General features: G+C 68.7%; 112 protein-coding genes and 5 pseudogenes (2 of these 117 cut by a window edge). 56 read left to right on the top strand and 61 right to left on the bottom strand.

The genetic code is table 11. From position 1 onward, the window contains the following. Window positions 1-624: the 3' portion of a LysR family transcriptional regulator gene (locus ACFY29_RS26820; RefSeq protein WP_386990605.1), read on the top strand. The gene continues 294 nt to the left of window position 1, outside the view; 624 of the gene's 918 nt are visible here — the last part of the coding sequence; the start codon falls outside the window, past its left edge; its stop codon occupies window positions 622-624. A gap of 99 nt (window positions 625-723) precedes the next feature. On the opposite strand, the gene ACFY29_RS26815 is transcribed toward ACFY29_RS26820, so the two are convergent. Together ACFY29_RS26815 and ACFY29_RS26810 are read right to left on the bottom strand one after the other, a co-directional pair. After that, window positions 724-2,511 carry a glycoside hydrolase family 15 protein gene (locus ACFY29_RS26815; RefSeq protein WP_386990603.1) on the bottom strand — a complete coding sequence of 596 codons (1,788 nt, stop codon included), beginning with the start codon at window positions 2,509-2,511 and terminating at the stop codon, window positions 724-726. Window positions 2,512-2,996: 485 nt separating this feature from the next. Then, window positions 2,997-3,491, bottom strand: a complete 495-nt coding sequence (locus ACFY29_RS26810; protein WP_386990601.1) for a hypothetical protein — start codon at window positions 3,489-3,491, stop codon at window positions 2,997-2,999. A 934-nt stretch (window positions 3,492-4,425) separates the two neighbouring features. Here ACFY29_RS26810 and ACFY29_RS26805 point away from each other — a divergent pair. The 7 genes from ACFY29_RS26805 to ACFY29_RS26775 all read left to right on the top strand — a co-directional run bounded on the left by ACFY29_RS26805 (window position 4,426) and on the right by ACFY29_RS26775 (window position 11,624). Further along, the gene (locus ACFY29_RS26805) at window positions 4,426-5,388 is read left to right on the top strand and encodes an LCP family protein (RefSeq protein WP_386990599.1); all 963 of its coding nucleotides are present in this window, start codon (window positions 4,426-4,428) and stop codon (window positions 5,386-5,388) included. Between the two features lie 219 nt (window positions 5,389-5,607). Beyond that, window positions 5,608-6,258: a DedA family protein gene (locus ACFY29_RS26800; RefSeq protein ID WP_386990597.1), complete on the top strand. Its 651-nt coding sequence runs from the start codon at window positions 5,608-5,610 to the stop codon at window positions 6,256-6,258. A 387-nt stretch (window positions 6,259-6,645) separates the two neighbouring features. Beyond that, on the top strand, window positions 6,646-7,344 hold the full coding sequence (locus ACFY29_RS26795) for a response regulator transcription factor (protein ID WP_328426488.1): 699 nt from the start codon (window positions 6,646-6,648) through the stop codon (window positions 7,342-7,344). A gap of 80 nt (window positions 7,345-7,424) precedes the next feature. Further along, window positions 7,425-8,798, top strand: a complete 1,374-nt coding sequence (locus ACFY29_RS26790; protein WP_386990595.1) for an ATP-binding protein — start codon at window positions 7,425-7,427, stop codon at window positions 8,796-8,798. 50 nt (window positions 8,799-8,848) lie between these two features. Then, a complete protein-coding gene (locus ACFY29_RS26785; RefSeq protein ID WP_386990593.1) occupies window positions 8,849-10,231 on the top strand; it encodes a ferric reductase-like transmembrane domain-containing protein in 1,383 nt (460 codons plus the stop codon). Window positions 10,232-10,338: 107 nt separating this feature from the next. Then, window positions 10,339-10,845, top strand: a complete 507-nt coding sequence (locus ACFY29_RS26780; protein ID WP_386990591.1) for an FMN-binding protein — start codon at window positions 10,339-10,341, stop codon at window positions 10,843-10,845. Next, on the top strand, window positions 10,842-11,624 hold the full coding sequence (locus ACFY29_RS26775) for an FAD:protein FMN transferase (RefSeq protein WP_386990589.1): 783 nt from the start codon (window positions 10,842-10,844) through the stop codon (window positions 11,622-11,624). Before ACFY29_RS26780 ends, ACFY29_RS26775 begins: the two co-directional genes overlap by 4 nt. A gap of 107 nt (window positions 11,625-11,731) precedes the next feature. Here the strand turns inward: ACFY29_RS26775 and ACFY29_RS26770 are convergent. From ACFY29_RS26770 to ACFY29_RS26760, 3 genes and pseudogenes are all read right to left on the bottom strand, one after another. Next, a pseudogene (locus tag ACFY29_RS26770) lies at window positions 11,732-12,051 on the bottom strand (transposase); the annotation flags it as partial. A gap of 36 nt (window positions 12,052-12,087) precedes the next feature. Continuing rightward, window positions 12,088-12,255: a hypothetical protein gene (locus tag ACFY29_RS26765; RefSeq protein WP_386990587.1), complete on the bottom strand. Its 168-nt coding sequence runs from the start codon at window positions 12,253-12,255 to the stop codon at window positions 12,088-12,090. 25 nt (window positions 12,256-12,280) lie between these two features. Continuing rightward, window positions 12,281-12,373, bottom strand: a complete 93-nt coding sequence (locus ACFY29_RS26760) for a LysR family transcriptional regulator (protein ID WP_386990828.1) — start codon at window positions 12,371-12,373, stop codon at window positions 12,281-12,283. Window positions 12,374-12,938: 565 nt separating this feature from the next. On the opposite strand from ACFY29_RS26760, the gene ACFY29_RS26755 reads away from it, so the two are divergent. Together ACFY29_RS26755 and ACFY29_RS26750 are read left to right on the top strand one after the other, a co-directional pair. Next, complete coding sequence (locus ACFY29_RS26755; RefSeq protein ID WP_386990585.1) at window positions 12,939-13,988, top strand: LCP family protein; 1,050 nt, start codon at window positions 12,939-12,941, stop codon at window positions 13,986-13,988. A 135-nt stretch (window positions 13,989-14,123) separates the two neighbouring features. After that, complete coding sequence (locus ACFY29_RS26750; RefSeq protein WP_386990583.1) at window positions 14,124-15,245, top strand: PQQ-dependent sugar dehydrogenase; 1,122 nt, start codon at window positions 14,124-14,126, stop codon at window positions 15,243-15,245. Between the two features lie 287 nt (window positions 15,246-15,532). Here ACFY29_RS26750 and ACFY29_RS26745 read toward each other — a convergent pair whose 3' ends face one another. The 3 genes from ACFY29_RS26745 to ACFY29_RS26735 form a co-directional block, all read right to left on the bottom strand. Then, complete coding sequence (locus ACFY29_RS26745) at window positions 15,533-16,474, bottom strand: low temperature requirement protein A (protein WP_386990581.1); 942 nt, start codon at window positions 16,472-16,474, stop codon at window positions 15,533-15,535. 69 nt (window positions 16,475-16,543) lie between these two features. Then, window positions 16,544-16,999, bottom strand: coding sequence for a GNAT family N-acetyltransferase (locus ACFY29_RS26740; RefSeq protein WP_386990579.1), 456 nt, complete (start codon window positions 16,997-16,999; stop codon window positions 16,544-16,546). 152 nt (window positions 17,000-17,151) lie between these two features. Further along, complete coding sequence (locus ACFY29_RS26735; RefSeq protein WP_386990578.1) at window positions 17,152-17,472, bottom strand: DUF4190 domain-containing protein; 321 nt, start codon at window positions 17,470-17,472, stop codon at window positions 17,152-17,154. 581 nt (window positions 17,473-18,053) lie between these two features. Here ACFY29_RS26735 and ACFY29_RS26730 point away from each other — a divergent pair. The 3 genes and pseudogenes from ACFY29_RS26730 to ACFY29_RS26720 all read left to right on the top strand — a co-directional run. Continuing rightward, window positions 18,054-18,164: pseudogene (locus ACFY29_RS26730) on the top strand (transposase); the annotation flags it as partial. A gap of 176 nt (window positions 18,165-18,340) precedes the next feature. Beyond that, window positions 18,341-19,069, top strand: coding sequence for an LPXTG cell wall anchor domain-containing protein (locus tag ACFY29_RS26725; protein WP_386990576.1), 729 nt, complete (start codon window positions 18,341-18,343; stop codon window positions 19,067-19,069). A 357-nt stretch (window positions 19,070-19,426) separates the two neighbouring features. Further along, window positions 19,427-20,280, top strand: a protein-coding gene (locus ACFY29_RS26720; protein WP_386990574.1) for an IS5 family transposase whose coding sequence is annotated in 2 segments (ribosomal slippage) — window positions 19,427-19,817 and window positions 19,817-20,280 — 855 coding nt in all. Because the reading frame shifts where the segments join, the coding sequence is not laid out codon by codon here. A gap of 6 nt (window positions 20,281-20,286) precedes the next feature. Here the strand turns inward: ACFY29_RS26720 and ACFY29_RS26715 are convergent. Both ACFY29_RS26715 and ACFY29_RS26710 read right to left on the bottom strand, forming a co-directional pair. After that, window positions 20,287-21,018, bottom strand: a complete 732-nt coding sequence (locus tag ACFY29_RS26715) for a putative quinol monooxygenase (RefSeq protein WP_386990572.1) — start codon at window positions 21,016-21,018, stop codon at window positions 20,287-20,289. Between the two features lie 128 nt (window positions 21,019-21,146). After that, window positions 21,147-21,575 carry a zinc ribbon domain-containing protein gene (locus tag ACFY29_RS26710; RefSeq protein ID WP_386990569.1) on the bottom strand — a complete coding sequence of 143 codons (429 nt, stop codon included), beginning with the start codon at window positions 21,573-21,575 and terminating at the stop codon, window positions 21,147-21,149. Here ACFY29_RS26710 and ACFY29_RS26705 point away from each other — a divergent pair. Continuing rightward, window positions 21,574-22,521 (top strand): NmrA/HSCARG family protein, encoded by a 948-nt coding sequence (locus ACFY29_RS26705; RefSeq protein WP_386990567.1) that lies wholly within the window; start codon window positions 21,574-21,576, stop codon window positions 22,519-22,521. The genes ACFY29_RS26710 and ACFY29_RS26705 overlap by 2 nt on opposite strands. A 90-nt stretch (window positions 22,522-22,611) precedes the next feature. After that, a complete protein-coding gene (locus ACFY29_RS26700) occupies window positions 22,612-23,688 on the top strand; it encodes an MBL fold metallo-hydrolase (protein WP_386990565.1) in 1,077 nt (358 codons plus the stop codon). 106 nt (window positions 23,689-23,794) lie between these two features. Here ACFY29_RS26700 and ACFY29_RS26695 read toward each other — a convergent pair whose 3' ends face one another. Continuing rightward, window positions 23,795-24,652 carry an oxidoreductase gene (locus ACFY29_RS26695; RefSeq protein ID WP_386990563.1) on the bottom strand — a complete coding sequence of 286 codons (858 nt, stop codon included), beginning with the start codon at window positions 24,650-24,652 and terminating at the stop codon, window positions 23,795-23,797. Then, window positions 24,649-25,506 carry a helix-turn-helix transcriptional regulator gene (locus tag ACFY29_RS26690; protein ID WP_386990561.1) on the bottom strand — a complete coding sequence of 286 codons (858 nt, stop codon included), beginning with the start codon at window positions 25,504-25,506 and terminating at the stop codon, window positions 24,649-24,651. Before ACFY29_RS26690 ends, ACFY29_RS26695 begins: the two co-directional genes overlap by 4 nt. A 153-nt stretch (window positions 25,507-25,659) precedes the next feature. Here ACFY29_RS26690 and ACFY29_RS26685 point away from each other — a divergent pair, with 153 nt between their 5' ends. After that, window positions 25,660-26,373, top strand: coding sequence for an SDR family NAD(P)-dependent oxidoreductase (locus ACFY29_RS26685; protein WP_386990559.1), 714 nt, complete (start codon window positions 25,660-25,662; stop codon window positions 26,371-26,373). Between the two features lie 165 nt (window positions 26,374-26,538). Here the strand turns inward: ACFY29_RS26685 and ACFY29_RS26680 are convergent, their stop codons facing one another. Together ACFY29_RS26680 and ACFY29_RS26675 are read right to left on the bottom strand one after the other, a co-directional pair. After that, the gene (locus tag ACFY29_RS26680; protein ID WP_386990557.1) at window positions 26,539-29,844 is read right to left on the bottom strand and encodes a S8 family serine peptidase; all 3,306 of its coding nucleotides are present in this window, start codon (window positions 29,842-29,844) and stop codon (window positions 26,539-26,541) included. A gap of 377 nt (window positions 29,845-30,221) precedes the next feature. Then, window positions 30,222-30,479 (bottom strand): hypothetical protein, encoded by a 258-nt coding sequence (locus ACFY29_RS26675; protein ID WP_386990555.1) that lies wholly within the window; start codon window positions 30,477-30,479, stop codon window positions 30,222-30,224. Window positions 30,480-30,834: 355 nt separating this feature from the next. On the opposite strand from ACFY29_RS26675, the gene ACFY29_RS26670 reads away from it, so the two are divergent. After that, window positions 30,835-31,251, top strand: a complete 417-nt coding sequence (locus ACFY29_RS26670; protein WP_386990553.1) for a Fur family transcriptional regulator — start codon at window positions 30,835-30,837, stop codon at window positions 31,249-31,251. Between the two features lie 307 nt (window positions 31,252-31,558). Here the strand turns inward: ACFY29_RS26670 and ACFY29_RS26665 are convergent, their stop codons facing one another. Beyond that, complete coding sequence (locus ACFY29_RS26665; protein ID WP_386990551.1) at window positions 31,559-31,819, bottom strand: type B 50S ribosomal protein L31; 261 nt, start codon at window positions 31,817-31,819, stop codon at window positions 31,559-31,561. Further along, on the bottom strand, window positions 31,816-33,108 hold the full coding sequence (locus tag ACFY29_RS26660; protein ID WP_386990549.1) for a CobW family GTP-binding protein: 1,293 nt from the start codon (window positions 33,106-33,108) through the stop codon (window positions 31,816-31,818). The genes ACFY29_RS26665 and ACFY29_RS26660 overlap by 4 nt, the downstream gene beginning before the upstream one ends. A 379-nt stretch (window positions 33,109-33,487) precedes the next feature. Here ACFY29_RS26660 and rpmB point away from each other — a divergent pair, with 379 nt between their 5' ends. Genes rpmB through rpsN form a run of 3 tightly spaced genes read left to right on the top strand, consistent with a single transcriptional unit; the run spans window position 33,488 to window position 34,198 of the window. Further along, window positions 33,488-33,724 carry a 50S ribosomal protein L28 gene (gene rpmB, locus ACFY29_RS26655; protein ID WP_386990547.1) on the top strand — a complete coding sequence of 79 codons (237 nt, stop codon included), beginning with the start codon at window positions 33,488-33,490 and terminating at the stop codon, window positions 33,722-33,724. Then, a complete protein-coding gene (gene rpmG / locus ACFY29_RS26650; protein WP_386990545.1) occupies window positions 33,724-33,891 on the top strand; it encodes a 50S ribosomal protein L33 in 168 nt (55 codons plus the stop codon). The genes rpmB and rpmG overlap by 1 nt, the downstream gene beginning before the upstream one ends. A gap of 1 nt (window position 33,892) precedes the next feature. Then, window positions 33,893-34,198, top strand: coding sequence for a 30S ribosomal protein S14 (gene rpsN / locus ACFY29_RS26645; protein ID WP_386990543.1), 306 nt, complete (start codon window positions 33,893-33,895; stop codon window positions 34,196-34,198). 481 nt (window positions 34,199-34,679) lie between these two features. On the opposite strand, the gene ACFY29_RS26640 is transcribed toward rpsN, so the two are convergent. The 3 genes from ACFY29_RS26640 to ACFY29_RS26630 all read right to left on the bottom strand — a co-directional run bounded on the left by ACFY29_RS26640 (window position 34,680) and on the right by ACFY29_RS26630 (window position 38,797). Then, window positions 34,680-35,525, bottom strand: a complete 846-nt coding sequence (locus ACFY29_RS26640; RefSeq protein ID WP_386990541.1) for an alpha/beta fold hydrolase — start codon at window positions 35,523-35,525, stop codon at window positions 34,680-34,682. A gap of 9 nt (window positions 35,526-35,534) precedes the next feature. Next, on the bottom strand, window positions 35,535-36,233 hold the full coding sequence (locus tag ACFY29_RS26635; RefSeq protein WP_386990539.1) for an alpha/beta hydrolase: 699 nt from the start codon (window positions 36,231-36,233) through the stop codon (window positions 35,535-35,537). Between the two features lie 104 nt (window positions 36,234-36,337). Beyond that, window positions 36,338-38,797 (bottom strand): ATP-binding protein, encoded by a 2,460-nt coding sequence (locus ACFY29_RS26630; protein ID WP_386990537.1) that lies wholly within the window; start codon window positions 38,795-38,797, stop codon window positions 36,338-36,340. Between the two features lie 284 nt (window positions 38,798-39,081). Here ACFY29_RS26630 and ACFY29_RS26625 point away from each other — a divergent pair, with 284 nt between their 5' ends. After that, the gene (locus ACFY29_RS26625) at window positions 39,082-39,420 is read left to right on the top strand and encodes an Imm8 family immunity protein (protein ID WP_386990535.1); all 339 of its coding nucleotides are present in this window, start codon (window positions 39,082-39,084) and stop codon (window positions 39,418-39,420) included. Between the two features lie 45 nt (window positions 39,421-39,465). Here ACFY29_RS26625 and ACFY29_RS26620 read toward each other — a convergent pair. Continuing rightward, window positions 39,466-39,726, bottom strand: a pseudogene (locus ACFY29_RS26620) (site-specific integrase); the annotation flags it as partial. 132 nt (window positions 39,727-39,858) lie between these two features. Then, complete coding sequence (locus ACFY29_RS26615; protein WP_386990533.1) at window positions 39,859-41,937, bottom strand: hypothetical protein; 2,079 nt, start codon at window positions 41,935-41,937, stop codon at window positions 39,859-39,861. 14 nt (window positions 41,938-41,951) lie between these two features. Here ACFY29_RS26615 and ACFY29_RS26610 point away from each other — a divergent pair, with 14 nt between their 5' ends. Next, window positions 41,952-44,690 carry a transcriptional regulator gene (locus ACFY29_RS26610; protein ID WP_386990531.1) on the top strand — a complete coding sequence of 913 codons (2,739 nt, stop codon included), beginning with the start codon at window positions 41,952-41,954 and terminating at the stop codon, window positions 44,688-44,690. Window positions 44,691-45,316: 626 nt separating this feature from the next. Beyond that, window positions 45,317-45,703, top strand: a complete 387-nt coding sequence (locus tag ACFY29_RS26605; RefSeq protein ID WP_386990529.1) for a VOC family protein — start codon at window positions 45,317-45,319, stop codon at window positions 45,701-45,703. Window positions 45,704-45,837: 134 nt separating this feature from the next. On the opposite strand, the gene ACFY29_RS26600 is transcribed toward ACFY29_RS26605, so the two are convergent. After that, window positions 45,838-46,293, bottom strand: a complete 456-nt coding sequence (locus tag ACFY29_RS26600; RefSeq protein WP_386990527.1) for an NUDIX domain-containing protein — start codon at window positions 46,291-46,293, stop codon at window positions 45,838-45,840. A gap of 126 nt (window positions 46,294-46,419) precedes the next feature. On the opposite strand from ACFY29_RS26600, the gene ACFY29_RS26595 reads away from it, so the two are divergent. Further along, window positions 46,420-46,872, top strand: coding sequence for a hypothetical protein (locus tag ACFY29_RS26595; RefSeq protein WP_386990525.1), 453 nt, complete (start codon window positions 46,420-46,422; stop codon window positions 46,870-46,872). A gap of 49 nt (window positions 46,873-46,921) precedes the next feature. On the opposite strand, the gene ACFY29_RS26590 is transcribed toward ACFY29_RS26595, so the two are convergent. Continuing rightward, window positions 46,922-47,482, bottom strand: coding sequence for a GNAT family N-acetyltransferase (locus ACFY29_RS26590; RefSeq protein WP_386990523.1), 561 nt, complete (start codon window positions 47,480-47,482; stop codon window positions 46,922-46,924). 202 nt (window positions 47,483-47,684) lie between these two features. Here ACFY29_RS26590 and ACFY29_RS26585 point away from each other — a divergent pair, with 202 nt between their 5' ends. The 5 genes from ACFY29_RS26585 to ACFY29_RS26565 all read left to right on the top strand — a co-directional run bounded on the left by ACFY29_RS26585 (window position 47,685) and on the right by ACFY29_RS26565 (window position 52,535). Then, window positions 47,685-48,494: a DUF5984 family protein gene (locus ACFY29_RS26585; RefSeq protein WP_386990521.1), complete on the top strand. Its 810-nt coding sequence runs from the start codon at window positions 47,685-47,687 to the stop codon at window positions 48,492-48,494. A 492-nt stretch (window positions 48,495-48,986) separates the two neighbouring features. Further along, window positions 48,987-49,676 carry a DUF1062 domain-containing protein gene (locus ACFY29_RS26580; RefSeq protein ID WP_386990519.1) on the top strand — a complete coding sequence of 230 codons (690 nt, stop codon included), beginning with the start codon at window positions 48,987-48,989 and terminating at the stop codon, window positions 49,674-49,676. A 138-nt stretch (window positions 49,677-49,814) separates the two neighbouring features. Then, complete coding sequence (locus ACFY29_RS26575; protein ID WP_386990517.1) at window positions 49,815-50,387, top strand: GNAT family N-acetyltransferase; 573 nt, start codon at window positions 49,815-49,817, stop codon at window positions 50,385-50,387. Between the two features lie 317 nt (window positions 50,388-50,704). Then, a complete protein-coding gene (locus ACFY29_RS26570; RefSeq protein WP_386990515.1) occupies window positions 50,705-51,460 on the top strand; it encodes a helix-turn-helix domain-containing protein in 756 nt (251 codons plus the stop codon). A 112-nt stretch (window positions 51,461-51,572) separates the two neighbouring features. Continuing rightward, window positions 51,573-52,535, top strand: a complete 963-nt coding sequence (locus ACFY29_RS26565; RefSeq protein ID WP_386990513.1) for an alpha/beta hydrolase — start codon at window positions 51,573-51,575, stop codon at window positions 52,533-52,535. 170 nt (window positions 52,536-52,705) lie between these two features. Here ACFY29_RS26565 and ACFY29_RS26560 read toward each other — a convergent pair whose 3' ends face one another. Continuing rightward, entirely contained in the window at window positions 52,706-52,921 is a 216-nt protein-coding gene (locus ACFY29_RS26560; RefSeq protein ID WP_386990510.1) for a hypothetical protein, read from the bottom strand. Window positions 52,922-52,975: 54 nt separating this feature from the next. Next, window positions 52,976-53,578 (bottom strand): TetR/AcrR family transcriptional regulator, encoded by a 603-nt coding sequence (locus tag ACFY29_RS26555; RefSeq protein ID WP_386990508.1) that lies wholly within the window; start codon window positions 53,576-53,578, stop codon window positions 52,976-52,978. Between the two features lie 65 nt (window positions 53,579-53,643). On the opposite strand from ACFY29_RS26555, the gene ACFY29_RS26550 reads away from it, so the two are divergent. Beyond that, window positions 53,644-53,982 (top strand): hypothetical protein, encoded by a 339-nt coding sequence (locus tag ACFY29_RS26550; protein WP_328414845.1) that lies wholly within the window; start codon window positions 53,644-53,646, stop codon window positions 53,980-53,982. After that, window positions 53,979-54,950: a zinc-binding dehydrogenase gene (locus ACFY29_RS26545; RefSeq protein ID WP_386990506.1), complete on the top strand. Its 972-nt coding sequence runs from the start codon at window positions 53,979-53,981 to the stop codon at window positions 54,948-54,950. Before ACFY29_RS26550 ends, ACFY29_RS26545 begins: the two co-directional genes overlap by 4 nt. 679 nt (window positions 54,951-55,629) lie before the next feature. On the opposite strand, the gene ACFY29_RS26540 is transcribed toward ACFY29_RS26545, so the two are convergent. Both ACFY29_RS26540 and ACFY29_RS26535 read right to left on the bottom strand, forming a co-directional pair. After that, entirely contained in the window at window positions 55,630-56,085 is a 456-nt protein-coding gene (locus ACFY29_RS26540) for a GNAT family N-acetyltransferase (protein WP_386990504.1), read from the bottom strand. 216 nt (window positions 56,086-56,301) lie between these two features. Further along, window positions 56,302-56,904, bottom strand: coding sequence for a GNAT family N-acetyltransferase (locus tag ACFY29_RS26535; RefSeq protein WP_386990502.1), 603 nt, complete (start codon window positions 56,902-56,904; stop codon window positions 56,302-56,304). A gap of 470 nt (window positions 56,905-57,374) precedes the next feature. Between ACFY29_RS26535 and ACFY29_RS26530 the strand changes: the two genes are divergently transcribed. Both ACFY29_RS26530 and ACFY29_RS26525 read left to right on the top strand, forming a co-directional pair. Beyond that, window positions 57,375-57,944, top strand: a complete 570-nt coding sequence (locus ACFY29_RS26530; RefSeq protein ID WP_386990500.1) for a DUF1349 domain-containing protein — start codon at window positions 57,375-57,377, stop codon at window positions 57,942-57,944. A 197-nt stretch (window positions 57,945-58,141) separates the two neighbouring features. Then, a pseudogene (locus ACFY29_RS26525) lies at window positions 58,142-58,336 on the top strand (hypothetical protein); the annotation flags it as partial. Window positions 58,337-58,435: 99 nt separating this feature from the next. Here the strand turns inward: ACFY29_RS26525 and ACFY29_RS26520 are convergent. From ACFY29_RS26520 to ACFY29_RS26435, 18 genes are all read right to left on the bottom strand, one after another. Continuing rightward, a complete protein-coding gene (locus tag ACFY29_RS26520) occupies window positions 58,436-59,641 on the bottom strand; it encodes a low temperature requirement protein A (protein WP_386990498.1) in 1,206 nt (401 codons plus the stop codon). Window positions 59,642-59,954: 313 nt separating this feature from the next. After that, window positions 59,955-60,977 (bottom strand): C40 family peptidase, encoded by a 1,023-nt coding sequence (locus ACFY29_RS26515; RefSeq protein WP_386990496.1) that lies wholly within the window; start codon window positions 60,975-60,977, stop codon window positions 59,955-59,957. A gap of 134 nt (window positions 60,978-61,111) precedes the next feature. Next, window positions 61,112-61,264, bottom strand: a complete 153-nt coding sequence (locus ACFY29_RS26510; protein WP_386990494.1) for a hypothetical protein — start codon at window positions 61,262-61,264, stop codon at window positions 61,112-61,114. Window positions 61,265-61,467: 203 nt separating this feature from the next. Then, a complete protein-coding gene (locus tag ACFY29_RS26505; protein WP_386990492.1) occupies window positions 61,468-61,902 on the bottom strand; it encodes a hypothetical protein in 435 nt (144 codons plus the stop codon). Continuing rightward, a complete protein-coding gene (locus tag ACFY29_RS26500) occupies window positions 61,899-62,345 on the bottom strand; it encodes a hypothetical protein (RefSeq protein WP_386990490.1) in 447 nt (148 codons plus the stop codon). Before ACFY29_RS26500 ends, ACFY29_RS26505 begins: the two co-directional genes overlap by 4 nt. Further along, window positions 62,342-62,743, bottom strand: coding sequence for a hypothetical protein (locus tag ACFY29_RS26495; RefSeq protein ID WP_386990488.1), 402 nt, complete (start codon window positions 62,741-62,743; stop codon window positions 62,342-62,344). The genes ACFY29_RS26500 and ACFY29_RS26495 overlap by 4 nt, the downstream gene beginning before the upstream one ends. Window positions 62,744-62,863: 120 nt before the next feature. Next, window positions 62,864-63,853: a DUF932 domain-containing protein gene (locus tag ACFY29_RS26490; protein ID WP_386990487.1), complete on the bottom strand. Its 990-nt coding sequence runs from the start codon at window positions 63,851-63,853 to the stop codon at window positions 62,864-62,866. A 76-nt stretch (window positions 63,854-63,929) separates the two neighbouring features. Next, window positions 63,930-65,222, bottom strand: coding sequence for a MarR family transcriptional regulator (locus ACFY29_RS26485; protein ID WP_386990485.1), 1,293 nt, complete (start codon window positions 65,220-65,222; stop codon window positions 63,930-63,932). Window positions 65,223-65,389: 167 nt separating this feature from the next. After that, complete coding sequence (locus ACFY29_RS26480; RefSeq protein ID WP_386990483.1) at window positions 65,390-65,980, bottom strand: hypothetical protein; 591 nt, start codon at window positions 65,978-65,980, stop codon at window positions 65,390-65,392. A gap of 13 nt (window positions 65,981-65,993) precedes the next feature. Further along, on the bottom strand, window positions 65,994-66,722 hold the full coding sequence (locus tag ACFY29_RS26475; protein WP_386990481.1) for a hypothetical protein: 729 nt from the start codon (window positions 66,720-66,722) through the stop codon (window positions 65,994-65,996). A 90-nt stretch (window positions 66,723-66,812) separates the two neighbouring features. Beyond that, window positions 66,813-67,502 carry a hypothetical protein gene (locus ACFY29_RS26470; protein ID WP_386990479.1) on the bottom strand — a complete coding sequence of 230 codons (690 nt, stop codon included), beginning with the start codon at window positions 67,500-67,502 and terminating at the stop codon, window positions 66,813-66,815. 306 nt (window positions 67,503-67,808) lie between these two features. Then, on the bottom strand, window positions 67,809-68,660 hold the full coding sequence (locus ACFY29_RS26465; RefSeq protein ID WP_386990477.1) for a replication-relaxation family protein: 852 nt from the start codon (window positions 68,658-68,660) through the stop codon (window positions 67,809-67,811). A 205-nt stretch (window positions 68,661-68,865) separates the two neighbouring features. Next, window positions 68,866-71,334, bottom strand: coding sequence for a type IV secretory system conjugative DNA transfer family protein (locus ACFY29_RS26460; protein ID WP_386990475.1), 2,469 nt, complete (start codon window positions 71,332-71,334; stop codon window positions 68,866-68,868). Next, window positions 71,331-73,034 (bottom strand): VirB4 family type IV secretion system protein, encoded by a 1,704-nt coding sequence (locus ACFY29_RS26455; RefSeq protein ID WP_386990826.1) that lies wholly within the window; start codon window positions 73,032-73,034, stop codon window positions 71,331-71,333. Before ACFY29_RS26455 ends, ACFY29_RS26460 begins: the two co-directional genes overlap by 4 nt. 44 nt (window positions 73,035-73,078) lie before the next feature. Next, complete coding sequence (locus tag ACFY29_RS26450) at window positions 73,079-73,969, bottom strand: PrgI family protein (RefSeq protein ID WP_386990473.1); 891 nt, start codon at window positions 73,967-73,969, stop codon at window positions 73,079-73,081. Beyond that, the gene (locus ACFY29_RS26445) at window positions 73,966-74,883 is read right to left on the bottom strand and encodes a hypothetical protein (protein WP_386990471.1); all 918 of its coding nucleotides are present in this window, start codon (window positions 74,881-74,883) and stop codon (window positions 73,966-73,968) included. The genes ACFY29_RS26450 and ACFY29_RS26445 overlap by 4 nt, the downstream gene beginning before the upstream one ends. Window positions 74,884-74,894: 11 nt before the next feature. Then, window positions 74,895-75,191, bottom strand: coding sequence for a pilin (locus ACFY29_RS26440; protein WP_386990469.1), 297 nt, complete (start codon window positions 75,189-75,191; stop codon window positions 74,895-74,897). A 558-nt stretch (window positions 75,192-75,749) separates the two neighbouring features. Next, window positions 75,750-76,850, bottom strand: coding sequence for a threonine aldolase family protein (locus ACFY29_RS26435; protein ID WP_386990467.1), 1,101 nt, complete (start codon window positions 76,848-76,850; stop codon window positions 75,750-75,752). Between the two features lie 264 nt (window positions 76,851-77,114). Between ACFY29_RS26435 and ACFY29_RS26430 the strand changes: the two genes are divergently transcribed. Continuing rightward, the gene (locus tag ACFY29_RS26430; protein ID WP_386990465.1) at window positions 77,115-77,267 is read left to right on the top strand and encodes a hypothetical protein; all 153 of its coding nucleotides are present in this window, start codon (window positions 77,115-77,117) and stop codon (window positions 77,265-77,267) included. Window positions 77,268-77,330: 63 nt separating this feature from the next. Here ACFY29_RS26430 and ACFY29_RS26425 read toward each other — a convergent pair whose 3' ends face one another. Then, window positions 77,331-78,338 (bottom strand): sigma-70 family RNA polymerase sigma factor, encoded by a 1,008-nt coding sequence (locus tag ACFY29_RS26425; protein WP_386990463.1) that lies wholly within the window; start codon window positions 78,336-78,338, stop codon window positions 77,331-77,333. A 255-nt stretch (window positions 78,339-78,593) separates the two neighbouring features. Here ACFY29_RS26425 and ACFY29_RS26420 point away from each other — a divergent pair, with 255 nt between their 5' ends. Beyond that, window positions 78,594-79,382: an SDR family NAD(P)-dependent oxidoreductase gene (locus ACFY29_RS26420; protein WP_386990461.1), complete on the top strand. Its 789-nt coding sequence runs from the start codon at window positions 78,594-78,596 to the stop codon at window positions 79,380-79,382. A 51-nt stretch (window positions 79,383-79,433) separates the two neighbouring features. Next, entirely contained in the window at window positions 79,434-79,628 is a 195-nt protein-coding gene (locus tag ACFY29_RS26415) for a dihydrofolate reductase family protein (RefSeq protein WP_386990824.1), read from the top strand. A 358-nt stretch (window positions 79,629-79,986) separates the two neighbouring features. On the opposite strand, the gene ACFY29_RS26410 is transcribed toward ACFY29_RS26415, so the two are convergent. Beyond that, window positions 79,987-81,912: a S9 family peptidase gene (locus tag ACFY29_RS26410; RefSeq protein WP_386990459.1), complete on the bottom strand. Its 1,926-nt coding sequence runs from the start codon at window positions 81,910-81,912 to the stop codon at window positions 79,987-79,989. A 489-nt stretch (window positions 81,913-82,401) separates the two neighbouring features. Here ACFY29_RS26410 and ACFY29_RS26405 point away from each other — a divergent pair, with 489 nt between their 5' ends. Then, complete coding sequence (locus ACFY29_RS26405; RefSeq protein ID WP_386990457.1) at window positions 82,402-82,761, top strand: YciI family protein; 360 nt, start codon at window positions 82,402-82,404, stop codon at window positions 82,759-82,761. A gap of 21 nt (window positions 82,762-82,782) precedes the next feature. On the opposite strand, the gene ACFY29_RS26400 is transcribed toward ACFY29_RS26405, so the two are convergent. Further along, window positions 82,783-83,991 (bottom strand): RNA polymerase sigma factor, encoded by a 1,209-nt coding sequence (locus ACFY29_RS26400; RefSeq protein WP_386990455.1) that lies wholly within the window; start codon window positions 83,989-83,991, stop codon window positions 82,783-82,785. A 333-nt stretch (window positions 83,992-84,324) separates the two neighbouring features. Beyond that, window positions 84,325-84,984 (bottom strand): acVLRF1 family peptidyl-tRNA hydrolase, encoded by a 660-nt coding sequence (locus ACFY29_RS26395; protein ID WP_386990453.1) that lies wholly within the window; start codon window positions 84,982-84,984, stop codon window positions 84,325-84,327. Between the two features lie 48 nt (window positions 84,985-85,032). Between ACFY29_RS26395 and ACFY29_RS26390 the strand changes: the two genes are divergently transcribed. After that, window positions 85,033-85,989, top strand: a complete 957-nt coding sequence (locus ACFY29_RS26390) for a LysE family translocator (protein WP_386990451.1) — start codon at window positions 85,033-85,035, stop codon at window positions 85,987-85,989. Between the two features lie 18 nt (window positions 85,990-86,007). Here ACFY29_RS26390 and ACFY29_RS26385 read toward each other — a convergent pair. Further along, window positions 86,008-86,259: pseudogene (locus tag ACFY29_RS26385) on the bottom strand (IS5/IS1182 family transposase); the annotation flags it as partial. A gap of 162 nt (window positions 86,260-86,421) precedes the next feature. On the opposite strand from ACFY29_RS26385, the gene ACFY29_RS26380 reads away from it, so the two are divergent. The 3 genes from ACFY29_RS26380 (at window position 86,422) to ACFY29_RS26370 (ending at window position 89,627) form a co-directional block, all read left to right on the top strand. Then, window positions 86,422-87,930 (top strand): SMI1/KNR4 family protein, encoded by a 1,509-nt coding sequence (locus ACFY29_RS26380; protein WP_386990450.1) that lies wholly within the window; start codon window positions 86,422-86,424, stop codon window positions 87,928-87,930. Between the two features lie 200 nt (window positions 87,931-88,130). Next, window positions 88,131-88,862 carry a DUF1963 domain-containing protein gene (locus ACFY29_RS26375; protein WP_386990448.1) on the top strand — a complete coding sequence of 244 codons (732 nt, stop codon included), beginning with the start codon at window positions 88,131-88,133 and terminating at the stop codon, window positions 88,860-88,862. 87 nt (window positions 88,863-88,949) lie between these two features. Then, window positions 88,950-89,627 carry an integrase core domain-containing protein gene (locus tag ACFY29_RS26370; RefSeq protein ID WP_386990823.1) on the top strand — a complete coding sequence of 226 codons (678 nt, stop codon included), beginning with the start codon at window positions 88,950-88,952 and terminating at the stop codon, window positions 89,625-89,627. A 222-nt stretch (window positions 89,628-89,849) separates the two neighbouring features. Here the strand turns inward: ACFY29_RS26370 and ACFY29_RS26365 are convergent, their stop codons facing one another. Further along, on the bottom strand, window positions 89,850-90,788 hold the full coding sequence (locus ACFY29_RS26365) for an AraC family transcriptional regulator (RefSeq protein WP_386990447.1): 939 nt from the start codon (window positions 90,786-90,788) through the stop codon (window positions 89,850-89,852). Between the two features lie 72 nt (window positions 90,789-90,860). Here ACFY29_RS26365 and ACFY29_RS26360 point away from each other — a divergent pair, with 72 nt between their 5' ends. Both ACFY29_RS26360 and ACFY29_RS26355 read left to right on the top strand, forming a co-directional pair. Next, window positions 90,861-91,700, top strand: coding sequence for an NAD(P)H-binding protein (locus ACFY29_RS26360; protein ID WP_386990445.1), 840 nt, complete (start codon window positions 90,861-90,863; stop codon window positions 91,698-91,700). A 24-nt stretch (window positions 91,701-91,724) separates the two neighbouring features. Continuing rightward, window positions 91,725-92,207, top strand: coding sequence for a DUF1772 domain-containing protein (locus ACFY29_RS26355; protein WP_386990443.1), 483 nt, complete (start codon window positions 91,725-91,727; stop codon window positions 92,205-92,207). A 666-nt stretch (window positions 92,208-92,873) separates the two neighbouring features. Here the strand turns inward: ACFY29_RS26355 and ACFY29_RS26350 are convergent. From ACFY29_RS26350 to ACFY29_RS26340, 3 genes are all read right to left on the bottom strand, one after another. Next, window positions 92,874-93,758, bottom strand: coding sequence for an MHYT domain-containing protein (locus tag ACFY29_RS26350; protein WP_386990441.1), 885 nt, complete (start codon window positions 93,756-93,758; stop codon window positions 92,874-92,876). Between the two features lie 157 nt (window positions 93,759-93,915). Continuing rightward, window positions 93,916-94,047 carry a hypothetical protein gene (locus ACFY29_RS26345; RefSeq protein ID WP_386990848.1) on the bottom strand — a complete coding sequence of 44 codons (132 nt, stop codon included), beginning with the start codon at window positions 94,045-94,047 and terminating at the stop codon, window positions 93,916-93,918. Beyond that, on the bottom strand, window positions 94,044-94,259 hold the full coding sequence (locus ACFY29_RS26340; RefSeq protein ID WP_386990439.1) for a hypothetical protein: 216 nt from the start codon (window positions 94,257-94,259) through the stop codon (window positions 94,044-94,046). Before ACFY29_RS26340 ends, ACFY29_RS26345 begins: the two co-directional genes overlap by 4 nt. A gap of 140 nt (window positions 94,260-94,399) precedes the next feature. On the opposite strand from ACFY29_RS26340, the gene ACFY29_RS26335 reads away from it, so the two are divergent. Beyond that, complete coding sequence (locus ACFY29_RS26335) at window positions 94,400-94,657, top strand: tyrosine-type recombinase/integrase (RefSeq protein WP_386990437.1); 258 nt, start codon at window positions 94,400-94,402, stop codon at window positions 94,655-94,657. A gap of 69 nt (window positions 94,658-94,726) precedes the next feature. Here the strand turns inward: ACFY29_RS26335 and coaD are convergent, their stop codons facing one another. Further along, complete coding sequence (coaD, locus tag ACFY29_RS26330; protein ID WP_386990436.1) at window positions 94,727-95,170, bottom strand: pantetheine-phosphate adenylyltransferase; 444 nt, start codon at window positions 95,168-95,170, stop codon at window positions 94,727-94,729. A 200-nt stretch (window positions 95,171-95,370) separates the two neighbouring features. Next, window positions 95,371-96,174 carry an inositol monophosphatase family protein gene (locus ACFY29_RS26325; protein ID WP_386990434.1) on the bottom strand — a complete coding sequence of 268 codons (804 nt, stop codon included), beginning with the start codon at window positions 96,172-96,174 and terminating at the stop codon, window positions 95,371-95,373. Between the two features lie 707 nt (window positions 96,175-96,881). Here ACFY29_RS26325 and ACFY29_RS26320 point away from each other — a divergent pair. Both ACFY29_RS26320 and ACFY29_RS26315 read left to right on the top strand, forming a co-directional pair. Continuing rightward, a complete protein-coding gene (locus ACFY29_RS26320; protein ID WP_386990432.1) occupies window positions 96,882-97,646 on the top strand; it encodes an alpha/beta fold hydrolase in 765 nt (254 codons plus the stop codon). 294 nt (window positions 97,647-97,940) lie between these two features. Next, window positions 97,941-98,393 (top strand): adenylyltransferase/cytidyltransferase family protein, encoded by a 453-nt coding sequence (locus ACFY29_RS26315; protein WP_386990430.1) that lies wholly within the window; start codon window positions 97,941-97,943, stop codon window positions 98,391-98,393. Between the two features lie 113 nt (window positions 98,394-98,506). Here the strand turns inward: ACFY29_RS26315 and ACFY29_RS26310 are convergent, their stop codons facing one another. Both ACFY29_RS26310 and ACFY29_RS26305 read right to left on the bottom strand, forming a co-directional pair. Continuing rightward, window positions 98,507-99,010, bottom strand: a complete 504-nt coding sequence (locus ACFY29_RS26310) for an NUDIX domain-containing protein (protein WP_386990429.1) — start codon at window positions 99,008-99,010, stop codon at window positions 98,507-98,509. A 216-nt stretch (window positions 99,011-99,226) separates the two neighbouring features. Next, the gene (locus ACFY29_RS26305; protein ID WP_386990821.1) at window positions 99,227-99,808 is read right to left on the bottom strand and encodes a TetR/AcrR family transcriptional regulator; all 582 of its coding nucleotides are present in this window, start codon (window positions 99,806-99,808) and stop codon (window positions 99,227-99,229) included. Window positions 99,809-100,037: 229 nt separating this feature from the next. Between ACFY29_RS26305 and ACFY29_RS26300 the strand changes: the two genes are divergently transcribed. Then, complete coding sequence (locus ACFY29_RS26300; protein ID WP_386990427.1) at window positions 100,038-100,823, top strand: alpha/beta fold hydrolase; 786 nt, start codon at window positions 100,038-100,040, stop codon at window positions 100,821-100,823. 229 nt (window positions 100,824-101,052) lie between these two features. After that, window positions 101,053-101,391, top strand: a complete 339-nt coding sequence (locus ACFY29_RS26295) for an MmcQ/YjbR family DNA-binding protein (protein ID WP_386990425.1) — start codon at window positions 101,053-101,055, stop codon at window positions 101,389-101,391. A gap of 339 nt (window positions 101,392-101,730) precedes the next feature. On the opposite strand, the gene ACFY29_RS26290 is transcribed toward ACFY29_RS26295, so the two are convergent. Beyond that, window positions 101,731-102,150, bottom strand: a complete 420-nt coding sequence (locus tag ACFY29_RS26290) for a DUF6086 family protein (protein ID WP_386990423.1) — start codon at window positions 102,148-102,150, stop codon at window positions 101,731-101,733. 182 nt (window positions 102,151-102,332) lie between these two features. Next, entirely contained in the window at window positions 102,333-103,052 is a 720-nt protein-coding gene (locus tag ACFY29_RS26285) for a hypothetical protein (RefSeq protein ID WP_386990421.1), read from the bottom strand. A 488-nt stretch (window positions 103,053-103,540) separates the two neighbouring features. Here ACFY29_RS26285 and ACFY29_RS26280 point away from each other — a divergent pair, with 488 nt between their 5' ends. The 8 genes from ACFY29_RS26280 to ACFY29_RS26245 all read left to right on the top strand — a co-directional run bounded on the left by ACFY29_RS26280 (window position 103,541) and on the right by ACFY29_RS26245 (window position 111,927). Continuing rightward, window positions 103,541-104,440: an aldo/keto reductase gene (locus ACFY29_RS26280; RefSeq protein ID WP_386990419.1), complete on the top strand. Its 900-nt coding sequence runs from the start codon at window positions 103,541-103,543 to the stop codon at window positions 104,438-104,440. A 414-nt stretch (window positions 104,441-104,854) separates the two neighbouring features. Next, the gene (locus ACFY29_RS26275; protein WP_386990416.1) at window positions 104,855-105,775 is read left to right on the top strand and encodes an NAD-dependent epimerase/dehydratase family protein; all 921 of its coding nucleotides are present in this window, start codon (window positions 104,855-104,857) and stop codon (window positions 105,773-105,775) included. Between the two features lie 9 nt (window positions 105,776-105,784). Next, window positions 105,785-106,645 carry an RNA polymerase sigma-70 factor gene (locus tag ACFY29_RS26270; protein ID WP_386990415.1) on the top strand — a complete coding sequence of 287 codons (861 nt, stop codon included), beginning with the start codon at window positions 105,785-105,787 and terminating at the stop codon, window positions 106,643-106,645. A 247-nt stretch (window positions 106,646-106,892) separates the two neighbouring features. Next, complete coding sequence (locus tag ACFY29_RS26265; RefSeq protein WP_386990413.1) at window positions 106,893-108,131, top strand: hypothetical protein; 1,239 nt, start codon at window positions 106,893-106,895, stop codon at window positions 108,129-108,131. A gap of 549 nt (window positions 108,132-108,680) precedes the next feature. After that, window positions 108,681-109,235, top strand: a complete 555-nt coding sequence (locus ACFY29_RS26260; RefSeq protein ID WP_386990412.1) for a hypothetical protein — start codon at window positions 108,681-108,683, stop codon at window positions 109,233-109,235. 406 nt (window positions 109,236-109,641) lie between these two features. After that, entirely contained in the window at window positions 109,642-110,304 is a 663-nt protein-coding gene (locus ACFY29_RS26255; RefSeq protein ID WP_386990410.1) for a uridine kinase, read from the top strand. Window positions 110,305-110,450: 146 nt separating this feature from the next. After that, the gene (locus ACFY29_RS26250) at window positions 110,451-110,891 is read left to right on the top strand and encodes a hypothetical protein (protein ID WP_386990819.1); all 441 of its coding nucleotides are present in this window, start codon (window positions 110,451-110,453) and stop codon (window positions 110,889-110,891) included. A 118-nt stretch (window positions 110,892-111,009) separates the two neighbouring features. Beyond that, entirely contained in the window at window positions 111,010-111,927 is a 918-nt protein-coding gene (locus ACFY29_RS26245) for a tyrosine-type recombinase/integrase (RefSeq protein ID WP_386990408.1), read from the top strand. Between the two features lie 73 nt (window positions 111,928-112,000). Here ACFY29_RS26245 and ACFY29_RS26240 read toward each other — a convergent pair whose 3' ends face one another. Then, on the bottom strand, window positions 112,001-112,440 hold the 3' portion of the coding sequence (locus ACFY29_RS26240) for a MarR family winged helix-turn-helix transcriptional regulator (protein WP_355613552.1). The gene runs 37 nt beyond the window's last position; 440 of the gene's 477 nt are visible here — the last part of the coding sequence; its start codon lies beyond the right edge, outside the window; it ends in the stop codon at window positions 112,001-112,003.

Raw genomic sequence — 112,440 nt, 5'->3', positions numbered from 1 at the left:
CAGTGCCTCGGTGTGATCAACCTCCCCCCGTTGCTAGCCCGCTTCCGGCGCACCTATCCAGGAGTAGAGATCCGGCTGCGGCACGGCGGATCAACACACCTGGCCGATCAGGTTCGCCTGGGACGCCTCGATGTCGCCTTCGTCGCCTTGCCGGGGCAACCACCAGACGGTGTGACGCTCATGCCGCTGGCGACCGAGCCGATGCTGCTGCTCTGCCACCCGGAGCACCCACTGTCGGCCCGTGACACCGTCGACTGGGAATCGCTGCGTAACGAGTTGTTCGTCGACTTCTCCCCGGATTGGGGTGCCCGCCAACTCACCGACCGGGCCTTCACCGCCGTCGGCCTCGAACGGCAGGTACCTCTGGAGGTGAATGACGTACACACCCTGCTCGAATGCGTCGAGCAGGGACTTGGCGTCGCAATGGTCCCGGCCCCCGTCGCCCGCAAACCATCCGCGAAGCGGCTCCATGCCGTCACCCTCAGCGACCCGGCCGCCCCCAGGTGGCAGGTGTCCGTCGCCGTCCCCGCGGCCGCTCCGTCGAGCCCAGCCAGGGATGCACTCCTCAAAATGGTGCTGCCGACGCCCAAACCGGCGCGACCATCTGTTACCGCGATTCCATGACCCCAAAATTGCTCCCGGTCCGATGCTGACCGCTGGCTTTATTCGGCCTCGTGATCTTGAAGCCTGAGGACCGGCCTGCGCGTGCCACGCCCGAGTTGATCAGAAGTGCATGGTCGGGTCAGTGAGCCGGGCGGCGGCGATGATCTGGCCTATGTGCGACAGCGCCTGGGGCGTATTGCCCAGGTGTTCACCCGTCACCAGGTCGATCTGCTCGGCGAAGATGCCGAGGTCGTTGGCTTTGGTGCTGGTGCGCTCGAACAGCTCCGTCGCTCGTTGGTTGTCGCCGGCGAGCACCAGGCACCCCACCAGCCAGAACGAGCACCACACGAAGCCGGCGGGTTCGTTCGCCGAGCGCCGCACGACGCCGTCGGTGGCGAGTTCCCGCTCGATGGCCTCGATCGTCGCCCGCATACGCCCATCGGTGGCCGGGAGGAAGTTCACCAGCGGCATCAACAACACCGAGGCATCCAACTCGTCCGACCCGAACGCGCCCGTGAAGGCCCCAATACGCTCGTTCCAGCCCCGCTCCAGCACCGTCCGGTGGATCTCGTCACGGGCCGCGGCCCACCGCCGAGGGTCCGCCCCCTCCCCGAGCCGCGGCGCGAGCCGCACCGCCCGGTCCAGCGCCACCCAACACCCCACCTTCGACGACGTGTAGTGCCGCTGCTCCCCTCGGATCTCCCACATGCCGGCGTCGGGCCTGTGCCAGATGTCCACCGTCTGATGAGCGAGATCTATCAGCATCTGCCGCAGCTCCTCGTCGAACTGCCCCAACCGGTCTCGGAGCAGGTAGGCGGCCTCGAGAACCTCGCCGGGCACATCCAATTGTCGCTGCCGCCAGGCGTCGTTTCCGGTGCGTACCGGCCGGCTGCCCGCGTAACCGCCTAGATGATCGAGGACGTGTTCGGACAGGTCCCGTTCACTCCCGACGCCGTACATGATCGGCGCGGGCTCTATTCCGAGTCGGCCAGCGGAGCGGACCGCCCAGCCGAAGTGCCGCGATGTGTCCTCGGTGCAGGCGGCGACCCACAGCGCGTGCAGGGTGTACGAGAAGTCGCGCAGCCAGGCGAACCGGTAGTCGTAGTTGCGGTCGCCGCCGAGCTGCTCGGGCAGCGAGGTGGTCGCGGCGGCCACGACCGCACCGCTGGGCCGATAGGTCAGGCCCTGCAGGATCACGGAGCTGCGGCGGACAAGATCGGGATAGCGGCCGTCGTAGTGGTGGCTGTCCTGCAAAACCTGCCACGCTTCGGCGGTTTCGGCGATCGCCGCGACCGGATCCAACTCTGCAGCCGGCGGGCCACCGAACGACGGGGCGTACGCCAAGTCGAACCCGACCACTTGGCCGGCAGAGACGTCGAAGTCCGTGTGGGCACGGCCGCGCTCGCAGGTCAGCGGTACGCCTGCCCGTAAGGTCAGGCTGACCGGTCCGGCGGTTGCCACAACTCGGTCCGGCTGGCTGTGTAGGAACGGCGTGAGCAGGCCGTATTCGGGGCGGGGCACGAAGTCGGTCGACATGCGCACCCGGCCGCTCAGCCCCTCGACCGTGCGCAACAGCACCGCGGGTGACGCGGAGCCCAGCTCGTGGCCGCGGGCACCCGGCTCGGCGGCGAGCGCCTCGGTGACCGCAACGCTGCCGCCGTCGGTCTGGTGCACGGTGCGCAGCACGAGGCTATCGCCGATGTACGCCCGCTCGATGCGCCGGCCGTCCCGCTCGCCGCTCGGGCGCAGGACCCAGTGCCCGGCGTCGGAGTCGAGGATCCGGCCGAAGACCGACGGGCTGTCGAACCGCGCCGGGCACCACCAGTCCACCGAGCCGTCCCGGCTGACCAGCGCCGCCGAGCGACAGTCGGACAGAAAGCCGTAGTCGGCAATCGGCGGCCCCCCCACGCCGCCCTGCATACCCAGATCTTCGCCAGTCAGACCCGCCGTGCCCGTGACCGCTCGGCTGCTCCCCGGACAGGCCACGTTTGCCTATCGATGACATCGGGATTACTGCAGACGCAGAACAGAGACCGGCGACCGACCCACCGAGCATCATTCGAGCGAATGCGTCCGCAAGACCGGTGGTGGGTTCGGCTGTCGGTATTGATCAACGAGTATTCGCAGGCAGCGTAGCCAGACCGACAAGACGAGCCCCACAGGTTCAGATTCACCCGTCGCCGACAGTCCACTGGTGTCCAGGGGAACTCGTGTCTTGAGGGGAAGGGGGCGTAGGAGCGGCCCTGGGCGGTTTGGGGGAAAGCACATCAGGCCACCGCGCCGGCCGGGGGCAAAGCCAAGCAGACCACCGCCCGGGGCGCGAGCGTCCCTATTGTCACGGTCCACTTCATGGCGCCCGGTCGGCGGCGCGCTCCAATCGTGCGGGTCGAGGGCTACTCGGCGCCCATGACGTGGAAGTCCTGGTCGACGAAGATGTGGTGCGGCCAGTTGACACCGATGTAATGCACCTCGTACTCGCCGCTGCTCAGCTGCACCACGCGGTCGACGACGCCTCCCGGGTAGGCGGCCAGCGCGGCTTTCGTGGCGTTGTCCGCTGCCGTTCCGTCGACGACCGTTCCTGAACCCTCGGTGTAGTTTGCCGGGACCTGGCCGAGCTGCTTCGGCGTGCTGGGTGCGCCACGTTGGAAGGGGACCACATCTGCGGCGGAGGCCGTCGCAGATCCCTCGCCGGCAGCCGGTTGCACGACGACCTGGGTGGCCGTGATCGTGGTTCCGCTGGTCGTCCCGAGTACGAGCACAGGCTCACCCGTGGTGAGGGCACTCGCCGAGGATGAGGTCGTCCCCTTCTGGTACGTGGTGGAGGCTGTCTCGTTGACGGTCACCTTCTGACCCGCTGATGTCGCAATGGTGAAACTCGGCGTGGACACGCTGTCGACCGTGCCGATCGATCCCCCTTCGGCCGGTCCGGATCGGGCGTTGGATCCCGCGCCAGCGGGGCCGCTGCCGGGGGCGCCTGACTCGGCGGTCGCCGTGGGGGAAGCGGCTGTCGCCGGGGAGGACGTAGCGGTAGACGTAGCGGTACAGGCGGAGAGTCCAATCACCGCAGACATCAGTGCGGCGCCCGCAATCCAGCCACCCTTCCTGCTCGGCAGCAACCGCCAGACCCTCGACCGGCCTGCCTGTCCTGCAGGAGGCGGCGCAGCGCCCCCGCCTGAACATCCAGCGGCCGACGGTCCTGATGTGGCGGTCGTAACCGGGCCAGCGGAAAGGGTTTCGTGTGAGTGTGTCGACTTGTGCTCGTTCATCATCGCGCTCCTCTCACTCGGACAGCCAGGCAAGAGTCACTGCCGTTCCTGTGCGGCACCTATGGGCGGGCCCTGAACCTCCTGAACAGGCGATCCGACCCCGGCGAGGAGGTGATCCGGGCCGCGACGAAGGCGGCGGCGACACGTCCGTCTCCGAGCCCAGAAGCGCGAGTGTCGCTGGCCCCGGCCCCGCCTCCGGGTCCGCTCGTTGTGCCGGCCGTCCGCTGGGCTCTCTCGGTCCGGTCGACGTGCAACCGTTTCTTGCGGATCACCCGGTCGAAGGCTGTGGTCGTCCGCCGGCGCTACCTTTGACGGCCCGGCGGCCGTCAAACTGCGCTCGGCCGGAAGGGCTGACCGAATTTGCCCAGGCTTTCGGTTGAGCAACGTCCGCGGTCAGCAGGGGTTCGGTTGAGATCTGCTGCGCGCTACAACAACTCTAAGCCGCCTCCCAGCTTTCCCCATTACGTTGGGTAACCATCGAACACCGGGTGGTTCCCCGCTGGGGCGTGAAGGGTTGGAGCGAGTGCAACGACGATTACGACGGATTCTGATCGCTGTGCTGGCGGCACTGCTGGTGCTCGGCGGTGGTGCGACGATCGCCATCGGGGCGTACGGGCGTTCGCTCGACGGCAACCTGGCGCGCACCGACGCCTTCGCCGGGCTTCCGGAGAGCGCCCGCCCCGCCCAGGCGGTCACCGGCGCGATGAACGTGCTGCTGCTCGGCAGCGACTCCCGCGACCCGGACAAGACCGCGGATTCCCGGACCGACACGATCATGGTGCTGCACCTCGATGCCGACCACCAGAAGGCGGAGGTCATCTCGATCCCCCGGGACACCTGGGTCTTCGTACCGAAGTCGGCCGACGGGCGGCACGGCAACACGATGGCGAAGATCAATTCCGCGTACGCCTGGGGCGGCACCCCGCTGACCGTGCAGACCGTGGAGTCCTTCACCGGCGTGCACATCGACCACGTGGCGCTGGTCGACTTCGCCGGCTTCGCGCAGGTGGTCAACGCCCTGGGCGGGGTCGACCTGACGATCGAGAAGACCATCACCTCGATCCACGAGCCGCACCGGACGTTCCAGAAGGGCGTCCGGCATCTGGACGGCGCGGCGGCGCTGGACTACGTGCGCCAGCGCTACCAGTTCAGCGACGGCGACTTCAGCCGGGAACGGCACCAGCGGGAGTTCCTGCAGGCGCTGCTCGATCGGGCGGCCAGCGTCGGCACGCTCTCGAACCCGGTCAAGCTCAACTCGTTCCTCCAGGCCGTCACGAAGTCGGTGACCGTGGACGAGGACTTCAACCTGGTCAACGTGGCGCTGGAACTGCGGGACCTGCGCAGCGACGACCTGACCTTCCTGGGCAGCCCCAGCGCGGGCACCGGGGTGAAGAGCGGCCAGAGCGTCGTCCTGTCGGACACCGCCAAGGCCAAGGCGCTCTACCAGGCGGTCGTGGACGACACGGTGCAGGAGCACCTGGGGGCCGCCGCGCCATCCCGACGCCCACCGCCAGCCTGACCCCTGGCTCCCCCTTTCCATGGCGCCACTGCCGCCGTCGGCAGCCGGAAACCGAGGGCTCCGTTTTCGCGAGTCCCCCGGCAGACGCCCGGCGGGCCACGTCAAGGGCACCTCATCACGGCTTTGGAGGATCAGCCGGTCACCTGGGCAATAGCCCGACGACGGGAGCTTGATCAACCGACGGCCGGCGCTTCCGGTTTGAGCGGATGGAGTAGCTGAATGAACGTCCTGGACCCGCAGTGGCTCATTTCCACCTTCGGCTTCGTCGGCATCCTCGCGATCGTGTTCGCCGAATCGGGACTGTTGCTTGGGTTCTTCCTGCCCGGCGACTCGCTGCTGTTCACCACCGGGCTGCTGGTCGCCGGCAGCCGTTACCTGCCGTATCCGCTGTGGCTGGTGTGCCTCCTCGTCGTGGTGGCGGCCATCGCCGGTGACCAGGTCGGCTACCTGTTCGGACGCCGCGTCGGACCGCGGCTGTTTCGACGCCCGAACTCCCGACTGTTCCGCCAGGAGAACCTGCACCGGGCGCAAGGCTTCTTCGACCGGTATGGGGCCCGCTCCATCATGCTGGCCCGGTTCGTGCCGATCGTGCGCACCTTCACTCCGATCGTCGCTGGCGCGAGCCGGATGCACTACCGCAGGTTCGTCGCCTACAACATCATCGGCGGCAGCCTCCGGGGAGCCGGGGTCACCGTGCTCGGCGCCCTTCTCGGTCAGGTCACGTTCGTCCGCTCCCACATCGAATTCATCCTCATCGGCATCGTGCTCGTCTCGGTCGTACCCATCGCCATCGAACTGCTGCGCGCCCGGCATCGCGCGCATGCCTCCGCACCCGGCGTGCGACCGGGGCCGGGCGGCCCCGGGCGCTGACCGGCCGCCGCTTCGCAGCGTCGATGACGCTGGTCGCGGTGCCGTGGATATCCGCGTTCCCCATGGTCATGATCCGCGCGCTGCTGGCTCCCTGTGCGGTCCGATTGACGAACCCGTGCGCCGGCGGACCGGCCGGCCTGGCGTGGGTTGCCGGCCGGGTAGTGAGCGGCTCCCGGAGCCCGCGTCGTCTGCTGGTCGTACGAGCGAGGCCGTCGGAGATTGCACCGCCCGCCCGCCCGCCCGCCCGCCCGCCCGCCCGCCCGGACGGCCGGACGGCCGAGTGCCGAGCCGGGCGAGCGATCGCCGCACACAGGCAACTCTCATCTGGTTCTCATCCTCGTGAGCTATGACGGCTACCAGGGCTTCTACGAGATGGCGGGGCTACTCGTGCGGATCTTGGTTGTGGATGACGATGCGGCGGTGCGTGATGCTCTGTCCCGTATGCTTCGATTCGACGGATATGAGGTTGGCCTGGCCGCAGATGGGGTGTCGGGCCTGCAGGAGGTACGTGACCGGGGACCGGACGCGGTGATCCTCGACGTCATGATGCCGCGCCGGGATGGTCTGGAGATGTGTCAGGCGCTGCGGGCCGACGGGAACCACGTACCGGTGTTGATGTTGACCGCTCGGGAGAGCGTCGGCGACCGGGTCGCCGGGCTCGACGCCGGAGCCGACGACTATCTGGTGAAACCGTTCGCGTCGCAGGAGTTGCTGGCTCGGATCCGCGCGCTGCTGCGCCGGTCGGCGGGCACCGACGCGAGCGCCGGCCGGGATGCGGGCCCACCGCTGCGGTATGGCGACCTGTGCCTGCACCCCCTCACCCGGGAGGTACGCCGGGGCGCTCGCGAGATCCAACTGACCCGTACCGAGTTCACGATCCTGGAGGTGTTCCTGCGGCACCCCCGTCAGGTGCTCACCCGCGCGGTGCTGTTCGAGCAGGTGTGGGGCTACGACTTCGGCGCCGCTTCCAACAGCCTGGACGTCTACATCGGCTATCTGCGACGGAAACTGGAGGCCGAGGGGGAGCCCCGGTTGCTGCAGACCGTGCGGGGCGTCGGCTACGCGCTGCGTACCGGGACGCAGTGAGTAGGCCGAGCCGGGGTCGGAAAGGCGGCCGCCGGGGCCGCCTGCGGTGGCGCCGGCTGTCTCTGCGGTCCCGCATTGCGGTGGCGTCCGCGACCGCGGTAGCGATCGCGGTGGTCGCGGTCTCCGCGGTCGTCTTCTTCGTGGTCGCCAGCCAGCTCCATCAGCAGCTGGACAGTCAGCTCGTGACGGACGCGCACGGGGTCGCCGAGCGGCCCGGACACCCGTGGAACGGCAGCGACGATCCGGACGGCGACCACGACGACGACATAGGTCCTCGGGCGCAGCTGCTCGACGACGGGGGCCGGCCGATCCTGGCGGCGGGCGGGCCCGCACCGCTGCCGGTCACCCCGGCGGCCCTGACCGTGGCGCACGGCACTCAGGGGAAGACCTTCGAGGAGATCCACATCGGTGGCCAGGAATACCGGATGCTCACCACCGCGGCCGAGCATGGCGGGACCGTGCAGGTCGCGATCAGTACGGCGGGGGTCGAGCACTCGCTCGCCCGGATCGGCTTGGCGCTCGTGCTGGTCAGCACCTGCGGGGTGGCGGCCGCCACCGCGCTCGGCTTCCTGGTGGCCAGGACCGGACTGGCGCCGGTACACCGGCTTACCGGGGCGGTGGAGCATGTCGCAGCGACCAACGACCTGAGCAGCCGGATCACCGTTGACGGCCGCGACGAGATCGCCCGGCTGGCGCAGGCCTTCAATGTCATGCTCGCTGCGTTGCAGTCCTCGCGGGCCGCGCAGCGGCTGCTGGTGGAGGACGCGGGTCACGAACTGCGGACCCCGCTGACCAGCCTGCGGGCCAACATCGAGCTACTCATCCGGGCAGACGGGCCGGCTGGGGCCGGCCGTACGCTGTCCGCGGAAGATCGTGCGGGGCTGCTGCGCGACTTGGACGCCCAGACGACCGACCTGACCCAGCTGGTGGGTGAGCTTGTGGAACTCGCCCGGGAAGACAGCGGTGCCGAGCCGGCGGAGCCGGTCGACCTGGCCGATCTGATCGGGTTATCGGTGCATCGGCTACGCCAGCGCTGGCCGCGGGTTGACTTCGCTACCGACCTGGCCGAGGTGACGGTCACCGGCCGGCCTGCGTCCCTGGAACGCATGGTCACCAACTTGCTCGACAACGCGGCCAAATGGAGCGCTGAGAGCGGACTGGTCCGGATCCGTCTGCGCCCGGTCACCGGTCTTCCGGGTACGGGCCAGCCCAGGACTCCGCCCTGGGCGGAGCTGACCGTTGCCGACTCCGGGCCCGGCATCGAGGAAGCGGACTTGCCCCGGATCTTCGAACGGTTCTACCGGGCCACCGCAGCCCGCGCCATGCCCGGTTCCGGGCTCGGTCTGGCGATCGTGGCCCAAGCTGTGGAGCTCCATGGCGGCACTGTGGCGGCGGGCCGGTCGGAGACCGGGGGCGCCCTGCTCACGGTACGTCTGCCGGCGTTCACAAGCTGACCACAGCGGCTCCTCATCGACTTCTTAGGTTCCGCCGTCAGGCTTGCGGCGTGATCGGTCGACACACGGCGGAACGGCTGCGGGAACCGGCCCGGTGGCGGGCGGACGCGGTAGGCGCCGAAGCAATCGCATCCCTGGTCGTGGTGCTCGCGCTGTGGCTGCACGGCACCGGACTGCAGGCACTGACCATGGGCGGCGTCGCGGCAACGTCGTCGCTGGGCCGATTGACCGGCCTGCTCGCCAGTGACCTGCTGCTGATCCAGGTCCTCCTGATGGCCCGGGTGCCTTGGGTGGAGCGCGCCTTCGGCCAGGACCGGCTGACTCGGTGGCACCGGTACACCGGGTTCAGCTCGTTCTGGTTGATGCTGGGGCACATCGTGCTGATCGTCGTCGGTTACGCCGGAACCGGCCAGACCAACGTGGTGTCCGAGTCCTGGCAGTTGACCACCACCTACCCTGGGATGCTGCTCGCGGTCGCCGGCACCGTTCTGTTGATCGCGGTGGTGGGCCTGTCCATCCGGGCGGCGCGGCGCAGGCTGCGCTACGAGTCCTGGCATCTCCTGCACCTGTACGCCTACCTGGGCGTCGGCCTGGCCCTGCCGCACCAACTCTGGACTGGGGCCGAATTCATCGGCTCGCCGGCCACCCGGGTCTACTGGTGGACCAGCTACCTGCTCTGTGCGGGCAGCGTGCTGGTGTTCCGCCTGGGCCTGCCGCTATGGCGCAGCCAGCGGCACCGGTTGCGGGTGCGGCAGGTCACCTGGGAGTCGCCCGGGGTCTTCTCGGTCCACATTTCCGGTCGCGACCTGCACCGGCTGCCGATCCGCGCAGGGCAGTTCCTCAACTGGCGTTTCCTCACCGGTAGGGGCTGGAGCCGGGCACACCCGTACTCGCTGTCCGCCCCAGCTGGGGGAGACCTGCTCCGGATCACCGTACGGGCCAGCGGCGACGACGCGGACCGCATCACCCGCGCCCGCCCCGGGACCCGTGTCCTCATCGAAGGCCCATACGGGCGCCTCACCAGCGCCGTACGCAGCCGGCCGCAGATCCTGCTGCTCGCCGCCGGAATCGGGATCACCCCGCTCCGCGCGCTGCTGGAGGATCTGCCGTACCAGCCCGGTGAGGCCGCCCTGGTGTACCGCGCCAACCGCGCGGACGACTTCGCCCTCCGCGCCGAGCTGGACGCCGTTGCCAGCCGCCGGGGCGCGTCGGTCCATTACCTCGCCGGTCCGGCGCTGGCCCGCGGGTCGTGGCTGCCCGCCGGGCTGGCGCACCTGTCCGACCAGGAGGCATTGCTGCGAATAGCGCCCGACGTGCGGGAGCGCGACGTCTACCTGTGCGGCCCGCCGCAGTGGATGGCCGCCGTACGGGCCGCATTGCGAGCGGCCCGCGTGCCTGCCAAGCAGATCCATTGCGAAGCATTCGCCTGGTGAGCCGGACGCCCGCCCGGTCAGATGCCCTGGGCCTCAAGGAAGGCGGGCCTGCGCCGAGGCAGACATTCATCCGGTGATGTTCGCCGGGCAGACGAGGAGAAAGTGGCATGAGGCGAATCACGCTCGCCCTGGTCAGCACCGTCGCCGTACTGGTGCTGCTATTCAGCTACCGGACCAGCACGTCCGGCATCCCCAACGGATCAGGTACCGCCCCACCTGGCATCGTCGGCCCGGCCGTACCGGCCGAGGCGCCGCCGACCGGTTCGAGTGGCACCGCGTCACCGGGCGGTGCCGCCCAAGGCGGTGCGGCCCCGGCTCGGCCCACCGACACGGTGACGGTCAATGGAAGCGTGGTCGACAACGGGTACGGCCCGGTCCAGGTGCGGCTGCAGATCACGGCGGGCCGGATCACCGACGTGACGACGCTGGCGTTGCCCGAGGACGGCCATTCGCGGCGGATCAACTCCTACGCGGTGCCGCAACTGCGCCAGGAGGTACTCAGCGCGCAGGACGTGCAGGTGGACACCGTCAGCGGCGCCACCGCCACCACCGACGCCTACCTCCAGTCGATCCAGGCCGCGTTGGATGCGGCGCACCTGGGCGGTGGATCGTGACGACGTCTGGCCTGGAAGCCACCGCTCGGCGGGCGTGGGTCGAGCAAATCATGGGCATGCCGATCTCGGTCCACGTACGAGCCGGGGCGGAAACACCGGGCATTGCCGCCGCAGTGGGCGCAGCGTTCGACGATTTGCGTGCGGTCGACCGGATGTTCAGCACGTACCGGCCGGACAGCCAGATCAGCGAACTGAACCGTGGTCTGCGGCGCCTCGCGGACTGCGACCAGCCCGTGCGCGAGGTGCTGGAACTGTGTGAGGAGGCCCGCTGGCGCACCGACGGCTACTTCGACGCGATGCTGCCCGGCGTCGACGGGCGCGTTCGATTCGACCCGTCCGGCCTGGTCAAGGGCTGGGCGGTGGAGCGGGCCGGCTGGTTGCTCGCCGACCGAGCGGTGGCCGACTTCAGCCTCAACGCTGGTGGGGACATCATCCTGCGGACCGGGCCGGGCCAGCCGGAGTGGCGGGTCGGAGTGGAGGACCCCGCCGACCCGCGCCGGCTGCTGGCCGTGCTGCCGGTACGCCGTGGCGCCGTCGCCACATCCGGTACCGGTCGCCGGGGGGCCCACATCCTCGACCCGCACACCGGCCGGCCGGTCAACGCCCTGGCCTCGGTGACCGTGATCGGTCCCTCCTTGACCTGGGCGGACGTCTACGCCACGGCTGCGATCGCCGGAGGTTCCCGCAGCCTGTCGTGGCTGCGGAGGCAGACGGGTTACCGGGCAATCGCAGTCGATGACACCGGCGAAACCGGGTCATCGACGTTAGTCCACCTTTGAAGGCAGTCGATGGGTGCGCCGGCGTCCTGAGAAGGTGGAGTTCACGACTAAACCTCGCCGGGCGCTGGCGATGCTGAAGGGGCGATTACCCCGGGGCCTTGGCCTGGATCACCGGCGACCGGGCGTAGCTGATGCCGGTCGGTGCGCACCATGTCGGCCAAGGCGTGCGCGTCACCGGCGTCGCTCTTGGCCCCCGAGACGGCGTGCCGTTCCCGATACCGGGCCACCTGCAGCGGGTTGATCGCATACACCTGGTAGCCGGCAGCGATCACGGCCTGCACCCACGGACCCCGGTCAGTCTCGATACCGACCACCACCTGCGCGGCTCATCGTTAGCGCCGACATGCTCGCCGATCAGCGCGTGCAGCCGAGCGAACCCCGCGATCCCTTCCTCAAGTTTCGCCTTGCCCAGCCGCCGGCCTGGCTGATGCCGTCGGGGAGTTGGCGGGTTCCGGCGGAAGTTCTACGACTTGCTTGACCGCTCGGGCTGACGCGTTGTTCGACCGCGCAGTAGTCCCTGCACCGCGGCGACCGCGCCCTTGGCGGCGGCAACGTTGGCGAGTGCGTGCCGCGCCTGGGTGAGCGGTGCCTGCCCTTCGTTGGTCAGCTCGACGCTGCGCGTGTTGCGCACGAGCAGGCTCTCGCCGGGCTCGCGCTCAAGGGAGCGGATCGACGCGGAATGGGCCGGACTGCGCTACGTGCATCCGCGCGGCGGCCCGCGTGAAGTGACGCTCCTCGGCGACCGCCACGAAGTACTCGAGCTGGCGTAGTTCCACGATTAATCACCAACGATGATTGCTCGGATCTGACTCTTCTGTTGGACAGCTAAACCGCTGTAGCGGAGGGTGGCACCAGTGACTTTCGCTGCGACGCCACCCGACGCCGCGGCCCGAACCCGAGGAACCACCATGACCCCCCTAGTCCCCTTCCTGATCAACGCCGGCTTAGCCGACCTGGCCCGCTCCGCGCTGCCCGACGCGCCGGTACGCCCCGACCCACCCAGGCGCCACTGGCGTCTACCGCGCCGGTGCGAGAGCGACGTGCATCGCCACGACCTTGACGGCAAGCCAGAACAGGAGACTGCGAGCCCCTCGCTCTCAGGTGACCGGTCCAAGGCTGTGGTCGCCCGTCGGCGCCACCGTTGGCTGCCCGTCGCCCGTCAACTTGGGGCAGGCCGGAGAGGCTGACCGAATTTGCCCAGGCTTTCCGTTGAGCAATGTCCGCGGTCAGCAGGGGTTCGGTGGTGATCTGCTGCGCGCCAGAACAACTCTAAGCCGCCTCCCAGCTTTCCCCATTACTTTGGGTGACCAGCTGATGGCCGGGGTGATCTCCCTGGTAGGGCGGGAGGGGTTGGAGCGGGTGCAAAGACGATCTCGACGGATTCTGATCGGCGTACTGGCGGCGCTGCTGACGCTCGGCGGCGGAGGCGGCGTCGCCGTCGGCGTCTACGGTCGTTCGCTCGACGGCAACCTCGCCCGCACCGACGCCTTCGCGGGTCTTCCGCAGGAGTCGCGCCCGACCCGGGCGGTCACCGGCGCCATGAACGTGCTCCTGCTCGGCAGCGACTCCCGTGACCCGGACAAGACGGCGGACTCCCGTACCGACGCGATCATGCTCCTACACCTCGATGCCGACCATCAGAAGGCGGAGGTCGTCTCGATTCCCCGGGACACCTGGGTCTTCGTCCCGCGCTCGCCGGACGGGCGGCACGGCGACACCATGGCGAAGATCAACGCGGCGTACGCCTGGGGCGGGACCCCGCTGACCGTGCAGACCGTCGAGTCCTTCACCGGCGTGCACATCGACCACGTGGCCCTGATCGACTTCGCCGGGTTCGCGCAGGTGGTCGACGCCCTGGGCGGGGTCGACATGGCTATCGAGAAGACCATCACGTCGATCCACGCTCCACACCGGACCTTCACGAAGGGCAGGCAGCACCTGGACGGCGTCGCGGCGCTGGACTACGTACGCCAGCGGTACCAATTCAGTGACGGCGACTTCAGCCGCGAACGACACCAGCGCGAGTTTCTTGAGGCCCTGCTCGACCGGGCAGCTGGCCTCGGCACCCTGTCGAACCCGGTGAAGCTCAACTCCTTCCTCCAGGCCGTGACGAAGTCGATGACGGTAGACCAGGACTTCAACCTGGTGGACGTCGCGATGGAGCTGCGGGACCTGCGCAGCGACAACCTCACCTTCCTGGGCAGCCCGAGCGCGGGCACCGGCATGAAGAGCGGTCAGAGCGTGGTGCTGGCGGACACCGCGAAGGCTAAGGCGCTTTACCAGGCGATCACCCACGACACCGTCCAGGAGTACCTAGGCACTGCGGCGCCATCCCCGACACCCACCGCCAACCTCAGCCCCTAGCTCCCCGTTCTCTAGGGCGCCAGCTGCCGCCGTCGCCGTCGGCAGCTGGAATCCGACCGCTCCTTGTTCGCTGGTCGCGGCAGACGCGCCGCGGGCCACGGAAGCGGCACCTCATCACGGCTTCGGAGGATCAGCATGACAGTCATTAGGGCAGGCAAACGGTGGCAACGGGTATGCGCGGCTCTATTGGTGTTGGGCGCCGTCGCCGGCTGTGGTGGCGTCGGCGACCGAGCTCACTCTCCAACGGCCACCGCCACCAGTATCGCGGCCAGCATTCGGTCCGGAACGCCGGATCTGGACGCCGGCGAAGAGATCGCGCAGGGCTTCGACGTCCCGTGGGGCCTGGCGTTCCTGCCAAACGGCGACGCCTTGATCGCCGAACGGAACACCGGCTTGGTGCTGCAGCTGACCCCCGGCGGCGGCGCGCCCCGGCAGGTCTACCAGGTGCCCGGTGTGGTGGCAGGCGGTGAGGGCGGCCTACTCGGCCTTGCCGTGTCGCCCCACTTCACCGGCGACAACCTGATTTACGCCTACTACACAGCCGAGCAGGACAATCGGATCGTCCGCTTCCACCTCGACGGCGGAGAGCCTGAGGTGATCTTCAGCGGTATCGCCAAGGGCGGGAACCATAACGGCGGACGCATCGCGTTCGGCCCCGACGGCATGCTGTACGTCGGCACCGGAGACGCCGGCGACACGGGCCGGTCGCAGGATCCGGCGAGCCCGAACGGCAAGATCCTGCGCCTGACACCCGACGGGACACCGGCGCCGGGAAACCCGACCGCCGGATCGCCTGTGTACAGCCTCGGGCACCGCAACGTGCAAGGTCTCGCCTGGGACTCCGACGGCCGGTTGTTCGCGGCCGAGTTGGGGCAGAACGAGCTTGACGAGGTCAACCGCATCGAGCCGGGACACAACTACGGCTGGCCCCAGGTGGAAGGGGACGGCGACAGCGACGGGGGGCGGTACACGAACCCGGTCGTCACCTGGCCAGTCAGCGACGCCTCGCCGTCGGGCATCGCGATTGCCGGAGATACGGCCTACGTGGCCGCACTGCGAGGCCAGCGGCTGTGGGCCATTCCCCTCAACGGCGACACGGCCGGTGATCCCTCCGCACAGCTGGTAGGACGCTACGGCCGCCTGCGGACAGTGCAGATCGCCCCGGACGGCGCGCTCTGGCTGACCACGTCCAACACCGACGGCCACAGCGACGTACGCGATGGCGACGACCGCATCCTGCGCTTTCCCGCACGCTAGCCAGACCGACGAGGGACGCCTGACCGGCCGACCCGGAGGGGCTACCGCCCGCGCAGAACCTAGGCAGACGCATATTGATGGGGGTGAAGGTCGGCGCGGACCAGCGATGGGAGCCAGACGCGCCGGCGGAAGTTCGACCGGCGGAGCCTGACTCGGCGGGCGTCGTCGGGGTGGAGCAGCTCGGTTGCTTCAGCGTCGGTCCAAACGCCCGGGTTGTCGGTGGCGAGGACGGCAAGGCCGCCGCAGTCGGATATGGGCGTGGCGGCCGTTGGGCTTGGGTCCGAAAGTCACCTGACCGCCGCAGCGGGCTCCCAGGTGAACAGCCGTTCGTAGCCGACGAGGGTGACGAGGACGGCGGTGAGCAGGCCTAGGGCAGCCAGCGCGGGCAGGTGTCGAGCGGCGGGCAGCAGCGCGAGGGTGACGCCGGTGGCGACGATCTGTGCTGGCGGGGTGTGCCCGACGGTGAGCCGGAGGAACAGGGCCCGCCCGGCGAGGTAGAGGACCACTCCGCCGTACAGCGCGATCGTCGACGGCCAGTGCAGCGGCGCCCCCGGGGGCGATCCGGGTTCGTTGTCGGCCACGTGGGTGAGGACCCGGTCGAGGCCCAGCGCGAGGTAGATGATCCCGGCGATCAGCAGGGCGTGGGTCAGGCTGTAGGCGTCAGCGGCGGTCACTGCTCGGCGTTCGCCGTGCCTTCTCGCCAGTGCTTGACTGGCGGCGGATGCGGCGTTTTCGAAGTAGAGCCACCACAGACACCCCGCCGCGGTGAGGCTGAGCAGCGCGGCGAGCAGGACCGGCCAGCGGGTGACCGCCGAGCCGGCGCCGGCGCCCACCGAGATGAGGGACTCGCCGAGCGCGATGATCAACACCAGGCCGTGCCGTTCGGCGAAGTAACTGGGCCTGCGCAACACAAATCCGCCGAACGCGGTGGCGGCCCGGCCACTAGCTGCTTCGACAACGAGCAGCGCCCCGACCCAGAGCACAGTCTGGGCGAGCCCGCCGAGCACCGCCCCAAGGATCAGCGGTATCGAGGCCACGGCGGCCGGGATGGCGAAGAGGAGTATCTGAACGCGCAGGCGCCGATTTCCGGCGGCTCCGTAGTAGTAGAGGGCGGTGTGCAGTGCCCGCACCACGATGTAGGCCGACGCCTCCGACGACTCGGTGATGGCCTCCCCGAAGCGGTCAGCCTGTCGTCCGAGGCCCCCTGGCCGACTGTCGGGGCCGATCAACCTCTTCACCGTAAGGTGACTGGGTTCCCCTTCGGACACTCATGATCAGGTTCCTCATGACTCGCCCGCCTAGAGATCCTTCGACATTTTGCGGCCGGTCTCTACGTAGCCGAGTTGCTCGTACAGGCTGCGGGCGCCGTGGTTGTGGGCGAAGACGTGCAGGCCGATGGTCGCGGCGCCGTTCGCTCGGCTCCAGCGCTCGGCGGCTTCCATGATGGCGCGGCCGTAGCCCTTACGGTGCTGGTCCTGCTCGACGGCGATGTCGTACACGAACGCGGCCGTGCCGGTGAGCTTCAGCCAGAGGAAGCCGACCCGGCGGTCGCCCTCGCAGGCGTACCAGAAGTGGTGCCCGGCCGTCCCGGCGCCGTCGGGGAGCAGCCTCGCGAAGGTCTCGGCGGCCTCCGCCGCCGCAGCCTCGGCCGGTACGCCGGAGCTGGTGACGCTCTGCGCGTAGTGCGCCTCCGCGTCCGCCTTCCAGGGTCCGAACAGTTCCTCGGTCATCGGTTCGAGCCGCACCTCCACCATGGCGCCAGCTTAGGTCCTGTTCGGAATGGGGGCCGGAGCGAGGCGACGCCGCAGCCCGTCTCCCATTCCGAAACAGGACCTAGGTGTTCTGCCCGGAGAGGTTGGGGATGCGGCTGGCGGGTGGGCCGCCGAGCAAGGCCAACGACTGGACGTCAGCCAGCTAGCTGCGACAGGGTCCGTGCGATAAGAGACGCGATCACGAGTCCGATTGCGCCAAGCGCGCACCCGGCGATCGCCAGGCCGCGGCCATGTTGCCCGTCTGTCTTGATCTTCTTTAGTGCCATCCCGCCTAGGACAACCGCACAACCGCTGACCAGCAGCGAGATCAGCAGGGGGTTCATGGTTGTGACTGGCAGCGGTATCAGCCCCATCGCGGCCGCGGCAATGACTAGCAGCGACACCAGACCCACCGCGCATGCCGCAACGGCGAGGTTGTTGCGCCCTTGCTGATTCTCAGAGAGCTGGCGCGTCATGGCATCTCCAGTCGTTCGAGCCACTCGGATGTGCTAGGCCTCAGCGCCGCGAAGCCCGCAACCGTGAGAATACAAAGGGGTGCCGCCATCTGCACTGCGTGCCGTCGTTCCTCGGCGAACAGCTACCAGCTGGACGCGCTGGAAGGCTCACCGACGGGGGCGCCACTTGCTCTGGTGCGAGGCAGGCAGCGGGCGATGTTTGATCTGTGCTGACATGCCCACTTTGCTCCGGCGACGTCGAGCCATGTGGGCCTGCCGTGATCCTGTTCCGGCGGGATAACGCATGGAGCTACATGTGGCAGCCGTTCGTGGAGGACCTCCGTACAAGCCGGCGTGATGTGCTGCGCGACGGAGAGCACCATGCTCGCGTACAGCGGTTCCGGCGGCGAAGCGAGCCGAGAAGGCGCCGTCCCGACTTAGAGTTCCTAACAAAACGATCTAGGTGGTGGGTCTTTCATCCCTTGTGGAGGGACTTGAGCAGCGACCGCTCGTCGTACAGGCGCGCCGGGCGGCGTCGCCGACGCCGTTCTTCACCGGCTGCGGCAGCGCCCGGCCGAAGCGGGACCGCCAGTAGGCGACGGATTCGCCGCCCCTCGGCCCGGTCGGACCAGCGCACGAAAGGCGAGGCGTAACTGCGTGGTCTGCTTCTGGACGGGCGGCGTAAGTCGATGCAGCCGATGGCAGAAGGTCTTGGTGTGGATCATCACGGGTTGCCGGTGCGACCCAGACCGCCGTGCCTGGCTTGATGAACAGCTTCTGCGCCGCGGTCTTGCTCATTGCGCAGTCTAGGACGTCCATCCCTTCTTGCTTTTCCGCCCACTGACGGTAATATCTCCATGTTTTGGCTTGCAACGGGGAGGAAGACCACATGCGATGGAAGGTCCCGGCCGGCGCCCTAATGGCGCTGGCCTTTCTGATTCCGGCGGCACCGGCGGTGGCTCAAGCCGAATCGCCCGGGCTGAACGAGGCCTGCCAAACGGTCGAGCGCAAGGTGTACAAGGATATCCGCGAGCTTGTCACCATCGACCTGGATACCGCCACCGATGTACAGGTGCGGGTGTTGGCCGCCCAGATCCTGGCCACGGCAAACGCCGACTCGTTGCCCGTTTTGCCTCGCGTAATACAGGAGCGGCTGAACGGCACCGCGGATGATCTCCGCGCATTCCTCAAGGCGGACGTGCAGAACGCCTGGTCAACGGATCTGCGGATCACGGTGGTCCGGACGTTGACGGGCGCTGGCGCCAACGTGAAGGCGGCCGCGCAAAAGGTGCTCGACGACGGGGCCATCGATGCCTACCTGGCTTACCTGAACAACGGCCTGTACGCCGCACGTGCGCTTGACTGCGCCTCTCAGCCCACACCGACACCGACGTCTCAGCCCACACCGACACCGAGCGCCACGCCCAGCGCCACGACGACCGTTGCACCGACCCCTACTACCTCCGCCAGCCTGGGCGCCCCCGGCGGCGAGGGCGGTGGGCTGGCCGTGACCGGTGCCGACACCGCGGCCGTGGCCGGCATTGGCGGTGCGCTTCTGCTCCTCGGCGGCGCGGGCTACCTGATCGGACGCCGACGCCGTTCCCGCTTCGTGGCATAGCTCACTCGACGCGCCCGGCTCGATGCTTCGTCGGGCCGGGCGCGATCAGCGCTGTGCTTGGCGAGGTTCGTCGCGGCCCGAAGGCGTGATGCCAGCTTCGGGAGCAAGCCGCAACGTATGTGTGCCAACGAGCCGGCGGCAATCCCCGTGCCGCCGAGGGCATCGTGATAATGATGGAAACGCTTTGGAACGCCCAACACTCGCGTCACGGTGGAGGACCGAACTCGCGACGCCAGAACCAGGACGAGGCAGAGGCCGCGGTCAACCTGGCGGTATTCCTGGTTCAGTGGCTCTCCACGGGTGTGCTGCGGAAGGCTTAGAACTCCTAACAGAATGATCTAGGGGCGTTCGTCCTTGATGGACGGTCGATTTGAGTGCTTGGGCGTGAGGAGGGGTGAGCAGCCGCCGTGGATCGTCTCGGACGAGTTGTGGGCCGAGATCTCGCCGTTGCTGCCACCTCGAGCACCACGTCGGCGTCGCTATCCCGGCCGTAAGCCGCTGGATGACCGCAAGGTGTTGTGCGGGATCTTGTTCGTGCTCTACACGGCAATCCCGTGCGAGCACTTGCCCCAGGAACTCGGGTTCGGGTCGGGGATGACCTGCTGGCGCAGGTTGCGGGACTGGAACGACGCCGGCGTGTGGCAGCAACTGCACGAAGTGCTGCTGGGCAAACTCCGCGCCGCCGGGCAACTGGACATGTCCCGGGCGGTGATCGACGGCTCCCACGTCCGGGCGCTCAAGGGCGGCCCAAAACCGGCCCGAGCCCGGTCGACCGCCGCAAGCCAGGCTCGAAACACCACGTCATCACCGACACAGGCGGCATCCCCCTCGCCGTCAGCCTGACCGGCGGCAACCGCCATGACATCACCCAACTGATGCCCCTGATCGACAAAGTCCCGCCGATCAAAGGGCATCCGCGGCAGAGCCCGGCAACGGCCGACCGGATCTACGCAGACCGCGGCTACGACTACGACATCTACCGCCGTGCGCTACGGACCCGAGGCATCACACCCGTCATCGCCCGACGCGGCGTCGACCACGGTTTAGGACTCGGTACCCGACGCTGGGTCGTCGAGCAGACCATCGCCCTGTTGCACTGGTTCCGCCGCCTGCGGGTGCGGTGGGAGATCCGCGACGACATCCACGAAGCCTTCCTCACCCTCGCCTGCGCCATCATCTGCTGGCGCCGACTCCAACACTCAAAGAGTTAGGACCTCTTAACGTCCTCCCTCCGATGCGGTCCGGCTCGTTACCGGGGGAGGCTGGCTGATCATCGCCATCATGTGCGCGGTCCACGGGACAACCAGTCGCCCGTCGATCTCGCCCCGCACATAGCGAAGAAAGTTCGGCGTGTTCATGTGCCTGGCGAGCGCATCCTGGTCAGTCCAGTTCTCGTAGAAGAACATCACCCGCGGGTCCTCCCGGGTCTGGTACAGGTCATAGTCGAGACAACCCGGTTCAGCCCGGGTCGGCTCCACCATCGCCAGGTGGGCCTGGCGTACCACGTCGACCGCACCCGGACTGATGGTGAAGAACGGGACGAGGGTCACTTGGGCGCTGGAGTTCGCGGTTGCCCGCGGACTGTCCGGTCTGGTGTCCGGGCTGGAAAGTAGCCGCGCGGAGCGCACCATGGGCGGAGCCACCAGCTCTGGCACAGTCTGCTCGCGCAGCAGAGTCCGTACGTGCGCGCTCGCCATGTGCTGATCGAGGGCAGACTGGTCCGCCCAGTTGGCCAGAAGGTAAAACGCCGCTGGATTGTTCTTCAGCCGATGCAGGTCGTAGCTGAGGTTCCCTGGATCGGCGCGCGAGGGCCCGACCAGGTGCAGTAGAGCGTCACACACGTCGGCTTCCCGGCCGGGCTTCGCGATGAATTGGGCGAGTACGGCGACCTGGTCGGGTGCCGGCGAGGGTGACGTCTCGTCCGCTCCGGCGGTTACGCTCGCATCCATCTGATCTCCTTGCCGGTGCTGTACTGCTGGCAGACTTCGCGTCGGGCCCGCGGCTTGTTCCCATTAGCCGAACGGGCAAACGACCGTTGGTCCCTGACTCAGGCTTCGGGGTCGGAACAGCGAAGACGCTATAGCCGATGCTCGCCCGGCTCACGGTCTGCTCCACGTCCTGTCACCGGCCCACTCCCGGTGGTGTTGACCTGCGTCGCGAGTGCGGCGAGGTTTCGGGCGGCGTTGACGGCTCGGTCGAGGGTCAGTGCGCAGGTGGTGAAGGTGTAGGTCCGCTCGGACAGGGCCAGCTTGGCTTTCATTCCGCCACAGCCTGAGCAGGTTTCGCCGCAGGTGGCCCCTGCGGCTGTCGACTGCCGACCACCGCCATTCCCGGCAATGCGGACATTCCTGCCGCTAGCCGTGCCCAGGCTGTACCTGGTTGGTCGTCCACCGGCACGCGACGCTGGACCCGTGGCGAGCTGACACAGCACACAGCTCCCCGTCGCCCGTGCGCTATCCCGCGCATGGGTTTCGCGCAAAGACCCCGACACGGGAGGAATTGGCATGTCCGAAACGAAAACCATCGCGGTGGTGGGCGCCACCGGCGCGCAGGGCGGTGGCCTGGCCAACGCCATCCTGGCGGATCCACGCGGTGAGTTCACGCTCCGGGCGCTGACCCGCCGGCCGGACTCCGATGCCGCCCGTGAGTTGGCCTCCCGTGGCGCGCAGGTGGTCGAGGCTGACCTCGACGACGAGTCGAGCCTGCGGCGCGCGTTCGTCGGCGCGTACGGCGCCTATGTGGTGACGAACTACTGGGAAGGCATGTCGGCGCAGACCGAGTTGGGCCACGCACGCAACGCGGCCCGGGCGGCGAAGCAGGCCGACCTGCGGCACGTGATCTGGTCAACGCTGGAGGACACCCGCGAACGACTCCCGGTCACCGATCCCCGGGTACCGGTGCTCGACGGCTCCTACACCGTGCCGCACTTCGACGCGAAGGCGGAGGCGGACCGGTACTTCCTCGACCTCGGTGTGCCGACGACGTTCCTGCGCACCACCTTCTATTGGGAGGCGTTTCTGCAAGGGTTCGGGCCGCTCCGCGACGAGTCCGGACAGCTGGTGCTCACGCTGCCGATGGGTAACAGCGCGTTGGCCGGGATCGCCGCCGAGGACATTGGCCGCACCGCGCTCGGCATCTTCGCCGCCGGCGAGGACTACCTCGGCGCGACGGTCAGCATCGCCGGCGAGCACCTGACCGGCGCGCAGATCGCGGCCGTGTTCGCCGACGTATTGGGCGAGCCGGTGGCCTACCGGCCGCTGACCCACGACCAGTTCCGAGCTCTCGGCATCCCCGCCGCGGCGGAGATCGGAAACATGTTCCAGTACTACACCGAGGCCGCCGGCACCTTCACCGGCGCCCGCGACCTGACCGTGGTGCGCGCGCTGCACCCCGGACTGCGCACATTCCACCAGTGGCTGCTCGAACACAAGGACGCCGTCAGCGTCGACTAGCCAGCGGACCCCGTCCACCGCAGGCCGTCCGCTATGGACGGCTCGCGGTGGCCTCGCGAAGCTCAGACCATCACGTACCAAGGAGTCACTGTGACACCAACCAATACCGACCGGTCCGGTACGAGCCGGCGGTCGTTGCTCGCCCGCGGCGCGGCGCTCGCGGCGGCGCCGTCGATCGGCGCCATCATGGCCGCGGTGGCGGGACCGTCGCCGGCCGAGGCCGACTCGGCCCTGCAGGACTACGCGCCCGTACCCCCGTCGGCGCTCGGACCCGCCCTCAACAGTCAGGGTTACTACGTCGGACGGGTGGAGCGGAACCTGTACTGGGTCACCGATGGCACCTACCAGTCCGCGTTCCTGACCACCCGCGACGGCGTCGTGCTGTTCGACGCGCCGCCGACCATCGGCCACAACCTCCGGCGGGCCGTGGACGAGATCGCCGCCGCCAACGGCGTCAGCAACAGGGTGACGCACCTGGTGTACTCCCACCACCATGCCGACCATATCGGCGCGTCGGCGTTGTTCGGCAAGCATGTCGTGCGCGTCGGCCACGCGGAGACCCGCCGGCTGCTGCTGCAGTACAACGACCCGGCCCGACCCGCCCCCGATGTCACCTTCCAGGACCGTCGCACCCTGCGCGTTGGCGGGGAACGCGTCGAGTTGGCCTGGCGCGGCTCTAACCACGCGCCAGACAACATCTACATCCACCTGCCGGACCACGACACCCTCATGCTCGTCGACATCGCGTTGCCCGGTTGGGTACCCATCTACAACCTCAACCTCAGCGCCGACATACCCGGATTCATCGCCGCCCCCACCACCGCCCTTTCCTACCCCTGGAAGCACTACATCGGCGGCCACCTGGGCCGGCTCGGCACTCGCGCCGACCTCGGCCTGCACCAGCAGTACGTGACCGACATCGTCGACAACGTGAAGACCGCGCTCGCCACGGTCGATCCGACGCCATACTTCGTGAAGTACGGCCCGAACCCGTGGGCCGCGGTGAAGACCTACCTGGACGCGGTCACCGACCAGGCCGCCGCCCCCGTCATCGCGAAATACACCGGGGTGCTGGCTGCGGCCGACGTTTTCACCACGAGCAGCACCCTGACCATCCTCGAATCCGTCCGTCTCGACCTCGGCTTCGGATCCCAGATCCATCCCTGAACTGTGCCCGCCGCAACGCCGCTCTCCCCGGGCGCCGGCCAGCCGCCGGCTCCCGGGGTCGCGGGACACCGGGGCCTTCGGCGGTAGGTCCCAGCCGCCCGGCCGCTCAGGCGAACGCCGAGTCGAGCTGGTTCGTGGCGTCCCGGTCCAGCTCGATGCGATCCACCGCGAGGTTCTCCCGCAGGTGCCGCAGCGAGGCGGTGCCCGGTATCAGCAGGACGTTCGGGGACAGGGCGAGCAGCCATGCCAGCGCGATCTGCGCCGGCGTGGCCTGGTGCCGGCGGGCGAGGCGGTTCACCGCCGGGTTGTTGAAGATGGCCTCGCGCCGATCTCGCGGCCAGCCCAGCGGAACGTAGGGCACGAACGCGATGCCGCGCCGCGCGCACTCCTGCAGCACCGGCATCGAAGCGCGGTCGAGCAAGCTGAACGAGTTCTGTACGCACACGATCTCGGCGACCGCGAGCGCCCGCCGCAGGTGGGCGAGCGAGACATTGCTGAGACCGATTCCGGCGATCAGACCTTCGTCTCGAGCCGTGACCATCGCGGCCAGTTGGGCATCGAACCGGCCGTCTGGAGGTGAGTCGTCCATCAGCCTGAGGTTGACCGCGGCAAGGCGGTCGACCCGCAGCGTCCGGAGGTTGTCCTCGATGCCCCTGCGCAGTTCGTCGGGCTCGTCGTAGGGCAGTACCGCACCCGCGTCGTCCCGCCGGGCCCCCACCTTGCTGACAATCGCCAGCCCGTCCGGGTACGGGTGCAACGCCTCCCGGATCAGCTCATTGACGACCCGGGGTCCGTAGTACTCGGCGGTGTCGATGTGGTTCACACCGATCTCCACTGCGGTCCTGAGTACGGCGATGGCATCGTCACTGCTGGCCGGTGGGCCGAACACACCGGGCCCGGTCAGTTGCATGGCGCCGTACCCGACTCGCGCGACCGGGAACGGCCCCAGCCGGAACGTCGTCACTCGGTGTCCACGGCAACGCTCATGTCCTGGGTGCCGACCACCGACAGCAGGCGCAGTGCGTCATGGGAGGGGCTGCCCCGCTGAGCGGTTAAGCAGACGAGGTACTGGTCGCGCATGGGCACGGCGAGCGTGTCGCAGTTCAGCTCAAGGGTGCCCACCATCGGGTGGTGCATCGTCTTGCGGTGGTGGTGTCCGGTCTCCACATGGTGGACGTCCCACAGCTGCGCGAACTCGGCGCTGCCCCGGTACAGCGTGTCGACCATTGCGTGGATCTGCGGGTCGGTCGGGTACCGGCCAGCGGCCGCTCGCAACTGGCCCACCGCCAGCCTGCCGAACTCTCCCGCGCCGCTCATCCCGTAGTGCCGCGCGGCGGGGTCGGGGTGCAGGAAGTGGCGGTAGATGAGGTTGCGGCGGGCCGGTGGAACCGCGGAGAAGTCCTCGAACAGGGCCGCGGCCAGGCCGTTCCACGCGATTACGTCGTAGCGGGCGTTGACCACGAACGCCGCGACGTCCGTCATGTGCTCCAGCAGGTTCAACACGGTCGCCGGGACGTCGGAGCGGGGTCCGGCCGCCGATTCCGGTGCGACACCGGCAAGGTCGAACAAATGGTCGCGTTCGTCCGCGCTCAGGCGCAGAGCCCGGGCCAGCTCGCCGAGCACCCGCCGGGACGGGCTGGACCCGCGGGCCTGTTCCAGCCGCGTGTAGTACTCGACCGAGATGTGCGCGAGCCGGGCGACCTCCTCCCGGCGCAGCCCCGGGGTCCGGCGCACGGTGCCGGCCGGCAGGCCGACGTCCTGCGGTCGCGTTCGCTCCCGCTTGCTGCGCAGGAACTCGCCAAGCTCGGTACGGTCCATGGCCGCAAGTATCGCCCGCGCTCGCCCAGCTGCCAGGTACGAACGGTACCTGGATGAACCAGACAGTCGGCCGTACACGACCCAAAGGTGCCCGCCGAGACTGGTATTGGCTGGGCCTGTCGCCCGGCCCACCCCGCCGGGCAGCCTCGAGCCATGGCTCACCACAGCAAGATCGCGCTCGTCACCGGGGCAAACAAGGGCGTCGGCCGGCACATCGCCCGGCAGCTGGCACAGGCAGGGGTCAGCGTGCTGGCCGGCTCCCGCGACACCTCGCGCGGCCAGCGCACGGTCGACGAACTGCGCGCCGAAGGGCTCGACGTGCAGCTGCTCCAGCTGGACGTCACCGACGCCGCCTCCGTCGCGGCTGCCGCCGCGCATGTCACGGCGTTGGACATCCTCGTCAACAACGCCGGCATCAGCAGCGGCTACGACACCCCGTCCCGGACGTCGCCGGAGGACCTGCGCCGCACCTACGAGACGAACGTGTTCGGCGTCGTCGCCGTCATCAACGCCTTCCTGCCCGTGCTGCTGCGTTCCCCGTCACCGCGGATCGTCAACGTGTCCAGCGAGGTCGGCTCCCTCACCCTGATGAGGAACCGGATACCGATCAACGTCGGCGCGTACCAGTCGTCGAAGGCCGCGCTGAACGCGCTGACCATCCTCTACGCCAAGGAACTCCGCGACACACCCGTGAAGATCAACGCAGTCACACCTGGGTACGTCGCGACCGACCTCTACGGGGGCAGGCCGACGCCCGGTGCTGGTGACCCCGCCCGCGGCGCGGCCGTCGCCGTACGGTTCGCGCTGCTCGACGACAACGGTCCCAGCGGCGAGTTCCACGACGCGAACGGCAACCTGCCCTGGTGACCGGCACCCCATTGCGACGACGGTGACTCGGGCCGGAGTTCGCGCTTATCCGCGGATGGTTCGGCCGGGCACCTGCCGGCGCCCTGACGTCGCGGTGCTGTGGGGGCTGTGCGCAGGAGCCCATCCCCGAGAGATCGGGGATGGGCTCCTGCGTCGTGCGGTGATTCAGTTGACCGTGCCGATGGAGACGGCGCCGCGGCCGACGACCGCGCCCTCGGTGGTGACGACGGCCAGCTCGCCGAACAGCTCACGCCCGGCGCCCGGGGCGGACTGGGCGGTCACCGTACCGGTGAGGGTGGCGGTAGCGCCGTTGGGCAGGGCGAGCGGGGTGCTCGGGGTGGCCAGAGCGCCCAGCGACGGAGCCGAGAACGAGTCCCGGTAGTCGTAGGCGGTGCTGGTCCCCGGCCCGTCCACGGCATACCCGTCGACGACGACCCGGTACGTGCCCGCTGGCGGGTTCGCGACGGTGACAGCTTCCTCGGAGTCACCGTCGGCCGCCTGGCCGACCTGGACATCGCCGCGGAACACCGTCAGGTCCAGATCCGCGCCCAGATTGGCGGTGTTGCCGATCCGAGCCGTGAAGCTGGTGGCACCCTCCGGAACGTCCAGCAGGTACTCCTGCTGGGCGCCCTCGGCGATGGTCGGCCGCTCGGCGTGCACGCTCGACAGCGGACCACCCTGACCGGTCACCGCGACCGGGCCGAAGGTGTTGGTCAGCGTCCAGTTCGCCGAGGTCGGCTCACCGGCGGTGACCGACGGCAGCTCGATCACGGACGGCTCGACCTGCACGCCCTGCACCCGCGCCTGAAGCTGGAACGGGTTGTTCAGCGCCGGTGAGGTCCGCCGCGACTCCACCTCGATCTCCCAAATCCCAGCAATCGGGTTCTGGTAGTCCCGCTCCTGCGGCTTGCAGGCGGCAGCGTCGGAGAAGTTGGTGTAGCAGGCGGTGCTCGCCGTGCTCTCCACCGGCACGCCGTACGGGTTGATGGCGATGAACCGGGTCTGCGACCCGGTGGCGATGCCCGACAGGTTCACCTGCAGCGCCCCCGCGCCGGCCGGCACGGTGACGAAGTACGAGGTGAAGCCGTTGCGCGCCACCGATCCCTCAGCGGAGAACGAGTAGCCGGGCTTGGTGACATCGTTCCCGGCCACCACGACGGCGGAGACCTCGAAGTCGATCACGGAGGTCTTCGGGTCGTCCACGGTCAGGATCGTGCCGTGCGCGCCGGTGGACTTCGGCTTGGCGGTGACCGGGATCGTCACGGCCTTATTGAGCGGAAGCGCAACCGTCTTGGGTGCGGTGAAGGTGCCGTCGTTGCCGCGCAGGGCCAGCTTGTGGCTGACCGTGCCGGCTGGGCCGCTGGTCCGGGTGACCTTGACCTGGTACGTCCGGTTCTGGCCGACCTTCTGCCCGCCCTCGGCAGAGGTGCAGCGGTTGTAGACGCCAGCGCCGCGGTTCGGGTTCGGAACGAACCTGCTCAGGTCGCGGTCGTAGCGGGTGAGGTTCTCCGACAGCTCGGTGCAGACCGGAGCGTCGGAGACGTACGAGCGGGTTTCGACGTTCTTGCTGAGCAGCTTCCACGCGCCCGGCACGTTGAACATGCCGTAGCCCTGCGCGTACGTGGCGACCGCGGCGATTGGCTTGGCAGAGGTGTAAATGGCCCGGCGCAGCGCGGCCGGAGTGACACCCTTGTCGGTTGCTTTCGCGGCGGAGAGCAGTAGCGCGGCGGCGCCGGTAGCCTGCGGGGAGGCCATCGAGGTGCCGTTGAGCATCTGGTAGCCCGGCGGCAGCGGATAACCGGCCTCGGGCACCGGGTTGCCCGGCTGCCAGGTCGGCGCGGTGGAGATCGCCGATCCCGGGGCGGTGATGTTCGGCTTGAAGCCCCCGTCCTCACGCGGGCCGCGGGAGGAGAAGTTGAACAGCGCATTCTTGGTGCGCACCACCGAGCCGTAGTTGGCCAGCCAGGTGTCGCTGCTGATGTTCGCCGCCACGCTGACGACGTTCTCGGCGACCGACGGGTCGCCGACGGTGTTCAGGCCTGGACCGGAGTTGCCGGCCGAGATGAACATCTGCACGCCGTACGTAGTGATCAGGTCGTTGTAGAGCTGCGCGCGGGCGTTCGAGCCGTCGTTCAGCGTCGGCAGGCCACCGATGGACATGTTGACCACGTCCACGTGACGGTTGATGACCAGGTCGGCCATGCCGGTGGTCAGCGCCGCGGCGGTGCAGCCGCCACCCCACGAGCAGGCCCGGGATGACACCAGCTTGGCGCCGGGAGCCGCGCCGTCGAACGCGCTGTTGCCGAGCATGTCGTTGGCGGCGGTGATGCCCGCGACGTGGGTGCCGTGGGTGGACTCGATGATCCCGATGTTGACGTAGTCCGCGGTGCCGGGAATGCCCAGCGGGCTGGTATCGACGTCCTCGCGGTACTCGACGACGAAGGGCATCTGGTCCCGCACCGCGGTGGCCGGGTTGTCGATGCCGAAGTGCCCGACGTCGAAGCGTTCCCGGTACGGGCGCATGGCCGTCTCGTCGGTGAAGCTGTTGTCCTGGTCGACGTCGACCCAGATGTCGTGGGTCACCGGGTTGTAGAGGACGCCCCACGCGTCGGTGGCATCACCGTCGCGGTTGACGTCACCCGCGGGGTCACTGGCAGCGGTGATGTTCTCCCGGAACAGGTTGAACTTGTAGGTCCCCGCCGACGCGGTCCAGGTCGCGCCGCCGGTGGTGAACGAGGGGCCGGTCACCTCGGTGGCCATCCGCCGCCAGGTGCCGTCGTTCTCGGTCACCGGGTCCGTCGCGGTGACCCAGTCGACGATCTTCCGCTCACCGGTCGTGGTCTTCTGCAGCGCCGGCTGGTCCAGGTCCACACCGGAGTCCATGATGCCGATGGTCACACCGCGGCCGTCCCACTGCGGGTGGGCGGCCTTGAAGGACTCGGCGCCGGTCTCGTTGGTCGGCATGTACGGGTTCACCGCACCGGTGCCTGTTCCGGGTCCGCTCAGCGTGGCGCCCTGCACGGCGGCCTTCGCCCCGGAGGGTGCGGTGCCGGCGGTTGGGTCCGGAAGCTGGATCGTCTCGTCCAGGTCGACCGCGGCGACACCCGGCAGCGTGGCCGCCCTGAGCACCTTCGCCGTCGGCACCGTCGCCAGGACGTAGCCGATCTGGTCGAAGCGCCGGTTGACGGCGCCGCCGAGAGCCTTGACGCCGTCGGCGACGTCGGTCGTCTCGCCCTTCTCGGCGGCCACGATCAGGGTCACCGTCGGCGCGTGCTTCGCCTCAGCCTGGGCGAGGAGCTTGGCGTCGTGCGAGCCCAACGCCTCGGCGGGGGTGGCCTGCGGGGCGTCGGGTGCGGATGGGGCAGCGCTCGCGGTGGCGGCACCACCCGTCACGGTCATGGCACCGGCGGCCAGGACCGATGCGAAGAGCGCAGCGGAGGTACGCCTGCTCAGGTTGCGGGGTTTACTCACGTTCTCTTTCCTCCAGAGAACAGGGCCCTGTTGGTGCAGGGCACGCGTGAGCGAATCCTTCGTGGTGTTGGTAGTCAATGTCGATACGTGGACCGACGTTGTGATCTCACCGTGACATCACCAGCACGCCCCTCGCTGATCAAAAACGCGTATCGGCATTCTGGGCCTCTGAGGACGATCCCCTTGACCAGCATCGGGCGTCGCCGCCCCCGCAGACGGGGCGCTTCGTCGCTGGCCGGGTGGCAAGCACGCCAGCGAGCAGACGCCAAGCCGAGCGGACGGCGCGGATGACGTCGATCGGACCGACCTCACCGGCCAAGCCGACGTCGGCAAGCTCCGCCAGCAGGTCGGCGGCGGAGACCACGTTTCCAGCAGCATCAGCGGCGCCGGGCGCCAATCGGGCGGCGATGCGTCGCAGGATCTCCCGCCGCCCGGACGGGGTGAGGTGTCCGGTTCATCGCCAGGGCGGCGCTAAGCCGGTCCGGCAGCTCGATGCGGAGAGCGTCTGCGGCCTCGACGGTGACCGGGGCACGCAGCTCCACATTGTCGACCATCCGGGCGAGCAGCGCCGCGCGCAGGACCGGCGACGGCTCGACCGCCAGTACGTCAGCACCGGGGAACGCCGCGGCCAGCACCCACCGTGCTCAAACCGGTGCCAGCGCCGATGTCCACAACCGGAGTGTCGGAGCAACCCGCACCCCCGCAGGGCCGCCCCTACTGGGGCGCGTAGCGCCTGTCGCGCCGGCTCGCTGAGGACGTGGAAGACCTCGCCGGACACCCGGTACTCATCGGTCAACCTGCCCCTTGAGCGGAAGCGGGGCCGGCGGTAGCCCTGCCATGGAGGCCTGGTCACCGCCGTCCCGCAACGCCGCAGAGGCGAGGTCGGGAGATGGCACGGCGTCGATGAGGGCCCACGACGCATAATGGTCCGACCGGCAGCGCGGCAAGCGTCGGAAGCGGTAGGCCGGCGGCGGCCGAGATCACGGGAGGATGGCGGCCACGGTGAACCAGGCGATGCCGAATGTAACCCGGAACACCCGACAGCGTGGCGAGGTGCTGGCGCTGTTGCGCGAGGTGGAGGGCTTCCACTCGGCGCAGCAACTGCACCAGATGCTGCTGGCGCGCAAGGCGGGGGTCGGCCTGACCACCGTCTACCGGACATTGCAGCTGCTGGTGGACGCCGGGGAGATCGACTCGACTCGGCTGCCGGGGGGCGAGCAACTTTTTCGCCGGTGCAGCCAGAGCAAACACCACCACCACCTGGTCTGCCGTAACTGCGGGCGCACCGTCGAGGTGGCCGGGCCAGCCGTGGAGCGGTGGGCAGACCAGCTTGCCGCGCAACACGGATTCACGGATGTCGGCCATACCCTGGAAATCTTCGGCACCTGCGCCGAGTGCGTGCGCTGAGCTTTCGGCGGATCTGTCTAGTGACCGACCAGGGCCGGAATGTCGTTAAGGACCCGGCCCTGGTCGGTCCGTGAGCCCAACGCCGCAGCGTTGCGCTGACGCCGCAATGTGCGGAGGTGGCTGGGCGGCCATCACAGCGGTGCCACCGAGGGTCACCGTGAGGTGCTGGTTGATGTCAGCGTCAATGACCAACACCGGTCGGTAGCGGGCGAACAGAGTGGTGAGTGTGGACCGCCGCTGCCGCCCATGCCGACGGGCAGCGACGAGATCGGCTCCTTGGCGACCAAGTCGATGTCGACTCGGATGGTCATCGCGACTGCGGTGCCCGGCCGGCGTACTTGGCACGGAACTTCTCGACCCGGCCCTCCGTGTCGAGCAGTCGCTGCCGGCCGGTCCAGAAGGCGTGACTGGCGGAGGAGATCTGCACGTCGATGACGGGGTAGGTATTGCCGTCGGTCCACTCGACGCGCTGGTCGCTGGTTGCGGTCGAGCGGGTGAGGAAGGCGAAGTCGGCGGCGCGGTCGCGGTAGATGACGGGCTGGTAGGCGGGGTGGATACCGGGCTTCATGAGACTGCTCCTTCGGTGTCGGTGCGGTCGGGGTCGAGGGTGGCAAGTGGAAAGCATCCGGCGAACGGATCGTCGTAGCTTCGCCAGGCGTCCTCGCCGTCGGCGAGTTCCGCGTCGGTGAGTAGGCAGTCGGCGAGAGTGTGGTGCAGGTCGACCGCGTCCAGGTCGAGGCCGAGGAAGACCAGGTGCTGGTGGCGGTCGCCGTAGTAGTGGTCCCAGTCCAGGGCGGCGGCGAGCCGCCGTTGGTCGGATGCGTGGTCCCAGTCCTCGTCGGGTAGGGCGACCAGCCACCGGCCCAGCGACCCCATGCCGAGTCCACCGCCGGCGAATTCCCACGCCACCACGGTGTCGGTTTGGCTGGCCAGCCAGATGTGGCCGCGGGAGCGGATGACGTCGGCGTTGACGGTTTCGAGCATCTCGTGCAGCCGTCGGGGGTGAAACGGTCGGCGGGCGCGGAAGACGGCGGACACGACGCCACAGTCGGACTGCGGTTCGTGCACTCCGAGCGCGTACCCCTCCAGACCGCGGGCGAGCACGCCCGGAGTCTCGGGTCGGTGCCTGTCGGTATCGCGCAGTTGCCGGGACAGCTCGTCGGCGTCGACGACGTCGGTGCCGACGTGGATCTGCGCGGCCCACGGCGCCATCCGTTGCAACAGAACGGATAGCCGGCTGGTGTCGAAGGGGCCCTCGGGGGACCTGCCCCACAGCACCAGGGTGTCGGCGTACTCGATCTGGCGCACAACGACGTCGGCCAGCGCCCGGTGGTCGTCCTCGGCGGCATGAATGCCGAGGTCCCGCAGGTCGTCGGTGCTGGCCAGCCCGTCGAGAAGGTGCTCGGCGTCGACCACGGTGACATAGGAGTCGATCCGAATCAGATCGGTGACCGGAGCGCCATCGACGAGGCAGTGTGCACAGGCGGCGGCGACGGCCTCCGGTTCGACCACCTCGGGCAGCATCAGCACCAGGTCCCGGTCGGGATGGCTGCGGGCAAGCCGGGCCAGGGTGGGCAGCACATCCTCGCGCAGCGTGCAGGAAACGCAACCGTGCATCAGGTCGACCTGATCGTCGGAGACGATGCCGGCGCCGCTACGGATGACCCGGCGTATGACGCCGTCGCGGATATCGCTCAGGTCGTGGCGCACCAGCAGCAACGACGGGTCGGCGGCGAGCAGGGTCCGGGCGACGGCGAAGGTTGCCGCCGGCCAGAAGCCACCAAGCACGGTCAGCGAGGGTCGCGCCTGCGGGTCCATGGTCGCGGTGTCGGCCGGAGCCAGTGGTGACGACGGCATCACAGTCCTCTCAACGTAAATGAAAACGATTGTCATTATAGGCACGTTGAGCGTGCGGTCATGCAGAGGGCGCGGGCGTCATCGTGGGACCCGTCCGGCTCGCAGCGCCTCGCCGGTCTTTGCTCGTCGTCACCTGCTCGATCGCTCCGGAGCCGCCTGCTGCGAGCCGCGCATTCGGGATGCCGCATCCGGCGGGCGGACGTGAAGCCCGGCGCGAGCTTGTCAACGGCCTCCACCCGTGGTGGCGCTGGCTGCTGCTCTGCGCCTTGCCGCCCCAGCTCTGGGGCATCGGGGACCCCGCGATGGAGCCACCCGATGGGCTGATGTAGAAATGAAAACGATTGTCGTTACAGTCAACTGCGAAGGGGAAGGAGTCCCTGTGTCCAGACGATGTGAGGTCACCGGTGCGAAGCCGAGTTTCGGCAACGCCGTGTCCCACTCCCACCGGCGCACCCGCCGCCGGTGGAACCCGAACGTGCAGAACCACCGCTACTGGCTGCCGTCGGAGCGCCGATGGATCCGTCTCACACTCACCGCCAGGGCGCTGAAGACCGTGGACCGTAAGGGCGTCGAAAGGGTCGTCGCCGAGCTGCGGGCCAAGGGGGTGAAGGTCTGATGGCCCGGCACACCGACATCCGGCCGGTGGTCAAGCTGCGCAGTACCGCCGGCACCGGCTACACGTACGTGACGCGCAAGAACCGTCGCAACAACCCGGACCGTATGGTGCTGCGCAAGTACGACCCGATGGTCCGCCGGCACGTCGACTTCCGCGAAGAACGCTGACATGGCCAAGAAGAGCCTCGGCAACCGGCAGGCCCGCCGGGAGGCCCTCGTCGGCCGGCATGCCGGCCAGCGCGCGGGGCTGAAACAGACCATCGCCCACCCGGACACTGACCCTCAGGTACGGGCGAACGCGGTCCGTCGGCTGGCGCGGATGCCACGCGACTCCAGCCCGGTGCGGCTGCGCTCGCGGGATCAGATCGACGGCCGGCCGCGCGGTGTCCTCGCCCGATTCGGGCTGTCCCGGGTGCGGTTCCGCGAGCTGGCATTGCGCGGCGAACTGCCCGGCATCCGCAAGGCCTCCTGGTGACCACGCTCGATCGACGTCCCGCCGGGCTGGCTTCGATCGCTCACGTCGTTCACCGTCCGGTCGCCGACACGCTATTCCATTGGCCCCCGCCACGGGCGCGCCGAGGATGTAGGAAGGTTTCAATTTCTTCCAGCGCGGTTGCTCACGGCACCGCGGACATAAGGGATCGGTTGAACCCGGCGAAGGGCGGCAATTGCCCGAGCTTCGTCCAGGTGTCCGTACACCCGTGCCAGGTCATCCAAATATGTGGCCTCCGACGACCGCATGATCCCGCTGCAGGCTCAGCGGATGGTGGCTGAACGGGCGGGCAGTTTCCATGGTCGAGGTCCCCGGAAGCCGTTCGACGTATGTGCCGCGGCCCGAGGCCGTGGCTCACCTAATCAAGCAGGCGGCGCAGGCGGTCGGCTAGCTCAAAGGCGTGAGGCCGGGTAGTGCCATGTCTGCAGGCATGGCACTACCCGATCTGCCGGGTTTCAGATGATTATCTGGTACGCCGGTCGGCGTCGATGATGAGCTGGGTGACCAGATCGGGGTGGCTGACCATCGCGCAGTGCGACGCTGCCACCGACACCGTCTTGCGCGCGTTGGCCCGCTGGTATTCGAAGCGCTGCAACGCGGGCGGGATGGCCTTGTCCTCGGTGGCGATCAGCCCCCACGAGGGGATGGTCTTCCAAGCGGCGCCCTGGGTCAGGTCGGCGAAGCATTGCGCGTTGAAGGGCCGCTGTGTTGCCGCCATGATTCTGGTGGTGGAGGCGGGCAGGTCGGCGGCGAACACCTGGCGCAGCTTGTCGGCCTGTAGGTACAGGTCGGTGCCGGTGGTGCCGTCGGGGTTCGGGTACGGGACCGGGTTGAGGGCGGCCTGGATTTCGCTGCCCGGGTACTTGGAGATGAGCTCGCCGAGTGACTCGCCGGTGTCCGGGACGAACGCGGCGACGTACACGAGGGCTTTGACGTTGGGTGCGGCGGCCGCGGCGTTGGTGATGACGGCGCCGCCGTAGGAGTGTCCGGCGAGGATCACCGGGCCGTTGATGCCGGCCAGGACGCTGGCCAGGTAGGCGGCATCGGTCGGTAGGCTGCGCAGCGGGTTGGCCGGGGCGATGACGGTGTAGCCGCGCCGTTGCAACTGTGCGACGACGTCGTTCCAGCTGGCGCTGGCGTCGGCGAAGCCACCATGCACAAGCACGACGGTTGGCTTGGCCGAGCCGCTCGAGCCGGTCGAGCTGGTGCTGTCGGCGGTGGCGGGGCTGGCCACGATACCGGTGGCGGTGGCGGCTAACGCGACGCCGGCGGCGCCGACGAAGGTACGGCGGGACATGTTGGCAGACAAGAGAAACTCCTACAGCGTGACCGAGGTGGCGGCTTGGCGGATGAGGTCGGCGACGGCGCCGGGCTGGGAGGCGTAGACGGCGTGGCTGCCGATGGCTTCCACGACGGTGGCGCCGGCGCGCTGGGCCATTGAGCGCTGCGCCGGCGGCGGGATCATGTGGTCTTCGGTGGCGACCAGGTACCAGCTGGGCTTGTGCCGCCACGCGGGCTCGGTGACCGCGCCGCTGAGCGCGCCGACGCCCCAGGGCACCTGGCTGTCGGCGAGGAAGGTGGCGTCCTCGGGGGACAGGTCGGCGGCGAACGAGGCGTGGAACTTGTCCCGGTCCAGGAACAGGAATCCGTCGCGCGGGGGCAGGATGGGCGGTACGGGAGCGCCGGGTGGCGGGTCGGCGATCAGGGTGTTGACCGATTCGCCTTTGTCCGGGGCGAAGGCGGCGATGTATACCAGCGTCGCCACGGCGTCGTGGGTGCCGGCTTCGCTGATGACCGCTCCGCCATAGGAGTGGCCCACCAGGACGGCCGGGCCGTCGAGGCCGTCGAGGATGAAGCGGGTCGCGGCGGAGTCGCCGTCAAGGGACAGGGTCGGGTTCTGCACGACCTTGACGGTGAATCCGTCGCGGGTCAGCAGCCGGTGTACCGCCTGCCAGCCGGACCCGTCAACGAAACCGCCGTGCACCAGCACGACGTTGCGGACAGTTGCTGTGCTCATGGGATGCTCCTGCGTCCAGGGCGGCGGGCTGATCGCCCTTGCCGCTTTTGCTTCCCATGCAAGCCGCTGCGGCAGCGCCGGCCCAGGCAGAACAGGATGCAGAACTAGGAACTGCCGGCGCCGTCGCCATTCGCGGCGGCCTTGTCCCGGCAGTCGGCCGCGTCGTCGTGCCGCCCGATCGACTCGTAGATCGTGGCGGCCCGCCGCAGTACCTCCCGCGCCTCGGCGGCGTTGCCGTCCCCGTACAGATTTTCGCCGAGTATGCGCAGCGCTGTCGCATGGGCATCAAGCATTTGCATGCGCTCAAACAGGGCCGCGGCCTGCCGCGCCAGGGGGACACCGTCGCTGCCGCGGCCGAGCTGTCCCAGCGCCCGTGCCGTCATGCCCAGTACGTAAGGCTGGGTCATCTCGACGGTCGAAGGTGCCATGCCCGAGGCGGGATCCTCGGTCATCTCAAGCGCGCGCTGGAAGCAGGCCAGCGCTTCGTCGACTTCCCCGAGTCGCATCCCGATGTCGCCGCGCCCGATCAGGGTCTGGCAGATGGCGTCGGCGTCGCCGAGCTGTTCGAACAGCTCGGCCGCGGCACGCACCGCATCCATGGCGGTGCGCAGTTGGCCCATTCTCATCCGGGCGCGGCCGATGTTCTGCCACGCCCACGCCTCCTCCTGGACGTCGCCGCTTTGGCGCGCCAGGGCCAGCGCCTGTTCGGCATAGGCCAACGCCGGTTGACCATCCTGCTCGAGCACCGTGTGGGTGCGCGCAAGCCCGTTGAGAAACGCCGCCTGCCGCGCGGTGTCGCCGATCGCGGCGGCCGAGTCGTGCCCGAGCAGGTACACCTCGGCCCAGTGAGGCCAGTAGCGCAGGCGGCCGACGAGCCGTCGCGTGGCGGCAACGGCCTGGACGACCAGGCGATGGTCGCCGGCCGCCGCGGCATCGGCGAGCGCCGGGAACCAGTGTCCGGCCTCGGCCCGGATCCAGGCCACGGCTTCCTCACGGGAGCGGAAATCGGAGCCGGCTGCCTCAGCCGGGTGCTGCGCGAACCACTTTCCCGCCGCGATGAGCGTCGACAGGAGCCAGGTGACCATCCGGCGGTGGCTGGCCGCTACCGCGGCGGCATCGTCGTCATGCTCAAGGCGTTGCTGCGCGTACAGCCGCACCAGGTCATGCAATCGGTACCGGCTTGCCTGCGCCGCCTCGACCAGCCCGAGATCCACCAGATCGTCGAGGTGGTCCTCAGCCTCCGGGACCGTCACCTCGCCGGTCGCCGCGGCCAGCGCGGCGCTGAAGTCCGGCCCGAGCGACAGTGCCGTGCGGCGGAACACCTGCCGGGTCATCTTGGGCAGTTGCTCGTAGGACATCCCGAAGGCCGCGGCGACCTTCAGATCGCCAGCGCTGAGCTGGTCGAGCCGTCGCTCGGCGACCGACAACCGTGTGGTCAGGTCGGCGACGCTCCAGATCGGCCGTGAGACGAGCCGGTTTCCCACGATGCGTACCGCCAGCGGCAGCCCACCCAGCAGGTCCACCAAGCCATGCAGGTCGTTGTCGTGTTGCAGGTCCGCCCGCTCGGCGAGAATCCGCCGCAGCAGGTCGGTGGAGTCGCCCGGCGGCATCGGGTCCAGGTGAAGCCGTTGCACGCCTTCGAGTCCGGCTAGCAGTCGCCGGCTGGTGACCAGGAGTTGGCTGTTCCCACTACCGGGAAGCAACGGGCGTACCTGTGCCTCTGATGCGGCGTCATCCACGACCACGAGCACACGCTCGTCGCGCAGCATCTGCCGGTAGCGCCCTGCACGCTCGGCCGTGTCGTCGGGAATCTGCTGATCCCGTACGCCCAGGGCCCGCAGGACCCGCGCCAGGATTTCGTCCTCTGCGACCGGCCGCTTGCTCATCCCCAACGCATCGACAAAGCACACCCCACCGGGGAACCGGTCACGCATATGGTGCGCGGCTCGTACCACCAGCGTTGTCTTGCCCATCCCGGCGCCGCCGGTGATCACTGCCGCGCCCGACCGGTCGGCGGAGCCGGTGAGCGCGTCCACCTGGCGGAAGATCCACGCCTGCTCGGCCGTCCGGCCGGTGAAATCGGCGATGGACCCCGGTAGCTCGGACAGGCCCGCTGCGGCCGCCAGGTACGCCGGCCTCGTCCGGCCGGCCTTGGCCAGCGCGACCAGCTCATCCCCTTGGGCACCTTCGAGTTTGAGCGCGTCGGCGATCAACGCCACCGTCCGCCGCTGCGGCCCGAGCGCCCGCCCGCGTTCCATGTCACTGAGCGCCCGCACGCTCACCCCCGAGGCCTCGGCCAGCTCCTCCAACGTCAACCCAGCGGCATGCCGCGCCTGTCGCAACGTCGCCCCGAACGATGCCTCGCCACCCATCCCACAATCATGGGCCATGCAGGCGCCTGCTCTCACCACCCGCTCATCGGCGGTCAACGCAGTCCCGGGTACGTCGCGACCGACCTCTACGGCGGCACGCCGACGCCCGGTGCCGGTGACCCCGCTCACGGCGCGGCCGTCGCCGTACGGTTCGCGCTGCTCGATGACAACGGTCCCAGCGGCGAGTTCCACGACGCGATGGCAGGTCTCCGTGTCCGCATTAGATCGGCGAGTGTCACTCCCGACAACTGCGACGGCTTGAAGGCCCTAGACGTGGCAGAAGCCTGGCGTGCCCGTTCCGTGCCCGGTGTAGGGGCAAACGGGGCCTATGGCGGAGAGGTAACCAACAGCAAGGTATCCCGCTCGCCCTCCTCTGCCAGGTGACGCAGCTTCAAGCGGCATCGATTAACCCGATTCCAAGCTAACCGTCCCGTTGGTCAGCGCGGGGGAGGCGTCGCGCCGCGAGAGTCCGGGGCATGCGTGTCGTCGTCCACTCGGTCAGGTTTCCCGACCTCGAGCAGGGCCCGCCCGAGGACCCCGCCGTCACGGCACAGCTCGTGGAGATCTACGCAGGCCCGAGTGACGGTCCGGGTGAGGAGCGGTTCCAGGAGGTGGTATCTACGCCGGCTGCTTTGTCGCGGATGCTCGCCGATCAGGACGTCATCGTTGGAAGACACTGGCTCTTTGTCGATCACTTCGACGCTGGCCGCGTCGAGCACTTCCTTCGCAAGCTCATCCAGAACATTGAGGGTGCCAGCTGGAACGAGGTCGCTGCCACGTTGGGGCGCCTGGCGCAGCACGAGCTTGAGGACTAAACCGAGTGACTAGTTGAGTGGCGACCGGGGCGGACGTCAGCGGACGAGCAGGGTGCCGCAGATCGTCAGGGTGGGACGTTCGGTGGCGAGGTCTGCGTCCTCCCAGCGCAGGGCGAGGACCTCACCGCTGCGAGCGCCGGTGGCGAGCATGAGGTCGACGATGTCGGCCAGGTCGCCGGTGTGCCGAGGTCCGGGCTTGCCGGGGATTGGTCGCTGCCAGTCGCGGATCGCCGTACGGACGGCTTGGAGGTCTTCGTCGGTAGGGGCGACGACCGTGCGGCGAGGTTTGCGTAGTCGGCCGGTGTCGCCATGGGTCGAGTTGTTCGAGGATCTGCTCCTCGCGGACATTGACGCTTTGCGGGTGATCGATGCGATTGACGTCGTCGTACTCGGCGGCGTATGTGCGGTGGTAGCGGCCCGAGACCCTTCGCGGTCCTTTCAGCCGCCCAAACGGTCAGTGACGCGGTGCAGCGCTGCTCCAGACTGGGCGAAGGCGAGCCGCAGGGTGTGTGCGGTGAGTCGGATGCCCCACCAGGTGAGGGCGGCAAGGTAGCCGACAATGAGGGCGCTGGTGGTGTCGACGGTGAATACGAGGGCGTAGCCGATGGCGAGGCCGGGTGCGGTGATGGCGCGGATCGCACGGCTCCGGCTCATGGTTAGGGCGGTGGCTACACCGAGAAGGGCTGCGCCAATGCTGCCGGCGATACCGGCGATGTTGTTCGTGTAGATGGGCGCCGTGAGGGTGAGTGCTGCGCGCATGAGGTAGATACCCGCGGTGGCGGTGATCGCGTGGGTGATGGCGGGACGGGCCATCGCGAGCCAGCTGGGTAGGTCGTCAGCGGAAATGCGGGGCGCGGTGGCAGCGACGAGGGCGGCGCACGCGGCCAGCGGCAGGGCCGCGCCGAGGGTCCATTTCAGGTAGGGGGTGTAGTCGAATCTGACGGCGGTGCCGGTGGCGAGGCCGTAGAGCGCGGCGGTGATGGCGCCGCCGACGGCGGCGGTCAGGTATCCGCGTCGGATGAGGCTGCCTGTTGTGGGTTCGGGCGTTGAGGCGGCGGATGTTCCGGCGAGCCAGGTGGTGGGTGCGAGGTGCGCCACGGCGAATGCGGTGAGCATGACGAGTGCGCCGGCGGCGCCGAGTTGCGGTAGCGAGGTGCGGACGCCGACGACCCAGGTGCTGTAGGTGGAGATGTCGGCGGTGAGCACGGCTTGCAGGAGCAGGGCCAGGGAACAGGCACCGAGGAGTAGGGCGCCGGTGAGGTCGCCGACGCGTAGGCGGACGCGGGGTAGCCGTGCGGCGGCTGCGGATCCTGGTTGGTGGGTGGTGAGGGAGAGGGCCCCGTCAGCGAGGGCGTGGGGGTGATCGATCAGCGTAGGGGTGATGCCGGCGGCTGCGGTGAGGGCTTCGGCCAGCGCGGGCACGCCGAGGGCAGGCCTGAGGATGACGTTAGCGAGGTGCGTTGTGTCGATGTCGGCTGCGTCGAGGAGTTCGTCGACTGCGCCGGGGATCTGGTCGAGGAGAGGCTGTGCGGCGACCGTGACGTCGTCGCGGGTGATGACGGCGGGTTGGCGGGGCGCGGGTAGCAGGATCGGCGCTTGGTCTTGGGTCGCGAGTAGACGCCTGGCGGTCCGGACAGATTCCAGGAGGGCAGGTCCGCAGTCTGCTTCGTCGTTACTGGGCGCAGTTGTCACCGCTCGGAGCGGGTCGGAGTCGGCGGTTGCCGTCCGGATGACGTGTTGGGCGATGTGGTGGTCGAGGCCTCGGTCGAGATTGATCTGCTGTGTCGCCAGTTCGCGGTAGCCGTCGGCGACGGTCTGCAGGACGGTGAGGATGGCCGGTTCGCGGTCTGCCTGACATATGAGCACGCAGGAGCCTGTCGGCACGGTGACGCCGAGCGTCGTGGCGTAGGCGGCGAGGGCGGCGGGCGCGGTGACCAGGGCGGGAGGTGGAAATCCCGCGCGGTTTGCTGCCTCGCTGACGCTTCCGCAGCGGCGTGGACCCCAGCTCGGCGGAACGGTCACGGTGAGCGCGGTGATCGGCCCGTTGACTTGGACGGCAGCATGATGGGTAACGTGCCGCAGCACGGCGGCGAGCAGATCCACCGGGTCGGGTTGCGCCCCCACGGCGGCGTTGGCGGGCCCGCCGAGGAGGTCAGTCGGGTTATCGACGAACCGATGGTCTGCCGGCAAGGACATCGCGGCCGTGGTGTCGAGACCGACGTAGATCTCCCCTGCGGGGCCGATGGCGGCGCCAGGCGGCATGACGAGGCGACCGTCGATGAGGATGGGGATCTTCAGGCCGTGGCTGCTGACAGTGGCCGCGATGGCCGACGAACTTAGGTCGATCGACAACACAGTGCCCCCGCTTGGCATGAGGGGCAGTCTCGCCCGTGAGGGCGAGGTGGCGTCAACCGTGATCCGCTGAACGTGACTCTTTGTGCGCAGATGGTGAGAATCCTTTCGACGGGATAGCCGGAGACACTCACGCTCGTGTATTCGGAGAAGATCGAGGATCAATCGCAGGGGGACAGGTGCCGCAGACGCGCCGGGGCAAAGGCGACAGACTTGCCGAGTACGGTGCACGAGCTACCGTCCGCGTTCCACCCGATTCGCTGCCGCGCCGCGCGCGGCCGTCCATAGTGGGGGCCGTTCGCGGCGTCATCGGTGCCGGCCTCTTCTTCGTCGCCGTTCCGGCACTGCTGTGGGCTACGGGTGGGAACCCTCTCCGCCGGCTGCCGGCCTGGTCGCAGATCCCAGACTGGTTCGAGCGCTCTAGCGGACGGTTCACCCCGGACTTCCTCATCGGTGCGGCCGTCTGGGCGATGTGGCTGCTGTGGGGCGTGTTCACATTGCTCCTGCTCGCCGAGATCCTCGGGGCGGTGACCCGGTGGCGCATCCCCATACTCAGGCTGCCTGCCCCGTTGCACCGGCTCGTGTTCGGTTTGGCCGGCACCGCCGCGCTCGCCGTCACCCCCGCCGGCTCCCTCAACGCGGCGGTGCATTCGGATCGGCCGTCTACACCCGTCGCCGCGACCGAGCGCGCCGATGTTCCCCGGCAAGCCGCAGCCCGTGGGCCCGCCGTCATCCACGTCGCCGACCAGCGCTACCTCTACACCGTCGAGCGACACGACACCTTGTCCAAGGTCGCGAAGGAGTGGCTCGGTGATGCGGGTCGGTGGCCGGAGGTCTGCCGCCTGAACAAGCACCGCCATTTTCCTGTCGGTGGTGTCCTGCGTGACTGCGACCTCATCTACCCCGGCTGGGAGCTTCGCCTACCTGCCGATGCCCGCCCACCACAAGCCGCCAGACGAGCAACGCCCCCCACGCCCCGGTCGGGTCGGCCTGCGACACCGCCCTTATCGCCGAGTGCCGCCCCGGACCCGCCCGATCCCGCCGTGCCGCCGCCCGCGCCCGAGCAACCAGCTGCCATTCCCACCACCACGCGGTCGGCAGCCCCAAGCGGATCCGTTTCGTCGCCAGCGCCGTCGTCCGGGGCCTCCAACCCTGCGGCGCCGCCGCCCGTCACGCACAGCCCTACGGCGGCCACAGATGACCGGGGTGTGCATCTGTCGGACTCCGGTTGGCTGCCCTGGTCGCTCGCCGCCGCCATCAGCGCCGCCGCCGCAATGGTCTGGCTCCAACGCCGCCGTCGATACAACGGCGAGCCTGACGCTGATCCGCCCACCGAGCTGCCTCCGCCGGTGGTCCAGGTCCGCCGCGCCGTGGCCGCCCGCCATCCCGAGCCGTCGAATGCGAGCAGCGACGACGGCCCGCCGCTCGCTCTCGTACCCGAGCTCGCGTCACTGCCGAGCGGCGGATGCGGAGTCGTCGGCGACGGCGCGCACGCTGCCGCCCGCGCCGCCCTCGTCGCCGTGCTGGCCTCCGGCGGCCCGCACAACCCCGACGCCCGCGGCGAGGTCGTCATCGACGCCGCCAGCTTGAATACGCTGCTCGGCCCGGACGTGGTGACCCTCAACCCATGGCCGCGCCTGCACGTCACCGACAGCATTGACGACGCGCTCACCCTGATCGAGTCCCGGCTGCTGCACCGCAGCCGCATCCTCGACGAACACGCCCTGACCGACTTGGACGAGCTGCGGCGGACAGTGCCCGACGAGGAAGCGCTACCGCCGGTCATGCTCATCACCGAGACCCCGCCCGCGAATGCCAGCATGCGCGCCAAGGTTGCCCTCGCCTTGGGTGAAGGTCTGCACGTGTCCGCGATGCTGCTCGGCGAATGGGCACACGGCGCCACCGTCGAGGTCGCCCCGGACGGACACACCACGCTCATCTCCGGGCAGTCCGCCGAACCGCTGCCGCCGAGACTTCCTGTGCTCGAACTGGCCGCCGCTATGCAGATCCTGACGACGCTGCGCGAGGCGCAGACCGGCGAACCGCCCGCGATCACCTCACCGGCCGTGCCGGTCACGATCGTGCCCCTGCACGCCAGCCGTACCGAGATCACGCCCACCGCCACGGACCCGGCTACCCCGATCGCCGTCAAGCCCACCGCCGACGCCGTGTCGGGACGGGCGCGGCTGCGCGTGCTCGGCACCCCGCGCATCGACGGCATCACCGCGGAAGGCCGGCCGCTCCGCGCCAAAGCCCTGGAACTGGCGGTGTACCTCGCCGTCCACCCAGATGGAGCCGGCACCCGCGACATCGGCGAATACCTCGAACCCGACGCCCGAATCAGCCAAGCCGACCAACGCGTACACACCAACGCCTCGAACCTGCGTCACGTCCTCGGCCGCGCCGGCACCGCTGAGACGAAGAACGCCTACGTCATCAAGTCCGCCGGACGGTACCTGCTCGACCCGGCGACCGTGGACGTCGACGTGTGGACACTGCGCGATCTGATGGGCAGCGCCACCATCGCCACCGAGCCGCGCCGCCGCCAACTCCTCACCGCCGCCTGCGACCTCTACACCGCACCCCTTGCGGATGGTCAGGACTATGAGTGGCTGCAGCCACACCGCGAGACGGTCCGCCGCTGGGGCACCGAAGCCCACCTACTGCTGGCCGACGACCTACTCGACAGTAGCCCGCAGGCCGCATCCGACCTGCTCGACAAGGCCATCGGACTCGACCGCTACAACGAGGCCCTCCACACCAAGGCGATGCACGCCCGACACGCCCTCGGCGACGCCGACGGCATCCGCACCCTGCTACGCGCCCTGACCAAAGCCCTCGCCGACCTCGACGCCGAACCGCAGGAAGACACAATCGCGCTCGCCACACAGCTACGCAACACCCTGGACGAGAATTGACCGTGCCCGCCAGGCCGCCCCGCGCACCTTTGCTACGCCTGCTGGCGCTCGTGCCGATCCTCCACTAGGCGATTGCGTGCAAGGTGCGCCGGACAGCCAGCCATGGCGAGCCGCATACTCATGCGGACAACCCCTATGGATCAACGCCATCCGCCCGCCAGTTCGCTACACCTCGTGCGGCCTGCACATCGGCGCGCCCCCGTTAACCGGTCGAAACCGCCACCGTGCTGGCCGCCGTCGCCCTCCCGCTGTCGGGCCGGCCAGCTGGGTGCCGGCCGCCTTCGCATGGTGGGCAGCGGAATGATCCTGCTCGTGTTCATTGACCTGGCCGAGATACGACTATCACCGCGATCGGCCTCGGCCACCGCTGCATGGGTCGCCGGGTGGCCGGAGCCTTCCTGCCGCTCGGATCGTTCCCGGTTGCCGGCGCTGCGGTCGCCCTGCTATCTCCTTGACCAGCGCCTCGAAGAAGCGGGGACGGAACCGCACGTGACCCTTGATGACAGGAGACGGGGTCGCCAGCATCCGCTTCTGCCGATGACCGGATGTTTGCCCGATTGCCTGTGTGCACCGAGCCCAGGTCGTGGCTCTTTGCCGCCGAAGCGCGGCGCCGATACGGTCATCGGATGTCGATCTTCCGGACTCCTCAGGTGATTCTCTTCAGCGACGATCTCCCCCGAGCCGTCACCTTCTATAAGCGGCTGGGATTCACCGAGACTTTCCGGGTACCGATCGACGGCGATCCGATACACGTCGATCTCGTCCTCGACGGATACAAGATCGGCATCGCCTCGGTTGCCTCCACCCGCGACGACCATGGCCTAGACCCCATCGCCGAAGGCCAGCGCGCGGCCGTCATTCTTTGGACGGACGACACCACAGCGGCCTACGACAACCTGGTCGCAGGCGGAGCACCTGCCTTGGCATCCCCGCACGTGTGGCTGGGCCGGTTGCTTATCGCGTGGATCGCAGACGCTGACGGCAACCCGATCCAGATCGTCCAATCCCTGTGACCGCTGCTCATCGCCGCCACGAACCGGCCGGTGCATCGTCCGCCTGGCACTGCAGGCCACGGCAACCCGTGCTCATCTGCCGATGACCGGATGCAGGGGATTCAACCGGACGGAAGTGCCGAGCAGCGATGGATCTACGGGCCGCTCGGCGATGCGGTTGTCCGTGCTTCGTCGGGACGAGGCAGCCGGTCAGGCTCAGGCAGGGAACGAAGCAATGCCGGCAGGGCGCCAAACACGAGGGGAAGGCCGCCCAGCTCGCTGATCCCGACCCATGCGATGTCGTCATGCTCCTCAGGTGCACGGTTGGTGGGAGAGCCGACCCAGTCTCTGATTTGCCAGACGCCCACGTGGACGGCGTCCTCGCCACTGCCGGCAAGCAGGTCGCCCAACCGTGCCGAGGACTCCGCCACAATGTGAACCCCTAGCTCCTCGTGCATCTCACGCGCGAGGGCCTGTAGTTCCGACTCACCCGCTTCGACGTGCCCCCCGGGCAGGTCCCAGAGATCCGGGTATGCCCGGCGGGTCGGGCTGCGGTGTACCAGCAGGACCGCGCCGTTCTCCACGAGTGCGCCGCAGACGACGACATGCATGACGGGATTAGAGCACAGGGATAGGACAAGCTCGCTCCAGCCAGAGGGCACGCGCAGACATCCGGCTCTGCCGCGGTTCGGGAGCGCTGTCTGGCCGAAGCGCTTGGCTCCTGCTACACACGGTGCATGGGGTCGGACATCTATGACCAGTACGAGCGGGACGCCGACCAGCACCTGGCCGCCTACGGTTTGCGGGTCGGCGCTGACCAGGTCTCGATCGTGCGGGATGTCCTCGTGCGCGAAGCCCGGCGCGAGGCGGAGACCTACTCTGGAACGGGCACCGTACCCGGCAACACGCAGTTGATGCGGATGTGCGCCGTCCAGCTGTGGCACGTCGGCGCCGTCGAGGACGCGCTGTTGGTTCACCGCGCTCGCGGCACCAGTATGGACGCGGCCGGCGCCATCGACGCGGAACTGATGCTGGGGGCGGGCGTCGCCAGGACCAAGGAGTATCTCACAACCGTATGCACCGAGGAAGCCCGAGAAATCCTCGATGTGATCATGTGGGTGGAGGAGGCGTACGACCCCGGACACTACGCAGCTTTCCTCGACAGTTACTACCGAGCTGGGTCCCACTGAGAACATTCTGGCCAGGGCTTCATGCCGGCCTGAGAATCTTCGGCTGCTCCTACGGTGCTGCCTCTCGATGCCATGTCTCGGCGAGGAGGGCGTAGGTGTAGCCGTCCACCCAGCCCAGTTCGGCGTGCCAGGAATCGCCGACGCCGTGCTGCTCACGACGCATGCCGACCTTTTCGAGGATTCGCACCGAGGCGAGGTTGTCCGCGAAGCAGCCAGCGGTGATTCTCCGAATGCCCAGCCGGTCGAATGCGTGCGCCACCACCGCGGTGACCGCCTCGGTCGCGTAGCCATTGCCGCCGTAGGCTGGATCGAAGATGTAGCCGAGCTGGGCCTCGGTCCGTGATGGCATGCCGGGTTGACCCATGCCGTCGACGACGTCGAGCGAGACGGTTCCGATCACCACGCCGTCGAGCGTGGCCGCCATGCTGTGGTCGTCGGGGTCTGCGGCCGCGCGTCGCCATGCCGCGCGGAAGGATGCAGGGTCGACCTGCGTGCGGAGTAGCCAGCGCGTGACCTGCGGCAGGTTGCGGTACTCCAGGATCCGGTCGACGTCCTCGTCCCGCACCGGGCGAAGCTCGAGGCGTTCGGTGCGTACGGTGGTGTTCTCCATGAGGCGGGACGCTAGTGGACGCATCCCGGCGAGACGCCCGAATATCGGTCCGCCCGGCCCGACATGGCGCACTATCTGGTGGCCCCCGCCCCGTGTCCTCGGCAGCACAGGACGCACGCTCATGCCGCGATCAGTGCGGACCGGGTCGCGACCGCCATGTCGACATCCGCTGACGCGGCGAGGCGTACGGGATACTGCCTCGATGATCAGGTTCCGCTTCGAGTTGTATCCGCTGGACGAGGCGTCGTCGTGGGGCGGTGACCAACCAACGCTGCACTGGTTCGGGCTCACCGAGGGCTGGTACTGGCTCGAGGTCGGCGGGCACCAGCTGCTGCGGCGGACCCGCCTCGATCATCCGCATCCCTACGTCGACTACTACCTGGCCCGGCTCTGGGAGGACGTCAATGTCCTCACACCGGACGTCCTCGAGCCGGTGCCCGCCGATCTGCAGCTGTTCATCGCCTCCGACCCCGCGCAGTGGGCATGCGATCCGCTCGCATTCGTCACCGCCGGTGACGAGGACGGATTCGGGGACATCGACCCGAATGCGCCCGACCACCCGGTGGTCACGGCCGCGAACTGGCACGGCGAGCACTACCTGGACCTCGGCTACCTGCGGAATGCTCCGAGTCTGCGGTTCTGGCGCACCGTCCGCGGCGACAGCGACGAGATCACCATGGACTGGCGGCATGAGGACAACGGCGAGATCGGTTTCACTGCCGGCCCGGCCGTCCGGTTCTGCGTCCCGACCGTCGCGTACCTCGAGGCTGTACACACGCTCGACCGAGGGCTGATGACGGCGGTGCTGCAGCGGGTCGAGGAGTTGGAACGCCGTGGCGGTCTGCCCGGCGTGGACCTTGACCTCGCCGGGCTGCGGCGGGAACACGAGGACCGCGCGCATTGGCTCGCTAGGAACCTCGACCGCACACCCAAGACCGACTGGGACACCGTCCGCCAAGGCGCCGACCGGGTGCTCGGTGACCCACATCAGGCCATCGCCCCGACGGCCTAGCGACCGCGGAGCCGGCCGTACCTTCCAACACCAGATGCCCGGATCTGCCGCGATGCGCTCGTCACGCAAGGTAACCAGCTCACGGGAGCATGCATCTCGACGTCTCCTCTCTGTTCACCAATCCGCTGCGGCAGGTAGGCGGCGGTCGTCCCCGCGAGGCTGCCGAAGGACAGGGCGAAGGCCAGCGGGAGGAAGAAGTCCCACCGGGGGGCCGGAATTCGGCAGAAAGGGGCCGCGGCGGCGATCGGCGCGTGGTCCACGCCCAACTCGCCGACCGCCCCTCAGTGCTCGGCACCAGGACAAAATGGGTGGCCTCGCCAGCCCGTCCCACCCTAAGTTGTAACTGGATTTTCTTCTCCGACCCACTCACAAGAGGACTTCACCCCGCGTGACACCGCCTGCTCTTTAGACCTGACACCTTCCCCGTGCATCGGTCGCCGACGTCGCCGTCGGCTCTTTTCCCATGCCTTCCGTCAGGTCTTCAGAGAGATCATGTCTATGCGTCCTCATATCGTGCTGTCCTGGACCCTTCGGCGCACGCGCCTTCCCCTGCTCGCGTTCCACTGCGTCCACTGCCATTCCGGCCCCGCCAGCACCGGCGACGGGAAGTTCCGCGTCAATGCCGACGGCAAACTCCTCGACATCTGGCTCCTGGTTGCCTGCGTTTCCTGCGACCGAACCAGCAAAATCACCGTTCACGATCGCCTCCCGGTCCGGTACCTGGATCCGATCCTTCTGGAGGGCTACTCCGGCAACTCCTCTGCCCTCGTCGCCCGCGTCCCTCTCGACCCGCTGATCGCCCGGCGCAACCGGTTCGCCCTGGAGTGGGACTCATGCTGGGAACTGCTCGCCCCGTCCCCTCCCGAAAGCCCCTGGCCCGTCCAGGTTCCGGTCATCTTCGACGACCCCGTACCTCTTCGCCCCGAACGGCTCATCGCTCAAGGGGCTGGGTATCAGCTGCGGGGAGATCGCTCGCCGCGTCAAGATCGGCATTCCGCTGAACCGCAGAACTCACAGGGACCTCTCGTTCGTCCTGCCCAGAGCCGCCGCCGTGGGCCTGAGCCGGGGCGAGAGGCAAGGTGGCCTTGCCCCGGACTGCATCACGCGGCGGTCAGCGCGCGGTCGCTCATGACCGGGCGCGAACGAAGGTCAGGGGCGGCCCGATACCGGCGACGAAGGTGAACGTCCGGGTGCATACATCCGGACGTGCCGATGAGCGAGCACGTCGTTCCGCCCGCCCGCCGAGAAAACCCATTGCGAGTGGCCGGCACCGGATGTCTGGTTGATCGGCCACCAATCACAGGAGGGAACATGACGCCCATGTCGCTGCCCACCCCCACGCTGCACACCACTCGCCTTAGACTGCGTCCCTTCGACGACGCGGATGCGAACGACCTCTTCGCGCTGCACAGCAGCGCCTACGTGCTGCGCTACTGGGACGCGCCACCGTGGAGCGAGTGCGTGCGCGCCGAGCGGTTCATCACGGCTTGCCGGCAGATGGCAGAGGGGGGCACCGGGGCGCGGCTGGCCGTGGATCGTGACTCCGACGGGGCGTTCATCGGCTGGTGCAGCCTGAACCGGTGGAATCCGGACTACCGCAGCGCGTCGCTGGGCTACTGCTTCGACGATGAGGCATGGGGCCACGGATACGCGACGGAGGCCGCGCGCGCTTTGCTGCGGTGGGCATTCGACAGGCTGGACCTGAATCGCGTCCAGGCTGAGACCGATACACGCAACGTGGCATCTGCCCGCGTGCTGGAGAAGCTCGGGTTCGTGCGTGAAGGGACGTTGCGGGAAGACTGCGTCGTGAACGGCGAGGTCTCTGACTCGTGGGTCTACGGGCTGATCAGGCGAGAGTGGCGGCCGTTGTCCGAGCCGGTGCCCGCCCGCTGAGTTCTCGCTCCCTCGCGCGCAGTCGCCCGGCATCCGGCTGCTTCGCTTCGCTGCGTCGAGGGGTCGGCACCGGCACTCTCAAACCGCGATCCGCGCGCTACGCAGCGTCACGCCGAGCGGGCCCAGTTGCCGTCGGGACGCGGCCGCTGGTCAGGCTCGTGGGATCCGGACATGCCGATGTGCGGATGCACTAACCCGGAGCCGTCTGCGATGACACGTACGATCGTGACGTGCGTTCTACGGGGACGGTTCGCGTCGGTGTACCTACGTGGGACATCGCGGTCCCGATGCGGCCGAGTCGGCTGGCGGGCACCACCATGGCGGGGTTCAGCGATCGGGCCAACAGCTTCGTCGACGTTGAGGTGGTGCCGCATCCGGCCGTCATGATGGTCTTCGACCTCGGCGACCGGGCTCTGGTCGTCGATGACGGCAATGGGCGGGAACAACGAGGGTGTGTCGTCGCCGGACTGGCGCCCAACCGCGCTCGAGGGCAGGGCCAGGCTGGCAGCTTCACGTGCCTTCAGGTGCGGATGTCGCCCGTGATCGCACACATGGTCCTAGGTGCTGCGTCGGAGCTGAGCGGGGCGGTACTCAACCTCGACGACCTCTGGGGTGGCGACGCCGTGCGGACCCAGGAGCGGCTGCGCGCCGCCAAGTCGTGGGAAGACCGGTTCGCGATCGTGGAGGTCGCGTTGGCCCGGCGTCACGGCGCGGGCCACGCGGTCGATCCGGAAGTCGCGTTCTGTTGGGGACGGATGGTGAACGGCCGGGGGCAGACACGGGTCGAGCGGTTGGCCGCTGAGGTCGGATGGAGCCGCAAACGGTTGTGGTCACGGTTCCGGTCGCAGATCGGCATCACCCCCAAGCGCGCCGCCCAGCTCATCCGGTTCGATCACGCGGCCCATCGCCTCGCCGCTGGTCACGCCGCCGCCGCGGTGGCGGTGGATAGCGGTTACGCGGACCAGTCCCACCTTCATCGCGACGTCATGACCTTCACCGGGGTGACGCCTGGGGCGGTGGCGAGCGCGCCGTTCCTCGCCGTCGACGATGTCGCGTGGTCTGCCCGGCCGTGACGCAGCACTCGATCGGAGTCCGTGGCTGACGGCCCGGGAACATTCGTCCAATCCGCCGGCGGGCCCTGGCTGTGACAGTGGGTTCACAGCGTCGTTGCACCGCGGAGGACACATGAGAAGCAAGGCTCCACTAGGTACCCGCATCCTCAGGGACACCCAGGACTGGGAGGCCCTGAGCGACGATCAGGTGATCACCGCGCGTGAGAAGACCAATCGGGCAGCATTGTCCCGTGCCGCCCGGATCGTCACTGGCTTGCCCGACCGCCGCGCGCACATCAAGGAGACCAGGATCGATCTTCCTGGCCGCCGCCTGATGCTGCGCGTACACCGACCGAAGGACGCAGGTCGGAAACTGCCGCTGATCGTGTCGTTTCATGGTGGAGGCTTCATCGCGGGGACCGCCACACAGAACGACTGGCTCAACAGCCACCTCGCGGTCCGGTGCCCCGCGGTGGTCGTGTCGGTGGAGTACCGCCTCGCCCCGGAGCACCCGCTGCCCCAGCCGATCGAAGACGGCTTCGACACCCTCGTCCGGCTCGTCGAAGAAGCCGCCGATTGGGGCGTCGATCCCGGCGCTGTCGCGGTCATGGGCGAGAGCGCCGGCGGCACGATCGCCGCGCTCATCGCCTTGCGCGCCGGCAAGGACGGCCCACCGCTCCTTGCCCAGGTGCTGAACTACCCCGTCACGGACTGGACCGAGACCATGACCGAGTACTCGTCGATTGACGAGAACGCCGACAATCCCACCCTGCCGCTGTCCCGGTTGCGCGCAGCCCGCAAGCTGAGCGTCCCACCGGGCCTCGACGCTCGCGGCGTGTCGCCCCTCACGTTCGACAGCCTCGCCGGGCTGCCATCGGCACTGGTCGTCACGGCCGCGCTGGATCCGCTGGCCGACCATGGACGCCGCTACGTCGAACGACTCCGCGAAGACGGCACCGACGCTCACCTGACCTGCTACCCGAGGGCCACCCACACCTTCCTGAGCATCCCCGGTCTGGTGCCGGCCGCCCGGCCAGCGCGATGCGAAATCCTCACCTTCCTGCGTAGCCATCTCCACCCGGCTTCACGAGGATGACCAACCCTTAGAGCGTGTTTGAGATGGGCTGATCAGGTCCAGATGATGGTGCGGCGGGCTTGGCGTCGGGCGGGTCGACCCCGGGTGATGCGGCCGGCCGCCTTCGAGTGGACCACCAGGGACGACGCGGCGCCGTACCCGACGGTGCCGCGCCACCGTCCCCGCGCGGACTACGCCGTCCCGGCCGCGCGGCCGGCGACGATGTCTACCGCCTCGACCAGGCTCTCCGCGCCGGCCAGGCCCCGGTCGCGAAGCTCGTCGGGGTCGATCCCCGTGCCCGCACCACGTCGGCGAATTGCGCGATGTCCTTGCGCATCAGGCCGTAGGTGCCCGGCGATGTCCGGGGTGATCTCGGTGGCCAGCGCGCTCAGCACGAAGTGTGCCACTCGTGTTGGTTACGGCGATGTGCTGCCCGGCCTCGGCCGGCGCCGCGCAAGGGCCTAGGCCGCCGCCTCCGCCCGGATGCCGTTCAGCAGCAGGCGCAGGCCGTATGCGAATTGCTCGGCCGAGCCTGTTACCGGCAGTTCGGCACCCGGCGGGGCGCCTGGCAGCGCTGAGAACATCTCGCCGAGCTGGCGCCAGCGGGCGTCCGGCTCGCCGGCGGCGATGCTCATCGCGAGAGCCGCCGCGACGTACGCGATCAGGGCCTGTGTCGCTCGGACGACGTCGGCGGGCGAGAGCCCGGCCTCGGCGAGTGCGGCCGTCAGGGCGGCGGCGAGGCGGAGGCCGTTGTCCTGCAGGGGCGGACGGGCGGCGACGTGAGCGGCGATGCCGGGGTGCCGGAAGGCGGCCTCGCGCACCGCGGACAGGATGCCGCGTACCCGCTCGTCCCATGCGCCGGGGGGCACGGTGACGTCGGTGAGGGCGAGGTCGGCGACCGAGTCGAGCAGTGCGGTGCGGTCGGGAAAGTGCCGGTAGAGGGCCATCGGGTCGCAGCCGAGTTCGGCGGCGATACGTCGCATGGTCATCGCCTTGGGGCCCTCGGCATCGCCGACTCGAAGCGCCGCGGCGGTGATCAGCTCAGGGGTTAGGCGGCGTTGCACCCGCCCATCCTAACGCCTCGTCTACACCGTAGACAGCAGCGGTATCTCATGTCTACCATGTAGACATGAGCCCTACGCTTCTTCGCCTCGGCCGGATCACCGCCGTCGCCATCAGCGCCGGCACGCTTGCCTTCCTCGTGCCGAACTGGACCGCCGACAACCTCTTCCTCGTGCCCGACCTGCTGCTCTCCGCGACCCTGCTGGCGGCCGCCGCCCTGCCTGCGCGCCACGCGCGCACGGCGCTGCTCGCCGCATTCTGCTTCGCGGCCGGCGTGCTCATCACCGCCGTAGCGTCGTACGCGGTCCAGGGCCGGATCGGCATCGGCAGCCTGGTCGGGGCGGTCGCGGCCGTCGCCATGGGCGCGGCGTTCCTCCGCCTCCGGTCGTCGGCCGGCTCGCCGTGACCACCGCGCGCCGCCGCGTGGTCGTCGAACACGTCGGTGGCCCGGAGGTCCTGCGCGTCGTCACCGACGCCGCGCCGGAGCCGGGCCCCGGCCAAGTACGGCTGCGTGTGCTCGCGGCCGGGCTGGCGCGCGCCGACCTGCTCATGCGGGCCGGGTGCTATCCCGGCCCGGCGCCCCGGCCTCCGTTCGTCGCTGGCTGGGACGCGACGGGCGTAGTTGACGCGTGCGGGCCCGGCGCGGAGCCGTCGTGGGCCGGTCGGCGCGCCCTCGCGCTGACCCTTACCGGCGGCCATGCCAGCCACGTCGTCGTGCCGGAGTCTGGACTGGTGGCGGTGCCCGACGGCGTCGATACGGCCGCGGCGGCATGCCTACCGCTCAACTACCTCACCGCCTACGAGATGCTGCATCACGCCGCGCGGGTGCGGCCCGGCGAGCGGGTGCTGGTACATGGAGCCGCCGGCGCCGTGGGCACGGCCCTGCTGGACGTCGGTCGGCTGCTCGGCGCGGAGACGTACGGCGTCGCGCGGCCCGCGGACCGGCGGCTCGTCCAATCGTTCGGTGCGTCGCATGTGGACCGCTCCGGGTGGGAGCGGATGCGTGCCGACGTCGTGCTCGACCCTGTTGGCGGCGCCCACGTCCGGCGGTCGTTCCGGGCGCTGCGGCCCGGCGGGCGGCTGGTGGCCTACGGCTTCCTGGCCGACGGCGCGTCGCCGCTAGGCGGGCTCGCCCGGCTGCGGATGTGGGATGCGCTACCCAACGGCCGTCGCGCGGCTTTCTACCGGCTCAGCGTCGCCGCTCGGAGGAATCCGCGTCGCCTCAACACCGCCACCGCAGCGCTCGTCGCGGCGCTGGCCGCTGGCCGGCTACGCCCTGTGGTCGCCGCGTGCGTGCCACTAGACGCGGCCGCGGAGGCCCATCGCCTGCTTGCGGCCGGCACCCTGCGCGGCAAGGTGCTGTTAGCCCCGTGACGGCAGACGGCCCTTGTTAACGGCGAACGCGACAGTGTTCCTCCACCTAGGGCGAGCAGGGGCGTGCCAGCCCAGCGATCGGTGATACATCGTCTCCGGGGGCATGCCGGTCATCGTCCGAGTGTCTCCCGCCGCATCGCATGGCGTGCTCATAGCCGCGCACAGCGAGCCAGTTGGTCACCTGGATGGCCCACTGATCTAGCAATCGGCATGCCTCTGCGCCCGTCGAGCAGTGCGACTCGACTGCATGCGAGCGAGTGGAACGTCCGCAACTGCCGCGAAGCGCTCGTCACGGAAGGTAACCGGATCGCGGGTGCCTGCATCCGGACGTGCCGAGATGAGTGCGTTTGATCAAGGCAAGTCCGAGGGCATATTGGCGACGGTTCGAGGTGAGGCGCGCGAGGGATTCCCTCCGCGAGATTCGGAGCCACACATTCGTCTAGATCTGGATCCGCCGCGTCCCCGCTCGGCCCGTTTGGCGTGCAGGACCCGAGGTAGAAGGCTGAACATCACTGAATCGGATGCTACAGAGCTGGACGACCCGATCGAGCGGGCAGATGCCGAGTCCGATCGGCTCAAGGAGGAGGCGGAGCAACGCGCCGACCGCACCGCCCAGGTCGAACGGGAGCTCGAAGGCGACGAAGAGATCCCCCGGAGACCCTAACCAGGACCGGCCTCGTCACAGGTCTTTGGCCATGTTGCGGCCGGTCTCGGTGAAGCCCAACTGTTCGTAGAGGGCCCGGGCGCCGGTGTTGTGGGCGAAGACGTGCAGACCGATTCTGGTCAGCGCGTTGTCGTGGCACCAGCGCTCGGCGGCCAGCATGATCGCGCGGCCGTAGCCCTGGCGGCGTACGTCGGGTTCGACGGCGACGTTGTAGACGAACGCGTTGTCGTGTGTGACTTTCACCCAGAGAAAACCGACCCGGCGGTCGCCGTCGTAGGCGTACCAGAAATGGTGGTCGGGGGTGGCGGACTCGTCGGGAAGCAGCCGCGCGTAGGTGTCGGCGGCGTTGCGGGCCGCGTCGTGCGCCGACTGGCCCGACGCGGCAACGCTCTGCGCATAGTGCGCCTCGGCCTCGGCCCGCCACGGCTTGTACTGATCCTCGGTCATCGGCTCCAGCCGAATTTCCGCCATGATCGACAACCTACCGAGCCAAAAGCAGCCGCGCGCACTCGGGCCGCCGGTCCACGGCGACCCTAGCGTTACGCGCATGCGAACACGTGCCCGTCGTGCCGTCGACCGATTCAACGCCTGCCTCCTCGGCTTGCGGTCGTCGCCCCGGTTCGCCGCAGGCGGTCGGCCGCAGCCTCATCGTCGTCAGCTGCACCGGGCGGCGCTCCGGCACGACGTTCAGCGTCCCGGTCGGCTAGCGCCGGGCGGGCACCATTCGTCGGCGAGCATGGCGAAATCGAGTCTTGTCCTCCACTCACCCTTGAAAACCTCGTTGTGCACGAGTCGGGACTCCTGGCGCATCCCCAGGCGCCGCGCTATCCCTGCCGAGGCCTCGTTGCGCTCGTCGATCCGTGCCACGATCCGATGCAACCCCAGCACCTCGAAGCCGAGGCTCAGCACCGCACGCGCGGCCTCGGTGGCGTACCCGTGCCCCTGGAAGCCGGGATGCAGCACATACCCGATCTCGCCACCGCGGTGTTCGCGGCTGTGCCAGAAAAGGACCACATCGCCGATGAGTTCGCCCGTCGGGGCTAGTTCGACACCCAGTCTGAGTTCCTGGCCCTCGTCGGTGAGCCAGGTGCCAGCCCAGCGCGACGCCAGGTGTTGCTCGATGTCGGTGCGGGTCATCGGCTCGAAGGGCAGGTAACGGCAGACCTCCGCGTCGGCCCGGTAGGTGAGCAGGGCGTCGATGTCCCGGCCGGTCAGCGGGCGCAGGGACAGTCGCCGCGTACGCACGGGGTAGGCGGGATGTGACGGTGCCGGCCGCAGTTGATCAACCATAACATCATCATCGCAAGCCGGGGGGCGTGCACGGGTCGTGGCCCCGCAACGGACCGGCCCGCTCACCCTGCCGGGCGGTCACCGGGTTCCGGCGCCTGCCGCTGCCCCCGCGGCCGGTCGCCCGGGAGAAGCGAACCTCATAGGCGCAAGGCAGCCGGCTACGCCGAGAAGGACGGTCTTCCAGGTGCCGCCGTAGCTGGCGGATGGACGATGAGGAACTCGCTGTACTCGGCCGCCCGGTGCCTTAGGAAGCCACAGCTGCCCCAGTGCCGGTGATCGAGCCGTATCCGGATCTGCCGCCGACCGCGCCCGCCGGTCGTTGAAGGGCCCGTCACTGGCTGTAGCCGAAGGTTGCCGGCTTGGGCGTCCCATCATGCCGATGACCGGATGTGCCGTGCTGAGCGTCCTTCGAGATTGGACGGCGTCGTAAGGGTCTGCGCGGGGGCCGCCTGGCGATTACGCTCTCCGCCGTGCTGAAGAACATGTCGTGGTTGAACGAGCCGCGTGACTGGTCACTGGGGGACGGCGTCCTCCGCGCAGTCACGGAACTGAGGACCGATTTCTGGCGCGAGACGTTCTACGGCTGGACCACCGACAACGGGCACTTCTTCTACCAGCCGACGACTGGTGACTTCACGGCCGAGGTCATCGTGTCTGCCACGCATACGACACGGTTCGACCAGGCCGGCATGATGATCCGAGCCGACGAGCGCAACTGGCTGAAGGCCGGCTTGGAGGTCACGTCGGACGCTGTGCAGATCAGCACGGTCTTCACACGTGATTTCTCAGACGTGTCGATGGCGCCGATCGCGGGGGTTCCCAGCGAGGTCTCGATGCGAGTCACCCGCTTCGGCGCCGCAGTGACCGTGCACTGCCGCAGCGGCGACGGTCCCTGGCAGTTGTTGCGCCTTGGTTATCTCGACCTCCCCGCCACTGTGGACGTCGGCATCATGTGCTGCTCGCCGGAGCGTGCCGGTCTGCAAGCTACATTCCGGGACCTTCGGATCGGGCCGCCGATCTCCCGGGAAAACCTCGAGTAGTTCGGGCACGCTCTTGACGCGAGAAGCGAGATGGGCTTGTGCCCGTCGTCAACGTGGCCTCACGCCATAGCCGTGAGCCAGCTTGCTACGGACGGTGGCCCTTGACCCGCAGCTGAGCATCCGCTCATGCCGCGCTCCGCGTGCTACACAGCGTTACACCGAGCTAACGTGGATGCCGCTCAGACGTGTGTCGATGAGTGCACAGCCCGGCGGCGGTCCGGCGACCGTCGATCTGTGGCAATCAGCTCTCCGGCCACGACAACGTTCTGCCGCCTCTTGGCCGGGCCCTCGTGTATCGCCGTGGCCTGGCAAGATCGCTGCGGGAGGCAGCGTCATTGCAGTACACGTGGGTTTCGTCGGCTGGCGGACCGCTGCTTGTCGCTCCGCAATCGGCGCTATCGCTGTGGAGCGGTGCTGATAGCACCGATGGTGTCCTGGCGGGAGAGCCGCAGCCAGGCCTCCTGGACCATCCGCACATGAGGGCGCCGGTCTCAGCCCGAGGGCGTCACCGCCTCGGACCCCTGGGCCAGCAGCTCGTAGCAGGCCAGTGCGATGAGGAAGGCGGTGAGCAGGCCGAGCGCGGCCAGGGAGGGCATGCCTCGGGCCGCCGGCAGGAGGAGGAGGGCCACGCCGACGGCGACGAGTTGCGCTGTCGGGGCGGATCGGACGGCAAGCCGTAGGAACAGCAGTCGGCCGGTGAGGTAGAGGACCACCCCGCCGTACAGCGCGGTAGTCGAGGTCCAGTCCAACGGCTCCCCGAAGGGGTGCTGAGGCCGGTTGCGGGCCAGGTCGGCGAGGACCTGCTCGGTGCCCAGCGCAAGGTAGATCACCCCGGCGATCAGCGGTAGGAGACCCAGGCTGTACGCGTCGCTGGCTATCTTGTCGCGCCGAATCCCCGTCGCCTGCGCCAAGGCTTGGGCGGCGGCCGCTGCGGCGTTGGCGAAGTAGAGCCACCACAGGCACACCGTCATGCTGAGGCCGAGCAGCGCCGCTACCAGGACCGGCCAGCGGGCCACCGCCGTCCCGGCCCCGGTTCCCACCGAGATGAGGGACTCGCCAAGGGCGATGATGAGCACGAGGCCGTGCCGTTCGGCGAAATGCCTCGGGCTGCGTAGCGGCCACCCCCCGCGGAAGACGTAGGCGACGCGTCCGCCGCCGATGTCGATGACGAACGCCGCCGCCCACAGGAGGGTCTGCGCGGTGCCGCCCTGCACCGCGCCGAGGATGAGCGCTATCCAGCCCAGCGCCGTCGGGATCGCGAAGATGAGCAGTTTGGCGCGCAATTGCCGGTCTTCCGCCGCCGCGTAGAAGTAGAGGGCAAGTTGCACCGCCCGTATCACGATGTAGGCCACGGCCAGGGTCAGCGGTGCGTTCACGTCGCGACCGTGCCGCCAGGCATCGGGTATCACCAGGGCGGCTACGAAGATGGCAGCCATCGCGATCACCGTGCCGGCGGGGACCAAACCCGTGTCGGCGCGGGCCTGGTTGCCCAGCCAGGTGTAGGCCCCCCAGGAGATCATGAGGAGCAGCAGCAGGAGCATCCCCTGCGCCATGGACAGGAGCGTTGGTGGTTCCCCCATGAACGCGATGAGCCGGGTGAGGGCGAAGACGAACACGATGTCGAAGAAGATCTCGAACGTGGTCGCCCGGTGCGTCTCCTCGGTCAACACCGGTCGGGACCGGAAGGTACGCCTCATAGGCCCCTCTTCTTCGCCCACCACTCACCGGTACCCGATCGGCCGTCCGTTCTGGTCGGTGTACCGGGAGCCATTCGGGGTGACGGCGTCGACGGACAGACTCGCGTGCCCCAGGTAGGTACCCGGATTGGTTGGCATCACGCAGCTGTTTGAGGAACGTCCGGTCATGGCCGGACATCGATCCTGCGGAAAGTCTCTACGTAGCCGCGATCCGGAGACGCCGCGTCGGTCGGCTCTCGCAAACTTGGCAAATCCGCCATAGCGGCTGAGAAGATCGGGACAATCCGCCAGCGGTGATTCGACCCATCTGTGATCATCGGGTCTCGATACGACGAATTGCCGCGATGTCATCGATCCAGCTGCTCAACTTGGTGATCTTGACGATGTCGCCGGTTCTCAGGGCTTGGATGATGAGCCCGTTGCCGAGGTACATGCCAACGTGGCGGGGGTTGGCCATGGCGCCTTGGCTGCCGGGGATGAAGACGAGGTCGCCGGGTAGCAGAAGCGTCGGGTCGGCCACCGGCTTTCCGGCGTTGACCTGGTCGGTGGTGACCCGCGGGATGGAGATGCCGGCGGCCCGGTACGCCGATTGCATCAGCGACGAGCAGTCGCATTGTTTGTCGGGGTTACCGGAGTGCGGGTCGGTGCAGGAGCCACCGAAGCGGTATGGCGTGCCGAGTTGGTTCACGGCCCAGAAGATGGCGGTCGCTACGGCGGGTGGGGTGTTGGCGGGTAGCGCGAACCCGGCGGGTAGCGCGTTGAGGGTGTCGGTGGTGCAGGCGGCGAGGGTGTTGGTCAACTGCTTCACGAGGTGCAGGGCGTCGTCGGTCCACGTGGCGTAGGCGTCGGGGAACGCGGACAACTGGACGGCTTGCGCGGCCTGGGTGAGCGGCATCGTCTGCCAGCCGGGCACGGTCTGGAGCTTGTCGAAGAACTTGCCGGCCTGGTAGGCGGGCTCGGACAGTTGCGCGATGGTGCCCCAGCCTTGGCTGGGGCGTTGCTGGAAGACGCCGATGGAGTCGTGATCGTTGCGGCCGCCGAGGAAGGGCAGGTTGCGCAGGGCGGATTCCTGCATGGCGGTGGAGACGGCGACGATCCAGCCCCAGCGGGGTACGCCTTTGGCGACCCCGACGTCGATGATCGTGGCGGCGATGTCGAGTTGCTCGGTGTCCCATCGGCCGGTGCCGGGCGGCTGCCCGGAGGGGCGTAGGCCGGGCGGGGCGGCGATGGCGCATCCACCGGGGCCGCCGCCGGTGACGGAGGACAGCAGCAGGAGGGGCAGGCCGAAGCAGGCGGTGACGACGACGGCGACGACCCCGATGATGATCTTTGTCATGGTGATGACCTCTCGGGATAGCGAGAAGGATTCGGTCTGCGTGCGGGTGCGCGGCCGGAGGCCGCGACGTGCGTTCTAGAGGCGGTCGAGAAGGGGGAGTAGTTCGGCGTGGGTCTCGCGGAGTAAGTCGGCGATCAGGGTGCTGGCCGTGAACAGCGGGTGGCCATGTCGACGGGGGTGGCGTTGCGCCAGTCCAAGTGGCCGGGCTCCAAGCTGGGCACGTACCAGAGGGCCTTGGCGGCATCGAGGAACACGGCGCCGTTGATCTGTGGGGCGAGCAGGGTCATGGGTTGACTGGCGCAGGTGGCCAGGCAGTGGCACTCGGGGTTGTTGTAGATCGAGCGCGGCTGGCCGTGGTGGATCGGGCAGCGGCAGTCGCAGGCGCGCTCGTGGGCGTGCGGTAGGTGCGGCGCATAGATGTCTCCCTCGGTCGTGAAGCACGAAAAGGTCGTGGGCCGCCCACATGGGCGGCCCACCTTGAACGGTCGGGTCAGTCGATGGACGCGTCGAGGACGTTGGCGGCCTGGCGTAGCAGATGCCCGATGACGAGGCCGGCGTCGTAGACGTCGGCGCGGGTGTCGACCCTTGTGGCGTTGTCCCAGTCCCAGGTGCCGTTGGCCATGGCGGGGACGTGCCAGAGGACGCCGCCCTGGTCGAGGAAGAGTGCGCGGCCCCGCTGTTGGGCCAGCAGCGTGAGGGGTTGAGTGGCGCAGGTGATGGTGCAGGCGCAGCCGGGCTCGTTGTAGGTGGTGCGCGGCAGACGGTGGTGAATGATGCAGCGGCAGTCGCAGACCCTGCGCCACGGTGGCGTGTACGTCACGGGTTCCTCCGCACGGGGTGAATGCGCGTACGCCTCGGTCGCCGCCGTCGTAGGGGCGGCTTCCGAGGCGTACGCGGTGAGGACCGGGTGGTGCCAGGCCGTCATCGGGTCGACGGCGGGGTGCTGGAGATTGCGGGTGGTCCGAGGAGCAGGTCGTCCTGGATCTGCTGGGTCTCCTGCACGGTGAGCAGGTGGGCCGGCAGGCGGGGCACGTGTTCGCGCCAGGCGCGGTAGAGACGGTGGGTCCCGTCGATGAGCAGCGGGCCGGGCGGGTGCCCGCTGACGCTGAGCTGGCCCACGATCAACGGCTGGCTCAGGTCGGTGGTCATGGCGTAGGTCCGGTTGAGGGCGGTGCTGGTCGGGCCGATGAGGCTGGTTGCCCACCTGTTGGGGTTGTCGAGATGGGCAAGGCCATACGCGGCGGCCCACGCCGGCACGTCCAAAGGCCGGCTGTCGCGGGGCGACGCCGCGATCAGCGCCTGCGCGGCGTCGATCGAGAACACCCACGGCCCGAAGTGGAACCACTGAGGTAGCCGAGGGCCGGTCACTGGTGGTCCTTCTTCGCGGTGACGCGGGTGTAGATCGCGATGCAGCGCAGGATCAGCTCGTGTGACGGCAGGGTCAGCAGCCGTTGCCGCTTGTCGTCGCGGAGCTGGTCCCAGATGAGGACGGTGACGCTGGCCGACCACAGGTCGACGAGGACACCGTCGATCTTGGCGCGCTGCCGGTCGGCGACGATGCGCCGCAGTGTGTCGATGAGTCTGGGGTCTCCGGGTGGATGGTTGGCGTCGTCGGGTCGGGCGGCTTCGGGCAGCAGGGTGGAGCAGTCCTCGCAGGTGGACTCAATGCGTGGCGGGTCTTCGGTCTCCCACCGCTGGACGTCGGCGGCGAGCAGGCCACACACGGATTGTCGGAGGTCGCGGGGGTGGCGGATGTGGCCGATCATCGGCCGGCCGTTCCGTCTGATCCGCGCCACCTGGTGCTCGGCGGTGCCATGGGCTGTGTCCGTTCTCTGCGGGCCGGGGCAGCGGTCGGTGAACCGCTGCCCCGACGGATCGAGGTGCGGTCAGACCGTCAGCAGGTCGAAGGCGGCCACCTTCAGCTCACCGACGTTGCCGGTGAGCACCCGGTTGGCGCGGGCGAACTCGTTCTTGGCGGGCTGGTAGTGGTCGAGGTACTCGGTGATGGCCTGGTAGCCGGCCCACCTGCTGCCGGCGATGGCCTTCTGGGTGTCGGCCTCGCGGATCAGGTACTTGAGGGTGCCGAGCCGCTGCTTGGCGTTGTTGCGGGTCTGCTCGGACGCGTTGTCCTTGACCTGCCACACCTCGCCGACGACCTTCTCGAACTCGCGCATGGTCATCTCGGTCTGGAGCATCCGCTCGGCGGCCTTCTCGAAGGTCTCCATGTACGTCCACATCAGGCCCAGCGCCTCGCGGGCCTGACTGATCTGAGAGTTGACGTTGGAGGTGTGCCGGAACGTGTAGTGACCGACCGAGTGGGCGAAGGCCGCGCGCTGGGTGTTCGCGCACACCACTCGGATCGGGCTGGCGTCCACCCGCAGCGCGGCGGTGCCGTCATGGGAGGTCGTGCCGATCAGGTAGAGGTCCAGCCGGTCCACCCCGGCGATCTCCATCGCCGTAGGTAGCTTCATGGTGACGAACACCGACTTGCCGCGGCGGAGGCTGCCGGCGGTCTCGAAGTGGGCGCCGCCCACCTGATCGACCAGGCGATCGAGCATCTCGGCGCACTGCTCGTTCTGGACCACGGTGTAGTCGGTGCCGACGATGCCCAGGTACTCGGTATCGCCGGTGACGGGGTTGCGGCGCACGGTCATCCGCTTGTCGTCGGCGGGGATCTGCACCTCGACACCGTCGACGAGGTCGACGCCGACGGTGCGGATGGTGCGCACGCCCCAGTCGCCGAGCCGGGCGGCGGACATGATCTCCTCTGCCTTCATGGTGTCCTGGTTGACGGTGCCCAGCTGGTGCCAGGCCGACAGGCGGGCGCTGGCGAAGGCTGTCGTTCCGTCGGTGAACGTCTCAAGTTCGTGCGGCACGGGGTTCTCCTCTTCGATGTCCTGCGGGGCCGAGCGCATACGCTCGGCCCCCGCGATGGGTTGGGGATGGTGCGGGTCAGGACTGCTCGGCGTCGTTGTCGTCCTGGCCGGGGTGGCCCGCGCTGGTGCTCGGGGTGGGGTTCTGGCCGGGCTGGGCCGGGTAGACGAAGGTCAGCGGCGCATCGGAGACCAGGAGAATCCGGCCGGCGGCGGCGGCCTTGGTGCAGTTGTTGCGCACCGCCCCGGAGCTGACCGCGCGGCCGAGCTGTCCGCTGATGGCGGTGGCGATGTCCTGCGGGCTCATCGCCCGGCCCGGGTTCGCGGCCAGGACGTTGAGGGTCAGCTTCTCCAACTCGCCCCGGCCGAACGGCTGGCTGCCGTCGGCGTTGGCGCTCGCGTCGTCGCGGCCCACGCTCGCGGTGATGCCCGGCGTACGTTGCGGCGTGCGACGGGGCAGGGTGACGACGTGGGTCTCGCCGTCCGACGCGACGACGTGCAGCGTGCCGTCCGCCCGGATCAGGGGCAGCATCGCCGCCGTGGCGCTCGGCGCGGTCGCCAGGCCGCGGATGACCTGGTAGCACAGCGGGCAGCGGGGCGGCTCCGGGTTCGGGTCGACCTCGCTGGCCTTCGTCGGGCCCGGGATCCACCGTTCCGGCAGGCCGGGCAGCCGGCGGGCGGCGTCGGCCTGCGCCATCGCGGTCAGCAGCCGGGAGGCGGTCGGGTGACTGATACCGCTCTCGGCGACGATCACGTCGAGGGTCGCGCCGTCGTCGCCGTAGTCGGCCAGGACACCCTTGATGGCCATGACCTTGCGGTCTCCGGGTCGAGCGGGCTGCACGGCGGTGACCGTCGGTGCCTGCTCGTCCTCGCCACGCTCGGCGTCGTCGTCGGGTGTGTCGTCGGGGTCGGTCGCGTCGTCGCTGTCGATCTGGCTGCCGGGCTGGTCGGTCATCTCGGTGTCCGGCTTGTCGACGGCGGCGTCGCTGCCGTCGTCCGGTCGGTCGTTCTTGGCGTCGGCGCCGTGGACCGCATCGGTGAGCTGGTGGCGCATCTCCATATGCGGCTGGTCGTTCGCGTTGTCGGCGTCAGGGTCGCCGATGTCGCTCTCGTCGGCCGCGTCGGCAGGCATGAGGGCATCGGCGTCGCTCGGCGTAGCGAGGGTCCACCGGGCGGGGGTGCCCTCGGCGGGGTCGGCGCCGGTGTCCACCGCGACGATGACGCCGGCGTCGGCCAGGGTCTTGATCGCCTTGTCGGTGGTCGAGCTGGCCTTGCCGGACTTGTCGGCCAACTCGTGGAGGTTGCCCTGACCGAGGTCGGTCAGGGCGTCGAGGACGGCCTGCGTGGCAGGCGTCAGGGACAGGTGTTCCATCAGGGTTTCCCTCCGTAGGAACTGGTGGGGACGCCTGGCACGGTGGTGTGCCGGGCGGTGGTGCGTCGGGTCGCGGGCAGCGGTCGGTGCGGCAGGCGCGTGACGTCGTGCGCTGCCGAGGGGTGCGGCCCGGTGGTCGTGGTGGTGGGTGGTGCCGCGCCGGCCGGTCAGTGGCCGGGGACGGCCTCGTCGGCGGCGGCCTGCAGGATGTAGAGGCGGTCCTCGGTCGGATCGCGGTAGATCCCGGCGTCGGCGTGGGACAGCCACAGCGGGTTGACGCTGCCGGGCGGGCGGAGCCTGGCGTCGGACGTGCCGACCTTGATGTGGGTGGCGTGTCCGGCGAGGTTCTGTCGGCGGCAGGAGTCGGTGTGTGGCAGGACGACCAGGACCGTGTCACCGGGGTTGACGTAGCGCCGCCGCACCGACCGGCCCGGGTTCGCCTCGGCGTACGCGGCCCGCGCCTCGTCGCCGGTGAGGGTGTCGATCCAGTTGCGGGTGTACCGGTACTCGCGGGCCAGTTCCCTGATGGTCTCCACCGGGCTGGCGACCGTGTTGGTGGAACCGTTCAGGTCGTCGTCGTTGATCAGCAGGGTGCGCAGCCGGTCCACTACGAGCAGCAGCTCGGTCCGCAGGTGCCGCAGGGTGGCGGCGGCTTCGGGCAGGTGCGCGGCGGCGGGGATGGGGTCGGTGGCGTGTTGGTCGAGGGTGCGGTCGGTCGTGGCGGTGATCCAGCGGCTGATCGTGTCGAGGTGCGGCATGAGGTTCCCCGCTTCAGGTGGTGAGGTGGGCGAGTTCGGCGGGGTCGAGTTGGTTCGGGGTGCGGTTGCGCCAGGTGTCGGAGTGGCGCAGGTGCCACCAGCGCAGCAGGGACCGGCAGGCCGGGGCGAGGTCGTCGCACGCGGGCAGGGGATACGCCATCGTGGGCGGGGGCTGGTGCAGCGAGGCGATGTACGCGGTTGGCGTCCACCCAAGGGCGCTCTCGCTGACCTCGCCGATGACACGGTCCGAGTAAGGGATGTCGAAGGCGCTGGCGGCCTCGCTGTCGGGCACCACCAGCCAGGTGTCTGCCTCGCTTCGGTGCAGGGTGGCGACGCCGCGCGACGGATCATCGGGGTACAGCAGGAGGTGCCGCTGGTCGCGGTCGCCGATCGTTCGGTGGTTGCGCCAGGCGCGGTAGGCGGCAACGAGCATGGTTCCGAGGACGATGTGTCGCTCGCGGGCGACGAGCGCGTCGGTGAGGGCTTGGTGGTAGCCGGCCATGTGCAGGTCGGCGCGGGCGGCCAACCCCTGTCGCGCCCGCTCGGCGAGCCCACCAGTGCGGGCGAGGGCCTGGTCGAGCGTGGTGGTGCTGTCGGTGAACTCGCGGGCGGTTTTGTGTAGGACGCGGGCGAGGTCGCCGAGGGCGTCGAGGGTGGCCGTGTCGTGGCGCCAGAGGTGCTCGGGTAGGACGTCGTTGGTGTCGGCGGCGATGCGCCGCAGCGCGGGATCGGCCAGGAACACGAGGTTTCTCCTTCGCAGGCGGTCGGGTTGTGGGCATGGCGGGGACCGGTCGCAGCGGGGCTGCGACCGGTCCTCGGTGTGGTTAGGCGGTTAGGCGATCGCGACGGCGCACAGTCGTGCGCTGGAGCGCAGGCTGCGCAGGTAGCCGCATGCCTCGTTGAGGAAGCGGAACCGGTCGGCCACGGAGTCACTGGCCGGCATGAGTAGGCGGCCGTCAGTGGTGATCAGCGCGTCGCCGATCAGCGCGATGCGCCAGTACAGCCCGACGTAGGTGGCTTCGCCCGCCTGGTAGACGGACAGCTCGTACGGGTTGAAGGAGAAGGCGAGCATCGCCAGGACTCCGGGTTGCTGCTCGAAGCGGCGGCGGGCCTCGGCCAGGCTCACCTTGGTCGGGTCGGCGTGGTGCTGGGCGAGGTAGTCCTCGAAGGGACGGGCCGGACGGGTCGTCGCGGCGATGTGGGTGTGCCAGGCACGCCAGCGCAGGGCGGCGTGGTGAGCAGCCTTGGCCGCGGTGCCGGCGAGGTCGAGGCGACCCTTGCGGCCTCCGGCGGCCATGGTGAGCGCGCCGAAGCGGCGGGCGGCGTCGAGGAGGTAGTAGCCGAGGAAGCGGGTCAGCCAGCCGATGAGGCGGCGGTGGCGGACGTGGTAGCGACGGGCCGGGGTGCCGTTGACGTGCAGGAGATCGTTGACCTTCTCCGAGGCGGCGAACCAGTCGGCGTCCTCGCCGGGGGCGAAGCAAACGGTGACGACCGGGGCGGTGAGCGGCATGGACGTGGGCATGGCAGGTTGCTCCCTTCGGGCAGGAGTGGGCGTGGAGGGTGTGCGTCGTGGTGCCACCGGATCGCTGCGTCCGGGCCGGGAAGCTGCCGTGGAAGGCGCGGGGCATGGATCACGAGCCGACCGGGAGGTGGGCTGTGGGTGATCCCGCCGGCGCGGGCAGGTCCAGGGGACAGACGGGCGGCGGTGCGAGCAAAAGAAGAAGCTGCACCGTAGCGTCGCGACCTGACAGCACCAGCTCTGTCAGGAATGCCGTCCATGCCGCTGAGCTGCGCTGACAGGATTTCCTCGCGGGACTGTCAGGGTCTGTCAGAGCACGAAGCCGCTCTCGTCGTAGTTCGGGTTGTCTGCCACGGGCTGGCCGTGGTCGCTGGGCAGCTCGGTGAGCCGGACTCGGCCGGTGGCGCCGCCAGGAAGCCAGACCGCTTCGGCGGGGTCCGTGGCGTGGGTGGCGGTCGCGAGGGGAACGCTGTCGCGCCGGCCGCGCAGGAGCCGGTGCAGGTGTTCCTCACGGTGCTCGCTGCCGAGCCAGAACAGCACCGGGTAGCGGGGGCCGCCGCGGCGGATCAGCTGGATGTACCGGTCGAGCTTGGCCACCACCCGACCCAGCGGCTCGGTGCCGGTATCGGCCTCCAGGAAGAACCCCACCGTGGTGTCCGCGACGCTCCACAGGCCGTGCCCGTCGGCGGTGATGGTCCGGAACTGCCTGGTGGTCGTCGTCTCGGGCCACCACCGGTCCAGCCGCGCCTGCGGGTGCTGGCGGGCGTGCACGATGAGCCGGACGAAGAACTCGTTGGCCATGAGCAGGTGGGTTAGGTTCGGGTTGGCCGAGAGCCGGTCGACGCTTTGGCGGCTGGTGCGCACGGTGGGCTCGGGTCGGTGGTGAGCGGCGGCCTGGAACCGGTGCCCCTGGTGGCCGAGGGTCCAGTGCCACGGATGGCTACCACCCCCGGCGCGGGCGAACCGGAACCGGTCCAGCAGACCCAGGGCGGCCAGCTCGCCGAGCCGGATCTGGCAGGTACGGCGGGCGAGAAACAGCATGCGGTGGATCTGATCGGTGGTGAGGACCCGGTGGTCGTCGAGCAGCTGGAGCGGCCGACGGTCACGGCCGGTGATGTGGGGATAGATGGCCGGCAGGCTGGCCGGGCGCGATTGCGGCATAGGTGGTCACACCCCTGGAGAGAGAGTCCCGTAGGGAGTCTGGATGAGTTGATCTCGATTTCGGTCCTGGCGTCGGGTGGGTTAGGGCAGGTCAGGCACCTGACAGACCAGGTGCGGAGGGCTCGTGTGGGGTCTCGTGTCGCGGACACCCCCAAGCGAGCCCCCGGTGCCGCACCCAGCCGAGCCCCCGAACGCCCGGCCGGGGTCAGCGGTCGCGGTCGGTCATGCGCCGCTTCATCGCGGTACGGGCGAGCTGCTGCATCGGCGGCTCACCACCGGTGCGGCTGTGGGCGGCGGCGCACTCCTGCCGGATCGCGGTCGCCTCACCCACCGGTGGCGCCGGCGGGTTGGTCACGAAGGTGAATGCCGGCAGCTCCCGGTTGCCGACCAGCAGCCGGGCGGCGGCGGTGTAGACGTCGAGGTGGGCGAGGTCGTGCTCGTCCAGCTCGGGTTTGGTGTGCCGGGACAGGTCCCGCGCGTCGGCCGGGTCGACGTTGAAGAACAGCTTCGACCGCGCGTTGGCCGACACCGCCGCGGCGATGTCGTGGGGCAGTTGCGCCAGGTCCTGGTGGGCCAGGACGAGCCCGAGTCGGAACCCGCGCGCCTCGGCCAGCATGTCCCCGACGTTGCCGGGCAGCGTGAGGAAGTTGTGGCACTCATCCACGTAGAGGCTGGCGTCTTTTCGCTGGTCTTCGGGGATGCTGGCGCGGGCGATGGCGGCCTGCCACACCCGGGCGACGATCATCGAGCCGAGGATGCGGCTGGTCTCCTCACCGAGGATGCCCTTGGGTAGGCGGCAGAGCAGCACTCCGCCGTCGAGTACCCGGCCCATGTCGAACGACGAGTGGGCGTTGCCGATGACGCTTTTGACGAAGTCCCGCAGCAGGAAGGCCCGGAGTCGGGCGAGGACGGGTGCGATGACCTGGCCGCGGAACTGCTCGTTGATGCCGTCGTACCAGAGCCAGAACCCGCCGAGGCCGTCCGGGTCGTCCAGGCCGTGGGTGAACCGGGCCCGGAAGTCCCGGTCCTGCAACAGCGACGGGACCAGGCTCAGGGTTGGTTTGGCGTGGCGCATCAGCGTGAGGCAGGCGACCCGCATGGTGTCGTCCATGCGGGGCCCCCACTGGCCTTGGAAGATCTTGGCGAAGATGCCGACGAGGTTGTCCACGGCCAGGTGCGGATCGCCGTGGTCATCGAGGGGGTTGAAGCAGCCGGGGTTCTCCTGGTCCGGGTCGATGATCACGATCTTTTTGGCGTGAGAGGCGGGCAACCGGTCGAGGATGTCGGTGATCAAATCCCCGCGTGGGTCGATGACCACGGTCCCGCGCCCGGCCTTGATGTCGCCGAGGATCATGTTCAACAGCAGGGTGGACTTGCCGACGCCGGTCTTGCCGACGACGTGCACGTGCTGGCGGGCGTCGACGACCTTGAGGCCGATGCTGTGGTGGCCGATCTGTGAGCGGCCCAGCACCTTCACGCTCCGGCCGCCGGAGGGGACCTGCACGGGCGCCGGCACGGCCTTGGCCCGGGCTCGATCGAGGCCCGGGACGGCGAGGTCTTGCGGCAGCGCGGCGAGGGCCGCGAGTTCTGGCACGGTGGCCAGGAATCCGTGCCGCAGTCGCCGTCCGGCGATCGTGGCCACCGGGTGGGGCATCTTCATGCGCCGCAGCCGGTTCGGGCCGGTGTACGCCGCGGCGGCCGAGGCGATGGTGTGCCCGAGCCCGCCGAGGCGTGAGCGGACGTGGGTGGCCCGTTGCGGGTTTGGTGGGGACGTGCCGGCGTCGGCCGCGACGGCGAACCGGACCGCGATCTCGTAGTGCGGCACCCGCACGGCCTTGTCCACCATGGTGCGGGCGTCGGCGGTGGCCACCGGGTCCCGCTCGGCCGGACGCACCGCTGGGGCATGGCCCGGGGTGCGTGGCCGCGACGAGCCGGGCGTGAACACGTCGAGGAACCACAGCAGGGGCTCGATGGCCAGCCGCACCGCCCCGGTGACGGCGCGGGTGGCCAGGTCAGGCCGCCCGTGGCGATGGTGGCTGGTGCTCGCCGCGGCCCTGCGGGCCGCGCGGACGCGGCGGGTGGGTGCCGGGCGGGCGAGGATCTGCACACACGCGTGTTCGCGGTGGCGTACCTCGGCCCCGGCGGCGAGCAGCGCCCGCAGTGGGTCGGTGTCGTGCTCGCTGCGCAGCGGCAGCCCGTCGGTGTGCTGCGGCCAGTGCGCCCCACCTACCTCCTCGGCGACGGTGCGCGGAATCGGCGGTGCGGCGTGGGCGGTGGTGAGGGTGGCCGCGGGCCAGGCCGCCCGGACGGCGGCCTCGACCGCGCCGCCCGGCACCGTGCCGGGCACCCAGACCCGGATGGTCAGGGACCGGCCGGTCCAGATGTACTCCCACCCGACGTGCGGGATGCCGAACAGGCGCTGCTGCCACACCGACGGCGTCAGCACGCCGACCAGCGTGGTCCAGAACGCCGCGGCAGCCTCGGCGGTGACCTCCGGCGGGGCGGCGATCGTCAGCCATCGGGCGCCGGCCGTGAACCGCTTGTGCCGCCAGGCAAGCACCTGATCATGGCCGAACACCGCGCTGACGATCGCGGCGGCGGCGAGGAAGCCCAGCCACGGCCGGGCGATGACCCAGTCCCCGACGTCGGCGGGCCAGGTCGGGGTCGGTGTCATTCGGCCTCCCCGATTCCAGTCACGGCGAGCTTGTGCTCGGCCGCGGATCCGACACTGCGGAACGGAATCCGGCTACGACCAGCGACGAGCAGGCCCTCACCGCGCGGCGCCGACAGCAGCAGCCTCGACTCCCCGGCGGTCAGGCCGAACGCCTCGGACACCGCGTCGATGGACTGCGTGGACTGGCGCAGCAGTACCTGCGTGGCGGCGTTGGACACCACCGCCAGGCCAAGGTCGGTCGACAGGACGTCGGAGGCGTCCTGGGTGATGACGCACAAACCTGCGGAGCGCTTCCGCGCGGCCTTGGCCATCCGGAACAGGAACCGGGCGCCTTCTCCGTCGCGCATCAGTAGCCACGCCTCGTCCACGATGACAAGCCGTCGACGCCGGCGGGCGCCGGCGGGCGGAGAGTCGATGCCCGCCCAGATCCAGTCCAGGGCGAGCAGAGTTCCCACGGTGCGCAGCTCGTCGGGCAAGTGCCGCAGGCTCCACACCACCAGGTGGCCCTCCGGCCGGGTCGATGTCGGCCCGTCGAACATGCTGGCGAAGTTGCCGAGCGTCCACGGCGCGAGCCGGGCGGCCAGTTGCCCGGCGGCAGGGTCGTCGTCCGCGTCGAGGGTTGCCGCCAGGTCGCGCAGCAGCGGCGCCGGTTTGGTCCAGGTGGCCGGGTCACCGTTGATCCCGGCGCGGGCGTAGGTGGCGGTGAGGGCCCGGTCGAGAGCGGCGCGTTCGGCCGGCGGCGGGGTTCCGCCGAGCATGACCGAGATCAGCGTGTGCAGGTACAGCCCGCGCCGGGTCAGGGTGTCAGGACGGTTGTCGGCGGGCAGGTCGAACGGGTTGACCCGGACGCCGGGCTGACCGAGCTGCACAACGGTGCCGCCAACGTGCTCCGCTAGGGGCGTGTACTCGTCCTCGGGGTCGATGACCGACACCGTCGTGCCCTGGTACAGGTTGCGCAGCACCTCGAGCTTGACGAAGTAGGACTTCCCGGCGCCGCTGCGCGCCAGGACCACGCTGTTGTGGTTGTCCTGCGCCCACCGGTTCCAGATGAGCACGCCGTTGCTGGTGGTGTTGACCCCGTACAGCACACCTTCCGGCGGGGCGACGGTGCCCGGGGCCGGGGCGGCCAGGTCCGCCGAGGCGAGGGGGAACGCCGCCGCGAGGGCGGTGGTGTCGAGGATGCGGCGCATCCGCAGCGGGTCCACGCCGACCGGCAGCGTGGCCACCCAGCCCTGCTGGTGCCGGAACGTCGCCGGCTGCACGTCCAGCAGCACGCTGGCGGCGGCGGACTTCACGCCCGCGGTAACGGTGGCAAGTTCGTCGAGGGTCCGGGCGTGGATGGTGACGTAGATGCCGACGTCGAACAGCTTCGCCGCCCCGCGGGCGACGCGCTCGGCGAGGTCAGCCGCATCCGCCGCTGCCGCCTCGACCATCGGATCACCCAGGCGTCCCTGGTCGGCGTCCAGCCGGCGCGAGGATTCGAGGCGGGCGCGCTGGCGCTTGAGCATCGGCGCGGCCAGTTGCGGCGCCACCGGGTCCAGGTGCACCGCGACGTCGACCCGTCCGGGGTAGGACAGCAGCGGGTCGAGCCACGCCGGGCCGACCTCGGCCGGATAGCCGCACACCGCGTAGGTGGCGGCATACCCGTCACCGACCTGCACGTGCCACGGCGTGACCGACAACGCGGCCGGTGAAGGCATCCCCTCCCCGCACGCCACATTGATTTTGGGCTTTCTCAACAGGTTCACGATGTACTCCGCAGGGTGATCGGGGCACCGGGTACCGCACGCGGACCAGGCACAGGCGGGGAGAACGGATCGACCGCGCCGGCCAGCGCGGAGGCGACAGCCGGCCCGTCCAAGACGGCGGCCTCCACGCCGAGCGCAGACAGGGCGCGCACGGCGGTGTCGGCCGCGTGCTCTCCGGTGACGACGGCGAGGACCTGGCGGCGCAGCGGATCGCGCCGGTTGTCGAGGTCGAGCAGGAACTCGGCGTAGTCGGCGGCGGCGGCCTGCAACGCCGGATGCGCCAGGCGCGGCGCGTGGTCGACCGTGGCCTGCGCGTAGACGGTCAGGTCGTGCCGCTGCGCAGCCACGACGATCTGCGCCGGCCCGGTCAGGCTGTTGAGGAACCGGCCGAACCCCTCCAACAGCGCGCCCTGCTCACTCCCGGTGCGCAGGTGGATGTTCGTCGTGCCGCAGGCGATCAGGACCTTGCCGCTGCCCTCACTGGTCAGGACTCCGGTCGGACTGACCGCCGTGACCGGAGAGCGCAGCGGCGCCGGAAGGCTCGGCTTGCCGGCCACCTCTGCGACCGCGCTGACCCGAGCCCCACCCGGCGCGAGGGTGCGCGGCCTGCGGCCGAGCGCGAACCCGTATCGCAGCCACACGTCCAGCGGCAGGCCGTCACGGCGGCCGAGCGCCACCACGACCGCCACAGCGAACACGATTGCCCCGGCGACGATCCAGGCAACCTGCGGCAGCAGATGCCCGAACGTGCGGTAGACCCCGAACCCGCCGAGGCCGGCACCGCCGACGATGCCCAGCTGTCGGAACGTCAGCCCGAACGCGATGCGGTCGGGCTCGTTGACGTTGGCCGGGACAACGGCACGCGGGACGCTGTCCTCGATCGTCATCGCCCACCTCGTAAGGCGCTACGTCCGAACCCGCCGATCGGTAGACGGCGGGTGACGCCCTGGATGACCACCGCCCGCAGCAGGACCGCGCCGATCTTCGGCGACCCCTTGCCCGTCGCGTAGCGGCCCATCATCCCGGGGATCTTGACCGTCATCCACAACACCACCGCGACCAGCAGCAGGTTCAACACGTCCGAGGCCGGCAGGCCGATCAGGACCGGAATGCTCGCGTCCGGGTCGGTGAGCAGTTGGATGCCGGTGGAGAACGCAATGGCCTGCAGCACGGCCGTGCCGAGGCAGCCCAGCAGGCTGCGCCACCACAGTTCGGCAGTGGGTTGCGTCCAGGGCAGGCAATAGCAGGCCAGCGCGACCGGGGCGAGCCCAGCCAGGATGACCAGCACCGCAACACGTACGACCCAACCGGTGACGAGGGTGAACATCAGTCCGACGATCAGCAGCCCGATGATCACGGCGAGGAGGGCGTTGGCCGGATCGCGGAGGGCGGCGGCCACGTGGGTGCGGGCCACCGTGACCGCTTGCGTGGTCGGAGCCGCGGTGCCGACCATGGCCACCGTCAACGCGTTGGCGACATCGATGAGCACGGCGCAGAGTGGGACCGCAAAGTTCGACAGGATGAACCCGACAACGAGGCGCGGCACGAGTTCCTTGACGCCGTATCGCATTTCGACCGAACTGCTGGTCATCGTCACGATGCCGGCGGTCACCAGCGCGAGGACGTAGCAGGCGTTGACGACCAGCGCACTCTTCGCGGCGATGGTCTGCACCTGCGGCAAAACGGTGACGTCCGGCGACAGGAACAACGACGACGTCAGATAGGCAAGCAGCCCGCCGAGTAGGTCTTGCAGCCGATCGGCGAGCCACTCCACCAGGCCATCCATCATCCAGTTGACCATGACGGATGTCCTCAGCCGCCGATGATGCCCTGCAGCACCTGCAGGATCACGGGGGAGAGGACCGCCAACGCGTAGCCGATCAACGCGGACTTGAGGTTGCCCTTCGCCTGCTCGACCTGGGCCGGGTCACCGCCGGCGGCCATGTACCGCAGGCCACCGATGACCAGGAACATCGTTGCGACCAGCGCGATGATGCCCATGATCCAGGCGGTAATGGAGGAGATGACCTCGTTGATGGATTTTGGAGCCGTCAGTGGCTGCGGCGCGGCGGCAGCGAGGTCGGATAGAACTGACAGAGTTGTGTGCATTGCGACGCTCCACCAGAAATCTGCGGGCCGCCGCGGTGGGGACCAAGGCGAGGCTTCGACTGGGCCGGTGGGGGCGCTCCTCCCTCGTCTTGAGCGAAGGGTTGCGGTGTCAGTACGCCGCGCCAGCCGTGCCGGACCATTGCCTCGCCGGATGGGAGATCCCCACCGGGCGGGCATGCCGTGGATGACATGCACCGCCCAGGTCTCGGCTGTCAGGCCGATCGAACTTGCCTGGTGCCTGTCACGACCTGACAAGACCGGTCAGCGACTCACGCAGTCCGAACCAGGACGGTTGGCGCGGACCGAAACGCCAAGAGGCCGTCCCGGGCGTTCGCACGAGACGGCCTTGTGCCGAGACCAGCAAGGGATCGGCGTGCGGCCCAAAAACGAGCCGGGAGAGTGCTCGGCGCGAAACTGGGCAGCAGGTGGCCATTCCTTCGGAGAGCAGCTATTTGACGTCCGAGGGATCTGACGGTCAGCGCGGGTGGGTGACCCTGCGTGTCAGATGCACTGTGCGCGGCTGACCGCTTAACTCTCGGATCTGCCGAGGTGAGTGCGTCAATGGTCGACGGCGCGGCGGAGGAAGCGCTCACCCACCTCGGCGATGTCCTCGGCGGTCCACTCGAGCGCGGGCGCGGCGACGGTGACCTCGGCCATCGCGATACCCGGTACGGCTGTTTCCTGCCAGCCGGCGACGAACCACAGCTTCTCCTCCTCGGCGAGTGCCAGCGCAGCGTCGTTCAGTGCCTGCGCCGGGTGGGGCAGCCAGAGACGGAATCGATGGGTATGCGGAGGTTCTGGATACACCCGCGCGCCGGGAAGCGCCGCGAGTGCCGCAGCGACTGTCCGCGCGTGCCGTACGTATTCGGGGATGCGGGGCAACTCCCTGTTCAGACCGGCGAGTGCGCTCAGGGCGGCTGGCCACTGCTGGAACACCTCGCCGCCGTAGCGGTGCCGCCAGACGCGGGCGTAGGAGGCGAGCTCGGTGGTGCCCGCGAGCGCCGCACCGCTGATGCCGCCGATCGTCTTATAGAACGACACGTAGGTGCTGTCGGCGAGGTTCGCGATCTCGCTGAGGGTATGCGCCAGGTGTGCGGTGGATTCCCAAATCCGAGCGCCGTCGAAATGGACGCGTGCACCGATGGCGCGCGCTGCAGCGGATACGGCGGCGAGTTCGTCCCAGGAGGGAAGGACGAAGCCGGCGTCGCGCAGTGGGAGTTCGATGACGACGGTGCTCACGGGCTCGCCGAGCGCGGTGATCTCGTCGGCAGTCGGGTTGCGGGGCGCGGTTGTCGGCCAGGTACTGCTCAGGCCACTGAGGTGGGCATAGGCATGGCGTTGGTGTACCTCCAGGTGCCCGAGCGGGTGGACAGCGACCGTCGGGTTCCCTGTGCGGTCAGCGCCATGGCGCAGCGCGACCTGCTGGGCCATCGTGCCGGTGGGGAAGAATACGGCCGCTTCGGTTCCCAGTAGGTCTGCCACGCGTTCTTCTAGCGTGGTCACCGGACCGTCGCCGTAATAGTCGGGCCAATTATCGAGATCACCGCCCGCGTCCATGTCTGCGAGCCGCTCCCTCATGGTGGTGGGCGGGCCGCCGGAAAGAATCCGGTCGCAGACTCGTAGCGCGGCAAGCCGACGTTGCCTCGTGTTGTGCGACATCGGCGGATCGTTGCATGCCAGCCAGGAGCGGGCCAGCTGGATTCGGAGGCAGGTCGGCATCCTATGCACGCCTCTCGTATGGCACGTGGGATGCAGGCCGCGGCGTTTGGAGGAGCGAGCCGAGACCCGCGTCGGCGAGGAGCTAACCCTGAACCTGGTGCACCTGTCGCGCACTCAGTTGCCGCCGACCGCGCCCGCCGGTCGTTGAAGGGCCCGTCACTGGCTGTGGCCGAAGGTAGCCGGCTTGGGCGTCCCATCATGCCGATGAGCGCGCACTGGATCATGGCGCTCGGTGGGCACGGAACCCGATGCGGCAATGTCGATGCGCCCGAGCACATGCGCGCCGAACTGGCGACGCCTCGACCCGACGGTTCCGAACAGGTCGTCACACCGAAACAGCAGGTTGGACGTTGGTAGCTGCACCGGCGCATCCGCTGGTGTGTGTTTCGCTGGCGCGCAGACCCATCGTCTGGATGCTGGCTATGGGCTTGGGAGCGATCGCGGTAGTCCGAACCATGGGAGGACGCTGTTTTCGAAGCGGGCCAGGGCGCAGATCCGGTCGCCGGTGAGGGTGAGGACGTAGAGGCCGATCCCGTGGCTGATGCCGTTGGGGGCGCGCAGGTAGGCGCCGAACGCCGGCTGACCGTTGGCTCGCGTTGGGACGAGGTCGAACCTCCTGCCCGAGCGGAAGATGCTGGCGCAGAAGCGAGCCACGACGTCTCGGCCCTCGTATTCGAAGGGCATCGGTGGCATCGACATGAAGACGTCGTCGGTGAGTAGGGCCACCAGCGCGTCGAGGTCGGCGGACTCCCACGCGCGGACGAATTTCGCCACGATCGCATCCTCGGACGGTGAGGCGGAGGCGGGAGCCGGTTCGCGGCCGCCGGCCGTGGGCCCTCGGTGCTGCAGGCTGACGCGCGCCCGTTTGAGGGCGCTTTTGACCGACTCGACGCTCGAGTCCAGCATGTCGGCCACCTCGTTGGCGTGGAATCCGAGGACGTCGCGCAGGATGAGCACGGCCAGCTGGCGAGGCGGCAGGGCCTGAAGGGCGGTCACGAAGGCCAGGGAGATGGCTTCGGTCTGTTCGTAGCGGGCCTCCGGGCCGAGCGGCGCATCGATGGCACCCTCGAGCAGGGCGTCGGGAAATGGCTCGAGCCAGACGACTTCGCCGAGCCGGGTCGGCTCGGGCGGTGCAACATTGGGCACGTCCCACTTCTTGGCCGGGCGTCGGCTCGCCGACCGGCGCGCGTTGAGGCACCGGTTGGTGGCGATCCGGTAGAGCCAGGTGCGTAGCGAGGCGCGTCCCTCGAACCCTGCGAAGCCTTGCCAGGCGGCCAGCAGCGTGTCTTGCAGGGCGTCCTCGGCGTCCTGGACCGATCCGAGCATCCGGTAGCAGTGCACCTGCAGCTCCCGGCGGTGCGGCTCGGTCAGTTCCCGGAACGCGTCGCCGTCGCCCGCCCGCGCCTTGGAGATCAAGTCGGCTGCCACTTTCCCCACCCTCGGGTCACCCTCTTTTCCGCATCTTGTCGCACTCCCTGTATAGACACCGGCCCAGGGCCGAAGGGGGCGGTCGGTGAGCGCCCCTTTCTCGACGTTGCGGTGTCTACATCATCGACGGCTCTGACGATCCGGACGCCGGCTGATGGCGAAAAGGGCAGCCCGCGCAGATGAGTTTCAGCCGTCGGTCTTCACTCACGAGGTGGGCAGGTGTGACCACCCATGGCGCAGGAAGGAACCAGAGAGATGCTGAAGGACAAGGTCGCGGTGATCTACGGAGCCGGAGGCGCGATCGGCGGTGCTGTCGCACGCGCCTTTGCAGGCGAGGGGGCCAAGGTTTTTCTCACCGGGCGCCTCCAGGCACCGGTCGAGGCGGTCGCTAAGGACATCGTTTCCGCCGGCGGATCCGCCGAGGCAGCCGAGGTCGACGCTGTCGACGAGCAGGCTATGGACAGGCATCTGCAGTCCGTGATCGATAAGGCGGGCCGCGTCGATATCTCGTTCAACGCGGTCGGCATCCCGAATACGAATATTGTGGGTGTCCCTCTGGCCGAGCTAGATGCCGGGCAGTTCTCCCTGGCGATCACGGCCTACACGACGTCGTACTTCCTGACCGCACGCCTGGCGGCAAGGCACATGATCCCCAACAAGTCGGGGGTGATCATGACCGTCACCGCACTCCACTCGCGGACGGGCATCCCATTGGTGGGAGGCTACGGTCCGGCGCAGGCCGCCAAGGAGGCACTCACTCGAGATCTATCCGCTGAGCTCGCACCCCAGGGCATTCGCGTCGTCGGCCTGCGACCACAGGGCATGCCGGAGACACGCACGATCAAGGAAGCCTTCGAGCCTCGCGCCGAAGCAACGGGAATGACCTGGGAACAGTTCCAAGGGTTTCTCGCAAGCAAGACCCACCCGCGACGGCTTATGACGCTCGCGGAGATGGCTAACGTGGCGGTCTTCATGGCGTCCGATAAGGCAAGCGGGATGACGGGAACCACCGTCAACCTGACCATGGGCAGCCTGGACGACTAGCGGCTAAGCGACCGACGCGCGCGCAAGGCCGCCGGAGATCGCGACGTCGCAATCGCCGGAGGAGCCGCCACCGTCAACCAGTACCTCGCCGCCGGCCTCATCGACGAGCTCCGCACGCACGTCGTACCGGTCACCCTCGGCGCCGGCGAACGCCTCTTCGACGGCGTACCGCCACTGCGCCTCGAACTCCTCGCGGTCCGAGCCGCGTCGCTTGTCACCCACATCAGCTACCGCGTGCTCAACTGAGCCTTCCCTGCTTCGACGTCTCGGCGAAGGGCGTCCACGCGAATGCCAACGCAGCGATACTTCAGCTCCGGCAACGTCCTGCTGACCTACCAGCCCGCTGCTCGATAACTATCCCTCCCGTCCCTCAACGACCATCCACAATTGCAGCCGACCGGGCGCTACGTTCTGTCACGGTCGCCTGACGGGCGGCGCCACCCGCTCGTGCCGAGATGAGTGCGTGGCTGCTGTGGAACCTCGACGTTGATCAGCAACTGCGGTAACGCCTGCCGCGGCTTGTCGCTCTGTATCTGGAAGAGGTGCCCTAGCTGCCGCGGTCAGCCGCATCGGTCGTGGCGGTCGTGGCAGTCGGACGTCGGGGTCATCCGAGCCACCGGTCGAACCAGGCGCGGGTGCGGCGGAGCACGTCGAGTTGGTGGTTGCGTTCGCGGATCGAGTGGTTCTCTCGGGGATATACGACGTACTTGTGCTCGACTCCGAACCTGCGTAGCGCGCGGTGGAAGAACTCCGCCTGTGATACCGGGACGTTCATGTCGTTCTCGCCGTGCAGGATCAGCACCGGCGTGCGGACCTTGGAGGCGTACGAGATCGGGCTGAGCCGGTCGTGGCGGTGTGGACCTGTTCCTTCCCAGCCGCTGCTGCCGCCGAGGGCGGCCTCGAACGGTCCCTCTTCTCCGGTTGCGGCGAGCATTCCCCAGTCGCTGATGCCGGCGCCCATCACGGCGGCCTTGAACCGGTTGGTCTGGCCGACCGCCCAGGCGGCCATGAACCCGCCGTGGCTCCAGCCGCCGATGCCCAGCCGGTCGGGGTTGGCGACGCCGTCGGCGATGAGCAGGTCGATGCCGGCGCAAATGTCGGTCCACTCATTGAGGCCGACCGCGCCGGCGACGCGCACCGCGAAGTCGTGGCCGCGCCCTTGGCCGCCGCGCGGGTTCGGTAGGAACACGGCGTAGCCGGCGGTCGCCAGCCACTGGCCGGACGGGTCCCAGCCGAGCATGAGCCGGTCGGCGTGCCGGTGGTACGGGCCGCCGTGGACCAGTGTCACCAGTGGAAAGGGCCCGTCCTTGTGGGACCGGCCGGCGGGCAGGATCAGCAGGCCGTCGAGGGCCAGCCCGTCGGATGCCTCGTATGACAGGCGTTCCTGGACACCCCAGGGGATGTCGTGGAGTTCGGGCCTGAGGTCGGTCAGCCTCGTCAGCGGCCCGCTCGTCGGACCGGCGTGGACGTTTCCGGGCTGGTAGGACGTGCTGACCACCGCCGCGACGGCGTCACCGTGCCGGTTTGTGGTCAACGACGTCGCGAGGCCGTCGACCCGGGACAGCTCGACGAGGGTGGGCCCGGCTGGATCGAGCCGGTGGATCGCGGTATCGAGCCCGTCGGCGACCAGCGCCAGTGGCGGACCGGTGTCGACCTGAACCAGGTTGCTCGGGCAGACGGTCGTGCCGGCAGTCAGGTTGCGGTGCTCGCCCACCGGCCCGCTCACCGGTACGGCGACATCGAGAACCGCGTGTCCGCCCACCAGAGCTGGCGGGGTCTTCGCGACATATGCCAGGTGCCAGCCGTCGTCGGCGGACCACCAGACGAGCGACGACGCGTCCGCCGCGGCCGGGCCGAGGTCCCGCGTCATGCCGCCGTCCGGGTCGAGCAGGTGGAGACCGGGCTTGACCAGGCCCGGGTCCACGTCGGGGGTCGACCAGGTGAGGACCGCCAGCATCCCATCGTCGGGCCGCTGGGCCACCTCGACGACATGGCGATCGCCGAATGCATCCGGTGTCCGGACCTCCCGGCTCCGTACGTCGAGCAGCCGCAGCCGGTCCGGGCGTACGCGTTCGCCCCACACCCGAGCGTCGTCGCGCTCCCTGTCCCGACGTTCGTCCTCAGCGGACGGTTCATCGGCTGCGATCACGATGACCAGGTCGGGATCGGCCAGTGGGAGGTGACCTGACACCCCACTGGACCAGGACGTGAGCGCCTGCACGACACCGTCGACCAGCCCGACCCGGTGTACTTGCGCCGTGCCACGCTCGGCCCGGTCGGAGAGAAAGTAGACCAGCAGCGAATCCGCGGCCCACCGCGGCACCGAATCGTGCGCCTCACCCGAAGTTAATCGTCGCGGCGACCCGGTCCCGTCGGTGGCGGCGACCCAGAGTTCGCTAACGGGGTGATCACCAGCCCGTCCGACCGGGGCGACCACGTAGGCGACCCACTTGCCGTCCGGCGACAGCGCCAATGCGCGCGGAACACGACCGTCAACCACCAACTCGGCGGTGAGCTGTGTACGGGCCACCGATGCACAGTAACGATCAACCACCACGGCGACCAACCGCTGCCGCAACGCCTCCGCAGCATGGCTGCGGCACCCTCCCAGGGGCTGTCCCGATCTCGACAACAACGCCAGGAGGCGACGATCTGGCTGCTTGATCGGGTTCGCACATCTGCCGCCGACAGCGCGTGCAAGACGACCGGATCTGCCGACGTGAGCGCGTTCTACTGACAGCGTTCGAAACTCGCCGCGATGACGTCCGCAGCCTCACGAGCGGGCGTCGAGTACGCCAGGAGCGCCTGAGCCGTGATCACCAAGACTCGGTCCGCGCTGTACGGGATCGTCCAATGGCCCTGCCATCACGGCTCTTCATTGTGCTGATAGCTCAACTCAATCACCCTGGAGCCGTTGGCCGCCGGAACTTCGGCAAGAAGTTCGGCGGGACCTGTCGAGGACCGGTGCCGGCCGTTCGTCACACGGACGACGCAGCCCTTCCAGCCACGAGGAGCAACGATGAAGTACGCGATGCTGATCTTCGGCGACGACCGCGAGTGGACCGCGCTGTCCCCGGCCGACGAGCAGGACGTGATGAAGCAGGTCTACGAGTGGTTCGAGCGGTGGCAGCCGACCGGCAAGATCGCCGACGGCGGCGCCGAGCTACAGCCCCGGGACACGGCAAAGACAGTGCGCGCCGGCGTGAGCGGCCAGGCGGTGATCACCGACGGGCCGTACCTGGAACTCAAGGAGGTCATCGGCGCGATCGTCATGCTGGAGTGCGACGACATTGACGAGGCCGCGCGGATCGCGGCCACCTGGCCACTCGCCGCCGGGATGAGCGCGCTGGAAGTCCGTCCGGTGATGAGCCGCGAATAGCGGTGACGCTGGGCGCCGGTCTCACAGCCGGCGCCTTAGCTCACCCACCCGACGCGACATCAGCTCCCGTTCGGCCGGGTTCGTCGCCAGCTCCAGAGCCCGCTCCGCCGCCGTCAGCGCCTCGGCCGGACGGTCGAGCGTGGCCAGCAGGTCGGCCCGGGCGGCGTGCCACAGGTGGTAACCGGCAAGCCGCTCCCCGAGCGCGTCGACCTCATCCAGCGCCGGGGCCGGGCCCACCGCGAACCGCGTGGCCACTGCCCGGTTCAGCAGCACTACCGGCGACGGGTCCAACGCGCACAGCCGGTCATACAGCGCCCGCACGTCGGCCCAGTTGGTGGCCTCGTACGAGGCGGCCAAGGCGTGTAGCGCGGCGATGCCGGCCTGCAGCTGGTACGGCCCGGTCCGACCCTGGCGCACCGCCGCCCGCAGCCGCAGCGCCGCCGATTCGATCGCCGCCTTGTCCCACAGCCGCCGGTCCTGCTGTTCGAGCAGCACGATGCGGCCCCACGAGTCGAACCGCGCGGCGGCGCGGGCGTGATGCAGCTCCAGCAACGCGGCCAGGCCGGCGGCCTCCGGCTCACGGGGCAGCAGCGCGGCGAGTTGGCACGCCAGCTCGACCCCCTCGCGGGCCAGCTCGCGCCGCTGGGCGGACCGACCACTGGACAGATACCCCTCGTTGAACACTAGGTAGATCACCGCGAGCACGGCCGGTAGCCGATCGACGTACTCATGCGGCTGTGGCACCTCGAACCGGATGCCGCGCTCCCGCAGCTGCCGCTTGGCCCGGGAAAGCCGCTGCGCCATCGTCGGCAGCGGCACCAGGAACGCGGCGGCGATCTCGGCCGTGCTCAGGCCGCTGGCGGCGTACAGCGTCAGCGCGACCCGGGCCGGCTCGGCGAGGTCTGGGTGGCAGCACGCGAAAACCATGGTCAGCCGATCGTCCACGCCCGGTTCCGGCAGCGGTTCCGCAGCCACCTGTGCCACCTTCTTGCGGCCGACGGCATCGCGGCGCAGCCGGTCCAGCGCCTTGCGCCAGCCCGTGGTGACCAGCCAGCCCGTGGGGCTCTCCGGCACACCCTCGTCGGGCCAGCGCTTGAGCGCCTCGGCCAGCGCGTCCGACAGCGCCTCTTCGGCCCAGCCGAAGTCGCCGAGCCGCCGGCTGAGCGCGCCGAGCATGCCGGCCGCGTCCGTCCGCCAGATCCGGTCCAACAGTTCTGCCACGTCGTCCACCGCACCAGGGTGCAATACCCGCGAGACCGAGGCCCCCCCTTCCCGTCGCGCGAGCTCCAAGGTGGGACGCCAGCCCCATCGTCTTCCCCGTTGACCAAGCCAGCAGCCGTCGGTGCGGCCGTCGACAGACAGTACGTCCGGAGCTGACCGCCGCCGAGCACGTCGGGCAGGTGAGGTTGCGCTGCGCGTCAGTGCCGAACCCGTACAGCGGGTAGCACGACAGCATGTGCTCGCTGACGCCTCGGCGCCGGCCTCACACTGCACGGATCTGCCGCAGAGCGGGCGGGTTACGGGACATCGCGTACAGGTCCGACCTGCTGGACCTGATCGTGGTCACGGCATCAGATGGACGCGGATCCGTCTGGCCGTAACCGCCGCATCCTCCAGGATGGCCAGACGGGGCTCGGCGGATTCGAGCAGGTGTGGATGACGCAGTAGCGCCAGTGGCGACAGACGCCGGTCTGTCAGCACCGCGTCGATCATCGACCGGTCGCCGCCACAGACCAGGGCACTGACTGCATCGTGAGGGTCGGCGATAACACCGGGCGCGTGGGGCAGCATGATCCGCGCGGCGACGTCCGCAGCCCGCTGAGTAGCAGCCTGGGCCTGGTTGGCGCGGCGACGTGCGTAGCGCTGCTGCGAGGAACCGCCGGCCGCGGTGCGACCCTGCACGTAGAAGCGCTCGACCTTCGAGACGGTGATGGTCGTACCGTCTACGATACCGGCGGCAACCGCGCCCTTACGGGCCAGCAGCACGGCGATCCGGGGCGGTCGGATGATGCGGGCCAGCAGCGTGTCGACATCCTGCGCGTCGGCAAGCCCCGGCGGCGGATACAGCGTGGCGGTATCACCGTTGCTCACGCCGGTCAACACGAGGCCCTGCTCGGTGGCGCCGTCGTGGCGGCTGTAGAAGCCGTCGAGCCAACCACGAATCCGCTCCGGTGAGATCTCCACCCACCGCCCGCCACCCGCGGCGGGTCGCGCCTTCACCACGTGAACACCACCTATCGGGAACGGCCGGCCTGCACCCACCATGCTCACATGAAGCGGGTCGCGCCATCGAACACAGCCCAGCTCATGCCCGGTTCTTCCGAAGAGCGGATGTCGGATCTTGATAGCGGGCCCCCTCTGACGACGCCCGAGACACGTCGTCTCGGGCCTGCAGGCTTGGCACTGTGTCTCAACGGTTTGTCATTGGGCCTTTCTCACGCGGATGTCGCATGCCTCGGCATGGTTGCGCGACTGAACGTCCGCCCGCGGCATTGGATCGTTGGCGTTGCTCGACGTTGGCAGCTGTCATCGGGGCGAGCCTGGTTCGTTGCGTGGCTCCGAGGACGTGACCCGGGGGGTAACAGGGGCATGGTTGAATGGGGTTCCGTGCTTGCCTCCTTACTCGCGTTCGCCGCCGTCGCGGCCGTCCTCACCGTCACTCCGGGCGTCGACACGCTCCTCATGGTCCGCACTGCGGCCGTCTCTGGCCGGCCGGTAGCGTTCGCCGCAAACGCCGGCATCTCGTTCGGCTGCCTCGTTTGGGGCATCGCGAGCGCGGTCGGGCTCACGGCCCTGCTCGCCGCCTCCCAACTCGCGTACGATGCGGTGCGCTACGCCGGTGCCGGTTACCTGCTATGGCTTGGTATCCAGGCGCTGCGCAGCCGCGCAGCCATCGCCACGCTCGATCCGGCCGAGCAGACGCGGGTCACCGTCGGGGGAGCGTTCCGCCAGGGCGTCGTGACGAACCTGCTCAACCCAAAGGTCGGCATCGTGTACCTGTCGCTGCTGCCGCAGTTCATCCCGCCCGGCTATGCGCCGCTGCCAGCCTCGGTCGCCCTGGTTGGCGTGCACCTGGTCGAAGGCGTCCTGTGGTGCGGGGTGCTGGTCCTGCTTGTGGACCGGGTGCGGACGGTGCTGATGCGGCCGCGCGTCAAGATATGGTTCGAGCGGGCGACCGGCGTCGTGTTCGTCGGGCTCGGGGTGCGTCTCGCCGTCGACCGGCTCTAGAGCCTGTGTCGAAGTCCGTCACAGCCACTCGCTGATCGCGGCGACGTGCACGGTGGCTTCGTAGCGCACGGCGAGCTTGTCGAATCGGGTGGCCACGGCGCGGTTGCGCTTGAGCCGGTTGATGCCGCATTCCACGGCATGACGCTGCTTGTACCGCTCGGGGTCGAAGGCGGGTGGCCGGCCGCCCTTCGAGCCCCGTTTACGCCGGTTGGCGTCCTGATCGGTCTTCGACGGGATGGTGGCCTTGATTCCGCGTCGGCGCAGATATGCCGTACCTCGCATTCATTGCCTTCTACGCGCTCTGCGTGCTGGTCACCTGGGCTGTCTACTTCCGCTCCCCGGACCGGCGCCCGGCCCGCGTCTGACCACGTCCCCCACGGCCAGCCGAACACCGTCTATCTTGTTCCGCGGATCATGTGGAGGGGGCCGGCGATGACGGATCTGCGGGGGCTGGCGGGAGGGATGGCGTCGGCGCTGGCCGGCACCGACATTGCGATCCTGCAAGGGCGCCACCAGCCCCGGGCCGGCAGCTCGCTGCACACGTTCGACGCCGCCGGCCGGTCAGCGTTCGCGGACACCGGGTTCGCCATGCACGACCTGCTCCGCCAGGTGGACGAGATGCTGCGCCCGGACGGGGAGGACCGCCCGCTCGTCGTCGAACTCGCCCGCGACGGGGCCGGACGCGCCGAACTGCGGTACACCTTCGACCTGCCCACCGTCGCGCCGGTGCGGCTGGTACTCGACCCCGACTACCGCCCCCCCAACCACCCAGCCTCGCCGATGCCGGCACCGCCCGGTGTCGCCGTCACCGACCGTCCCACCGACCCGGAGGTTCTCACCGCTATCCGGGGCCTCGTCGCGGAGTTCGTGTCCGAGTACACGCGGAACACGGGGGGCACGCCCGACTTCGGTGCCGGGCATTCGGAAGAGGATATTCACGCCGCCGAGGCCGCCATGGGCCTGCGGCTGCCCGAGGACCTTCGGGCCCTGTACCGCACCGTGTCCACCGATGAGTACGGGCTGCTCGGCGCGGGGGCCCTGCTGTCGTTGGACTCCGTGGTGGCGGAGTACCTGGCCGGCACGCCCGGGACCGACTTCGGTCCCGACGACCTGTTCGCGGTGTTCCCGGTCGTCTACGAGTCGTACCCGCCCGGCCGGGTGCGGCGGGTGTCCCGCAACGACTGGTGGGTGAAGGTCGGCACCGACTGGGGCGGCAACTACTGCGCGGTCGACCTCGACCCCGGGCCGAACGGAGCGTCCGGGCAGATCATCCAGTACGGCAGGGACTTCTATGGACCGGTGGGGTATTTCGCCGAGTCCGTAACGGCGGCGCTGCACAACGTGCTCGCGGTGCTGCGCGACGACGTTACCTCCCGGCGCGCCTCGGTCCATCCGCAGTACAGCCACTCCGAGCAGGTGGGGCAGCGGCGGGTCGCCGACGTCCTCGCGGGGCTCGACGTGCAGGAGCTCTACCTCAACGACGGCGCTGTCCTCGATCTGGCGGAGCTTGCGCCACTCCACGATCTGCGCAATGTCTCGATCAACCGTGCGACAGCGGTCACGGCGGCCCTCCCGCCCGGTGTGCCGGTCGAGTGGCTGTCGATCGACGCCGCCGAGATCAACCTTCCGCCGCTGGGCGGGCATCCGAACCTGTGGGGGCTGAAGCTCGCCTCCCGGTCCCCGATTGCGATCGTGGCGCTGGCCGGCCTGCCGGCCCTCGCCCATCTCGACCTGTCCGGGGCCGACGTCAGCGACCTGCACCGGGTCGCGGATTTGCCCGGCCTCCGGGTACTGGAACTCAACCTGGCCCAGTGGCGGGAGCTGCGTGAGCGCGGTCCACTGCCAGGCGGGCTGGCGGCCGCGGCGCTAAACGGGTTCGCTCGGCTGGAGGAGGCCGACCAGTGGGCCGACTGGCTGCGAGGAGCCGCCGGGCAGCGATGAGCGGGCGGGGCCGGCGGCGCAGGACGCAAGCCTATTTCCCGGCCACCACGTATGGGCCATGAACCAGGGTCGCGACGCCGTGTATCGATTCGGCGGCCTGCGAAGGTCGCCGTTGCCGCTGGTCGGCCGTTGGCGGCCCAGCGGGTGAGGCACATCCGACCATGTCGAGAACAGTGCGGTGGCGCCACTTGGCTCAAGCTATGGAAGACTCGGCCGCGATGGATCTTTCCCCTGATGTCCAAGCCATCATCAGGCGCCGGCTGGTGCCGGAGATTGCGGACAGCTTCCTTGCCCTGGCGCGGCCATCGGTCGGATTTACCGTACCGACCGAAGCGTCAGCGAGCGGCAGCATGATCGGCGGCGCGCCAAGGACCGGACCTTTCGCGTGGCCTGTCTACCGGGAAGCGCCGATGCTGTTGCTGGCGCAAGTGGACTGCGCGCAGATGGCCCCGATCCTAGGCGCGGAGTGGCCGTTCCCACGCCAGGGGTACCTGCTGTTCTTCCACGACGACGAGTTCTCCGCGACCTACGACTACGAGCACGGCGACGACGGTTGCCAGGTGCTGCACCTGCCTGCCGGGTCCGGAGCAGAAGCGGTCGCCACCATCCCCGCCCTGACACTGGACGCCGCGCTGATGCCGTCTCTACCCAACCTGCGGGATGACGTCGACAAGGCGCTGGGCCTCCACATCGTCGAGCTGATCGATCTGTTGGAGGAGCTTCGGCCGTTGTTGCCTGCACCCCGGCATCGTCTGCTCGGCTACTGCGACACCGATACGTCCCACCCGCCAGGGCACCGGCCCCTTCTGCAGGTGGAGGCGGAACGGGGTACGGCGTGGGGCGAGATCGTAAACGTCTCCTTCTGGATTCCAGACGCCGACCTGCGCGCTGGCCGGCTGGACCGCGTACGCCGCTGCTACGACGTGGCCTGAACAGTCGCCCATCGGTCGGCGGCAGCCTCGACGGCTGGCTCGCAGCTGGCGTTTGTCCGGTCCTGAGCCTACCCATGATCACATGCGCTGATCTGCCAGCGGCGGGCCGGACCAGGCCGTCATCAGCGGACGCGCGCGACGCGTCCGGATCAGATGTGGGCGCTGGACTTTCAGGTCGACGTCACCGCGAACGGCCGGCAGGTGCGGTTCCTCAACGTCGTCGACGAGTACACCCGCCAAGCCCTGGCCACCCGCGCGGCCCGCTCCTTCACCGCGGACGCCACGGTCGCTGTCCTCGACGAACTGATCGCCCGGCTCGGCAGGCGGCCGGAGCACATCCGGATGGACAACGGCCCCGAGCTGACCGCCCACGCCCTGACCGGCTGGTGCCGCCACAGCGGCGTCGACCCCGCCTACATCGACCCCGCATCCCCATGGCAGAACGGGATCTGCGAATCCTTCAACGGCCGTTTCCGCGACGAGTTCCTCACCTGCGAGCAGTTCGACACTCTGCTGGAAGTCCAGGTACTGGCCGAAGACTGGCGCATCGAGTACAACACCTACAGACCCCACGGCTCGCTGGACTGGCTCACCCCCGAAGCTTCCACGATCAGTGGATCATCAACCGGCAACCAACGCTCTCATAGCCGGTGGACCACCAACCGGGGCCCGGTCAACACCAAACCGCAGTGGCAGCCGATGAGAGAGTCACCCCGCCGGTCACCTCGACCAAGACTGGCTGGGCTGCGGTCGGAGCACCAGTAGATAAGTAGCCGATGAGCGGACGCTTCGGGCGCCGTCGGTTAGTCGCCCACGAAGATTAATTGTCGGTGAGGGGCGTTCAGGTGCCACCTCAGGGAGGCAGGCGAGAGCCAAGACCTTGTTTGCGGCGTTCAGCAGTTCGGGTTCACTGGTGCTCGCCGCAAGCGCCTTGATGTAGTTCGAGGCCGTGTCGTTGGGCATCGCCGCCTCGATGCCGATGGCCCGCTACGTTCGGGCGGCCAGGCGGTGTTCCCGGGGGCTGACGCCGCGGATGCGTTTGAAGGCGGTGCTCAGGGCGAAGGAGCTGCCGTAGCCGACCTGCCGGGCGACCGCGCCGACGGTGGCGTCCGGCTCGCGGAGCAGGTCGGCGGCCAGGGCCAGCCGCCACTCGGTGAGGTATGACATGGGCGGTTCGCCGACCAGCGCGGTGAACCGGCGGGCCAGCGCCGCCCGGGAGACCCCGGTCTTGGCGGCCAGTGACGCCACGGTCCAGGGCTGGGCCGGGTTGTTGTGGAGCATCTGCAGGGCCCGGCCGACGACGGGATCGCTGTGCGCCCTGTACCAGGCGGGGGCTTTGGCCGCGGGTCGGGCGAACCACTCGCGTAGCGCGGCGATGAGCAGCAGGTCGAGCAGCCGGTCGAGGACCGCTTCCTGACCGGGGTCGTCCTTAACGATCTCGGTGGCCAGCAGCGGGACCAGTGGGGAGTCCCAGGAGTCGCCCGGGACGAGCAGCAGTGGCGGCAGTGCGCTCAGGAGCCGCTGGCTGACCTCGCCCTGCATGGTGTAGGTGCCGGTGAGCAGCATTGTCGGGCCGTCCGGGCTGTTGCCCCAGGTGCGTACGCCCAGCTCCATCATCTCGGGCATCTCCTGCCCGTCTGGGGTGGTGCAGAGCTGTCCCGGATGAATGATGACCTGCGGCGGCGTGGCCGGCTCGTCGGCGACGGTGTACGGGCCGGGGCCGCGAATGATCGCCACATCCCCAGGACTGAGCCGGACAGCCGAACTCTCCTCGGGAACGACCCAGGCATCGCCCCGGACCATGGCCACCAGGGTGAGCGGCGCCTGGTCCTCGATCCGCATCGACCAGGGCGGGGTCAGGACCGAGCGAAGCAGGAAAGCTCCATGGGCTCGGGGTCCGTCGAGAAGACCGGCAACTGCGTCCACGTAGACGATTAAACACAAAGCTGCGCGCTATGGCTATGTAAAGTCTCACGCCGCTGCACTTCAATGATCGATATGACGAACGAACGAGAGCAGCAGACGATCCTGGTCCTCGGCGGAACCGGCAAGACCGGCCGCCGCATCGTGGAGCGGTTGCAGGAGAGCGGAGTGCCCGTTCGGGTCGGTTCCCGCTCCGCAGGGCAGCCGTTCGACTGGGCGGACCGGGCGACCTGGGCACCGGTGCTGCAGGGCGTCGGCACGGTGTACGTGTCCTACTACCCGGACCTGGCCGTGCCGGGCGCACCCGAGACGGTCGGCGCGTTCACCGAGCTAGCGGTGGCGTCGGGCGTCTCCCGGCTGGTACTGCTGTCCGGTCGCGGTGAGGACGAGGCCCAGGCGAGCGAGAAGCTCATCCAGTCGGCCGGGGTCGAGTGGACGATCCTGCGGTCCAGTTGGTTCAGCCAGAACTTCAGCGAGGACTATCTGCTGGAGCCGGTGCTGGGCGGCGAGGTCGTCCTCCCGGTCGGGAACGTGCCCGAGCCATTTGTGGACGCCGACGACATCGCCGAGGTGGCCGTGGCGGCGCTGACGGAGGACGGGCACGCGGGGCAGGTCTACGAGCTGACCGGACCCCGGCTGCTCACCTTCGCCCAGGCGATCGCCGAGATCTCCACAGCGACGGGCCGGCGGATCGAATTCGTCCAGGTATCCTCTGCGGACTACGCGGACGCGCTCACCGCCGACGGGGTTCCGCAGGGGGTCGTCGAGCTGCTGATGTACCTGTTCACGACCGTGCTGGACGGGCGCAACGCCCATCTGGGCGACGGGGTTCAGCGCGCCCTGGGCCGGCAGCCCCGGGACTTCGCCGACTACGCCACCGACACCGCCGCCACCGGCATCTGGGACAAGGAATAGGACACCATGAGACTCGCACAGAACGTGTCGCTGGTCGCCGCCATCATCACCACCGGGCTCATGGCAGGGCTGTTCGCCGCCTTCGCCTACGCAGTCATGCCCGCACTCAAAGGGGCCGACGACCGGACGTTCGTGGACACGATGCAGCGGATCAACGTGACCATCGTCAACGGCTGGTTCATGCTGAGCTTCCTGGGCGCACTGGTGTTCGCCGCACTGTCGGCTCTCCTGGCCTGGCGCGGAGAAGGCCGCCCGGCACTGCCGTGGATCATCGGCGGGTTCGCCCTGTACCTGACGATGTTCATCATCACCACCGCCGTCAACGTCCCGCTCAACGACAAGCTCGCGGCGGCCGGCAATCCCGGCCACATCGCCGATCTCGCAGCCGTACGCGAGGACTTCGAATCCAGCTGGGTCACCTGGAACATCGTCCGCGCGCTGGCCAGCACGGCCGCGTTCGGCTGCCTCACCTGGGCTCTGATTGTCTATGGCCGTACCACCGATTGAGTCAGCAGGCGAGACGGTGAGGTCTGCTCACCTCGTTCTGCGCCGGCCTGTACGGCCGCCACGACGCCCTCACCGTCCTGGCCGGCTCCGACCTACACCGCATGCAGATCGGCCCTACCTCGTCAGCAAAGACACCTAAGCGCCGCGCAATGCCTGAGCCCAGCCCGCGGCCGGTTGGCCGGGCGGTAGAGCCTCCCGGCCGGAAGATCATCAGCACTCTCTTGCCGCGATCAGGACGTCGGTCGTGGCCGCGCAACGACCGGATCTGGCACCTCTCTGTGTCATCCATGAAGGAGCAGGGCCGGTCAAGGCTGGGATTTTGACCTGCTGACGTTGATTTTTCCGGTTCCGGCGATGGGTTTCGGGCAGGCGTGTGTGCGGTGCCGGGGTCAACGGCTGGGCCGTAGGCCCACCCCGCAGGGGCTTGGCCTTGACGCTGGCGCCGTGCGCGCCATGCTCGTGATGCCGGAAGGCGTTGTGGGTGGTCGCGTCACCAGTTCCGACGTCCTCGCCGAACGCCCCGATGTTGGAGATCACGTACACGTACCCGGCGCGGATGTTCGCGGCCCGATAGTCCACGGCCTGGCCGCCGCCTCGTCGATGCGCTGGCTGCCCGGCAGGACGCCAGCTAGAGCCGCCCACCTCACGGACGACCGACGCGATCCATCAGAGGGGAGCACGGTCCGGGCGGGACGGGAACGGCGTGCCCGGCCGCCCCAGGGTCGGCCGGGCGCGGAGCCCTACCGGGTCCGCAGTCACTTCGCCCGATCGGTCGGCGGGCTCGGCGGTGAGCCGGCCGTTCAGGTACGCCGCTGCGGCTCGGTCCTCGTCCGTGGGGGCCGCAAGCAGCGCGTAGACCAGGCCGACCACCACGAAGATCACCGCCAGGATGATCGGCACCAGCAGGGTGCTCACGTCCGCACCGGTGACCTCGCCCCCGCCCGGATGCAGGTGCGCAGAGAGGGCACTCATCCCGGTGAAATGCATGCCGTTGACCGCAACGCCCATCACCAGCGCGGAGCCGAAAATCGCCAGGCCTCGGCGGACGGTCACCGCCAGCCAGAGCGCCACCGCGGCGGCGACCACCGCGATGACAATCGAGAGCACCACCCGGGTCCGGTCGTAGCTGAGCCGTCCGTCGAGCCGCATCGCCGCCATGCCGGTGTAGTGCATCGCCGCGACCCCGGCGCCGGTGAAGAGGCCGCCGCCGACGATGCGCAGTACGGACACCCGCCCGGTGCCGGCAATGGCCAGTCCGATGCCGACCGCCACCACGGCGAAGATCGCGCTGGCCGCGGTGATCGGCAGGTCGTACCGGATCCGGGTACCCTCGACGGCGAAGCCGAGCATCGCCATGAAGTGCATGGTCCAGATGGCGGTGCCGCCGATCGCCAGGGCGGCCAACCCGCCCCACCAGACCCGCTGGCCTGCGCTGCTCGCGATGCGGATGCGGGTGGCACAGATCAGGCCCAGGAACGAGCCGAGCACCGATAGCGCGTAGCTCAACGCGGGCGTGATCCACCCGTACTCAAAGTGATTGATCTCCGCCACGGCGGTTTCCCCCGAAGAATGGCCCGTGCGTAACGATGTGCCACGGCCATGATCCGGGGGCGTCTCACCAGGCGCAACGGCACCTTCGGGCAATCAGTGCCGTCGTGGTGACTGTCCAATGCATCTATTCACCGTCGCCACCTGCCCGAATGATGAATCAGGCGGCCGCGTGGTCGGCCAGCACCCTCCGGTTGAACGCGGCGATCGCCTGCCGGCCGGTGGACCACAGGTCAGCCGACGGCCCGCCGGAGTCGGCGAGCTGGCCGAGCAGGTCGACCACCCTGTTCAAACCTGATGCCAGTCGAGGCCGCCGTCGCCCCTCATTTGAACGAACACGTCACCGACTTCGGACTGGGTCACCTGCAGTTCGAAGCCCTGATCACCACAGCCCGAAGGTCCTCGAACCCGAACGACTTCGCCCTGGTCGCGCTCCTGGGCCTGCTCGGGCTGCGGATCTTCGAAGCCTGCGGGTCGAACATCACCGACCTGGGTGAGGAACACGGCCACCGGGTCCTACGGGTGCTCGGCAAGGGCGGCAAGGTCGTCCTCGTCCCGCTGCCACCCGCGGTCGCCAGGGCCATCGACCGGTCGTCTATGAGCGCATCAGCGGGCCGATCCTGCGCAACATCGTCGATCGGCGGATGGACCGGCACGCCGCCACTCGCCGCCTCAAGCACCTCGCCGCCGCCGCAAAGGTCCGGATGCCGAGGATGCACCCTCACATGCTGCGCCACACGTTCGTGACGACCATGCTCGATGCCGGCGTCAGCCTTCGCGACGTGCAGATCGCCGCCCGCCACGCCGGCCCGCGAACCACCATGCGCTACGACAGAGCCCGCAAGAACCTCGACCGGCACCCCAACTACATCCTGGCCGCCTACATGGCCTCCGGGCCATAACCAGCGCTCGCGGCTTTGGCCGATGAGAGTGCGTCCGACCTTGAGGCGTTGCCACCGTTCCGGTACCCCCTAGGCCTCACTATTCAGCGTTATGCCAAGGACGGGTGACTGTGCCGAGCGGTATGCGCGTGCGACCGTGGACGAAGTGGCGGCCAGTTGCGGACGGGACGGCATCCAGACGGTCTGAATGCCGAGTTGCTCGTTCATCGCAGCGAGCTGGTACTCGTAGCGAAGGTCCGCGGCCGTGCGCACGCCGCGGACGATGACCGTGGCGCCGCGGCGCAGGCAGTAGGCAGCGGTCAGGCCGGTCCAGGTGTCCACCTCGACATTGCCCCAGACCGCCGGCATGGCGTCGCGCACGCGTACGGCCCTGGCCGTGGCTTCGGCGGTTGGTCGCTTGTCGGCGTTCACCGCCAGCAACACGATGATCCGGTCGAACATCACCCGAGCACGGGTCACCAGGTCGCGGTGCCCCGGAGTGAACGGATCGAACGTACCGGGATAGACCGCCAACGAACCGTGTGCCGGTGCCGCTCTACGATCAGATGTAGCCGTCACCGCGACTCCAACCACATGGCCACGATCATCCCAGCCGTACATGTGCCGACCCGACTTTGGGCCTTGTCGTCACCGCCGACCACCACCGGCATCCTGATCTGCCGCAGACCGCACGCCCGGTCAGCGTCCGTTCGTGTCGAGAAGGGGATACCCGATCAATCCCTTCCTACATGCTGGTTCTCGAATAGGGCCAGCAGGGCGGAGTGCGTTTGCTCGTCGGCGGCCACGACGAGACCGCCTGCTCCCGTGTGAAGTGGCCGGCCGTCGATCCCGGTGACCACACAGCCGGCCGCTTGGCAGAGGGCGATACCGGCCGCGAAGTGGACGCTGTCGCGTAGGTGGCCATCGGTCACGTAGGCGGCGCGTCGGCCGGCAGCGACCCAAGCCACCGCCAGGGTGGTGGAGACCACGCGCGGGCGAAACTGCTCGATGAACCCTTCGTCGGCAAGTAACCGGGCGGCCCGGAAGACTCGCTCGTTGGGGAACGGTGGATCGAGATTGACGTCTACCAGCCTCGACTCGGCCGACGGGGCGAGTCGCTCGTCCACGCCGCCGCGACGCACGTTCGCACCAGCGCCATCAGTCCAGAACACCTCATCGGCGAACGGGTCCGCCGACGCTGCCACGACGACCTGCGTGCCGGTTCGCAGAGCTACGTTGACCGAGACCAGCATGTTGTGTACGGCATAGTTCAGCGTCCCGCACAACGGGTCGACCAGCCACGTACGTCCATTCCCGCCGGTTCCTGTGCGCCCGCTCTCCTCTCCCACCACGACGTCGTCCGGCCGGGCAGCGTGCAAGACGTCGAGGATGGCCTTCTCCGCTTCGATGTCGGCCGTCGTGGCGAAGTCCCCTGCAGACTTCTCGAAGCGTGTCAGGGATATCCCGTAGTGAGAGCGCACGACTGCAGCCCCCGCTTCCGCCGCCTTGATGACCAGATCCCGATCGTTGATCGACATGCACGCACAATAGATCGGGCGGGTTCCGAGTTTGAACTGCCGTCCGGCCCACAGCGGGCGAGCCTCGATCAGATATCCGGATCTGCCGCCGATCGTGCGTTAACAGTCCGCCGCTGGTCACCAGGTGCTCTGGCGGGGCCTCGATGCGGAGGAGGCCGCTGCCGGCCGTCATCCACTGGGTGACGCTCTCCGCTGCGGTGAGCGTCGCCGTCAGTGACAGTCGCGGCTCCGGCGAGGTGATTGCTCTGGCGGTCGCACGTGCGCTGCCGGCGTTCTCTATCAGAGGTTGTCGCGCCAGTAGCGGTAGGCCGGGCCTCGTGCCACCTCAATCGATCCTGCTGCGACGAGACAGGTAAGAAGATCGTCCCCGGTCGGTGCGTCGACGTCGAAGGCAACGATCACTGGCGGTTCTTCACCGACGTGCCGACGCACCAGTGCGCGCTCGTCGAGGGTGGGCCCCGGAACCAGGAATCCCGGAACAGGGTCGGGCAGACCAGGTAGCACCTCAACTACATCCTCGCCGCGTACATGGACTCCGGAACATGATGAGCGACTCTGCCGATGAGCGCACAGCAACGTGTCCGCTGGCGTGTTACGAGCACTGGGATAGTCGTGATGACGTACCGTCGCCGCGCGGATCGTCCGTCCTGGGCTGGCGGCGTCCTGGATCCGGCGCCTGTGTGGCACGGCCGACACGAGGGGGCATCATGAAGGTGATCTCGAAAGACGGCACGTCGATCGTGTACGAGCGGCAGGGCACCGGGCCGGCGCTGGTCCTGGTTGGTGGGGGCCTGGACGACGGCTCCGAGAACGCCCCGCTTGTTCCGGCGCTAGCCGAGCACTTCACCGTCTACAACTACGCCCGCCGTGGCCGCGCCGGCAGCGGAGACACCGCGCCGTACGCCGTGCAGCGCGAGATCGAGGACATCGCGGCGCTTATCGCCGAGGCCGGCCCACCCGTTTTCGTGTACGGCGTCTCGTCCGGCGGAATGTTCGCCCTGGAGGCCGCCGCGGCTGGGCTGCCGATCGACAAGCTTGCGGTGTACGACGTCCCGTACGACCCGGACCCCGACTCTGCTCCCCACTACGACGAGTATCGGCAGCGCCTCGCCGCGGCCCTCGCGGCGGACCGGCGCGGCGACGCGGTGGCGCTGTTCATGAGGCTAGCCGGCTCGTCCGAGACCGACCTCGAGAGCGCCCGCCAGTCGCCGTACTGGCCGGGCCTGGAAACCCTCGCCCCGACACTGGCCAATGACGCCACCCTGTACGGCCCGCCGCCGGCCGACCGCCTCGCGACGGTCACCCAGCCGGCGCTGATCGCCACCGGCGAGCACAACGGCTTCTTCGCCCCCGCGGCGGACGCCGTTGCCGCGCTCCTCCCGAACGCGGTGCGCCAGACGTTCGCCGGCCAGGGACACGTAGCCTCCCCGGCGGTCGTCGCGCCCGCACTGCACCGCTTCTTCACCGCCTGACCGCCGTTCCCTGCCCCGACCTTATGACTATCCACCCTGAACGACATCGTGAACGCCTGGCCGACCCGTCGACCCCGGCGTATACCCGACTCGCAGCCCGCTCAGGACCCGGGTAGCGCATCGAAGCCGCGATAAGCAAGTGCCCGGATCTGCCGCGATCCGCGCGCTATGCAGCGTCACGACGTGCCGACTCGGCCAGCATGCGCACATGCCGATGTGCGCGCCTCGCCGGTCTCGTCCGGTAGAACGGTGAGCGACCGCGACTGGTGTGGGCGAAGGAGCAGGTGAGTTGTTGTGGAGAACCCAGACGTGGGGGCGGCCGCCATATCGCGGGTTTACGTCGACATGGTTGGAGACCTGTTCCACGCGGGCCACGTGTCGCTCCTCCGGGAGGCGCGCCGCCATGGTGACTGGCTGGTCGTCGGCGTGCTGTCCGACGACACCGCAGCCTCCTACAAGCGTCGTCCCATCATGACCCTTGCCGAGCGTGTCGTCGTGATCGAGTCGTGCAGGTACGTCGACGAGGTGATTGAGGACGCCCCGCTCCAAGTGACCGAAGAGTTTCTTGCCGAGCACGGGATCACCACCGTGGTGCACGGCGACGACTTGTCGCCCGAGGGGGCCGAGTTCGTATACGGGCCCGCTGCAGCAGCCGGGAAACTCACTTACGTTCGGCGCACGGGAGGAATCTCAACCACCCAGTTGATCCAGCGGGTGCTCGACGCGGCCGCCTCGCGAAATGAATGACCGGATCTGCCGCGAGTCGCGCGGTCGTCGCGATCATGTAACGCATCATCCGAGGTCGCGGTGTCAACCATCACCCGGCGCAGGACAGGGCTGCCGGCAGATGTCTAGTCCCATCACCTGCTTGACGAATCCGTCCCAGCACATGCACGACAGTCGGCCTTGGTTCCTCGGTCGTCCTGGTTACAGTCGGTGATATCTGAGTGCCTGCGGGCGCACTCAAACTCAGGCAGAGAACGAACCATTGCCGCCAAGACGCCATGCACGAGGGGAAGGCCGCCCAGCTCGCTGATCCCGACCCATGCGATGTCGTCATGCTCGTCAGGTGCACGGTTGGTCGGAGAGCCAACCCAGTCTCCAATTTGCCAGACGCCCACGTGAACGGCGTCCTCACCACTGCCGGCATGCAAGACGCCCAACCGTGAAGCGGACTCCGCCACAATGTGGACACCGAGCTCCTCGTGCATCTCACGCGCGAGGGCTTGTAGTTCCGACTCACCCGCTTCGACCTGCCCCCCGGGCAGATCCCAGACATCTGGGTATACCCGTTTGGTCGGCCTGCGGTGTGCTAGCAGGACCGCGCCGTTTTCAACGAGTGCGCCTGTGACGACGACATGCATGACGGGATTAGAGCACAGCGATAGGACAAGCTCGCTCCAGCCAAAGGGGACACCCAGACGTCCGGATCTGCCGCTGGTCGGGCGTCGGCTCGGTGGTTGGCACACGTCCGGCTTTGCCGATGACAGTGCGATGGGCCGACGCTCGTCTACCCGCGCCACCGCTTGATCCTGAGGCACGCGGCTCTCGAATGCGCGTGCGCCTACCACGCTGCCCGGTCAGGGGCTGCCGTAGGCGGCCAGGAAGACGCGGACCCCCTCGTCGGCGTAGCGCTCGAGCTCGCTGGGGGTGAACGGCGTGTCGCTGCCGTGGAACATCGCCTTGTTCAGGGGTATCGACAAGACCAGCCAGTTGAAGTGTTGGGCGGCCAGCAGCGGGTCGTCCAGGCGCAGGCGCCCTCGCCGCGCGAGTTCCTGGAACCGCTCCGCCAGCGTGACGTGGGCACGCTCGGGCCCACGCTGGAACCAGGTTCGGGCCAGATCCGGAAAGCGGTCCGCCTCGCCGATGATGATCCGCCGCATCTGTATCAGATGCGGTTGCAGAACGACGGTGATGTGCCGGCGAGCGAACTGGCGGAGGTCAATTTCGATGTTCTCGCTGTCCGGCAACGCCTGGACCATCGCCTGGGACCGCTCCTCGGCCTGGCTGATATCGCTGGTGATGATTTCGGTGAACAGCCGCTGCTTGTCGGCGAAGTTCTTGTAGACCGTCTGCTTGGACACCATGGCGAGGGCGGCGATCTCGTCCATGCTGGCGCCCCCGTACCCGTTGCGCAGGAACACCGTTCGGGCCGCCTCCATGATCGCCCGGCGCTTCTGGGCGGACCGACCCGCATCGGCGACGCCGCCGCCCTCGCCCGGAGCTCGGATGGAGTCGGCATTGCCGTCGATCGTCGTGCCGTCTGGTGGCGTCTTCACGACCAGCCTCTCTCTCGATACACATAGTACTGGACGGTTCAGTACCGGGAGAGTACTGTACCGTCCAGTACTCTCCCCATACAAGAGGACCTTGCAGGACAAGGAGAAGCCAATGAAGGTCGTGAACAAGACGACCTCGCGTGACGGAACCTCGATCGCATTCGAGCGGACCGGGTCGGGACCTGCGCTCATCCTGGTGGACGCTGCCGGGTGCTTCCGCGGGTTCGGGCCAATGGGGCCGCTGGCCGCAGTGCTCGCTGCGGACTTCACCGTGTTCACCTATGACCGCCGCGGCCGCGGCGACAGCACGGACACCCTGCCGTACGCGGTCGAGCGAGAGGTCGAGGACCTGCACGCCCTCATCGACGCCGCCGGCGGATCGGCATTCGTGCACGGGTTTTCCTCCGGTTCGGCACTGGCCCTGCACGCGGCGGAACAAGGGCTCGCGATCCCGAGGCTGGCGCTGCTGGAACCACCCGTTCCGGTCGACGACCAGCCAGCACCCGAATCGGATCTCGGCGCCGAGGTGGCGGAACTCGTCGCCGCCGGTCGCCGGGGGGACGCGATCGAGCACTTCCAAACGAGCATCGGTGTCCCGGCCGAGATGATCGCCGGGATGCGACAGGATCCGTCCTGGCCGGCGCTGGAAGCGCTCGCGCACACCCTCGTCTACGACACCGTGATCACCGGATCTCTGTCCGTCGCGCGGCTGTCCGCCGTCACCACCCCTACGCTCGTCATCGACAGCGAGGGCAGCGACGGCAGGCTACGCACCTGGGCACAGGGCGTCGCCGACACCTTGGCGAACGCCCGGCAACGCAGCCTGAAAGGCGAATGGCACGGGGTACCCGCCGAAGATCTCGCTGCCGTGCTTGTCGAATTCTTCACCGATCGCTGACTGGACAGATCCCGACTGCTGCCATCCGGCAGCGAATCTCCCCGCCCAACCGCCGCTCAACGCGGCGGGGGTCGCCCCGAGGGGAGCGGAAGGGGAAATCCGGGAGTGGATCTGATCGACCGCTACGAACTGAAGGATCAAGTTACACAGAACTCGACAAACCAGGCCCCCACAGTCAAGGTCGCGTGCCAGCCGGGCTCTTCACCACCTAACCACCGGAGACGCAACGATGATCACACTCGACGATATACGCCGCTTAACGCTCGCGCTGCCCGAGACCGAGGAACGCACGCACTATCGCCTGCCGGCCTTCCAGGTCAACGGCAAGACCTTCGTCGTCGTCAAACCAGGCAAAGCCCAAGCGCTGCTGCACGTCGACGAACCCGACGGGCGCGCCGCAATCGCCGAGGCCCCCACTGTCTTCGAAGAAGAGCGGCCCGGCAGGGCTTGGGGAGTCTGGGCCGACCTCGCGTCGGTCACACCCGAACGTCTCGAGCGCCTGATCGAACTGGCCTGGCGCGCCAAAGCACCCAAGAGACTCGTCGACGTGTACGACGGCAACCGTTAGCGGCCCGAGCTGTCGAAGCTGGCCGGGGCCAAGTCAGCAGGACCCCGTGCGCCGGGCAATTCACCGTCAAGGCCATGCCACGGATAGTTTCCTTCGGCTCGATGAGACCTCTACCCCGATCAGCATCCCGCGCTCGATCGCGGAAGCCGAAGGCGACGGAGGTTGGCATTCGCCGCAGCCCTCGGTCGACAAGCGCCGGTCGACCGCCGTCCTCTCATCCCGCGATCCGTGCGGCGCGCAGGGTGACGGCGGCGCTTGCTGCTCGCCGTCCGGAACAGCGATGAGCGTGCGTTTGAGGCGAGATGCAGTCAGCCCACGTCATGGTGGTGGTGTGCCGCGTCAGCGTGGCATGGCGCGGGCCAGAGCGTCGGCAAGTTCCCGCAGACGGACTGGGTCGCCCAGCGCGCCGATTCCGCCGGGGCCCACCGAGACATCCTGTGGGTCCAGCGTGGCAGGTGCGTGCAGGGAAGGCACGGCGCGGCCAGCACGGTCGACAAGAACGAGCGCGGTGGCGAGGAAGCCCTCCAGCAAAGACCTCAGAATCGCGTGGCTGGAGGACAGGTATTGCTTGACCATGGCGTCAACGAAGCCGACAAAGACGTCCAGATCAACTTCGTACTCGTCGGCGTCCATCGCACCGATCCCGGTTGGCGTGGCCACCTGCGGGGCGACTGCCTCACTGGTACGGACGAAGAGCTCCGCCACGCGGTTGGAAGGGTTCCACAGGACCAGGTCGCCAACCTGGAAGTACTGACTCACCGAAACATGATCACACGAACGAAGCGATCGCTCACCGTCACACCACGATCGCCGCCTCCGTCGCGCATGCTCATCTGCCGCACACCGTGCGCTAGGCCCGTGCCTGTGGCGTCACGGCATCGGCCTGCCTGACCGTTGATCGCTGTGCCGAGCCCAGGTCGTGCGGCGGCATCGGCGTCTCGTCAGCGGACCGCTTGCTTGCCGACTGTGCAGGCTCGGATCGCGATGGTGACCCGGTTGCCCGCGGAGGGGTCGATGACGCAGTGCAGTCCGAGGTCTGTGATGCGGCCGTCGCGTGCGTCCCAGTCGCGGGCACTGGCGTCACGTCCCAAGATTGAGCCGAGCGAGTCGATCGTGGCCTTCCAGAGGTTCGGCCAGGCGCGGCGGGGCCCGACCACGAACGCAAGCTGCAGGGCGATACCGCCATCGGGAAATGGTTGAGCGGCGGTGATCTGGTCGCGGATCTGCCGCTTGTAGGCGGTGGTACTGGCCGACGCAGTCGTGCGCACCTGCAGCGAGTACACCCCGCCGGGATCCTGGACAGTGTGCGTCTGGCACACCGCGACCGAGGACCTCGCTGCATGCCGCTTGGTCGCCCACACCGAGGCGAACTGCCGCCCGGTGCCCTTGGTCAGCTTCGGGACGAGCGGAAACAGGTAGTTGTCGAGGTCGTTGAGCGCGAGCAGGGGCACGATGTCCGGCAGCCCGATGTCCACGCGCGGCGCGAGCGGATCCGATGTGACGCGCAACTGCTCGGCGACGGCCGCCTGGACGTCGGCGGCAAACGCGGCGGAGCGAACCTGGCCCGGTGACCCAGCCGTGTCCCAGCTGGCCAGGGCAGGCGGAACGTTGAGTGTGCTGCCCACGAACTCCGGGCGCGCATAGAAGACAGGCAAGGTCACAGGTGAAATCTATCGCCAGACCAGAGCTCGACCGCCCGTCGTGGCTGCCCGCTGCTTGAGCTGCGTTCCTCGTTTGCCTTCACGCTCATACCGCGAAGCGCTCGTCACCGAAGGTGACGTCGGCGCCGGTCGCCGGCGTCCTGACGTGCCGATGAGCGTGCGTTGACAGTCCTGCATGTCGATGCGCTGGCCTTAATGGAACCGATGTCACTTGACCTGGTGGCGCATCGGCCCGAGGCATGTCGTCGAGGCTGGACGTCGACACTCACGCCACGCGAACGGTCGGCGACCCCCGGGCCGCCAATGAGCGTAGGTGTCCCGGATGGCGGCCCTGTGCGGGAATGTTCACCGGATGGGTCATACGGGACACCCCGCCGCGCTCAGGCCATCTGAGCTGTCGTTATGAGGTTCCTTGTTCGAGATGGCGCAGACCGGGCACCGCTAATGGACTGGACCTCAATTGCAGTTGAGGTTTTAGGGTGTGGGTCATGCCAACTGCTGAGACGGGAACGCGTCTATCCATGGGTCGCGATCCTTTCGGCCGTCAGGGATTCGGCGCGATGAGGTTGCGCGATGGAACCGCCGACGGCACCGACCGCGACCCGGTGGCGGTGGTCCACGCCGCCCTTGATGCGGGCGTCACGATGGTGGACACCGCAGATGCCTACCGGAATGAAGAGCTGGTCGGCCGGGCAATCCGGGGGCGCCGTGATGAGGTGCTGCTGGCCAGCAAGTTCGGGTTGGTATGGCGAGATGAGCTCGCCGGCGGCTTCGATGTACGGGCTGACCGGTCGTACGTGCGGCAGGCGAGCGAGGCGAGCCTGCGACGGCTTGGTGTCGACGTGATCGACCTCTACTACCTGCACCATCGCAGTGAAAAGGTCCCGATCGAGGAAACCGTCGAAGCCATGGCCGAACTGGTCAACCAGGGGAAGGTGCGCGCCCTTGGTCTGTCCAACGTGACGGCGGACGACCTACGCCGCGCACACGCCGTTCACCCGATCGCGGCGCTACAGGAGCAGTGGTCACTGGTGCAGCGCGACATCGAGCAGGAGCTGCTGCCTACCGTGGCCGACCTCGGAGTGGTCGTCGTGGCCCACTCCCCAAACGGTCATGGACTCCTCCACCAGCCTCCGAGCACAGCCGACGAGCAAGTAGCGAGCGGCCTACGCGCCGCACTGGGCGAGATCGCCAGTAGACACGACACCACGAGCGGGCAGGTCGCACTGGCCTGGGTGCACCACCGGCAGCAGGCACACGGCGTGCCGGTCATCCCGATCCCGGGGACCACCAGCGTCCGCCACTTGCGTTCCAACGTCGCTGCGGCCGACCTAGGCCTGTCCGACGACGACCTGCGCCGGCTCGATACCCTCCGAGCTGCGTCGTGACCCGCACACCGTGTCCGGTAGCGGATCGCCTTACGGGACGGGTTGGACGGGCTTCATGGGTCAACATCGCCAGGCTGCCAACCCCCCGGTGACCGAGCCGCGCTATCGCCCACGCTGCCCCGGACTGAATGAGGATGCAGTCCAGGTCGGCATTGAACATCCGGTCATGCCGCGATCCGCTCGGTCATGCCGATGACAGTGCACTCGATCATGCCGATGAGAGGTGCACCGACTGAGGCGTCGCCACAGCTTTCCCGTGGGCGTTTTCAAGCCTGCATCGCCAACTCGGCACCGAGACGACTATCGAGCTGCCACAAGATCCTCTCACTATTGGAATTCAAGGCCCGGAGTAGAGGACTCGAGTGACCGGGGTCACGCCCGGGTATGTCACGGATCGGAAGGCCGCCTTGTCCCATGGCCATGACGAAGATGAAGAACCAGAGTGTGATCGTGGCCGGAGCCAGTGGTGTTTTCGGCCGGCACATCCGCGAGGCGCTGACCGACGCCGGGCACACCGTGCTAGGCGTGGGCCGCGGCGAGGGCAACGAGATCCGCGCCGACCTGCTCGACCGCGACGGACTGCTGCGGGCGTTCGAGGGGATCAAGGCCGACGTCGTGGTGCACGCCGCGACCGCGTTGCGCAAGCCGCCGATGACGCACAAGGGCATGTTCGGCACCGACGACCTGCGGGTCACCGGGACCGCAAACCTGATCGAGGCGGCCAAACTTGCGGGCGTACGCCGCTTCATCGGCGAGAACGTCGCCGTCGGCTACGGCTACCGCGACTTCGGCGACCGCGTTCTGACCGAGGCCGACGAGTTCGGGGCGTCCGTGACGGACCCGAACATCAACCGGCACCTGGAGGGCATGCGGGAGAAGGAGCGCTTGCCCCGGGAGTCGGGGCTGGAGGCGATCTCACTGCGATTCGGCTTCTTCTACGGGCCGGGGGGCACCGAGACGATGGTGCACATGCTGCGGAAGCGACAACTGCCGGCGTTCAACGACCACGGTCACATCTCGCCGTGGACGCACCTGGCCGACGCGGCCGCCGCCGTCGTCGCGGCGATCGATCGCGGCCGGCCCGGTGAGGCGTACAACGTCGTCGATGACCACATGGGCTTCGGGGAGATGATCCGGGCGATCGCCGAGACCTTCGGCACACCCAAGCCATTCACCGTGCCCACGTGGATGATGGCGGTCGCGCCCTACATGCACCTGATGCTCGGCGTCACCATGCGGGTCTCGAGCGAGAAGGCCCGCCGCGAGCTCGGGTGGCAGCCCGCGTACGCGACGGTGCTGGACGGGCTGCGGGCGCAGGCGCTCGGTCACGTCTAGCCTGTTCCCATGATCGATAGCCAGGTCTTCGCTCAGCATCGGCGGCTGCTCTTCGACGTCGCGTACCGGATGACGGGGAGCGTCGCCGATGCCGAGGACATCCTGCAGGAGGCCTGGCTGCGGTGCCGCGACGTCGACGGCGGCCAGCTCGCGAACCCCCGGGCGTACCTGGTCAAGACCGTCACCAACCTCTCGCTCAACCAACTCACCTCGGCCCGCGCCCGCCGCGAGACGTATCTCGGGCCGTGGCTGCCCGAGCCGGTGCTCACCGCGCCCGACGCGGGCCAGGAGGCCGAGATGGCCGAGTCGATCTCGATGGCGATGCTCGTCGTCCTGGAGACGCTCACCCCCGCCGAACGCGCGATCTTCCTGCTCCACGACGTTTTCGGCTACAACCACGCCGAGGTCGCATCCATTCTGGACAGGTCCGAGGTCGCGGTGCGGCAGACCGCGGTCCGGGCGCGGGCGCACGTCGCGGCCCGCCGGCCTCGCTTCGACGTCGACCAAGGCGTACGCCGAGAAGCAGTGGACCGGTTCCGCAAGGCCTGTGCCGGAGGCGACCTGAACGCGATGATGGAACTCCTGGCGCCCGAGGTGATCTGCTGGTCGGACGGCGGTGGCAAGGTGACCGCGGCCCGCCGGCCGCTGGAAGGCGCCGACAACGTCGCCCGCTGGCTGCTCGGGGTCTTCGCCAAGCCGGAGACGCAGAACACACGGCTCGTGATCACCGAGATCAACGGCGGGCCGGGCATCCTCGGCCTGGCCGACGGGCAACCGGCCGGGGCGATCTGCCTCGACTTCGACGGCGAGCGGATCACCGGCGTACGCATGCAGGGCAACCCGGACAAGCTCCGAGGCCTCACCCGCTGATCCCACCTCCCCCGTCGATCATGAACCTAAGATGATCCTCAACGGAACAGTTCCGGATCACCGTTCCATCCAGCCAGCCACATCAACGAGTACGCCGACAAGCGGTAAGTTGAACAGCCAGCGACCTGGTCGACCACCGCAAACACGGCCACGTCGCCCTCAACGCACGGATTTGCCGATGAGCGGATACCCGGTGCTAGTCAATTAGGGGCATCACAAGCGTCTCTGCGATGGCAGGATCGGCCGGATGCGAGTTCTCTTCGAGGGCGTCGTCCCCCTCGCCTACGGACAGTTCTACGTGGCCAGTCAGGAATTGCCGGACATGACAAAAGGGTTCGCCGGGCAGGTGAACGGCCTCTGCGGAGCCGGCGAGCCGGGCGCGCTGTTCCTGATGACCGGTACGCATACCGGGCGGGTCCGGCTGCGGGTCGAACTGCACGAGCACGAGCCGCCGGCCGCCGCGGACGAGTGGGAGGAGGTGGTCGAGGCCCCGTTCCTGCCGCGCGCCGCGACGGTCGACCTGGTGCCCTGGGGCGACGGATCGCTGGCCGCGTTGCCGCTGACGCCGGACGGGCAGGAGGCCTACCTGCTGCCCACCTTTCGCGTACGGTATTGCGCCGCCGGCATGGACGAGGGGCGTGATCCGTACGGCGGGTTCGACCCGGACACGCTGGAGGATGACGACTACACGTATATGGAGCAACGGCCGGACCGCTACCTGCTGTGCTTCTGGCCCGACGGCGCGGGAGGCAGCCCCGTCGACGGCGGGCTGCGTGCCGACGCGATCGTCCGGCAGACCAGCGGCGCCGCCGGGTACTGGCACAACTGGGCCTCGACCCTGCCGGCGCCACCGTCGCTGTGGGACCAGGTGGAGGCCACGAAGCTTGAGCGGCGAGAGCAGGAGCGGCGCGCGGAGGAGTACCGGCGGCGGGAAGAGGAGCGGCGCTGGGGTGGGCGCCCGCCGGGGGAACGGTTGCGTCAGGTCCGGGGCAACGTTCAAGGGATCGCCCTGCTGGACCGGGACCTCGTCGACGGCGTTGCCGAGGCTGACGACGTCATCCAGCGCCGGATCGCGGTCTGGGCCGCGCGGCAGGCGTTCGCCCTCGCCGGCATCGCGGACCTCGGCTGGATGGCCCCGGCATGGGCGGCGCTGGAGCACGGAGACCCCCTGCCCGCCGAGTTCACCGACCCGAAGGCGCTGCTAGCGCGGATCTCGGGCGCGCAGAAGCCCGGCGGGTACCGCATCGTCGGGATGGTCCGGCAAAGCCATGGCGCGGCCCTTTCGCTCGGCGCGATACTCGACGGCCCGGTGGATCCGGCAGCGATGGCGTTGCCGGCGCTGGCGGCTGCCGCCGGGCCGGATCCGCTGCAGGCCGCGCTGGAAGCGCTGTGGGCGGCGATCACCACCTACGCGGCTCGGCGCGCGGAATTCCTGGCAGAAGTGCGCCGGGCGTTTCCCGTCGTCGATTCAAAGGGCCCATGCTGACGAAGTGCCATCCGCGATCGCGACCTGCTGCTTCATGCGGCGGCCCTACCGGCGTCAGGGCAATGCCTGCGGGCACTACGAAACACGGCCCAATTGGCCCTGAAGGCCCGCCGTCGCCGTGCGCTCACATGCCGCGATCCGCGCGTTACGGAGCGTCATGTCGAGCGAATGGAGCCGACGTCCGGACTTGCCGATGAGCGGATGGTTCGTCGATACCGGCAGTGACATGATCAACCTATGGCGGACAACTTGTTTACGTCCGGGCTCTCCGCCTTTGACCAGCATGGGCGAGGTTGTACATGTGACATACGGGGCCGACCCTGTTAATCCTCATCGCCGCCACGGTCTTCCTGGTCCGCCTCGCAAGACCCTGACCGCCTGCCTCGACCCCCAGGGAAGATAGTCGATGGGCTATCTTCCCTAGCTAGCCGCGATCCGCCGGCCCTCCCGGCCGTCGGTAGATGTCCCCGAAGGTCGTCCTTGGCTGGGCGTCGAGGCGCGGCCGATCGGCAGTACATCGATCGTCAAGCTGAGCATAGGAGCAAAAGGGTGCACTTGAGGCAGACCATGATCCCCTCCATCGCGGTCGCGGTGGCCATGATAGTGGCGGGATGCGGAGGAGCCACCGAGTCCGGCGCGGCGAGCGCTCCGAGCCAAAGCGCCAGCGCGGTCCCATCGACCCCGCCGCCCTCGGCACCCGCAGGGAACAAGCTTGGCGATGCGATTCCCTTTGACGAGAACACCTCGACCATCACGTTCTACGGTTACAAGCACAACGCCACGCAATTCGGAAAGCCATCAGACAGTGTCTATGTCTATGGCGCGATCGACCTCAAATACTGCCTCAAAAAACTGCCGAAGGGATACTCCGCTGTCTCGATTGGCACCTCAAACTGGGTATTGAAATTCGGGGACGCTTCAATCAAGAGCACTGGCCACGCTGGCGGCAACGGCATGAAGCCCGAGTATCCCGACCGGAAGGAAATCAAGGTCGGGACCTGCGTTCGTGGTTGGCTTGAGTTCAAGGTACCCAAGGACGGAAAGCCGACTGCGGTGGAATATACGCCAGCAGGGGCTCCCGAACCAATCACTTGGACTCCGTGACCTTACCGTTCCAGCACCTGCGGCTGAGAGCCGGCCGAGGCACCCGGCCCGACACGGGCGCGAATCATCGACCTGACCCGGACGACCCCACCTTGAGATTGTTTACTTGGGGCAGGTGTGTTTGTGAACAGTTATTGCGGTTGGGGCAGCAATAACTGTACACAAACCCCCCCCTTCGACTCGACGATCGGTAGAGCTATGGGCGCACGTTGGTGCCCCATTGCCCGCTGAATTATGGACTTTGTTCGAAGACTAATCGCGACTGGCAACGACGCAACCGCATAGTCACCGCCTGCTGGCATTCGCTCATGCCGCTGGTGGTGCGCCGGGGCTCAGGTAGATGCGCACGTCCGAAACTGCCGATGACCGGATGCGGGCCGGTAGGTCAGCATGGGAATCTTGCCGGGTGATCATCTCAGTCGAGCGATGCGATGTCATCCGGCGGGTTGCGGGCTTGATGCCCGCATCGCAGAACGGTGCCTGTGCCCGCGTGGCGGTCGATGGTCCGGATGCATCCGGTAAGACGATGTTCGCCGATGAGCTTGCCGCCGATGTTCAGGCGTCCGGCCGCCCTGTCGTGCGGATCTCCCTCGACGACTTCCACAACCCGCGAGCGATCCGATACCAGCAAGGACGGGAATCACCAGAGGGCTATTGGCAACACGCCTTCAACTATCCGAGGTTCCGCAGCGATGTCCTCGAACCCTTCCGCCCGGGTGGCACACGGCTGTACCGGCCCGCCGCACACGACCTCGCCACCGACGCCCCCCTCGACCCGGAACCGCTTACCGCTGCGCCTGCCGCCGTACTCATCATCGACGGGCTCTTTCTGCAACGCGACGAGCTGGTCACGGCCTGGGATTTGTCGGTGTTCCTGGACGTTCCCTTTGCCGAGACAGCAAAGCGCATGGCGATGCGCGACGGAACACATCCCGATCCCGCGCACCCGAGCATCCGCCGCTACGTGGACGCGCAACGCATCTACTTCGGAGCCTGTACCCCGCATGACCGTGCCGACGTTCTCATCGACAATCAGGACCTCAACGCACCACGCATCATTCGACCATGACGCACTCAACTGCCGCCGACCGACCGCTACGCACTGTCACCACAACGGATCAAGTCGGCACCCGGTCGTGCCGAGGTGAGTATGTCGGCTGCTGGACCCGATAGACCGTGCGTGCCTCGCTGCCCTACCCTGCCTTCGTGCCGATCATGAAAGAGGAACGTCTTGCCGTTGTAGCAATGATTCGGCGTGCGCGGGTATCGGTAGCGCTCACAGTGATCGCCGCAGTCATCGCTGCGCTCGGCGGCTATCGGATCGGGTTGTCGCGTGATCGGCATTCGGCGACCACAGTGGTGTTGACGGGGACGGTCACCTGGTCGAACGAGGAGACGCGACTGATCGCGTTCGAGACGGATGGCGTCGTCCGCAAGCCCAACGACGGGGACACGATCTACTCCGTGCTTACAGACAATTGGCAGGACGTCGCGGGGACGATCCACTCAGATGGCACCTATCCGACCTGTCTAGCTGGGGATGGCGGCGACCCGGTTTCCACGGACCATCACCGCGCCGAGTTGACCGTCATCGACTGGGACACTGGTGGTGCCCAGTGGATGCACGTCGCGGTCCGAGTCCGCTGTCTGGACTGAACGCCATTGGCACGCCGACAGATGGGATTGCCTCGCCCATAGGCGACCACGTTGGTCTCACTCTTCTGCCGCTCCGGGTGGGCTGGCGTTCATCGTCGGTGGTGACGCACGGTGCTGTATGGCTACCCCTCCTGCTTCGGCTTCCAGTGTCGTACCGGCCGATCAAATTGTTGTGCGCGCCGCGATGTCCGCCTTCTTGGGCCGCTACCGTGGGAAGACTCGCGTCCATACCGAGTCCGACCTGCGAGTCTTCCTTCGTTGGTGCAGCGACCACAGCCTTGACCCGCTCGCCGCAGCTCGAGTGGACGTCGAGCGGTACGTGCGCTGGCTGCAAGACGTTCGCCGATACCAGCCCTCGACGGTGTCGCGGCGCCTGTCGGTCGTGGTCGGGTTCTATCGGGTCTGTGTCATCGACGCCATCCTGGAGCACTCGCCAGCCGATTACGTCCGCCGGCCCACGGTGCCGGCCGAGTCACCGACCCTGGGACTGGGGCACCTGCAGTTCGAAGCTCTGATCACTACCGCCCGCCTGTCGGCCAACCCGAACGACTTCGCCCTGGTCGCTCTCTTGGGTCTGCTCGGCTTGCGGATCTTCGAAGCCTGCGGGTCGAACATCGCCGACCTGGGTGAGGAACACGGCCACCGGGTCCTACGGGTGCGCGGCAAGGGCGGCAAGGTTGTCCTCGTCCCGCTGCCACCCGCCGTCGCCCGAGCCATAGACCGGGCCGTCGATGAGCGCACCAGCGGGCCGATCCTGCGCAACACCCACGGTCGGCGGATGGACCGACACGCCGCCACCCGTCGGCTCAAGCACCTTGCCCACGCCGCGGGGATCCGGATGTCGAGGATGCACCCCCACATGCTGCGGCACACGTTCGTGACGACGATGCTCGACGCTGGCGTCAGCCTGCGCGACGTGCAGATCGCGGCCCGTCACGCCGATCCGCGGACCACCATGCGCTACGACCGAGCCCGCAAGAACCTCGACCGGCACCCCAACTACATCCTCGCCGCCTACATGGCCTCCGGGACATAGCCAGCGCTCGCGGCTTTGCCGAGATGAGTGTGTTCATCATCGGCGATCATGCCGACGGGTGCCGTTTGGGTGGTCAATCGTCGCGGCTTGGGGGTTCTTCCAGCCTCCGGTCGATCTGTTCAATGGCGATGAGGTCCTCTGGGGCGAGTCGGTCGATGAAGTGGCGTCGTACCGATTCGACGTGGGCCGGTGCGGCGTTTTCGAGTGCGTCCAGACCTTGCGCCGTGAGTACGAGGAAGCAGCCTCTGCCGTCGGTCGGATCGGGTGCGCGCCTCAGGAGACCGCGTGCCTCCATCCGGGTGGCGTGCCGGGACAGCCGGCTGCGTGACCAGCCCATCTTGTCGGCCTGTTCCCCCAGGCTGCTGGTGTGGCCGGGCCGCTCCGACAGGGTACTCAGTACCTCGTAGTCGGGTTCGGAGAGCCCGATCGCGGCCAGATCCCGCGCCGTGCCGGTCTGAACGGCGACCACCACGCGCAGGAACGCCCGCCACGCCCGCTCCTCGTCAGGGTTCA

Source organism: Micromonospora sp. NPDC000668 (genome assembly GCF_042897975.1).
In the GTDB taxonomy this organism is placed as follows: Bacteria; Actinomycetota; Actinomycetes; order Mycobacteriales; family Micromonosporaceae; genus Micromonospora.
This window is presented reverse-complemented; position numbering and strand designations above follow the sequence as displayed.

Bases quoted from the DNA above. Each gene is read 5' to 3' on its own strand.
- ACFY29_RS26800 (WP_386990597.1), top strand. From the start codon at position 5,608: ATGAACGTCCTGGACCCGCAGTGGCTCATTTCCACCTTCGGCTTCGTC.
- ACFY29_RS26780 (WP_386990591.1), top strand. From the start codon at position 10,339: ATGAGGCGAATCACGCTCGCCCTGGTCAGCACCGTCGCCGTACTGGTG.
- ACFY29_RS26755 (WP_386990585.1), top strand. From the start codon at position 12,939: ATGGCCGGGGTGATCTCCCTGGTAGGGCGGGAGGGGTTGGAGCGGGTG.
- ACFY29_RS26750 (WP_386990583.1), top strand. From the start codon at position 14,124: ATGACAGTCATTAGGGCAGGCAAACGGTGGCAACGGGTATGCGCGGCT.
- ACFY29_RS26740 (WP_386990579.1), bottom strand. From the start codon at position 16,999: ATGGTGGAGGTGCGGCTCGAACCGATGACCGAGGAACTGTTCGGACCC.
- ACFY29_RS26735 (WP_386990578.1), bottom strand. From the start codon at position 17,472: ATGACGCGCCAGCTCTCTGAGAATCAGCAAGGGCGCAACAACCTCGCC.
- ACFY29_RS26725 (WP_386990576.1), top strand. From the start codon at position 18,341: ATGCGATGGAAGGTCCCGGCCGGCGCCCTAATGGCGCTGGCCTTTCTG.
- ACFY29_RS26715 (WP_386990572.1), bottom strand. From the start codon at position 21,018: ATGGATGCGAGCGTAACCGCCGGAGCGGACGAGACGTCACCCTCGCCG.
- ACFY29_RS26705 (WP_386990567.1), top strand. From the start codon at position 21,574: ATGTCCGAAACGAAAACCATCGCGGTGGTGGGCGCCACCGGCGCGCAG.
- ACFY29_RS26710 (WP_386990569.1), bottom strand. From the start codon at position 21,575: ATGCCAATTCCTCCCGTGTCGGGGTCTTTGCGCGAAACCCATGCGCGG.
- ACFY29_RS26690 (WP_386990561.1), bottom strand. From the start codon at position 25,506: ATGGACCGTACCGAGCTTGGCGAGTTCCTGCGCAGCAAGCGGGAGCGA.
- ACFY29_RS26685 (WP_386990559.1), top strand. From the start codon at position 25,660: ATGGCTCACCACAGCAAGATCGCGCTCGTCACCGGGGCAAACAAGGGC.
- ACFY29_RS26670 (WP_386990553.1), top strand. From the start codon at position 30,835: ATGGCGGCCACGGTGAACCAGGCGATGCCGAATGTAACCCGGAACACC.
- ACFY29_RS26665 (WP_386990551.1), bottom strand. From the start codon at position 31,819: ATGAAGCCCGGTATCCACCCCGCCTACCAGCCCGTCATCTACCGCGAC.
- ACFY29_RS26660 (WP_386990549.1), bottom strand. From the start codon at position 33,108: ATGCCGTCGTCACCACTGGCTCCGGCCGACACCGCGACCATGGACCCG.
- rpmG (WP_386990545.1), top strand. From the start codon at position 33,724: ATGGCCCGGCACACCGACATCCGGCCGGTGGTCAAGCTGCGCAGTACC.
- rpsN (WP_386990543.1), top strand. From the start codon at position 33,893: ATGGCCAAGAAGAGCCTCGGCAACCGGCAGGCCCGCCGGGAGGCCCTC.
- ACFY29_RS26635 (WP_386990539.1), bottom strand. From the start codon at position 36,233: ATGAGCACAGCAACTGTCCGCAACGTCGTGCTGGTGCACGGCGGTTTC.
- ACFY29_RS26625 (WP_386990535.1), top strand. From the start codon at position 39,082: ATGCGTGTCGTCGTCCACTCGGTCAGGTTTCCCGACCTCGAGCAGGGC.
- ACFY29_RS26605 (WP_386990529.1), top strand. From the start codon at position 45,317: ATGTCGATCTTCCGGACTCCTCAGGTGATTCTCTTCAGCGACGATCTC.
- ACFY29_RS26600 (WP_386990527.1), bottom strand. From the start codon at position 46,293: ATGCATGTCGTCGTCTGCGGCGCACTCGTGGAGAACGGCGCGGTCCTG.
- ACFY29_RS26595 (WP_386990525.1), top strand. From the start codon at position 46,420: ATGGGGTCGGACATCTATGACCAGTACGAGCGGGACGCCGACCAGCAC.
- ACFY29_RS26590 (WP_386990523.1), bottom strand. From the start codon at position 47,482: ATGGAGAACACCACCGTACGCACCGAACGCCTCGAGCTTCGCCCGGTG.
- ACFY29_RS26585 (WP_386990521.1), top strand. From the start codon at position 47,685: ATGATCAGGTTCCGCTTCGAGTTGTATCCGCTGGACGAGGCGTCGTCG.
- ACFY29_RS26580 (WP_386990519.1), top strand. From the start codon at position 48,987: ATGTCTATGCGTCCTCATATCGTGCTGTCCTGGACCCTTCGGCGCACG.
- ACFY29_RS26575 (WP_386990517.1), top strand. From the start codon at position 49,815: ATGTCGCTGCCCACCCCCACGCTGCACACCACTCGCCTTAGACTGCGT.
- ACFY29_RS26570 (WP_386990515.1), top strand. From the start codon at position 50,705: ATGGCGGGGTTCAGCGATCGGGCCAACAGCTTCGTCGACGTTGAGGTG.
- ACFY29_RS26565 (WP_386990513.1), top strand. From the start codon at position 51,573: ATGAGAAGCAAGGCTCCACTAGGTACCCGCATCCTCAGGGACACCCAG.
- ACFY29_RS26550 (WP_328414845.1), top strand. From the start codon at position 53,644: ATGAGCCCTACGCTTCTTCGCCTCGGCCGGATCACCGCCGTCGCCATC.
- ACFY29_RS26540 (WP_386990504.1), bottom strand. From the start codon at position 56,085: ATGGCGGAAATTCGGCTGGAGCCGATGACCGAGGATCAGTACAAGCCG.
- ACFY29_RS26535 (WP_386990502.1), bottom strand. From the start codon at position 56,904: ATGGTTGATCAACTGCGGCCGGCACCGTCACATCCCGCCTACCCCGTG.
- ACFY29_RS26520 (WP_386990498.1), bottom strand. From the start codon at position 59,641: ATGAGGCGTACCTTCCGGTCCCGACCGGTGTTGACCGAGGAGACGCAC.
- ACFY29_RS26515 (WP_386990496.1), bottom strand. From the start codon at position 60,977: ATGACAAAGATCATCATCGGGGTCGTCGCCGTCGTCGTCACCGCCTGC.
- ACFY29_RS26510 (WP_386990494.1), bottom strand. From the start codon at position 61,264: ATGACCCTGCTCGCCCCACAGATCAACGGCGCCGTGTTCCTCGATGCC.
- ACFY29_RS26505 (WP_386990492.1), bottom strand. From the start codon at position 61,902: ATGACGGCCTGGCACCACCCGGTCCTCACCGCGTACGCCTCGGAAGCC.
- ACFY29_RS26495 (WP_386990488.1), bottom strand. From the start codon at position 62,743: ATGATCGGCCACATCCGCCACCCCCGCGACCTCCGACAATCCGTGTGT.
- ACFY29_RS26485 (WP_386990485.1), bottom strand. From the start codon at position 65,222: ATGGAACACCTGTCCCTGACGCCTGCCACGCAGGCCGTCCTCGACGCC.
- ACFY29_RS26480 (WP_386990483.1), bottom strand. From the start codon at position 65,980: ATGCCGCACCTCGACACGATCAGCCGCTGGATCACCGCCACGACCGAC.
- ACFY29_RS26470 (WP_386990479.1), bottom strand. From the start codon at position 67,502: ATGCCCACGTCCATGCCGCTCACCGCCCCGGTCGTCACCGTTTGCTTC.
- ACFY29_RS26465 (WP_386990477.1), bottom strand. From the start codon at position 68,660: ATGCCGCAATCGCGCCCGGCCAGCCTGCCGGCCATCTATCCCCACATC.
- ACFY29_RS26460 (WP_386990475.1), bottom strand. From the start codon at position 71,334: ATGACACCGACCCCGACCTGGCCCGCCGACGTCGGGGACTGGGTCATC.
- ACFY29_RS26455 (WP_386990826.1), bottom strand. From the start codon at position 73,034: ATGCCTTCACCGGCCGCGTTGTCGGTCACGCCGTGGCACGTGCAGGTC.
- ACFY29_RS26450 (WP_386990473.1), bottom strand. From the start codon at position 73,969: ATGACGATCGAGGACAGCGTCCCGCGTGCCGTTGTCCCGGCCAACGTC.
- ACFY29_RS26445 (WP_386990471.1), bottom strand. From the start codon at position 74,883: ATGGTCAACTGGATGATGGATGGCCTGGTGGAGTGGCTCGCCGATCGG.
- ACFY29_RS26440 (WP_386990469.1), bottom strand. From the start codon at position 75,191: ATGCACACAACTCTGTCAGTTCTATCCGACCTCGCTGCCGCCGCGCCG.
- ACFY29_RS26435 (WP_386990467.1), bottom strand. From the start codon at position 76,850: ATGTCGCACAACACGAGGCAACGTCGGCTTGCCGCGCTACGAGTCTGC.
- ACFY29_RS26430 (WP_386990465.1), top strand. From the start codon at position 77,115: ATGAGCGCGCACTGGATCATGGCGCTCGGTGGGCACGGAACCCGATGC.
- ACFY29_RS26420 (WP_386990461.1), top strand. From the start codon at position 78,594: ATGCTGAAGGACAAGGTCGCGGTGATCTACGGAGCCGGAGGCGCGATC.
- ACFY29_RS26405 (WP_386990457.1), top strand. From the start codon at position 82,402: ATGAAGTACGCGATGCTGATCTTCGGCGACGACCGCGAGTGGACCGCG.
- ACFY29_RS26390 (WP_386990451.1), top strand. From the start codon at position 85,033: ATGAAGCGGGTCGCGCCATCGAACACAGCCCAGCTCATGCCCGGTTCT.
- ACFY29_RS26380 (WP_386990450.1), top strand. From the start codon at position 86,422: ATGACGGATCTGCGGGGGCTGGCGGGAGGGATGGCGTCGGCGCTGGCC.
- ACFY29_RS26375 (WP_386990448.1), top strand. From the start codon at position 88,131: ATGGAAGACTCGGCCGCGATGGATCTTTCCCCTGATGTCCAAGCCATC.
- ACFY29_RS26360 (WP_386990445.1), top strand. From the start codon at position 90,861: ATGACGAACGAACGAGAGCAGCAGACGATCCTGGTCCTCGGCGGAACC.
- ACFY29_RS26335 (WP_386990437.1), top strand. From the start codon at position 94,400: ATGGACCGGCACGCCGCCACTCGCCGCCTCAAGCACCTCGCCGCCGCC.
- ACFY29_RS26325 (WP_386990434.1), bottom strand. From the start codon at position 96,174: ATGTCGATCAACGATCGGGATCTGGTCATCAAGGCGGCGGAAGCGGGG.
- ACFY29_RS26320 (WP_386990432.1), top strand. From the start codon at position 96,882: ATGAAGGTGATCTCGAAAGACGGCACGTCGATCGTGTACGAGCGGCAG.
- ACFY29_RS26310 (WP_386990429.1), bottom strand. From the start codon at position 99,010: ATGCATGTCGTCGTCACAGGCGCACTCGTTGAAAACGGCGCGGTCCTG.
- ACFY29_RS26305 (WP_386990821.1), bottom strand. From the start codon at position 99,808: ATGGAGGCGGCCCGAACGGTGTTCCTGCGCAACGGGTACGGGGGCGCC.
- ACFY29_RS26300 (WP_386990427.1), top strand. From the start codon at position 100,038: ATGAAGGTCGTGAACAAGACGACCTCGCGTGACGGAACCTCGATCGCA.
- ACFY29_RS26295 (WP_386990425.1), top strand. From the start codon at position 101,053: ATGATCACACTCGACGATATACGCCGCTTAACGCTCGCGCTGCCCGAG.
- ACFY29_RS26280 (WP_386990419.1), top strand. From the start codon at position 103,541: ATGCCAACTGCTGAGACGGGAACGCGTCTATCCATGGGTCGCGATCCT.
- ACFY29_RS26275 (WP_386990416.1), top strand. From the start codon at position 104,855: ATGGCCATGACGAAGATGAAGAACCAGAGTGTGATCGTGGCCGGAGCC.
- ACFY29_RS26270 (WP_386990415.1), top strand. From the start codon at position 105,785: ATGATCGATAGCCAGGTCTTCGCTCAGCATCGGCGGCTGCTCTTCGAC.
- ACFY29_RS26265 (WP_386990413.1), top strand. From the start codon at position 106,893: ATGCGAGTTCTCTTCGAGGGCGTCGTCCCCCTCGCCTACGGACAGTTC.
- ACFY29_RS26250 (WP_386990819.1), top strand. From the start codon at position 110,451: ATGAAAGAGGAACGTCTTGCCGTTGTAGCAATGATTCGGCGTGCGCGG.
- ACFY29_RS26245 (WP_386990408.1), top strand. From the start codon at position 111,010: ATGGCTACCCCTCCTGCTTCGGCTTCCAGTGTCGTACCGGCCGATCAA.